Below are 115,343 nucleotides of genomic sequence, written 5' to 3'. Positions count from 1 at the left end.
TCATTTTTTTAGGTGTGGAATGGTCAAATCCAAAAACCTTTGGGTCATTACCGATTTGGAATAAAATAATGGCCTCTTTATTTCAAGCGATTACGCCGCGTACAGCTGGGATTGCAACGGTTGATTATAATGCATTACATCCAATTACCTTGTTTGTTACCATTATTCTCATGTTTATTGGTGCGGGTCCGAACTCTACCGGTGGAGGGGTTAAAATTAGTACCGTAGCAGTAACCATACTTGCATCGCGTACCTTGTTTAATAACCGTCCAGATACAGAGATTTTTGAACGTCGTATTTCATTAGTAACCGTGCTTAAAGCCAACGGGATTATATTTTTATCGCTCCTTCTTATTTTAATAGCCACATGTTATCTGGCCTGGGATGAGCCTTATGATTTTATCCGATTGTTATTTGAGGTTACGTCTGCCTTTGGGACTGTAGGCCTTACGACGGGAATTACGCCTGATTTATCTGAAAGCAGTAAATGGGTGCTGATGCTTGTTATGTTTACCGGTCGTGTCGGTGTTATGACCGTTATTGGTACATGGGCTCTTAGGACATCACCAACGAAGCCAATTGGGTATGCAGAAGAGAATGTATTGTTGTAATTGAGTAGAATAGTTAGTCTATCAGGAGATATAGCATGAAATATAAAACAATTGCCGTCATTGGTCTTGGTCAATTTGGTACGACTATAGCCAAGATGTTAGCCTCTATGAATCATGAGGTTTTAGGTGTAGATATTAATCCAGAAATTGTACAAAAGGTTTCCCCTTATGTAACACATGCTATCGTAGCAGATACTACTGATGAAGATGCTATTAAAGGCTTAGCTTTGAGCCAATTTGATATAGTTATTGTTGCCATTGGTGATAATATCCAGGCTAATCTCATGACTTCGATGTTGTTGAAAGAAATGAATATGTCTCATGTGGTTTCGAAAGCTGAAAATGCACTCCAAGGTAAGATGCTCAAGAAGATGGGGGTAGATATGGTTATCTATCCAGAATATGATGTGGCACAACGGTTAGCTCAATCGTTGACACGAGAACATGTAATGGATTACTTACAGCTATCTAAAAGCATTAGCCTTATTGAAGTAGATATGCCAAAATTTTTGGTAGGCACCTGCTTAAAAGATTCTAATCTGCGTGAGAAATATAATCTTAATGCTGTAGGCATCAGGCGTGGGAAGGATTTAGAAGTCCCTCCTAATCCGTTTACGATTCTTTCGGCGGAGGATAAACTATTAATCATAGGAAATAATTCTGATTTAGATGCATTAACAGTGTAGTAAGTATACGAAAGAAATATAAATATATCGAAAAAATATGATATAATGAGATAGAATTCAGTATAGGCCATACGTATTCGTATGGCCTTTTTATATAGAAATGAAGGTTATTATGACAGAGGAACAATATATAACGGCGCTGATGAATAACCCACATGGGATTCGAAATATTCCAAATCCTACAGAAGCTATGCAACTTACATGTGTGGGACAAAACGGCATGCTGTTACAATATATTAAAGAACCTACTCAAAAGGTTATTGAAACGGCGCTTTCACAAGCACCACGAGCTATACAATTCGTTGAAAATCCTACAGAAGAATTGTTAAAAGCCTTAGTGGAAAAAGATTGGGCGGTTTTAGAATACATCAGCAATCCGTCTGATACATTAATTCAAAGCGCGTTAGCTCAATCAGGCTGGGCTATTCGCTATATTGCAAACCCATCTGAAGAATTGCAATTAGAAGCGGTGAAGGCGAATTATGATGCCTTACAATATATCAATGCTCCAAGCGAGGCTGTGCAGTTACAAGCCGTGCAAGAGAGTTACTTAGCCTTGCGTTACATTGATGAGCCGAGCGTAACTGTTCTAGAAGCAGCAGTAAAGCAAGATCCACAGGCAATGCGGCAGATTACAAATCTCACTAAGGACTTGGCTTTGCATTTATTTAAGGTAAGTGCGGCTATCGTCGGTTATATACCTAATACATTGGGTGTTACAGTAGACGAAATCAAAGCTATAATTGTAGATGCTATTTCCAGCGATACAGTTGATGAAGACTATATACGCGAGTTAATCAACAATAAAGCTATCGGTGGACGTCAATCAAAATGGCCTATTGATATATTGTCACTTATTGATATGTATGGTACTAGAACTGTTAAGAAAATCGCAGTAGGCGAATATTTGAAGTATTAGAACGGAGATACAATGAACTTTATAGATATAATGGCAAGCGTTGAATTAGTGCTTGCTGCTAATCAAGTGCCCTTGCTCGTTGGTGAGACTGGCATTGGTAAAACCTCTCTCGCAACGCGTGTTGCAGAGGTACACGACTGGGAATTAGTAACTATCGACGGAAACCTCTTAAAAGAAGGTGAAATCGGTGGTTTACCTACTGTAGAAACGGTGACACATACAGATGGTCATGGCAATACACGAGATGTGAAAACTACAGTATACGCTGTGCATCATACATTGGAACATGTGGCACAAGCCGTAGATAAAGGGCGCCAAGTATTGCTGTTTATCGACGAAATTAACCGCGCAGAACATGCAGTGCAACAAGAGTTGATGAACCTTATTCTAAACCGTGAAATTAATGGCTTTTCTTTAAGTGATCAAGTGCGCATCATCGCCGCTATGAACCCTGAAGATTCCTTTGATTACCAAACCATCGATATGGATCCGGCACAACAAAACCGATTCGTATGGCTTTATATGAATGCTGATTATATGCAATGGATTGACTGGGCTATTGGTGCAGGTATTGAAGAGAAGGTTATTGAATTTATTTCTTCCTATCCAGAATATTTAAATCAACGTCACGAAGACGATATCGATGCCACACCTCGTTCCTTTGAACGCGTGTCCGGTCTATATAGAATTTATAAGAATCAAGAGGGCACAAGCTATAGTCGCGACGTATTTATGAATGTTATCCGCGGTAACGTAGGTAAACTCATTGCGGAGGCTTTTGTAAACTTTATCGAGTCCGATCAAGAACCTCTTATTACCTTTGATGATGTATTAACAGCGGTTCAAAAACCAGGTGCTATTATGTCTATGGCTGAGCAGGTTAAAGGTGAAAGCCCAACTCGCCTTTATGTAGCAGCAAAAAATATGTTGCATCGTTTAAATCGCAATAGCAATGCGCAGGAAGTACATCACTTTGTGGAGTTTTTAACCTTGTATCCAGGGGATTTGCGCGTAGCGGTTATGAAAGATCTTCGTAACACGTATGAGCGCGTTTATGCTTATGCTATTGAAGATGACCTTTTTGTAGATACTTTCTTTGAAGCACAAAAATAATTCTATGTGAGTAGTTAGCTGAATTGAAGCTGTCTATATAGATAACCAATCTTAGTAAATTATTAGTTATGAGGCTAATTGATATATGGAATATGATATAAACTAAATTTGTTTTTTAAGAAAAGGAGGTGGAATTATGCAACGAAACTTAGATAAGGATGATATACGTGATGCGTCGGATTTGCTAACTCATATCGATGGCTGGGAAAAAACGGGTTCTTATGATGCGAAGGCTATCGAGGCTCTTGATCGATGGCATGCGAAACGAGAGCGCATACATCGCGAAGCAGAGGCTTTGTATACGCAAATATACGCATCTTATGAGGCCTATGTAGATAGCTATGAAGAACACCATCATAGCATGGCGCCTGAACGTATAGCGGCTGATCTTATGAATCATAATATGTCGGATAGCCATATAGGTACTATCGGTCGTGCTCTTGAAGACGTACAAGTGGAGGGGACAGACCTCTCCGTTATGCAGCAAGCCGTAATGACACCGGCCTATGAGCAACGGTTGTGGAATATATTGCATGATGTAAACAGCTTGCTTCTTGAAGAGGACCAATTCTTTGGTTACTTTTACTTACAAATGACTCATCGCATTCGCTTTGATATGGCCAGTGCTTTTGGTATTAATCTTAAACAGGGCGGATATGTATTATATGTAAATCCCTTTATCTTGTTACGCCAATCGCCTGATGTGATGAAGGATGGTATTAAGCGTGAAGTTCTTCATATCATTTCTGCTCATTTGATGCGGGTAAAAGCACTGAGCCAAGGCTTTCACAAAACAGCAGTCCATATGGCTATGGATATGGTCGTAAACGATTACCTTGAACATGTAGACCGTGATGCGGTAACGGTAGCCAATGTAAATGCGCGCTTTGGTTTGTTATTAAAGCGTTTCCGTACCATTGAATACTATGCGAAGGCTATTGATAAGGTCATGAAAGAAAAACCAGACCTCTTTGTGACTATCGATAACGCAGATACGGCGGTTGCTATGGAGTTTGACCCTCAAACTAGCCATGATATTTGGGATGAATCTGATTCTATTGATACAGATACGATGGATCAAATCACGGAACGCTATATCAACGAAGCCTCAAAGGGGGATATGGAAGGCTATGTGAAAAGCCTTATCGATACATTCCAAAAGACACGTCGTGCCTTGCCTTGGTATTTCTACCTTAAAAAGCTAATGGGCAAGGTAGCGAGTGGATACAAAAAAACGACGATGCGTCGTAATCGTCGTCAACCTGAGCGTTTGGAGTTGTCTGGCACATTGCGCCAACATAAGGCAAATGTATGGGTTGCTCTTGATATGAGTGGTAGTATAACTGATGTGGAGTTTACAAATGCTTTAGAGCAAGTGCTACAAATCGTGCATGCTTATAACCATCGTATTACTGTTGTAGAATGTGATAATGAAGTACGCCGCACCTATACGATGGAATCCGTGAAGGATGTGAAGCCGCGCCTCGATGTGCGTGGTGCTACAGCCTTTACTCCTGTATTCTCTCTGGCTAATCAAAACCGTGTAGATTTACTTGTATACTTTACAGATGGCAAAGGGGAAGAGCGACTACGAGAGACGCCAAGAGGCTATAAGGTGCTGTGGGTATTGACCGGTGAGAATCCACAATTATCTTTGCTTAATCCGTACGGCATGGTTCGTGAACTCGGTTATGTGGGGATTGATGAAACTCAGGATATTGATGAGTTTGTACGTATGGTTAATCGCGGTGGCTTTTCTATGGCTAATCAAGAGATTTAGTATATTAGGTCGCATGTTTTTTTATAGGTTTAATCTTGAACCAAAATGGTATACAAAAATGACGCAATCCAGCGGATTGCGTCATTTTTAGGTCTGTGGATCTTTTATTAGTTGTTAAGCTCAATAGAGGAGCCTGGATCGATAATGAGTGCTGTTTGGTTATATTTGCCTTCTACAAGACTTGTAAATACACCTGGTTCACGGTCGATAACAGGCCATGTTTTGTAGTGAATTGGAATGGAAATACGCGCTTTTACATAAGAGGCAGCAAGGGCTGCATCTTCAACTCCCATTGTGTAATTATCACCGATAGGAAGAAGTGCGTAATCGATTTCACCAAAGCGATTTAATAATTTCATATCGCTAAAGAGTGCTGTATCACCAGCGAAGTATAGGATATCTCCGTAGAAATCTACAATACAACCTGCAGCGTGACCGCCAGGGATGCCAGCGCCGTGGAAGGCAGGAACCATTCGAACAGAACCGAATTCAAAGTCGAACTTGCCACCTAAATGCATGGCGTGTGTACGACAACCGGCAGCTGCTGCTTTACCCGCTACCTCAGCAGTAGAGATAACGAGGGCGTCATTTGCTTTGGCAATAAAATCTGTGTCTCCATAGTGATCATCATGGCCATGACTGACAAAGATATATTGGCATTTGATATCTTCTTTTTTAGCGATATCCCATGTATTACCGGTCAAGAATGGGTCGAAAATCATGGATACATCGCCACGTGTGAGCATAAAGCAAGCGTGACCAAAATAAGTTAGTTTTGTTTTCATAGGAACACTTCCTTCCTTGTACATACAATTCTTAATTCTATTGTATAATATAATAAATGAAAATAAAACTATTGGTGATAATTTATACATAATTAGTAAGGATATATTATGGATTTAACACATTTTGATCAAGATGGAAATGCTTGGATGGTAGATGTATCAGATAAGGATATTACAACTCGTACTGCTGTGGCAGAAGGATTTATTGCTATTAATGATTCCATTTATGAGCGCATCGGGGCGGGAACAATAAAAAAAGGGGATGTTCTTAGTGTGGCTCAATTGGCAGCTATTATGGGGGCGAAACAGACGAGTAATCTCATTCCCCTTTGTCATCCGTTAGCATTAACTAAGGTTGAGGTGCATTGTACTCTTGTTGCTGGTGAAAGTCCAGCCTGTACGGATGCTACACATAATAGAGCTGTTAAAGTTCATGCTACCGTAAAAACGACAGGAAAGACAGGTGTTGAAATGGAGGCACTTACGGCGGTTCAAGTAGGACTTTTAACAGTCTACGATATGTGTAAAGCTATTGATAAGGGGATGATTATAGGCCCTACATATCTTGTAGAAAAAGAAGGCGGGAAAAGTGGACATTTTGTCCGTTCCTTTGTAGAATAATATAGATATAAAGAATAGGGGATTGAAAATGGAAATAGTACTTTATGAGCCTGAAATTCCAGGTAATACAGGAAATATAGCGCGTTTATGCGCCGCCAATCATATGACCTTACATCTCATCAAACCCCTTGGCTTTTCTATTGATGACAAGCACGTAAAACGGGCTGGCCTTGATTACTGGCACTTGGTAGATGTACAGGTACATGAAAATATTCAAGAATTATATGAGAAATATCCTGATCGTAGATATTTCTATGCCACTACTAAAGCAAAGCATACTCATTCTGAGGTGAAATATGAAATCGGTGATATGCTCGTTTTTGGGCCTGAAACAAGAGGGTTGCCTGAAAGTTTATTAGATGGTAAAGAGGATACATGCATTCGTATACCCATGGTAGATGAAGCACGTTCTCTGAACTTATCTAATGCGGTGGCGATTATAGCTTATGAAGGTATGCGTCAACTTGATTATCCAGATCTTAAGGCTGAAGGCAATTGGATTCAATCTAAATAAATAGACTTTCATAATTGAGAAATATATTATACGTATGTGTTAGAAGATCTACCAAATCTATATGACCGGTAGCGATTTTAACGGTGTTGTTTGGAGGAGGATATTATGAACTACGATAAAGCTCATGATTTAGCTCACGCAATGCGTGAATCTGAAGAGTACAAAGAGTTAATGGCTGCTCAGGAAGCAGTGAAAGCAGATGCAGTAGCAACGGGTTTGGTTCGCACATTTATGGCTCAACAAATGCAATGGGAATATGCTAAGTTGTCTGGTGCTCCAGAAGCGGATGAGTTGCAAAAGAAACAAGAGGAATTGATGCCTCAAATTCAAGAAAATGCTGCAGCGGCTGCTTATTTGCAAGCGCAAATGCGTTGGAGCCAGATTTCTAATGATATTTATAAAATCATTAGCGAACCAATCACTGAGGGGATGAAAGTGTTAGATCATGGCGAACAACAACCAAAACATTAAGGTATTACAAACAGCTTTATTAGAAAAATTACCAAGTACGCGTGTACGAGAGCAGGAGCTTCTTTGTCATCATACGACATTCAAAATTGGAGGACCTGCGGACTTATTTATTGAACCTACTACGATGGCAGAACTTAGTTTTACACTTCGTACCATTCACGAATTAGATGTGCCTGTAACTATTATTGGTTGTGGATCTAATATTTTAGTGAAAGACGGAGGTATCCGTGGCGCTGTCGTATCAGTTCGACATATGACCCAAATCATGGATTGTAACGAAAACACATTGTGCATCGGTTCCGGGTATATGTTAAAGGATGCTTCTGAATTTGCTTGGGAGAATAGTTTATCTGGTCTTGAATTTGCCATTGGTATTCCAGGCACACTTGGTGGTGCCGTATTTATGAATGCAGGTGCTTATGATGGGGAAATGAGCCATGTAGTTACTGCAGTGAGAGCCGTAGATTTCCAAGGAAATATTAAAGAGTATGATGGATCTCACTTGGACTTTGCTTATCGTCATAGTGTATTCCACGATAATCATGAAGTTATTGGGGAAGTCATTATGACACTCAAACCAGGCGACAAGGATGCCATCAAGGCACGTATGGATGAGTTAACAGAAAAACGTGAATCAAAGCAACCTTTGGAATATGCCAGTGCAGGTTCAACCTTTAAGCGCCCACCAGGGTACTTTGCAGGTACATTGATTGAACAAACAGGCCTAAAAGGTTTGTCTGTAGGTGATGCGCAAGTATCTCATAAGCATGCTGGCTTCGTAATCAATACAGGTAGTGCAAGTGCGAAGGATGTACTTGACCTGATTAGTGAGGTACAACGTCGTGTGTATGATCAACACGGTGTACATCTCGAACCAGAAGTACGCATGATTGGTGAAGATTAATACAAATTAAATACTAATATAAGATTTCTTATGTAATGTTACTCTTTTAAGGATGACGGATTCATAAGAAATCTTTTTTATAGTTTTTAAAAGAGTATGATAGGTTTATAGTTAGTTCATATTTTGGAGGCGATGATATGAATACTTTGTTGGCCCAGGAGATTTATGATAAAGCGCTAGCGTGTGGGTATGACAGTTGTGGTATAGTGCCTCTTGATGCACTTGATTTTTATAAAGAACGGTTGATAAAGCGTTTAGAAGATGTACCTGAAAGTAAAAAGGTATATGCACATAGTAATGCCTTTTTAACATTGAAAGAAAACTATCCTTGGGCACAATCTATAGTGGTTTGTACTGAATATTTTGGAGCGTATAAGTTTCCTGCTTCGCTTCAAAAGCGATATGCAAAAGGCTTACTACTATCGTTAGCTAATATCCCTGATGGGGTCGAAGTCAAACAAAGGCGATCTTTTGAAACATGGTTCAATGATAAGAACATCCAATTTATTGGTGGTGAAACAGCAAAGCCTACTGGTGTTGTTCCTTTGCGCCCTGCTTCTGTAGCGGCAGGACTTGGAATTTATAGAAAAAACAATTTCTTTTATGGACCTAAAGGCTCTAATTATGAATTGGTAGCCTATTTAATTGATCAGCCTTGTGAGTATATTCGTCATCTAGAGATACCACCATGTCCAGAGACTTGCGATTTATGTCAGCAAAAGTGTAAAACGAAGTCTCTATCTGCACCTTTTACAATGAATCCATTAACCTGTGTATCTTATATCAATACCTTTGGTGATGGTAAATTGCCAGAAGGTGTGACAGAGGATATGTTGGAAGAGTGGATATTAGGTTGTGATAATTGCCAAGACTGCTGTCCGTTTAATAAAAATCATGATTGGAGTATAGGTAAAGATTATCCTGGGCTTGATGCATTAGAACTTATACTACAGCCAGAATATATTTTGAAAGCCTCTGATAAGGAGATTATAGAAAAGTTGATTCCTAAATTCTGTTTCCATTTAACAGATAAACAAATTCCGTTGTTGCGTAAATCTGCTAAGCGGGCGATAGAGCATAAATAGGTTGTGTCTTAAGATGAATCAAAAGTATAATCGAATGTTGAAATTGCCATGATTAGAATAGGTGTACTGTTTTGACTTTTTTCTATAGACTGCGTTATAATTAACTGTTGCCAATTTTGGGGAATATACCTGCATAGCCCATTTTATCGAGGCTATGTGATATAGAATATACTGAAAGAATTAAAGGGAGGATCTTATGATTCGCGAAAATCTTCGTAATGTAGCGATTATCGCCCACGTTGACCATGGTAAAACTACTTTGGTGGACGCGTTATTAAAACAAAGCCATGTGTTCCGTGAAAATGAAAAAGTAGCAGAACGCGTAATGGACTCCAACGACTTGGAACGTGAACGCGGTATTACTATTTTGTCTAAAAACACTGCTGTAATGCATGATGGTATTAAAATCAACATCGTTGATACTCCAGGCCATGCTGATTTCGGCGGCGAAGTAGAACGCGTACTTAACATGGTTGACGGCGTATTGCTTCTCGTAGATGCTTACGAAGGTCCAATGCCTCAAACTAAATACGTTTTGCGTAAAGCCTTAGAACAAAAATTGAAACCAATCGTAGTTATCAATAAAATCGACCGTCCTGACCAACGCGTTAAAGAGGTTGAAGATGAAGTTCTTGAATTATTCATGGAACTTGAAGCTGATGATGATCAGCTCGACTTCCCTGTAGTATACGCATCTGCTCGTTCAGGTGTGTCCAAAACTAATTGGGATGATGAAGCTGTAAACATGGAACCGTTATTCAAAACATTGATCGATGAAATTCCTGCACCACAAGGTGATATGGAAGGTCCTCTTCAATTTATGGTAACTACACTTGATTACGATAACTTCATCGGTAAAATCGCCGTAGGTCGTATCGTTCGCGGTAAAATGAAAACCAACCAACAAGTGGCTATCATGAATGGTGAAAGTACTCGTAAAGCGAAAATCGGTCGTGTGTATACATACAATGGCTTGAACCGTGTTGAAACTGATGAAGCTGAAATGGGTGATATCATTGCATTCGCTGGTATTGACGATATCAACATCGGCGAAACAGTAGCAGATGCTGAAAATCCTGAAGCATTACCATCCATCTCCATCGACGAACCAACATTGTCCATGGTATTCTCCGTAAATAACTCTCCATTCGCAGGCCGCGAAGGTGAATTTGTTACATCCCGTCACTTGCGTGATCGTTTGTTCCGCGAAGTAGAAACTAACGTATCCATGAAAGTAGAAGAAACTGATTCTGCAGATGCGTTCAAAGTATCTGGTCGTGGCGAATTGCATTTGGCTGTATTGATTGAAACTATGCGTCGTGAAGGCTACGAATTACAAGTAGGTAAACCTCGCGTAATCTTCAAAACTATTAACGACCAATTGTGTGAACCACTTGAAGCATTGACTATCGACGTACCTCAAGAATTCATGGGGACCGTAATGGAAAACCTTGGTCAACGTAAAGCTGAATTGACTAACATGGTTGAATTAGCTGGTTACCTTCGCATGGAATTCGTAGTTCCTGCTCGTGGTTTGATTGGTTTCCGTGCCCAATTCTTAACAGCTACAAAAGGTAATGGTATTATGAACCATGTATTCCATGGCTATGCACCATACAAAGGTGAAATTCCTTCCCGTACACGCGGTGCTTTAGTAGCCTTCGAAAATGGCGAAACTACTCCATACGGTTTGAACTCCGTTCAAGACCGTGGTACATTGTTCGTTGGCCCTAATCAAGACGTTTATGCAGGTCAAGTTATCGGTGAGAATACACGTGAACTTGATATGGATGTTAACCCATGTAAGAAGAAACATGTTACCAACATGCGTTCCAGCTCCTCTGATGAAGCAGTACGCTTGACACCACCTCGTATCTTCTCCTTGGAACAAGCTCTTGAGTGGATCAACGACGATGAACTCGTTGAAGTAACACCTGAAAGCATTCGTATGCGTAAAACAATCCTTGATCGCAACGCACGTGCGAAAGCAGCAAAGAATAAAAAATAATATATCATGCAGATATATAAAGGCGCTCCTTAGGGGGCGCCTTTTTTATCTAATCTATAAGTTGTTATCTAACATATTCCTGTGGATTATATCTCCATGAAAATAGATGATAATTTTATCATTTATGATTAATGGGTATAAAAATGCGTTAATATACTAAATACGCATAATAACTTGCTAATAGGGGTATTGGTATATACGAAATATTTGTAACGCTGTATAATAATATCAAGTTTGTTGAAATAAGTTATTGATTATGGAGGTTCTTATGAATAAGAAAATCTTAGCTTCTTTATTTGCAGTAGGTTTGGCTGCAGGTTGTGTGTGCTCTTCCGTTGATGCGCATGGCGTATTCTTTGCTAACCGCTTAGATGAAAAAGCGCTAGTACTTGGCGAAGGCCCTGTTGATGATGCATATAGCCCAGAAATGGTAAAAAGCATCATTGGTTTAGATAACAATGGTATGGTAATTCCTGTACAAGTTATTAAACATGAAAAAAATGTAGTAGTTGTACCAAATGATAAATTGGGCATTACAGTAACTGATTTTGACTATGGCTACTGGACAAAAGACAAAGATGGTAAAACAGTTCATAAACCAATCTCTGAAGTACCAGGCGCTCAAAAAAGTACACATGCCATTAAATATGACGTTCACTACTGGAATGCAGAAGCAAAACCTTTCAATAATAAAGATGCTTTCATTCAAATCATTCCATCTGTTAACCCATTAACTCTTAGAAAAGGTGATACATATGAAATCCAAGTCTTGAAAGACGGTAAACCATATGCAAATGCACCTTTAATCAAAGACGTAATTAATGATCTTACTAATGAAAGCAAAGCTGATGAAAATGGTAAAGCAACTGTTACAGTAAGTGCTAACGGCCTTAACGTAGTAGGCGTTGAAGTGGGCTTCCCAACTCAAACTAAAGGTGAGCAAAATAAATACTTCAGTGCATTGTCCTTCATCATCAATCCTGAATAATATAGGATATACTATTTACTATTTACTAAGTGTGTGAAATAAACAAGACCTCCTAAGTTGGACTTAGGGGGTCTTTTTATAATTTTAGGGTGTACGTATAAATGCGTTCTGTGAGAGCCTCGTATTGGGTGAGGTAAGAAAGAGAGATTTTTATGAAATTACAACGAAATGTATCGGCTGTGATGGCTGCATTGGTATTAACTGGAATGACCTACTCTGCATTTGCTACAGAAATTAATGCCACAAGCGATAAAGCGGAGGAATTGCTTGGCTTAACAATGGGGTCACCGGTACAAACACAACCAGAAGTTAAGCATATAGAAGATACCTTGACGGTTAATGTGCATGGTAAAAGCTTAACAGATACAGGTAAAACTAAAAATGTATCAGGTATTTATAATGGATTTGGATCACAATTGACGGTGGATAAAGATTTGATTGTACGCCTTAAAAATGATGCACCAGCCTCAAAAAGGGAACTCGGTCATTACTATATGAGCGCTGTGTATGCTGGTTACGGTGGTAAAGTGCCAAGACTCAGCAAGGACAATCCTGATAGAGATTATGGAGATACTAATATTCACGTCAAAGGCAATGTAGATATCGATGCTATCGGTGTCGGTTTACAAGCTAATCAACGTGGTCATATTATTGTTGATGGTGGTGGACGTATCATCACGCATCCTTTAGAAACTTCTGATACTTACTCTGTGGTGGCAGAAGAGGGTGATGTATACGTTAATACTGGCTCTGATGGTAAACATCCAGGGGCTAAAGAATTGGTCGCTGTTGGGAATGTAGGGTTAATTAATAAGGATTATGGACGTGATCCAAATCATAACGAAATGCCAACGAATATAGCATTAGCTTTTACAACACCTAATTCTAAACTTACGGGTGCTGTACTAAATGAATATGCTGAAAGCAATAAGAACCCTCATAATTCTGGTGCTGACATTTATTTACAAAATGGAGGGACTTGGAATAATGAATGGATTGGTATGGAGCGGCCTACCCCTAAAAGAGAACGTCCATCTGGGGATAATGCAGCATATCTATACAAGGGCAGTAAGGTTCGTAACCTTGTAGGTGGTGTTACTCCAACGGCAGCTGGTATACTTCATCCTATTGATGCACGGCCTATTACAATTCAAAATTATAGCGGCTATGTGAATGCTGTTTATAAGGCCGGTGTTCCAGCTAGTGAAAAAGGAAAGGGGAATATTGTTGTTGAACATGCTGCAGATAATAGCCATATTACCTTGCAAGGCGATGGAGCTAATTTGACTAATGATGATAGCTACCGAAAGGAAATACAAGCCTTAGCTGATAAATTACAATATACTGGCAATGATAAAAAACTGAGCACAACAGTTCAAATCAATGAAGGGATTACTCGTCCAGGTGCTGTTGCAGAACTAGGTGCAGATCATTTTGACTCGCAGGGGCGTCTTGTTGTAAATGATACAACAAAGATTAATCGTGCTAATGAATCATCCTTAGTGAGTGGTTCAAAATCTGCTCTTACATCGACTGCTATGGCATGGAAGAGTAATACCAATGATTTACAACGCCGTTTAGGAGATCTTCGTTTAGCTAATACAAACCAAGGTGTATGGGCAAAATATATAGGCGGTAAATCTAAAATCACAGACGGTGCTGATGCACATATGACGTATAATGGGGTACAAGTCGGCTACGATCATAAGGCTTCTAATGGTTGGATTTTTGGCGGCGCTATTGATTACAGTACATCTAGTAATTCATATGCCAACGGTAGTGGTGATGGCAAACTTGGCGGCATCGCCTTGTATGGCACAAAACAACATGATGATGGTCGTTATTTAGATATCATTGCACGTGGTAATAGATTATCCAATGATTATAAGCTCTACTCCGTAGGTGGACAACGTGTGAACGGTGATTACCATACATATGGCACATCCTTAAGCGCTGAATATGGTAAACGTATTAAGAAGGAAAATGGCTTCTACATCGATCCTAGTGTAGAATTTATTGTAGGCCGTTTGAATGGTGTATCCTATGATGCTTCTGTTGTCGGTGGTGGTTCTATGCATGTGAAAGCTGATGCTGTGAACTCTGCTGTAGGCAGACTTGGTATTGGCATTGGGAAAGAAACAGAAAGATCCAATATTTTCGCTAAATTAGCGTTAGCGCATGAATTCTCTGGTAAGGCAAATACAACATATTCCGCACCAGGTAATCCAACAGTACAAACAACAGTAGATTTGAAGGATACATGGCTCGATGCTGAAATTGGTGGGTCTTGGAGCGTCAGTCCTAGTACATATCTATATGGTACATTCACTAAAAACTTTGGTGCTATCGTAGAAAATACATGGCGCATTGATGCTGGGATACGACATAATTTTTAAAGATTTTTTTGTGCGAAAGATAAAGTGAATATTAGCATAAGTACTATGAATTATAATATTTTTGGTTGTGAAGTTATGGTTTTAAGTAAAGCTGAAGGTAAATAAAAGCCATGATTAGTTTTTAGGCTTCTATCATTAGACATTATAAAGGCTCCTCTATAATTACTTTAAAGAGGAGCCTTTAACTATTTATAGAATTGATGTCTCGTTAGACTAACTAGTTTTGTATTATTTTAATTTACAATAGTATATATTAAAGTATAATTAAGATAAAACTTTGTGTTTTTCTAAGGAGGTAGTAGAGAAAATGCCTAAGATGGGATTCAATTTAAATGGGAGAGTTAGAAATTTTAATTTAACTAAAAATCAATCTTTTATGTCTGTCTTGGAGGCTGTAATTAACTCAATACATTCAATAGAAGAGCGCAGTGAAAAAGATAAAGAGGCTTTTAAAGGCAAAATCTTAATTGATATTAAAAGGCGTGACACTCTTATTGAAGGGATTAAAGAAATTAAATCTATCGCTATTATTGATAATGGTATTGGTTTTACAGAAAGTAATATGGAATCTTTTCTTACAGCTGATTCTGACTATAAATCTAAAATTGGAGGAAAAGGAATTGGGCGCTTTACGTGGTTAAAAGTATTTCAAAATGTTTTTGTTGAAAGTATATATAAAGATCCTAATGAGGGGAACTTAATTAATAAGCGTACTTTTTCATTTACTTTAAATAATGATGACATTATTGATGACTTGAATATATATCATGAGGAATATGTTGATAATAAAACAACAATTCTTTTAGAAAATCCAATTTTAGAATATAGTAAAGGTCTTTGTAAAAATACGATAGATATCGCAAATACTATAATCGAACATTATATTGAATATTTATTAGCAAATAGTAATATTGAGATTAACATACGTGATGAATCAGATACAGTTTCGATTAATCAACTCATAATTAACGGTCTAATAGACTCTAAAGAGGTTGATTTTAGTATAAATGAGATTCCTTTCAAGATAAAACACTTACTATTAAGAAAGGACTTACAAAAAAATAATTTTATTTATTGGGCGGCAAATAATAGGGTAGTTAAAAAGGATAAATTAGATAGTTATATTAATACAATAAAAGGTGCAACATTTCATGATGGAGCTGCATATTATGTAGCTATTATTTCTTCAGATTATTTAGATTTAAATGTCAGCGATAATAGACTAGCATTTAATATTCCAAATGATGATGAAGGACTATTTAATAATATATTGACATTATCTCAGATTATAAATTCTGCTAAGCATAGTATACAAGATTATTTGCGAGATGAGTTAAATAGGTTACAGGATCAGAATGAAAATAGAGTTAGAAAATATATTTCTAGTACAGCGCCAGAATATCAGTATTTATTAAAGTATAAGAAAGCTGAAATAAGAACTTTCGATCCAACACTTAATGATGATAAACTTGAGTTAATGTTACATAAGCTAGAGATGGAACACACTCATGGTCTTTTAAGTGCGGCTAAAAAAATTAAAACTAGTAGTGATATTGACGGTTACGAAGAGTTGTTAGATAAAACTATAAAACAGTTAAGTGAAAGTAATCAGGCAAAATTAGCCAAGTATATAGCACATAGAAAGGTAATTATAGACTTATTTGAAGATGGATTAAAAATTAAAGATGAAAAATATCAGAAAGAGGCATATATTCATAATTTAATTTACCCAATGAAGTTAACAAATGAAGAGAATATAGAAAATTATCATAATTTATGGTTGATTGATGAACGCTTAGCTTTTTGTGAATATATTGCATCGGATGAGTCATTGAAAAAAAGAGGAGATCGGCCAGATTTATTATTTCTAGATAACTCTGCCGCTTTTTCAGATGAAGAGGGATGTGATTATTATAATACAATTTCAATAGTAGAATTAAAACGGCCCATGAGAACGGGATATTCGAATGAGGATAATCCTATGGATCAAATGCTTAGATATGTTCGGAAAATAAGAAATAAAGATGCACAAACAAAAACAGGAAGAACTATAATGGCACGTGATACAACACAATTTTATTTATATGCAATCTGTGATATTGATAAAAGTTTAGAAGAAATATTAGAAAGTAGAGATTATAAAAAAACACCTGATGATAGAGGTTACTATATGTATCATGATAAATACAAGGCTTATATTGAGGTTGTTCCTCTAGATAAAGTTTTGTATAATGCAAAGCAAAGAAATAGAGCATTTTTTAAAAAATTAGGTTTGTAGCTTTGTGATAATTTAATGATAGTTTTAGATATAGGATAAAATCTCCTATATCATATGTTATAAGAGATTTTCGTGTATAATTTAAAATAAGTGTTATTGTAGTTTTCAAGGAAACATTATTGGAGAATATGATTAAATATGAATTAATGCCTACAGAGTATAATCTAAAAAAGACATTATATGAAGATAAATTAAGTAGAAATAAGCATCTTATTTATTTTTATAAGTTTTTATCTGCACAAAATGAAGCTAGTACTGTTGCATTAGATGGTAGATGGGGGAGTGGTAAAACATTTTTTGTACGCCAGAGTGAAATGATTGTTAATGCATGTAATCCACAAAGTGGTATGGAGGAAGATTTAAGAAATACTATTTTAACAAAACTTGGGCTTTTAGATGGTACTCAAGATTTTGAAAACTGTATGATAGCAGTATATTATGATGCTTGGATAAATGATAATGATACTGAACCAATTTTTTCGCTAATATATGAAATAACCAAACAAATATGTGTAGATTTTTCTATATCTGAAAATAATTTAGCTAGAAGTGCTGCAAGTATTCTTTCTGAAATTAGTGGGTATAATTTAAATAAGATTCTAGAAACTCTAAAGTCGGAGAATCCTTTTGAAGTATTTCGGAGCAAAAAAAATATAGAGACTGATATTCAATTGTTTTTTCTGACCTATTAGCAGAAAGAGGTAATAGACTTATAGTTTTTATTGATGAATTAGATCGTTGCAAACCTTCTTTTGCGGTTCGTTTACTTGAACAATTGAAGCATTATATATCTAACGAAAGAATTACATTTGTTTTTTCTGTGAATTTAGAGCAATTACAACATACAATTAAACACTATTATGGTGAGGGGTTTGATTCTTGTAGATATTTGGATAGATTTTTTGATTTTAGGGTATCAATACCTTCAGCTAATATAGAAGGATTCTATGATGGTTTAGGTATATATTCTCAGCATTACATTGAGAATATTATTAAAAATATAGTAAATCTATTTGATTTTGAATTACGTGAAATTAGTAAGTTTTATTGTCAAGTAAAAGTTTCTGTTCTAAAGCCGATGATAAACCCTAGTCTTATAAGGTGTCAAACTGCTACTGGTAGAGGTACGTATTTTATTTTAATGTGTATTGTTCCATTATTAATAGGATTGAAAATCGCTAATATTACGGAGTATGATAATTTTATTAGTGGAAAAGATTCTAAGCCTCTAGTTAATTTGATAATGATGGACGAATCAGTTTTTCTACTTGAGAATTTGCTGGATTCTAATGAATGTCTAAAAGCACAACCTGGATATACTGTTGTTGATACTAATACTTTAATTAATCGAGTGTATGATGCTATTTTTATTAATCAATATACAAATAACTATAGTATTAAACTAGGAAAATATGAATTTCATAAGGAATCTAAAGTGTTTGCAATCAATGCAGCTAGTATGATGTCAACTTTTGTTGAGTATACTTAAACTATAAATTTATTAGGCGTGAGAAAGTATATTTTATGATTAACCTTTTATTCATCTGCCATGGCAATATTTGTCGCTCTACAATGGCAGAGTTCTATATGAAACATATCGTTAAAAAGGCTGGCTTAAGTGATTCTATTTATATTGAGTCCGCTGGTACATCTCGTGAAGAAATAGGAAACGATACTCATTATGGGACTAAAGAGAAATTAGATGAAATGGGTATTCCTTATACTCGTCGTAAGGCACGTCAAGTGACGATGGATGATTATCATAACTTTGATTATCTCATCATTATGGATGAAAATAACGGGCGGAACTTACGTCGTATCATTGGTGATGATGTAGATTCTAAGGTTTACAAGGCAATGTCGTTCGTTGGTGAAAGCCGCGATGTGAAGGATCCTTGGTATACGGGAAACTTTGACGAAACCTATGATGATGTCAGTCGTAGCTGTGATGCTTTACTAGCAGTGCTTAAAGAGCAACTTTAAGCGAAATATATATACTGATGGGTCCTCAATGGTAGCTGAAATTTTAATCTACATTGAGGGCCTTTCTATAAGCCTATCTGCCTCATATACTTTATACTATCGAACCATAGCGTAATATGGTATAATTTTTAGGTATTCATGCGCCTATAGCTCAGGGGATAGAGCGCCGGTCTCCGGAACCGGGTGCGCAGGTTCGAATCCTGCTAGGCGCACCAAATAAAAGGCTTCTCGAAATTTCGAGAAGCCTTTTTTGTATGTCTATAATTAGTCTATAGGACAGAGAATTATATATTCGCATATCATAATTTAGTGTACTTTAGTGTTCTAACTTTACTATCTATATATATTACACTGAATCCCTCTAGATCTAAATTCATTCATGAGTATATTTATTGATTTATCAATGATTTCTTCATTTGTTATATATACCATCTTTTTGTAATAGACAGTACCATCAAATTCTATCCAATGACTTGTCTTACCATTTAGTTTGCAAATCTTCATTCTGCCTGCCCAGCTTCCCATACTACGGAATTTTTTGCCCTTGGAGAAACGCACTTCTCGAATATCTTTTAATTTATAGGTTCTTTTTACTAATCCAATGCCTATAGACACTTGATCATCTTTAAAGTAAAGAAGTTTATAACGTTCTTCAGGAGGCATAGATCTAATTATAGATAAGTTATAAGTAGCAAAAACTACAGCAATAGCTATCAATGTAAACATTAGAATTATCATATATTTTCCCATACTTTTAAATTTTCCTTTTCTTTATTATAATCAATCAGAGTAATGTATGAAATAATATAATATATAGTCAACTTTAAAGTGCTATCTGTATGTATTAATGGGAGATAAATGTGATTTGGGTAACACATTTTGTTTTGAGAATGATGTACAATAAGGATATCTATATGAAAATCTGAACATCCTAGCCGGAACACTAGGACATATAGGGGAGAGTTAAATTACGTAGTAAATTTAACTAAGTGAAAAATTAATTATATATGTATCTATAGCCCATCCATTTAGGGATGTGGCTATTTAGAGGGGATAATATGACAAATAAAATACAAGAGCTTACCGTCAACGAAGTTTGGCGTGATGAGCAAGATGCATGGAACCATCGTTCCGAGTACTTTGTAGAAATGCACAATCGCGAGGATCGCAAAGCACAGGTTACTGATTTTTTAGCCTTCTTAAAGGATGAAAATTTATTACCTTCAGCGAATGGTCGTACACTTGATGTAGGCTGTGGTGTTTGTGACTATGCATTGGGCTTAGCTCGTGAAGGCTATAAAGCGACTGGTATCGATTTATCTGATGGTATGATTCGTGGTGCTAAACAATTGGCAGAGGCGGAAGGATTAGATCTTAGCTTGTATATCGGCCCTTGGTCTGATGAAACTCGTCGTGAACTAGGTTGGGATAAAAGCTTTGATTTGGCATACAGTATTTTCTGTCCCATTATGTTTGATGTAGAAAATATTCGCGCCATGCACGATGCGAGTAAGGATAAATGCTTGTGGATTGCTTTCAGCGAACGCAGTGACGAAATGGTTGATATGTTATCTGAACATTTCTTTGGCCGTGATTCTTTTCCGTGGGATGGTAAGATGAAAGAGTGTTTAGATGCAATCCATGAGATGGGGCATAATGTGAAAGTAACTTACAAAACGGTTCCTGAAACAGAGGTTATGTCTCTTGAAAAGGCAGTTAATTATTTTACCATGCGACTTCATAATAATGGATGGGGAGACATGGAAGACATGAAAGAAGAGATTAGAAATCTCATTGAGCCACTAGCTATTGATGGAGAAATCCATAATAAGACCGTTGATAAGGTGGCATGGGTTTCTTGGTCTGTGAAATAGGAGAGAACCATGACGGTTGATGAGAAACGTAAGTTAGAACTAAAAACTATGTACCAAATTATTGGCATCTATTGTCATAATAAGCACCATACTCCTAAAGGGCAACTTTGTGAGGAGTGTCAGAAAGTTTGGCAGTATGCGGAACATCGTATAGATGTATGTCCTCATATGGAAAGCAAAACCTTCTGTAGCGTATGTAAAACGCATTGTTATGCGCCTACATATCGTGAAAAAATACGTGAAATCATGCGCTATGGTGGACCTAGAATGTTATTTGTATCACCCATTCAAGTTGTTCGTCATATGTATTTAGAGTGGAAGGATAGAAAAAGGAACCGTACATCTTATGAAAACTGATATGATTGTAAAGACAGGCGTATTTGTAGCCTTGACGGTCTTATTATCTTATATATTTGCTATTCATACTACATTTATACATATTACCTTTGGATTTTTATCAACCGCTATATTTGGCATTCTTTATGGGCCTATGGCAGCAGGTATAATGGCTGCTATTGCCTGTTTTATAGGTATGTCCCTATTTGGGCAAGGGGTATTCTTTCCCGGCTTTATCGTATCTGAATTTCTTGTAGGCTATGTGTATGGATATTTTTTACACGGTCGTAATGTTACATTTAAACAATTACTTTTACCGGAAACGATTGTTACTGTATGCATACATCTGATATTGAATACAATGTGGCTTACAATATTTTATAACAAAGCAGTATCTGCTATATTTATTGGACGTCTTATTAAAAATATAATTTGTTTCCCTTTAGAAATTGCACTGATTTTAATTGTGTATAAGGCAGTCAGTAAGTTTATGGTACAAAAAAAGCTATAATCTTACAGTATACTAAAATGCACCCCTAACATTAGATTATATGTTAAGGGTGCATTTTTATTTGTGAATATAGCGTTTTACGCGAGTGCTTTGTCCAATACAGCTTTGATTAAAGATTTTGTTTGGTCATAGCTTTCACCAGGTTGCGCCTCGTATTGTTTGTCGAGGTCGAACCACAAGTTTGGATAGTATTCATATGGGTGAGTTTTGAAGAGCTCATGAGCATCTTGATCTTCAACCCAGTTGATGTGAATATCTGCGTATGCAGGATTTTCTGCAACGAGTTCATCGATAGCACGGAATGCATTAGCGCAATAAGGGCAACCGTTTAAATGGAAACCTAAGATTTCTTTCATGATATTTAGTCCTTTCAAAATAGAATCTACATATATTTCTATAATTTGAGATTTTATACATATTCATGTACCACAACATATGGTACACTACTGAGTATAACATATCTAGATAAGATATTCAATTTTTTAGATATATCTGATGTCAATATTGAGAATTCGATATGCATGCATTATATAAATAAGGAGATACCTATGATTTCAGGCGCACAGTATTTGGTAAAAGCCCTTCAAGAGGAGCAGGTAGAGTTTTTATTTAACTATCCTGGGGCCGCAACCATCGATATCATGGATGAATTATATAAACAAGATCAAGTAAAGGTTATTTTGCCTCGTCATGAACAAGCCTTAGCTCATGCTGCAGATGGCTATGCTCGGAGTACTGGTAAAGTAGGGGTGTGTATGGTAACCTCCGGTCCAGGTGCTACAAATCTTGTGACTGGTATTGCCACAGCATATGCAGATAGTGTGCCCCTCGTTTGTATTACTGGACAAGTTGATTTAGGCCTCATGGGCAATGATGCTTTTCAAGAGGTAGATACTGTTGGCATCGTCCGCAATATTTGTAAATATGCCGTTACTGTTCGCGAACGTAAAGATTTAGGTCGTATTTTGAAAGAGGCCTTTTACATTGCTCGCACAGGTCGTCCAGGCCCTGTTGTAGTAGATATTCCTAAGAATATTCAGAAGGCTATGGGGTCAGATGAATATCCAACAGAGATTAATATTCGCGGTTACAAACCAAATACCACTGTTCACGTAGGTCAAGTTAAAAAGGCCTGTTCTATTATTAGTAAAGCTAAAAGGCCTCTATTCCTATTAGGCGGTGGGGTAAGCATTAGTGGTGCCAACGACCTTATGATGGAGTTGGTCGAAAAAACAGGGATTCCTGTTGTAACAACCTTGATGGGGAAAGGTGCTATTGACAGCCGTCATCCATTGTATCTTGGTAATGTAGGGATTCACGGTGGATATGCTCCTAATGTAGCCATAACTGATTGTGACGTGATGATTTCTATTGGTACGCGCTTTAATGATCGTATTACCGGTAAACTAAGTACCTTTGCACAAAATTGTAAGATTATCCATATTGATGTAGATGCGGCATCTATTTCTAAAAATATTAAGGTTGATATTCCAATCGTAGCAGATGCTAAATTGGCTATTGAAAAAATCTTAGAATATATTGAACCTCACGACCTTGGCGAATGGCCAAAACAATTACAGCAACTTAAGGTAGAGCGCCCTGTCACTCAAGCTGACGAAGAGGGGTTAACACCTCAAACTGTTATCGAGTACATCAATCATCACTATGAACATCCTATCGTTACAACCGATGTGGGTCAAAATCAATTGTGGACTACCCAGTTCCTTGATGTGAAAGGTCAATATCAAATGTTGACGTCTGGTGGCTTAGGGACTATGGGCTATGGTTTTCCTGCTGCATTAGGGGCGCAAATGGGAAATCCAGATAAGCGTGTATTTGCCATCTGTGGTGATGGTGGCGTGCAAATGAATATCCAAGAGTTTGCCACTGCTATGCACTACCGTTTGCCTGTGACGTTAATTATTTTAAATAATGGCTTCCTCGGAAATGTACGCCAATGGCAGCAATTATTTTACGATAAACGATATGCATGCACGAATTTATTGATGGATAAAAGTGCCCTAGTAACACGTGATGTAATCGATAATGATGAGTTTGAATATGTACCAGATTTTGTGAAATTGGCAGAAGCTTATGGCGCAAAGGCAATGCGTATTACTAAGGTTGAGGACATCGAAAAAGGGTTCCAATTGGCAGATACTTTCAAAAATGGTCCAACCCTACTCGAGTTCATCATTCCAACGGAGCTCAATGTGTTGCCAATGGTACCAGCAGGTAAGTCTTTAAGTGATATGTTGTTGAAGGATAAAAAATAGGAGGGGTTATGGAAGTACAAATGAAAAAACGCTGTATTTCAGCGTATGTAGAAAACCAAATCGGTGTACTAGCTAAGATTTCAGGCCTCTTCGCAGGCAAAAATTATAATCTTGACACATTGACGGTAGGGGAAACTGAAGACCCTACCATGTCTCGTATGACGATTGATCTTACTTGTGATGATTTGACGTACGAACAAATTATTAAGCAACTAAATCGCAGTGTGGAGGTTATTAAAGTTATCGACTTTACTGACATGCGAATTACGAAAAAAGAATTACTATTTATCAAGGTCAATAGCTGTAAAGAAGCAGACAAACAAGAAATTTTCCGCATTGCCAAAACCTTTGATTTGTTAGTTGTGGATTATAATCGTAAATCTGTACTTGTTCAATGTGTAAAGACCGTATCTAAAAATAATGACATGATTGCCTTATTTAAAGCTATGTTCGTCAATCGTATTGAAGTTGTACGCGGTGGTAGCGTAGCTATCGAAGCATTATCTACACCTGATAGATAAGGTGTGTACTCTAGCACTTTAAAAGCGATTTAGGTCTATTCAAATATATAATACATGTATTTGAATAGACCTATTTTTTGTGGCTTAAAGCGTGTACAACTTAATATGATATAATATATATATCGAGCATTATTGATATAGAGACCTTGGTTGTATGCCAAAGTCTTTTTATATAGGAGGTACTATGAGCTTATTAGATGATATTTTAGCCCATAATCAAGAATATGTAGAAGATCAAAATACAGGTTATGTAGATACAGATACAAAGTGTAGTAAAATGCCTAGTCGTGAAATGGCAATTGTTACATGTATGGATACACGTCTTGTTAACTTCTTAGAAGATTCCATGGATATTGGGCGCGGTGAAGCGAAAATCGTAAAGACTGCAGGTAACTGTATTACAGGTCCCTTTGATGGCGTTGTACGTAGTTTACTTGTTTGTATTTATGAGCTAGGCGTTAACGAAATCTTTATCATTGGTCATCACGAATGTGGTATGGCAAAAACTACGGCAAAAGATCTAACAGAAAAAATGCTGGCTCGTGGTATTGCACCAGAAGCGATTCATATGGTCCGTAAAGAAATGGAACGCTGGGCTGATGGCTTTACACATCCTGCTGAAAATGTAGAGGATACAGTAGACGAATTGCGTATGAATCCTTTGATTCCTAAAGATGTGCCTATTCACGGACTTATCTTCCATCCTAGAACGGGTGAAATCGAAGTCATTGTTAATGGCTATACACAAATGAAACAATATTACGAAAAGAATTAGAATTATATGAACAAAAAAAGATTAATTATATCCGTACTGACCATTATTGCCTTGGTCTGTGCTGTTGTAGGTGGATATGTCTATAAGGAGGCCATACAGAGTCGCATAGCTAGAACAGCGGCTGTGGTGAGTGGCCAAGAAATTAAGCCACTCCTCGATTCTGAAAGTCGTTATATTAGGCAAATTGTAGCTCAAGATAACAGCACGAGTCGTACTATTATGTGGCAATCAGATAGCAGCGAAGCTGATGCGGTAATAGAGTATCGTCTTGTTGGAGCTGATACGACTCAAACGATAAGAGCTACAGACAAAGCTTTTACAGATGATGGTAGTACTACCTATATCCATGAGGGTACATTAACTGGTTTGACGCCTAATACTAAATACGAATATCGAGTTGGTTATGGTAGTGATCGCCGTAGTGATTGGTACTCTCTGGAAACGGCTGGCGCCAGTGTGTATGATGTTCTTATTTATCCAGACTCTCAGTCGGGGGATTATTCTCAGTGGGAAGAGATTGTAAAGGACTCAGCACATCGTAACCCTAGGACAGCCTTGTATATTAGCATGGGTGACCTTGTAGATAATGGAGAGCATGCCTATCAATGGCGCACTTGGTTAAATTCCATTAGACCGTTGAGTGCTAATGTGCCGTTAGCAACGACATTAGGCAATCACGAGATGTATACATTAGATTGGAAAATGCGCGAGCCTTATGCGTATTTGAATTACTTCGCAGTACCGCCTAATGGGAATGAAATTTTTAATCGTCGTTATTATTCCTATGACTTCGGTGATGTTCATTACGTTGTATTAGATACAATGTTATATGAAAGCAATCATGAGGATAATCATTATACGCATCATCCTGATTTATACGATGTACAGGTTCAATGGTTACGCCAAGATCTTGCAGCTAATACGAAGAAATGGATTGTCGTTCTTATGCATCGAGATCCATTCCAATATGCCTTTGACCGACCAGGTGCAAGTCGCGATGTAGGTTTCGATGACGAGGGCGTATTATTTATGCCTATCTTCGATGAGTTTAATGTGGATTTAGTTTTATCTGCTCATTTACATACATACCGCAACCGTGGCCATGTACGAAATTTTGATCGAGATCCAACGGGTCCACTGTATATCCTTACAGGAATAGCTGGTGATGCACGCCGTCCTAAGTGGAAAGAGCATCCTCTAGATGTATATGTAGCGCCTCAGCCTGAAACGAATAATTATATGTCTATGACAGTGACACCGAATAAGCTGATTGTAAAATCATTTTTACCTGACGGTACTCAGCTCGACGAATCAGTCGTTGAAAAATAAGAAAAAGACACCTTCTTTGGAAGGTGTCTTTTTTTCTCTAATCAAAGGTAGCAAGAATCTATGAGTAAAATTGATTTACAATATAACAAATAAAAATACGTAAAATTTGTATAAATACTTGCTAATTATGGTAGGTAGTATTATAATACGTGTATAGATTATAAAAATACACAAAATATGTATAAAATATACATATCGTGTATAAAGGAGATAGCCTAATGAATGTTTTACAAGATTTAATTAAGAAATATGCCTCCCAATATAAAGAACAAGTTGTGGAATGGCGTAGACATATTCATAGTCATCCAGAATTATCTGGTGAAGAAAAAAATACATCTTTATTTATTCAAAAGATTCTTGGTGAATTAGGTATTCCTTTTGTAAATGATGTTTCTGATTATGCCGTTATCGGTAAAATCGAAGGGACTCAACCTGGACCAGTCATTGCATTGCGTGCTGATATAGATGCCTTACCCATACATGAAAGTACTGGATTGCCATTTGCATCAGAAAATGACGGCGTTATGCATGCTTGTGGTCATGATAGCCACATTGCGATTTTACTTGGTGCAGCAGCCATTTTACAGTCTATTAAAGATCAATTGCATGGCACCGTAAAGCTTGTATTCCAACCTTCCGAAGAAGAAGCATTATTCCCAGGTGCACAAGGTATTGTAGATAGCGGCATCCTCGACGATGTGGATGAGATATATGGACTTCATGTGTGGCCTCAATTGCCAGTGGGAACTGTAGGTCTTAAAAAAGGTAATCTCATGGCTGCATCCGATCACTTCCTCGTACACATTAAAGGGAAAGCTACTCATGGTGCAGAACCTCATAATGGGGTAGACGCAATTGTAGCAGCCGCAAACTGGATTGTAAATGTGGAATCCATGGTGGCCCGCGAAACGAACCCAATGGAAAATCTCGTATGTACCATTGGTGTGATTAATGGTGGTGACCGATACAATGTAGGCTGTGGTGATGTATATCTTGAAGGAACATGCCGTACCTATGAACCAGAAAAACGGGATTATATTGAGCGCCGCTTAGGTGAAAGTTTACAAGCTCTCGATATGTTATTAAAAACAAAGAGTACCTTAGATTATAAACGTGGTCATGGTGCTACCATCAACAATCCAGAGGCCATCGATTATGCCACATCTATTGTAGAGAAATATCTTGGTAAAGAAGCTGTGGTCCATCCTGAATTTCCGTCTATGGCAGCAGAGGACTTCTCCGCATATCTTCATAAAATAAAAGGTGCTTTTCTTTGGTTAGGTACTGGGTTTGAAGGTAATCCGGCCTTACATAATGAGGCTTTCACCATTGATGAAAGCATTCTGGAACCTGGTATAACAATGATGGCTGCTATTGCCGCCGAATTTTTACAAGAAAAGTAGTTAAATAAGTAGTTTGAAATAAGAGGTTATCATGAAAAGTTTACAACATACATCATTTAAAACAATGCTTCAATACACACCAGAAGAAATTAAATACTTCTTGGACTTAGCAGCAAAATTAAAAGCCGATAAAAAAGCGGGCAAAGAAATCAAAACATTAGTAGGTAAAAACTTTGCATTAATTTTTGAAAAGGACTCAACACGGACACGTTGTGCTTTTGAGGTAGGGGCTGCGGACCAAGGTGCTCATACAACATATCTTGGCCCTACAGGTTCCCAAATGAATAAAAAAGAATCCTTAAAAGATACAGCTCGTGTTCTAGGATCTATGTATGATGCTATCGAGTTTAGAGGTTTTGATCAAGCCGATGTAGATACATTAGCTGATTATTCTGGCGTACCTGTTTGGAATGGGCTTACCGATATGGATCATCCTACACAAACATTAGCTAATTTCTTAACACTTCAAGAAAATATCGACAAACCGTTGAATGAAATTTCTTTTGCCTATGTAGGTCATGGTCAATCTAATATGTGTAATGCCTTGATGAGTGGTGCCGTTAAAATGGGGATGGATTTCAGACTCATTGGCCCTAAACAATACTGGCCAGCTGGTCCATTCTACGAAGAGTGCTTAAAAGTGGCTAAAGAAACGGGTGCTACTATTACTTGCACAGATGATGTAGCTGAAGGCGTTAAAGGCTTAGATGTTATTTACACTGGTGTGTGGGTAACGATGGGTGATACTTACGATATGTGGGAGGAACGTATCAATACCTTTAAACCATTCCAAGTAAATGCAGAAATGATGGCATTAACTGGCAATCCAAATACTAAGTTCTGCCACTGTTTACCTGCGTTCCATAACACAGAAACACAAGTGGGTAAAGATATTTATGAACGGTTTGGTATGAATGGCATTGAGGTGACTGAAGAGGTATTCGAAGGTTCAAACTCTTTAGCGTTTCAAGAAGCAGAAAATCGTCTCCACACGATTAAGGCAGTTATGGTTGCCACCTTTGGAGATTATCCATTGAAATAAATTCATCCTCCTAAATGGTGATGAATCGTATAGTTTGTTTTCTATTTATATTGGATAAAGGGCTATATAAATAGGTGTGAGTCACCAATAGGTGAGAATTGAGGTTTATTATGACACCCCATAGAGTATTTATTGTTGGTCATGAAGGCACAACTGGTCTTAGAATTCATGAACGATTATCCGATCGAAAAGATATAGAACTCTTAGCGACTGCTGATGAGGATCGCAAAAATGTAGAGGCCATTAAAGTGGTTGCAAAAAAAGCGGATCTTGTATTTCTATGTTTACCTGATGTGGCATCTAAGGAAATTATGGCCGCTATTGGTGATTTTCCATGTAAGGTTATTGATACTTCTACAGCGTTTAGAACTACAGCTGGTTGGGCATATGGGTTCCCAGAACTTGGTGAAAGCTACAAAACAGATATTGCAACTAAAAAACATATTGCAAATCCTGGCTGTCATGCGAGCGGTATGATTGCTTGTATAGCGCCTCTTGTAAAAGCAGGGCTCGTGCCAGCGGATTATCCTTTCACCATTACATCCTTAACAGGCTATAGCGGTGGTGGTAAGAAGATGATTGGTCAATATGAAAGCAGTCCTAAGGACTATTTCCTTTATGCGCCTCGTCAATATGGGCTTGGTCAAGAACATAAACATTTACCCGAAGTACAACATGTATGCGGCCTTAGTGAAGCTCCAATTTTTATGCCAATTGTTGATGATTACTACTCTGGAATGGAGGTTACCGTAGGTATTCATAGTCGTTTATGTCATAAACCTGTTTGTATTGATAAGGTACAACAAACGTTAGAATACTTTTACAAAGATAGTACAATCGTTACGGTTGCACCATTTACTGAAAATAGTAATAGCGGTATGTTAAACGCTAATCAATTGAGCAATACGGACAGTATGAAAATCTATGTCACTGGTAACGATGAACGCATCATGGTTCACGCCATTTTCGATAATTTAGGTAAAGGTGCATCGGGTGCCGCCGTTCAATGTATGAATATTGCATTGGGTTTACCAGAGGATACTGGTTTAGTATTAGGTTAGAGAGGAATCTATGAAGAATGTAACAAATGCAATGCGGGCGCATATCTTAACGGCGGCCGTTCCATATATAAAACAATACACAGATCAGTACGTTGTCGTTAAATACGGTGGCAATGCCATGGTGGATGAAGAGTTAAAGAAATCTGTTATGAAGGATTTACTATTACTTCAATTAGTGGGGGTCAAAGTAGTCCTTGTTCATGGCGGTGGCCCAGCTATTAATAGTACTTTAGAGGCGATGCAAATTAAATCACATTTTGCTAATGGTCTACGAGTTACCGATGAAGCAACAATGGATGTTGTACAAATGGTGCTAGCCGGCAAGGTGAATAAAGGGCTCGTGGCGGATTTAACGGATCTTGGTGGCAAAGCTGTTGGCCTTTGTGGCGTAGATGGCAACATGATTCAAGTTCATAAACAAAACGAAGAACTTGGTTACGTAGGTTATATTGATACCATTGATACGAGTATTATCCATGACGTAATTAGCCGTGGCTATATTCCAGTTATTTCTTCTATCGGCATGGGAGCCGATGGCAAGACATATAATATTAATGCGGATACGGTAGCCGCGAAAATTGCAGGTGCCCTCAAGGCGGAAACCATGGTGGCTATGACCAATATTGATGGTGTACTGCGAGATGTGCATGATCCAGATTCTTTAATTTCTAAAATTACGATGGCCGAGGCCGCTCAGTTAAAAGCGGATGGTGTCATTGTAGGCGGTATGATTCCAAAGGTAGATTGCTGCTTAGAAGCCATAGAAGCTGGGGCACAAAAGGTATTTATCATCAATGGTGAAATTCCACATGCCATTCTTATCGAGTTATTAACCGATGAAGGCCTTGGCACAATGTTTGTTGCTTAATATAGTAAACATAATACTGGTAATCATCTATTGGATATCTTTTACATAGATAGACGACGGCATGACCGTACATTTGGAGGATATAATGAGTAATGCAATCGATTTTGAACAACAAGATAAAGAATATATAGCCAATACGTATGGTCGGTTTAACGTATGCTTTGAAAAAGGGAAGGGTTCTCTCTTGTGGGATGTAGAGGGTAAAGAGTATATCGACCTCGGATCTGGTATTGGAGTAACCGCTTTTGGCGTTGACGATGATGAGTGGACTGACGCTGTTACTAAGCAGTCTCATGCGTTGAATCATATTTCTAATTTATACTATTCCTTGCCACAGATTGAACTAGCGAAACAGCTCTGCGCGAAAACGGGGATGAAAAAGGTGTTTTTCTCTAACTCTGGTGCGGAGTCTAACGAATGTGCTATTAAGGCAGCTCGTAAATATAGCCATGATAAATACGGCGAAGGTCGTCATGTAGTTGTTACCTTGGTCAATAGTTTCCACGGTCGTACTATTACTACCTTGTCTGCGACAGGACAAGATGTATTCCATCAACATTTCTTCCCATTTACGGAAGGCTTTATTCACACTCCAGCCAATGATATTGATGCGGCTTTGAAAGTCCTTGCTAATCCAGCTGTTTGTGCTATCATGATGGAACCTATCCAAGGTGAAGGTGGGGTTATGCCCTTAGATAAAGAGTTTGTCCAAGCGGTAACAAAATATGCGCATGAATACGATCAACTGGTACTTATCGATGAGGTACAAACTGGTAATGGTCGGACTGGTAGTCTATATGCATACCAACAATTTGGCATCGAACCAGATGTGGTATCTACTGCAAAAGGCTTGGCGGGAGGTCTACCAATGGGGGCTACTTTGTTCAATGAAAAGATGCAGTACGTTTTAAATGCTGGTGCCCACGCTACTACCTTTGGGGGAAATCCAATCTGCGCGGCTGCAGGGAACACTATTATTAGCCGGTTAACTCCTGAATTTCTCGATTCTGTAAAAGTAAAAGGGGAATACGTAAAATCTACCTTAACTGGTAAACCTGGTGTCATTGGTGTTAGTGGTATGGGGCTCATGGTCGGTATTGAGACTACAGTAGATGCAAAAGCTGTCATTGCAAAATGTTTAGAAAAGGGTGTAGTATGCTTATCTGCTAAAAATAAGGTACGACTTTTACCAGCCCTTAATATTCCACAAGAACAATTAGAAAAGGCGATACGTATTTTGGCTGAAGTGATTGAAGAATTAGCTGCAAAATAAGAATTCGTCTAGCTTTCATAAATATTGTTTACTATAGTTATGTAACATTGAACTATGGAAATAAACCGATGATTATATAGACTTTAGTCCATATTCATGTTACCCTAGAAGAAACAGTCTATATTGGAGGAGTAAATATGAATACAGAATCCTTACGTAATGAAGTATTGGTTCCGGCGGTAGCAAAAACGTTGGACATTGCTGCAAAAGCAAAACCTACAAAAGAAGAAATTATCACAACGGCGAAAATCACCGCTGCTGTGACGGTTGCAACAGCTGTTGTATCCTTAGCGGTACAAGCAGTATTGCGCAACCGATAAGAAACTGAGAAAACGACATGGCGCTGCCTGTCGTTTTCTTTTACATTTATCCTGTTATTCCCCTAAATAAGGGGTTTTTCTTGGTGCAAGTAGGTTGTGTATTTATAAATTCGTAGACTGTATAATCGTTATATATTAGCGATGCATATTGATATGTAATTGATATACTGATATTAGAGGAGGCGATACGATGCATAGTCGCGATTTAATAGAGCAATATAAAGGCTACGTTCAAGATTGGCGTAGATATTTTCATAAACATCCAGAGCTCAGCAACGAAGAGTTTGAAACGACAAAGACACTCGCTAAAGAATTAGGATCGATGGGCGTAGAGGTTCATGTAGACACAGAACGTGGTATAGGCTTAATCGGTATTATCCATGGTGCTAAGCCTGGAAAGGCTATTGCATTGCGCGCCGACATCGATGCACTGCCTGTTCATGAACATAATACAGTGGACTATAAATCTGAAGTAGAGGGTAAAATGCATGCTTGCGGTCATGATGGACATATGGCTATTTTATTAGGTGCGGCTAAGATGCTAATGTCTATGAAAGACCGTATTGAAGGCGATGTGTATTTAGCATTCCAACCTGCTGAAGAAACTGGCGCAGGGGCTCCGGATTTCATCAAGTTTGGTGACTGGTATGATAAGATGGACGCTATCTTTGGTGGTCATGTGTGGATTGATTTGCCTGCCGGTCTCGTATCTGTTGAGGAAGGCCCTCGTATGGCTGCGAGTAGCCAGATTACTATTAACGTAAAAGGAAAACAAGGTCATGGTGCACAGCCACACCAAGCAGTCGATGCTATCGTGGTGGCTAGTGCCATCGTTATGAATTTGCAAACCGTAGTGTCTCGTAATGTTAGTGCGTTAGACTCTCTTGTACTAACTATTGGGAATATTCATTCTGGCTCTGAATGGAATGTTATCCCTGGTGAAGCTAAAATGGGGGGGACCATTCGATTCTTTGATCCGGGTCAAGAAGAGTATTATGTTGAATCCATACGCCGCGTAGTAGAACATACGGCTGAAGCCTATGGCGCGACTGCTACATTAGAATATGTAAAAAAAGTACCACCTACTATTAATGATTCTGAATCCAGTGAACTAGCAGAACGTGTTGTTATTGATACATTAGGTAAAGACAAGCTTTCTAAGATGCGTAAAGTAATGCCTGGAGAAGATTTTGCATGGTATTTACAAGATAAACCAGGATGCTTTGCTTTTATTGGTATTCAAAACCCTGAAGTAGAAGCTACATACGATCATCATAATAATAGATTTAATATGGATGATACCGTATTATCTGCAGCATCTGCGGTGTATGCGGAATATGCTATTGCTTGGTTACAAGAAAATAAATAAATTTTAATCCGATAAACCTCTTTACATTTTTCGTAAAGGGGTTTATTATATTCCAATATTAAATCATATGTAATTAAAATGGTTTCCTGCAATGATGCAAGTTTTGGCGCAATGCGGATAAAAAGGGCCTTTCTTCGCCGGACGGTTCTAGAAGCCAGAAAGGATGTAATGAACGATCAAGTTTCTATTTCAACAGCAAATATTCGTGGTGCTTTTGGGGCATTTTTTATTCCCGGCATGTACACAGCTTTATGGGCTGGTTTTGTGCCATATTTAAAAGCAAAGCTTAGTATTGGTGAAGATGTATTAGGTTCCATGATTTTGTTGCTCGGTGTAGGTTCTTGTTTATCCATGGCTATAGCAGGTAAGCTTGTAGAAAGCTTTGGGTGTAAGAGAGTCGTTTTGTTAGCTAGCTTTATTGGTATGGTATCTCTTGCCATCGTTACTATGTGTCCTACTATTGCTACAACAACAGTAGCCCTGTTCTTTTTTGGTATTGGTGTAGGCCTTAGTGGTGCTTCTGCTAATTTACAAGCTATCCTAACAGAAAAGGTGAGAAAAAAACATTTAATGGGCGCCTATCACGGTGGCTGGAGCTTAGGTGGTTTTGCTGGTGCCGGTGTTTTGCTCGTGCTTTTAAAAATCTTATCGCTGCCTGTTAATCAAAGTATTTGGGGACTTCTCATCGTACTATTTATCGCGATGGTTGTAGTTAGCCAATTTATGTTGACCTTTGGTAGTGATCCAAATGCAAAGGTTACTAAAAAATCTAAAAGCCCATTGTCCTTTCATCCAATCGCTCTTATTTTTGGTTTATTGTCCTTTGTTTCTTACTTGGTAGAAGGTGCTGTAGGGGATTGGAGTGCATTATATTTATTTGAAGATAAAGGGATTCTTATCGAAGAGGCTGTCATGGGTGTAATGCTCTTTAATGGTACTATGTGTATAGGCCGTTTGCTTGGTAATAGATTAGGTAAACACTTAACATCAAAGCAAGTTGTTGTTGGTGGCTACTTACTTGGCTCTATTGCGATGGGGCTTATCGTGTTCTTGCCAGGTCATGCATCCATGTATACTTACTTATTATTGGGTATTTCATTAGCTATGATAGTACCAAACCTATTCTCTGCAATGGGGGAACAAAATGTCATTCCTATGACACAAGCGGTCGCAACATCCACAATGCTCGGTTATATGGGTATTTTGATGGGACCTGCCTTAATTGGTTTCATTGCGCACGGTACAAGTCTTACAGTAGCATTTATCGTATTGACTACATTGCTTGTTGTAAGTGCAGGTATTGGTAAATACGCATACCATTTAATGAGTAAAGACTGTGGTCTTAGTGAAGAACAAATTTAATAGCCTATAATTAAGGAGCTACGATTTTCGTATCGTAGCTCCTTTTTCATATTTTTATATTTTATGTATTTCTCGCATTAAAAAGCCACAGGTCTAGAACCTGTGGCTTTTAGAACTATCATTATATATTGATTAGATTAGCGATCGCCATTGAAGATGGAGTTTTTAACAAGCACATAGTCTACTTTGCGAATGGCTTGTAGAGTCGTACCGCCAGCGTAAGAAATAGCGGATTGTAAATCTTGTTCCATTTCAGTTAATGTATCGAAGATAGAACCTTTGGAATCGATGAAGATTTTTTTACCTTCTACGTTTTTGCGTTCCCCTTTTTGGAACTCAGAAGCGGAACCAAAGTATTCTTTTACAGCTTTGCCGTCAACGATCTTTTCTTCCCCTGGGGATTCCTCGTGACCTGCAAAGAGGGAGCCAATCATAACCATGGTAGCACCAAAGCGAATGGATTTTGCGATATCTCCATGGTCACGAATACCGCCGTCAGCGATGATAGGTTTAGTAGCTGCTTTTGCGCACCAGCGAACAGCCGCTAATTGCCAGCCACCAGTACCAAAGCCAGTTTTCAATTTTGTGATACATACTTTACCAGGACCGATGCCTACTTTAGTCGCATCAGCACCAGCATTTTCTAGTTCACGAACTGCTTCTGGAGTGCCTACATTACCAGCGATAATGAAGGTTTCAGGTAAGTTCTTTTTTATGTATTGGATCATTTCGATGACCGCATTGGAATGACCATGCGCAATATCAATAGTGATATATTCTGGGGTTAAGTTTGCTTTCTTAAATTCATCAACTAAAGCAAATTCTTCAGCTTTTACGCCGATAGAAATAGAAGAATATAGGTTAAGGTCGTGCATACGTTTTACAAAGTCCATACGACGTTCTGGTTGGAAACGATGCATGATATAGAAATACCCTTCACGAGCTAATTTTTCAGCCAACTCTTCGTCGATAATAGTTTGCATATTAGCAGGTACTACTGGCAAGCGGAATGTGCGTTTACCTAATTTTACATGTGTATCACATTCGCTACGACTGGAGACAATACATTTGTTAGGAATCAATTGCACGTCTTCATAATCAAAGATGTTAGTTGTATTAATCATAGTTTCTATATCTCCTTCGAGTATTACATATTGAACCTGTACCATTATACAAGAGACTCATAAAATTTTCAATACGTTCCGAATATTTTGTTTGGTGTAAGGGATAAACTGTAGTACAATACAAGTAGATTGTATAAATAATATATTCATTTATAGATATATGGTAAAAGGAGGTTGATTAATGTGGAACAGTCTAAAATCCGTATGCTTACTGAAGCTGGCGTAGCAATTGCCATTGCTCAAGTGTTGTCATTTATTACGATTTTTCATATGCCACAGGGGGGCTCTATTAAGGCGGCAGCTTTGGTACCACTCATGATTTACGCATATCGTTGGGGCGGAACACGAGGTATCTTCGTAGGTGTTGTATATGGTATATTACACTTTATTTTAGGCTTTAAATCATCTGTTCATTATTTAAGTATTGTATTAGACTACTTGGTTGCTTACGGTGCTATTGGCGTTTGTGGTTACTTTAAAGACTCTCTTTCTGGCCTTATCACTGGATCCATCGTAGGTATTGTATTGCGTTGGGGGGCATCTGTTACGAGCGGTGCTGTAGTCTTTGCTAGCTATGCTCCGCAAGGGCAGGATCCTTGGGTTTATTCTATGATTTATAATGCATCCTATATGGTGCCAGATGGCCTTTTAAATATTGCAGTTTTACTATTCATCTACCAAGGTGTTAAACGAGGTTTACAACGTCGTGGATAAATTAGGTTTAATTATTTTGGCTGGAGGACTCAGCACTAGAATGGGGCAACCTAAAGCTTTGTTGCCTTGGATTAATGGTGAAAGTCTTATATCTCATGCCCTTCGTAAGGGATTAGATGCAGATGTTCAAGATATTCTTATTTCCATCGGTGATGACGAGCAATTAGGACTTGCTATACAGACTCATATTATAGATACATTATCGAACGATGAGAAAAATAAGGTTTCTATTGTTCGGGATTCTGTTGGGCGATGCGGACCTTTAGGGGGGCTGTATAGTACTCTAGCTGTTGGTACTAGCTCTGCTTATGCAGTAATGGCAGTAGATATGCCATTCATGGAAATGGATTTGTATTATGATTGGCTCTATCAAGTAGAGCATAATGATTGGAATGCCATCGTCCCATATAGTGAAAGTGGTAAATCTGAGCCAATGGCCGGTATTTATAGGCCATATATTGCGTCCTTAATTCAATCTATTCTTGTTGGCGAAAATGTATCCTTGCATCATGCTCTTGACGTCATTGGGCATATTGAGTCCATTGATGCTACTGACTATAGCTGGGAATTAAGTAATATTAATCGCTTTGAAGATTATCAATGGGCGCGAGCTTTAGCGGAAAATGAATTCCGCCGTGTACCTTTAATTAGTGTGGTCGCATCGAAACGTAAAACAGGTAAGACTACTGTTGTAACACGCCTTGTGTCTGAGTTACAAAAAATCGGTTTATCCGTTGGTGTTGTCAAAAGCGATAAACATGGCTTTCAGATGGATCATGAGGGAACAGATACAGATCTTGTTTATAAAGCTGGGGCTGATGCGGTTGCTATTGCAGGCCCTACTGAAACAGCGATTCGCATACGTACAAAAGAACAATCAAACCTGTATGAAATATCACAGTTTATGCCTGTAGATATAGTTATACTAGAATCACGGTCTCAAGGGATTGCCCCTATTATAGAGGTTACCCAAGAGGGACATACGGAAGAGCTAATCTCGGATTCTATGGACCGAGTGGCGACGATAGAAATTGGCAAGTTAGATCAAGAGGTACCTGAATTGGTACGTCACATACAGGAAATGATGAGGAGTTTAAATGGCCGTCGTTACTGTTGAGAAGGCACTCCAATTGTGGGATGAAGCCTTACAAACGCAAGTTCATAAAGTTGAAACGATTGCAGTTAAGACTGCGAAGGGATATGTACTAGCAGAGGATATTATTGCGCCAACGGATGTACCTGCTTTTTCAAAATCTGCTATGGATGGATATGCCATCGCCTATGAAGAAGGCCGTAATGAATATATCGTTGACGGTATCATTGGTGCTGGTGTTATATGGGAACATCCCGTAGAAGTTGGTCATGCGGTGCGTATTATGACTGGTGCACCGGTACCAGACACATGTGATACTGTCATCATGCAAGAACAAGTGGTTGGCACTGGTGAACCACAAACTACAATTACGATTCAAGGCAAATATCATTGTGGTGATCATATTATTCCACAAGGTGAGGAGTGTGTTGCCGGCACCATTGTGATTCCACGTGGTACAGAGGTAACATCTACAGTACAAACCATTTTGACGGGACTCGGTATTATTGAGATATCTGTTAATGCCATGCCTCGCGTGTTAGTTCTTACCTCTGGTCACGAGGTTATTGAACCTGGTGAAAGTTTAACACCTGGTAAAATTTACAACTCTAATCGAGCTATGATTTGTGGGCTCTTGGAGGATTTAGGATTTCACAAGATAACACACTATCATGTAAGTGATGCTCCGGAGGAGCTAGATTCTGAAATCAATCATGTTTTGAAACTTAGTGAAGAAGCAGATATTATTATCAGTTCTGGTGGTGTGTCGGTAGGTCTTTTTGATACGATGCCTCTTATTTATGAAAAATTGGGGGCAGAATCTATTTATGCCCGTATTCAAATGCGACCGGGTGCAGCATCCTATGGTGCGGTTACCACGAAAGGTCAGATTATCTTTGGTTTGTCCGGTAATCCAGGGGCTGCCTTTAATGGATGGCATTTAATCGTAGCGCCTACCTTGAAGCGTTATAAAGGGTTGGCTAATTGGACGACTCCAGTGGTGGCTTGTGTAATGGATACAGAAATCTTCAAACGTAATGCTTTTGATCGTTATGTACAAGGGAAAGTCATATTTTGCGGTGGAGCGCCACGTTTTGTGGCTAATCGTCACTTTAATAGTAGTAGTATGTTAGGGCTATATACTGTGAATGCGTTGGCATGTATTCCACGAGGAACTCATGAAGTACATCCTGGTGATACATTTAATGTGTATCTATTAGGCTTGCTGCCTGCAGTTTAGACCCTTTTGATTTTTAGATTCTTACTTTAAGGCGTTAGATTTTTTAGAGTTATAGAGTTTTAGAGTTATAGATACAAATATACTAGTTAAAAAACTATAATATTTATAGCTAATCATAATGTAAAAAGACGAGGTTTCTTAGGAGGCCTCGTCTTTGCGTTTATTCAAAATATTTCGTTTATCCAAAATAATTTTAATTTTGTTACCAAAGATACTGAAATTAAATCTCAATTAAATTATAATAAAATTAAGGGAAGGATATTTTTTTAGTTATATCAATTGGTTTTGATAAAATTGTTTTAATCTACTTTTTATTTACTTTTACTATTATATAGCTATATAAGGAGTGATTTCTATGAGTAAGACTTTCACAAAAAATATCCCAGTAAACGAAATTTTACATCTAGGTGAGCACCTAGAGTATAAAGAGGGACAAGTGATTAGTATTACAATTGCTCAAAATGAGCGACTCAGCATTACACTATTTGCGCTGCCTAAGGGGGAAGAAATCTCTACGCATGTAACAGTAGGCGATGCGATTGTGCAAATCCTCGATGGAGAAGCGCACATCGTTGTTGGTGATACGGAGCATAATGTGAAGGCTGGTGAAACCTTGATTATGCCATCGGAAGTACCTCATAGCCTAGATGCAAGAGAAAGCTTTAAGATGCTGTTGACCGTAGTTAAATAAATATATCATAATAAATGCATCCCTTGGATTAGGAAGGGATGCATTTTTATATGCTTTGAAAAATGAAATCGTTAAGATGTGCCTCATAATTAGTTGTACTCGGGAGAATGCTAGATGGATTACTTTCATTATACCTATAAACACAATTATATAGATTTCAATAGTGATATATACAAGGTTAGTACATATCATTACAACTGGCACAGTGGCGTTGAAGTCTTGATCTTGTTAAAGGGCAGAATCGACATGAGTTGTAATAGTGAGGTTTTTACAATGGAACCGCTTGATACAATTATCATTTCACCTCAAGTAGGTCATGCTACGTTGGCGTTGGAAGAAGATACGACAGCTCTTGTTATTCATGTCGGAAAGGATTTCTTTCAGCAGTTTGATCCTAACTTTGGAATGTATCAATTTGTATTACGTTCTGATGAAAGTAATCGGTACAACTCTTTCTTTACCACATTGCGTCATCATGCGGCTATGATGATGTTATTGATGGTGAATGGTGAAAGTCCTACTAATCGATTAGATGTGGAGTATCATTATTTATCTTTAGTTAGCGATATATATAAAGAAATTAATAAGGTTAAATCTATTCATGTACATACAAAGCCTGTCGATATAACAGTAGCCACCTTTGATAAAATGATTGCCTATATTGATGAAAACTATAAGCAGAAGATAGAGTTAGAAGATATTGCTAAAATAGGCGGTTATAATGTGAACTATACATCACAATTTTTTAAACGCCAATTAGGTGTCTCCTTCCTTGAATATGTATTACGATTAAGATTGAGGGAGGCTACAGTTCGTTTAGTTAATTCTAATGATGCAGTTGCACATATTGCAAGTAGCTGTGGTTTTGCGGATATTAAAGCTTTTAATGTAGCTTTTAAAAAACATTTCCATACCACGCCATCTGAATATCGTAAGCAAGCAAACGAAATAGGACGTAAAACAAAATTACATGATTGGAAGGAAATTATATCAACACAAGAACAGGATATTATAGAGATACTACAATCTTGTTTACCATATCAAGATGATTCTACTAATAAGATTAGATTAGAAGTGGCTAATCAAAAGTTAAATGACGTTAGAGAACAACTTGAGATGGTTGTAAAAAAATTACAAGATTAACTGGTATTGTTATATACCATTGTAACTGATTATAGTTGCATATTTTTGAGATTAAATTTGAGCGGATATACAATCATTAGGTTTAGGTGATTTTGTATATTTGTTAATCCTATTAAAATATATGGTGAAAGAGCACTACGATCCGATGGTAGTGCTCTTTTTTTTGTATAATCATATAGGTGAAATTGTATTTTTTTAATGGGTTAAAAGAGAATAATTAAGGAAATTTTGTATGTGTTTAACAGACTTTTACCATTGAAAATGAACTTGTAAATTGGATAGTTATATCCTAAAAAAAGAGTACAATGAAATCATCGAAAGGAGCTAAGGTTTCGAAACATAAATAATCACGTCTTAAATAATGAAGTCCATTTGGAGGTTTACGATGAGTACGAAGGAACAACAAGTACAAGAAATGACTGATAAGATAGCTAATTTCATTTCTTATATGGCAAAGGTATTGCCTGATGATGTACAAGAAAAGATTCATGAATTAGCACAGGATGAAAAAAATCCTATGGCCAAATCTATTTATGAAACAATGCAACATAATATGGATTTAGCAGCTCAGCTTAATCGTCCTTCTTGTCAAGATACAGGTGTCTTACAATTTTGGGTAAAGGTTGGATCTAATTATCCCTTACTAGGCGAATTAGAAGATATTCTAAGGGAAGCAACTTATAAGGCTACACAAGAGGCTCCATTACGATTGAACTGTGTAGAAACTTTTGATGAGTTTAATACTGGTAAAAATATTGGCCTCACTGCACCTTATATTCACTGGGATATCATTCCTGGTCGCGATGATGTAGAAATCTTACCTTATATGGCTGGTGGCGGGTGTTCCTTGCCAGGGTCAGGTAAAACATTGATGCCAGGCGAAGGCTATGAAGGTGTTGCTAAGTTTGTTCTTGATTTGATGACAAGCTATGGATTGAATGCGTGTCCTCCACTATTGGTAGGTGTAGGGATTGCTACAACTATTGATACCGCTGCTGGATTATCTAAAAAAGCATTAATGCGCCCTGTATCTTCAAAAGCACCTAATGAAAAAGCGGCTTATATGGAACAATTGTTAGAAGATGGAATTAATAAGATTGGTATTGGACCTCAAGGTATGGGTGGGGATAAAACTGTTTTAGGTGTGAATATTGAACATGGTACACGTCATCCATCTGTTATTTCTTGTGCTGTTAGTGTAGGTTGTTGGAATCATCGTCGCGGCGATCTCGTATTTGATAAGGATGGTAATTGCACAGTTAAATCTCATAAAGGAGTGACATTATAATGGCTAAGAAAATATTAACTACACCTATTCAACAATCTGATTTAGCAGGCATTAAGCCAGGCGATGTGATTTATTTGACTGGGCATATTACAACCTGTCGTGATATGGGGCATCGTCGTGTGGTAGAAGAAGGTAAAACGTTACCGGTTGATGTTAAAGATGGGGCTATACTTCATGCAGGACCAATTATTCGCACTATAAGCGATAATGAATTTGAAGTTGTATCTGTAGGTCCTACTACATCTATGCGTATGGAAAAATTCGAATATGAATTTGTTAAAAGGACGGGGGTACGTCTCATTGTAGGTAAAGGCGGTATGGGTCCTGAAACAGCACGTGCCTGCAAAGATTTTGGCGCACTACACTGTGTATTCCCTGCAGGCAATGCGGTTCTTGCAGCTACAGAAGTCGAAAAAGTAGAATCTGCTAATTGGCGTGAACTAGGTATGTGTGAGACTTTGTGGACTTTTAAGGTTAAAGAATTTGGTCCGCTCATCGTATCTATTGATGCAGAAGGTAATAACTACTTTGAAAATAAAAAAGTAGAATACAATGCGAAGAAAGAAGAAGTGTTAGAAGAGATTTATAAACACGTAAACTTCATTAAATAATCTCATTGTGAGCTTAACTTAATAGGGGGATTATACGGATTTTGTACAATCCTCCTTTTTTGTACCCTTTTTTAGGTATATTACACGTATTGGGAGGTATATATGGATACGAGTGTAATGATAACTCTTGGCTTCTTGATATTTGCCATCGTCATGTTTGCGTGGGAGAAAATCCCTTTGTCTATTACCGCTATGGTTGTAGCGGTAGGCCTACACTTAAGTGGGGTATTATCCGCTAGAGAAGCATTCGCAGGTTTTGTGGATCCAAACGTCTTACTATTTATGGGCATGTTTGTTATTGGTGAAGCTTTTTTTGCAACAGGTGTCGCAGTAGGTGTAGGTAATGTAGTTCATAAGTTTGCTAAAACTGAAACCTCTTTGCTTGTTGCTGTTATGATGATTACAGGTATTTTATCTGGTTTCTTATCTAATACTGGTACAGCTGCTGTACTGATTCCTGTAATTATCGGTATTTGTAAAAAGAGTGGTTTTAAACAAACTAAGTTATTGATGCCTTTCGTATTTGCGGCAGCCATGGGTGGTAATATCTCACTTATCGGTGCTCCTGGTAACATGATTGCTCAAGCAGGATTACAACAAGCAGGCTTAGGTTCTTTTAATTTCTTTGATTATGGTTTAGTAGGTTTACCAATCCTTATCGTAGGTACTATATTCTATGCTACAATTGGTAAACGTTTCTTACCAGACGCTCCAAGTCATCAACCAGATGGTGCTTTTGAAGGTAATGATGATTATAGTCATGTGCCATCTTGGAAGAAATGGACTGCTGCGATTGTATTGATTCTGACAGTCGTTGCTATGATTTTTGAAAAACAATTAGGTGTAAAACTTTATGTAAGTGCTTGGATAGGTGCGCTTGTTTTAGTAGCTACTAATGTTATTAGCGAAACGGCAGCTGTTAAATCTATCGACATGAAAACAATTATGCTATTTGCTGGTTCTATGGCTCTCGGTGATGCAATGGTAAAAACTGGTACTGGTAGTGTAATTGCTGACATTATCGTTAATAGTCTTGGAGCAAGCCCATCTCCAATCGTTGTGTTAGTAGTAATTTTTGTGCTTGGTGTGTTTATGACAAACTTTATGTCTAATACAGCTACTTGTGCATTATTAGTTCCAATCGGTCTTAGCTTAGCATCTCAGCTTGGATTTGATCCTAAAGCAGTACTTGCAGCTATCGTAATTGCTAGCTCTTTGGCATATGCTACACCAATTGGCATGCCTGCTAATACTATGGTATACAATATAGCTGGTTATAGCTTCATGGATTATGTGAAAGCTGGGGTACCACTTATCGTTGTATCTAGTATCGTAGCACTTATTTTACTTCCAATCCTATTCCCATTCTAATAAGATAAGTATTTGGTATATATTGAAAGCCCTGATGTATATTTACGTCAGGGCCTTTTCTTGCTTACCTGCATATATTGTGCTTGTTTTGTTATATATTAGATAGATTACTAAATTTGTTAGACATAAGTATTAGACATTAGAGAAACTTTCACATATAATAGAGTAATGTAAGTGTACAAATATACATTCACAGTAGACATATATTACAAAACGTACACGTCTATCTAATAGTTGTTATATAGGTTTATGTGGCCATGGTGCCGAGGAGGCTTTATGTTAAGCGATATTGAGATTGCCCAACAGAATACAATGGAGAAGATTCAGGTTATTGCTGATAAATGTGGTTTAACACCTGATGATATTGAACAATATGGTCATTATAAAGCGAAAATTTCTTTTGATGCCATTCGCCGTTTAGAATCCAAGCCAGATGGTAAGTTGGTGCTAGTCACAGCGATTACGCCAACACCAGCTGGGGAAGGTAAGTCTACAACGAGCATTGGTCTCGTACAAGGCTTACAAAAAATTGGTAAAAATGCTATCGCTACATTACGTGAGCCATCCTTAGGACCTGTTTTTGGGATTAAGGGTGGTGCAGCAGGTGGTGGTTATGCTCAAGTTGTACCTATGGATGACATCAATCTTCACTTTACAGGTGATATGCATGCTATTACAGCGGCTAATAATTTATTATCCGCTATGATCGATAATCACATCCATCAAGGCAATGAATTACAAATTGATTTGCGTCAGTTATCATGGACTCGTGTTCTAGATATGAATGACCGTGCTCTTCGCAATGTGACAGTTGCACTCGGTGGTAAAGTATGTGGGTTCCCTAGAGAAGATCACTTCATGATTACTGTAGCTTCTGAAATCATGGCTATTCTTTGCTTAGCTAAGGACTTAGAAGATTTGAAAGAACGTTTTGGTCGCATCGTTATCGGTTGTAACTTAGCAGGTAATCCTGTTTATGTTCATCAACTTGGTTGCCAAGGTGCGATGGCTCTCCTTATGAAAGATGCTATCAAGCCGAATCTCGTACAAACATTGGAACATACACCAGCTATTGTTCACGGTGGTCCCTTTGCAAATATCGCTCATGGTTGTAACTCCATTGTAGCTACAAAACTAGGACTTAAGATTGGTGATATCGTAGTTACGGAAGCGGGCTTTGGCGCTGACTTGGGTGCTGAAAAGTTCCTTGATATTAAATGCCGATACGGCGATATTTTCCCTGATGCAATCGTTATCGTAGCTACATTACGAGCTCTTAAAATGCATGGTGGTGTACCAAAACAAGAGTTGAATACAGAAAATGTTGAAGCCGTAACTAAAGGTTTCAGCAACTTACAAAAAGCAATTGAAAACATGCGTTATTTCAATGTGCCTGTATTAGTGGCAATCAATAAATTTGCTAGCGATACAGATGCAGAAATTGCTGAGTTGACTCGCCTATGTGATGAGTTTGGCGTGCCTGTAGAGCTTAATGAATGTTGGGAAAAGGGCGGCGAAGGCGGCACTGATATGGCAAAAAAAGTCGTAGAGTTACTTGAAGGTCCTAAGCCAACACCTAAATTCGTATATGATTTGGAAGATAGTTTAGAGGATAAAGTTAATAAAATCGTTAAAACTATTTATGGTGGCGATGGAGTTATCTTTACGGACAAAGCCAAAAAGCAAATTAAACAATTAGCAGATTGGGGACTGGATCGTTTGCCTGTATGTATGGCGAAAACGCAATATTCCTTATCTGATAATCCAGCATTATTAGGGGCTCCAACAGGATTCACTATTACTGTATCCGATATTCGTGTTGCCAATGGGGCAGGCTTTATTGTATGTCGTACAGGTGATGTAATGGTAATGCCAGGCCTTCCTAAACGTCCTGCTGCTCTTAATATGGATATTGAAGCAGACGGCACAATTAAAGGCTTATTTTAATAGATATTGTTTATAGTAGAACGTTTCTTAACTGGAGATTTATAGTGTCTGCTATAATTAGTTATATTTTTTATTGTGTTCAATATTTGTAGATTTTTATAGTAATTACAAAGCGATAACAAGACATATCTTGTTATCGCTTTTACATGAGGTCTTGTTATGAAATTGGTGGAACAACGAGTGATAGATTTTGTGGCTGCTACTGCATCTAAAGAGCCAACGCCAGGTGGTGGTGCTATTGCGGCATTGACTGCTGCGACGGGAGCGGCTTTAGCAGAAATGGTAGCAAACCTTACATTTGGTAAAAAAGGTTATGAAGCGGTTCAGACCGAAATGGAGGAGCTTCAAGCTAAAGCAGAAGCGATTCGCGAGCGCATGCTCGAATTATCTCAAGCTGATGCAGATGTATTTAATATCTTTATGAACGCCTTAGGATTGCCAAAGAATACAGATGAAGAAAAGGCTGCGCGTACAGCTGCTATTCAACAAGCTTACAAAGATGCGGCTATGGTACCTTTTGAAATTGGAGAATTAGCGAATCAAATATTTGATTTAGCAGAACTAGCCTCTCGTAAGGGGAATCAAAACCTTATTACAGATGGTATTATTGCGGCTATTAATGCGCGTGCTGCGGTGAAATCGGCTTTTTTGAATGTGCGTATTAATTTATCCGGTATTAAAGATGAAAGTTTTGTAGCAGAACTAACATCTAAGATGTATGCCATTGAAAAAGATCTTGATGTTAAAGAGTCGTCTATCATAGGGTTATATGAATAATAAGAGATTATAATATAAATCGAATAATATAACCGAGAAAACTATAAAAGTTCGGGAAATAATATAAAGAGAGCCTATTAATACATATAAAATAATAGACTCTCTTTTTTGTATTGTTAAAATCCGAACGATAGTGTAAAATAAACGGGTGATATTTCGAGATTTTATGTAGGAGACATTATGACAGATCAAAAACAAATGAATACGGTCGATAGCATGCTGCCCATACCACAGCTCTTTGCCTTTGGTTTACAGCATGTACTTGCTATGTATGCTGGAGCTGTTGCGGTACCGATTATTGTGGCACAGGCGATGAATTTACCGGTGGAGGACTTGATTCGACTTATTACAGCAGACTTGTTTACCTGCGGCATTGCGACCTTAATTCAAACATTAGGCTTCGGTAATATAGGTGGGCGTATCCCTATGATCCAAGGTGTTACCTTTGCATCTGTCGGACCTATGACTATGATTGGGGCACAGCATGGTATGACTGCCATTTACGGTGCCATTATTGTAGCAGGTCTATTTACTTTTATAGTAGCTCCATTCTTTAGTCGTCTAATTCGACTGTTCCCCCCTGTTGTAACGGGAACCATAATTACTCTTATTGGGATTAACTTAATGCCAGTTGCCATTAATTGGATGGGGGGCGGCGTAGGAAATCCAGAATTTGGAAGCTATACAAACATAGGACTTGGGTTTCTTACGTTCTTAATTGTTGTATTTGTATACAAGTTTGCTAAAGGTTTCTTAAGTAATCTTTCTGTATTAATCGGTTTGATCGCAGGCACAGCAATTGCCTTTGCAATGGGGGTTGCTAATTTTGATGAAGTTGGTCGATCTCAATGGGTTGCTTTTATTGAACCATTCTATTTTGGTTTGCCAACCTTTGACTGGGCTTCTGTACTATCTATGATTATCGTCATGCTCGTTGTCATGGTAGAGACGACAGGTGATAGTATTGCTATTGGTGAAATTGTGGATAAGCCAATAGGTCGAAAAGAATTGGCTTCTGTTATTCGTGCCGATGGTATTTCTACTTTAATAGGGGGAATTCTTAATAGTTTCCCATATACAGCCTTTGCTCAAAATGTAGGACTTATTGCGGTTACAGGTGTTAAAAGTCGCTTTGTAGTAGCTGCATCTGGAGTAATCTTAATTTTGTTAGGTTTATTCCCTAAGTTAGCTGCTATTGTTGCTAGTATACCAAATGCAGTACTCGGTGGTGCTGGCATTGCTATGTTTGGCATGATTGTTGCCAGTGGTATCCGCTCTCTTGGCAAGGTTAGTTTTGATGGTAATCATAACTTGATGCTTGTGGCGATTAGTATTGGAGTGGCTATGATCCCTATTGCGGCGCCGAACTTTTATGCTAATTTCCCTGATTGGGCACAAATTATATTAAAATCTGGCATTACCTTTGGTAGTATTACGGCAATCTTGCTTAACTTATTACTCAATGGTGTTAATCATGGCGATGAAATTCAAGAAATGGGTCGTCGCTAAATAATACATACGAGAACTCTATTCCTATAGAATAGAGTTCTTTTTAGTGATTAAATTCACAGGGAAAATGTATGAATACTATGCTATAATATATAGATAATTGTAGAACTATTTTGTGATACTTTCATAAAATAGGAATACAGTCTGGATTTACAATTAAGTGTTTATAAAAAGTTATGTATATGGAATGTTCCCATAAGAAGGGAAGGGGCACGTGGCAGACGGAAAGATTATTGCTATCTCCATTAGTGAGAAAAAAGGGCAAAAAAAACATAATATTGAATCCGCCAATCTCATTGTAGATCATGGGATGGAGGGAGATGCTCATGCAGGAAATTGGCATCGTCAAATCAGCTTACTTGGTATCGCTAGTATTGAACATATGCGGGCGCAAGGTGCAGATGTTAAACCTGGTGATTTCGCTGAAAACATTACAGTAGAAGGTATGGTTCTTTATGAATTAGCTGTAGGGACTCACTTACAAGTAGGTGATGATGTGATTCTTGAAATTACTCAAATTGGCAAGGAATGCCATCATGGTTGCGAAATCATGAAACAAGTTGGTTCTTGCATTATGCCTACACAAGGTATCTTTGGTAAGGTTCTTAAAAACGGTACGATTCGCGTAGGTGATGAAGTATCTATTATTAAATAATTTTGAGTTGGTAAACGAGGTGTATTATGAAAGACGCATGGGGCCGTACAATTGAATATGTACGTCTGTCGCTGACAGATGCGTGTAATTTTTGTTGTCCCTACTGCCGACCTGCAGAAATTACGCCTCAAAGTCAAACGCAACTATTGTCTGTTGATGAATGGATGACCATTTTAGGAGCTTTCCATCATATTGGTGTGAAGGCAGTACGCCTTACAGGTGGTGAGCCATTACTCTATCCTCATATTGAAGAGCTACTAAGTCGTATCAAAGAATCAGATTGGTTTGAAGATATCTCTATGACTACCAATGGCAGTCTATTAGCCTCTCGAGCGCAACGGTTAAAAAAACTTGGCTTGAATCGTGTGAATATTAGTTTGGACTCTCTTGAAACTGAAGCTTTTGCTACCTGTGTTGGTAAAGTGGGACAGTTGGAGTCTGTTCTCGACGGTATACGTAGTGCTATTAATGCTAACTTTAAATCCGTTAAGATTAATACGGTTTTATCTCGTTATTGGTCCGATGATGAAGTTAAATCTTTATTACAATATGTTGAAAAATGGCCTGTTGTTTGGCGGTTTATTGAATACATGCCGTTCCAAGGTGATGCCTTTCATGGGCCTACCTTTGATGAATGGAAGGAACAATTAGAACGTGTTAGTGGCGGATCTCTCACAGAGGTTCATTCTGTTTATGGCTTTGGTCCAGCTACATATTTGGCACTACCTAGTGGTAAGGCTGTAGGCTTTATTTTTTCTATGTCTCATAGTTATTGTGATACATGCAATCGTGTACGTCTTACATCTGATGGGCAAATGCGATTGTGCTTGTTGCGAGATGATGAGGCTGACCTTGTATCGCTCGTGCGCAATGGTGCCTTAGAAGAGGCTTTAGCCAAGCATATCGAACGTGCTTTGCAACGAAAACAAGAACGACATGATGGTATAGGCATGGAGCAACCAGAACGACCAATGTGGCGAATCGGAGGGTAGTATGGGATTTTTTGATTTTTTAAAGCCTAGATCAAAGGAAAATATTGAATCATGCTGGCCTGGAGGCAAGATGCTTCAAGTCCATATAGAATACGATACACAAGAGTCTGTTTTTACCTATTTTGGTCGTTATGGGTTACAGTTTAGCGTTCCTAAGTCTAATTTAACGAATATTATTGTTAAAGAAGTAAGCCGCACTCATAGTGTGCTTCAACTATATAGTGGTGAAAACTGCGTAGGGACTAGTGATTTACTCCCTACTGAGGCCTGTAATATTATGAAGGATTGGGTATTACAATATTAATAATATGAATGTTGATATTTTATAGGAGTGTAATAAATTTTCTTTACATTCCTATAAAATAAGCATATAATTATTCATGTCATGGACCACTAGCTCAGCTGGCAGAGCACCTGACTCTTAATCAGGGTGTCCAGGGTTCGAACCCCTGGTGGTCCACCAGAGTAAAGAACTCACATTTTGTGTGAGTTCTTTTTTTGTGTAAATATTTTTCTTTTAGCTTTTTGCATATCTTTTTAGCCTTTATATAGTTATTTACATGGTTAAAATACGTTGTGGTTTAATCCTATTTTTCTCAAACGAGTAGTCATTGATTCAATTAAGTTTATAAACTTTAACATTAATGGAATATAGTATTGATACAATATAATATATTTTATAGACAGTAAAACTATAATAGCTTATGATGGTTTTATAATAGTTTTTCTCATTAGGAGGTACCAAATGGCAGTAGATGTTTCTAGAACACAAGATGTGTATAAAGATGCTGGCCAAAGTGTCAACTTCACTACTTTGTTATTAAACCGTAAAGATCATGAGGCAGAACTTGAAGTGATTCAAGATATGGCAGATCGTATTCAAGCCATTAAACGTTCTGTTAGTATTCGCGCTAATGGGGAAGGTTTGGGCATTGCCTTTGGCTTTAGCCGTAAGGCATGGGATTATTTGTTCCCTAATACACCAGTACCAAAAGAGTTAGAAGACTTCCAAGGCATAAAAGGTGATAAACAAGATGTACCAGCTGTAGCAGCTGACTTATTTTTGCATGTCCGCTCTAATGATGAATCTGTTACGTATACTGTAGTAGATCAAATTATGGAGTTCTTACGCCCTATTACATCTGTTGTAGATGAAACCCATGGCTTCCACTACGAACAAGGTCGTGCGATTATTGATTTCGTTGATGGTACGGAAAACCCTGTTGGCCAAGAGGCTGTAGAGTGGGGCGTTATTGGAGATGAAGATCCTGAATTTACTAATGGCTCTTATGCATTTGCACAGAAATATGAACATGATCTTGATGCATGGCGTGCACTTCCTACAGAAATGCAAGAAAAATTCATTGGTCGTCGCAAATTTAGTGATATCGAATTGGAGGATGATGAAAAAGATCCGGCAGCTCATAATGTAGTGGCTCAAGATAATCGTGATGATGAAGAACATAAGATCGTTCGTATGAATGTTCCATTTGCTCAACCTGGTCAAGGTGTCCGAGGTACATACTTTATAGGTTATGCTCGTTACTGGGATGTGACCAAAACTATGCTTACCAATATGTTTACACAAAATGATAAATTGCTTGATTATTCCAAGCCTATTACGGGCATGCTATTTTTTATTCCGTCTCTTGATATATTGGATGCTATTGCAGAAGGTGAATTATAAGGGATTTCTGATTGATAGTGGAGACTAAACATTTATCTAATTAGTTAGTAATGTTTAGTTTTATCTATCAGATTAAAATTTATTATATAATTCTATAGAAAGCGCCCCAAGAGGGCGCTTTTATGCTATAATAAATCTATTAAACTCGTAAAAATCCATTGTAGTTATGAATGAGGTATTCCATGAATTATACTAGCACCCGCGGTACCGTTGCGGTAAATGAAACATATGCATTGTTGCACGGCTTAGCAGAGGATGGTGGTCTATATGTACCATCTTTATTCCCTACAAATTGCTTAACTTACAATGATGTGAAAGATAAAAACTACCAAGAAGTAGCAGCCGTTGTTTTAGCAAAGTTGTTTCCATGCTTTTCCAAAGCTCATTTAAATGAAATGATTAATTCTGCTTATTGCGATGCTAACTTCAGCACCCGTGATATTGCACCATTACACTCTTTATTGGAAAAGGTTTCCGTATTGGACTTATTCCATGGCCGCACACAAGCTTTCAAAGATATGGCCTTGTCCTTATTCCCATATTTGTTAGTGGCAGCTAAAGAGGCGGAAGGTGAGAAAAAAGAGGTTCTTATCTTAACGGCTACCTCTGGTGATACTGGTAAAGCAGCTCTTGAGGGCTTCAAGGATGTACCGGGAACTCATATTCAAGTATTCTACCCGACTGATGGCGTTAGTCCTATGCAAGCGGAACAAATGCAAAAACAAGAAGGGGAGAATGTTAATGTTACGGCTATTCATGGCAATTTTGACGATGCTCAACAATTCTTGAAACGCCTCTTTGTTGATAAAGCGACTGCTGAAGAGGTTGCTGAAAAAGGGGTTATGTTCTCCAGTGCGAACTCTATCAATATTGGTCGTTTAGCTCCACAAGTAGTTTACTATGTAAATGCCTATGCTGAACTGGTTGCACAAGGTGCAATCCATGAAGATGAAGCTTTCAACGTTGTAGTTCCAACAGGTAACTTCGGTAATATCTTGGCTGCTTACTATGCTAAAAAAATGGGGATTCCTATCGGCAAATTGATTTGTGCATCTAATCAAAATAACGTACTTACTGACTTCTTTGAAAACGGTACCTACGATATGAACCGCCCATTCTATACGACGATTTCTCCATCTATGGATATTCTTGAATCCTCTAACTTTGAACGATTCTTATATTATATTTCTGGTGAAGATAGCGAGCGTACAGTAGGATGGATGAAAGATCTTAAAACAACAGGCAAATTAACTGTTAATGAAGAAGAGTTCAAACGTGTTAAGACTGATTTTGCTGGTGCCTATGTAGATGATGAAGAAACGAAAGCAATCATTGAACAAGTATACAATTCTTACGGTTATGTAATGGATCCTCACACGGCGGTTGCTATGGGGGCGTATATGAAGGAGTTGGAGAAGCATCCTGAAGATGGCGCTCGTCATACAGTGATTGCATCTACAGCACATCCATTTAAATTTCCTACACCAATCTGTGAGGCATTGGATATCAAGGTGGGCGAGACTCCTTATGAAAGCTTAGATAATATCTCTGCTGTAACGGGTGTTGCCTTCCCTAAACAATTGGAAGCCTTACAATCCAAACCATTGCGCTTTACAAAAGCAATCGACAAAGAGAATATGAAACAAGAAATCTTAGATTTTGTAGATACATTCTCTAAATAATACAATGCCGCCTTTCCTTAGAAGGGCGGCATATCTATATGTTTTTTATTGGGTAATTATTTTTTATTGATTAACCAATTAAATTCATTTTCTCATTAATTAACATTCATCATATATGATATGGAATTTTGTTAGTATGTATTGATGTATTCATTATTTATAGAAGTATGGGTTTATAATTATATAGAGAAATATAATTATAGGAGGGGCTATGGCTAAAAAGGGCCTTATATATGCATTGTTATCTGCAATTTTGTTTAGTACGATGAATGTATTCGTAAAACTGTTGGGGACGAATATTCCACCTGGGGAGATCGCTTTTGCCCGTGGATTCTTTGGGACTGTTGCGGTACTCATTATCATGTATGTGAAGGGAATTCGTTTTTCAAAAGAGGATAGGGGACTCCTCGTCATGCGTGGCCTATATGGCGGTTTTGGTATGGTATGTAATTTTATCGCTTTGGTACACATAAAATTGTCCGATGCAACAATTTTATTTCAGACGACAGGAATATTTGTTTTTATCTTTAGTGCGCTGTTTCTGAAGGAATCGATACCTAAAGGGGCTGGCAAATGGCTCGGAGTTATTTTGATTGCTGTCTTAGTAATGGTAAACCCTTTTAGTTATGAATCATTTTCTTGGTATGCCTTGGTAGCAATTTTAGGTGCTGCTCTAGCTGCGGCGGCTTATACGACAATACGAACTATTAGTAAACGCGGACAACATAGTAATTTTGAAATTATGGCCTATTTTATGATTACTGGTATGATTGCGGGCCTCGTCACTACAGAACAGCTCGTTATGCCTCAAGGTACAGACTGGTTCATTATTTTGGCTATCGGTGGTATTAGTGTAGTGGCGCAGTTTTTCTTGACCGGAGCCTTTGTTACGACCAATGCTGTAGTGGCTCAATTCTTGCAATACGTTGGCGTATTTATTAGTTCCTTCTACGGGTTCTTGATCTTTGGTGAAAGCTTATCTATAGCAACAGTGGGCGCTGGTATTGCCATGTTTATATCTTCTGTTATGTTGGCGCGTCTTAAAGAACAGAGTGGTCCATTAAGAGAGGGCAAGGTTATAGAGGATAAAATTAAATAAATGTCGAATATATACAGTATCAGACTGTATATGACAGTGGGGGTGCTGATTACATTCGTGATTGGCACCTTTTTACATAAAAGATAAAATACAGGGGTATTAGTTAGTGATTTATTGTAATGAAATATACTAGAGCTTTTTCATTTTGAAAGTAGCTACAGACGGAGGAGCTATGTATATAAAATGGATGCATATTGAAAACTATAGGAACTTAGCGGATGTAACGTTGAGCTTTCACAATGATATTAATTATTTTGTCGGTGAGAATTCGGTGGGTAAGTCTAATTTTCTAGATCTCTTAGAAATTATCATGGATTGCCATGGGTTCATTGAAAGTGATTTCACGGATGTAAACAAGCCTATCCGCATTGATTTTGAAATATCTTTAGGTGAGTTAAATTATAAAAGCATGTATACTGCTGATGAGGGACCTACCTACCGTTTACGACTTGAACAAGTTGTACAAGAAGTATATCCACGATTATACAGAGTCACTGATGCAGAGATTGAGCCTATGCCGTTGTCTATGATTCGCCATGCTTTATATGTGTGTCATCGCGACACCTCAGAGCAGGAACTGTTTTCTATACCGTCCTCTATATATGTAGAATTAGGACAGCTATTACAAGCTTATGTGTCTCGATTAGAAATGCCTACTGATGATTTTCAGCGTGAAATTGTTAGTTTACGTAAGGATTTAGATCCTTACTGTATGCTCAATATTCAACATCTTGTAGAGGTATTGTCTACATCCTCCGCTATGGAACGTAAGTATTCTGCTGATAATGTACGATTGATTATGGCTGTGGCTCTCAAGATTTTGGCTCAAATTTATATGAAAGTGAGTAGTGCAACTACAAATTTAGAATCTTTACTTGTATATGATGCAAAGGGACACAAGTTTTTACCAATCTTTATAAGTGTGGATGAGCCTGAGCTACATTTAAGTCCGTATTTGCAACGGGCTGTGCTCAATTATTACCGTCAAATTGCAACTAATGAAAATGAAGAGTTTTTAGCATTGCTGCGAGATATTTTTAAAATAGATGGATTATTAGGACAGCTCTTTGTGGTTACTCACAGTACGGATGCACTAGTTGACGATTATCGTCATATTATTCGGCTTTATCGGGATGAAAATAATATGGTCTGTGCAGCGTGTGGAGTTACTTTCAATTTCCCTAAAGAGGTAGAGAAACACTTGATTATGCATTTTCCTGAGGCAAAAGAGGCTCTATACGCTCGGTGTATTATCATCGTAGAAGGGGAGACTGAGTACGGTAGCTTTACAGGCTTTGGTAAAAAATTAGGCGTGGACTTTGACTATTTTGGAATCTGTCTTATCAATGCTCGGGGCGAGTCCTCTATCAGTAAATTGCAAAAATTGTTTAATAGATTCTCTATTCCTACAGTAGCGCTCTATGATCGCGATGTAGAGGGAAAATATGCAAAAGCACATAGCAATATATTTTACACACAGGAAATTTGTTTTGAAATGGATTTTGTATCATATTTGCTTGCGATGCACAAGCGTTCCATAATGGATACCATTATTAAGGATATTATTGATGATGCTCGGCCAATGGTAACAAAGGATATGGCACGGCGTGGTTATGCGAAACTAGGTATTACTAAAAGTCAAATTGTACAACGATGTTTATCGAATATTTCGGATCGTAAGTTAGATGATTTACATATTTATTACTTCTCTTGGTTCTTTGCCAATAAAGGGGTGATTGTAGGGCGACGTATTAGTCAATTTTTAGATGCTTCCATGATACCACCTGCATTTATTGCAGTAATAGAGCGTGCTAAACTTCTTTCGCTAGGCTTAGGTTAATGGAGTAATACATTACTACTTCTAATTAATAGAGTCTGACCAAAGTTTGGTTAGACTCTATTAATTAGAAGGTAACATAGCGTTTTAGAGTGTAGATATAGGAAATATGGTGTAAAAAATACGCATAATAAGCGATTTATTACTATAATAGATAGAATTATAAAAAACTATATTAACTAAATTTTAAAAACTACATCGAAATTTCTTGACATCTTTTTATCTTTATTTTATGATTAGTACTGTTATTAATGCATTCTCAATTAAACGTATCTAGGAGTATGAAAATGAAAGACTTTTTAAATGACTTTAAAGCATTTGCTTTCAAAGGCAATATGATGGACCTAGCTATTGGTATGATTATTGGTGCTGCTTTCACAGCATTGGTTAATTCTGTTGTAAACAACCTATTCATGCCTGTTCTCAGTGTATTCACAGGTGGTATTGATTTTAGTAATTTGTACTTGCCATTGAGCACAGGTTCTAAAGATGCATTCATGTCTGGTGCTGATATTGCTACAGCTCGTGCAGCTGGATCTGTATTGCCATATGGTACATTTATTACTGATTTGATTCAATTCTTGATTTTGGCATTTGTTGTATTCTTGATGGTTCGTGGTTTGGCTAAAATGATGAAATCTGCGAAAGAAGAGGAAGTTGCAGAAGCACCTGCAACGAAAGAATGTCAATTCTGTAAATCTGAAATCAATATCAATGCAGTTAAATGCCCTAACTGTACTGCAGATTTGAACTAGTTCAAATTTAAATTATACATAAAAGGAGTGAGGTTTTGACCTTACTCCTTTTTGTTGTATTACGTTAGCTTTCTAGTATAAAATATAATTATAATATATAGAATTTTTTAGGGAGGGATATACATGGAAAAGAAACCTCTAGTAGTAGTAAATGGACTGGTTCGCAAAGATGCGATTGCATATTTAAAAGAGCATGTAGATGTGCGCCAATGGACTGAAAAAACAGTGATGCCTCGTGAGGTACTGAAGGAATGGCTCATTGATGCGGATGGTTTGTGGTGTGTACGACCTTTAGATGTAGATGGTGATCTTGTAAAGAATGCGCCAAATTTAAAGGTTATAGCACAAGCGGCCGTAGGTTATGATAATGTAAATATTGATGAACTAACAGCGGCAGGTATTCCTTATGGCAATACGCCAGGTGTTCTCAATGAAACGGTAGCAGAACTTGCATTTACGTTGATTGCCACGGCTAGTCGTCGTATTATAGAAAATGCTAACTTTGTAAAAGACGGTCGTTGGGCTCAAAGACCTTCTAATATTAAAGGTTTTGATTTAAGTCGTCGCACTCTTGGTATCATTGGCATGGGGGCTATCGGCGTATCCATTTCTCGACGTGCCCGTGCGTTTGGTATGACTGTTGTGTATCATAATCGTAATCAACGTTTGGATGATAAGATTCATAAGACTACTTATATGGAGTTAGATGATTTATTAGCCATTAGTGATGTAGTATGCGTTATGGCTCCATTGACAGATGAAACATATCATATGTGTGATGAAGCGTTTTTCAAGAAGATGAAGAATACCGCTTTATTTGTTAATGTTGGTCGTGGACCTATCGTAGATACTGATGCACTTATCAATGCTCTTAAAACGGGTGAAATCGATTATGCTGCCCTCGATGTAACGGATCCAGAACCATTACCAGCGGATCATCCATTGTTAGATGTAGAAAACTGCCTTATTGTACCGCATATTGGCTCTTACACAGATAGAACTCGTTATGACATGTCTATTTTGACAGCGGATAATATTATTGCCGGCGTTCATAAGAAACCTTTAAAAACATGTGTAAATGAAGAAGTAAATTATAAGAAACCTCAAATGGATGTAGAGTCTGCGCTAGAAGAGCTTAAAAAGGCTGGCGTTGATTTAACTGATTTCGACTAAAAGTGGAAGACATTAAAAGATATGCGGTTTTATACAAAATATGGTAAAATAAAAGAATATTTTTCCTATGGAGGTAAGAACGTTGGAACATAAAGACATTGAAAAAGATGTAGCTCCTGAAGAAGTTGTATCTGTTAACTTTATTGAAGCTATTATCAACAAAGATAACGAAACTGGCAAATACGGTGGCCGTGTATTGACTCGCTTTCCACCAGAACCAAATGGTTACTTGCATATTGGACATGCTAAATCTATTTGCCTCAACTTTGGTATTGGTAAACAATACAATGGCTTAACAAATCTTCGCTTTGATGATACAAATCCTGTAAAAGAAGATGTCGAATATGTAAACTCCATCATGGAAGACGTTAAATGGCTTGGATTTGATTGGAATGAACAACCACGCTATGCATCTGATTATTTTGACCAAATGTATGAGTATGCTAAGAAATTAATCACCCTTGGCAAGGCTTATGTAGATGATCAAACTGCAGATGAAATTAAACAAAATCGCGGCGATTTCTCTACTCCTGGTGTCAATAGTCCATACCGTGAGCGTAGTGTAGAAGAAAACTTGGCACTCTTCGAAGAAATGAAGGCTGGCAAGTATAAAGATGGGGAAAAGGTATTGCGTGCAAAAATCGATATGGCGCATCCTAATATCGTAATGCGTGATCCTGTTATTTATCGTATTGTAAATACAGAGCATCATAATACGGGTAATGAGTGGAAAATTTACCCTATGTATGATTTTGCCCATCCTATTGAAGATGCTATTGAACGCATTACGCATTCTATTTGTACATTGGAATTTGAAGTTCACCGGCCATTATATGATTGGGTGTTAGAGGAATGGGATGATACTGAAATTCCTCAACAAATTGAGTTTGCTCGCTTGAATGTAACTAAAATGGTTATGTCCAAACGTAAATTGCGTGCTCTTGTTGAGGCAGGCCTTGTAGCTGGTTGGGATGATCCTCGTATGCCGACAATTTCAGGTTTGCGCCGCCGTGGTTATACACCGGAATCTATTCGTGATTTCTGTGATCGCATTGGTGTAGCGAAGGCGGATAGCGTTGTTGATATTGCTTTGCTTGAGTTCTGTATCCGTGAAGATTTGAAACTCAAAGCTACACGCCCTATGGTAGTTATTGATCCTGTGAAAGTTGTTATTACGAACTATCCAGAAGGTCAAACTGAACTTTGCACAGTTGAAAACAATCCAGAAAATGAAGAGTTGGGTAACCGTGAAGTTGTATTCGGTCGTGAAATCTACATTGAACGCAATGACTTTATGGAAGAACCAGTTAAGAAATTTTTCCGCTTGGCACCAGGTAAAGAAGTACGCTTAAAAGGTGCATACTTCATTACATGTACTGATGTTATTAAAGATGAAAATGGCAATATTACAGAAATACACTGTACATATGATCCAGAAACTAAGAGCGGTAGCGGTTGCACTCGTAAGGTAAAAGGGACATTGCACTGGGTTGAAGCATCTACTGCAGTAGATATTGAATCTCGCTTATATGATTATTTACTTAAAGAAGATTCGGATGGTAAAGACTTCTTGGGCGATTTCAACCATGACTCCTTACAAGTATTCCATAGTAAAGGGGAAGCATGTCTTGCTAATACTGTACCAGGTGATCATTTCCAATTCTTGCGTCAAGGTTACTTTGTAACTGATAAAGACAGTACTTCAGACCATATTGTGATGAACCGTATTGTTGGTTTACGCGATAGTTGGGCTAAGGCACAAAAGAAATAATATAACGCTTATTTTATATTACTATAATGTTAAAGAACCGCTCCTTGGTGGGCGGTTCTTTAACACTGGGTTATTACTATAAATACTTTAATGACAATAGATATTTAGAATAGCCTAAGCCATTGTTTGGCTTTAATCTCTAGATGTTGTATTGCTAGCTTATTATATTAAAGCTTTGATGAGGAAAAACATGAAGAAATTAGTATTACTTGCTACGGCAGCGGCTGTGTTGGCATCTGTGCCAGCTACTGGTTCTGCAGCAAATATCAAGTCCATTTTAAATAGAAGTCAAACTGTAACATATCAAGGTGTTAAATTGCCTGAAGGTGTTACTATGTATCAAAACAATCCTAAAGCATTATTTGCAGGGGAAGGGAAAAAAGACGTTAAATCTGTACTTCTTGAAGCAGGTGTATCTTCTGCAGATGTATATACATTAAATATTAAAACAGAAAACGAAATGCGATATGCTGTTTATGCTAATGTTGTATTAGGTAAACAATTATCTGGTCGTATGAGTGAAGCAAAACATATGAATACAGATTCTTCCTCAATTGGTGCATTGGCCGCTGCTATTAACAAGGGTGAGAGCCCTGCGCTTGGCACTTTTACGGTAATAAATCCATTAGTAAAACAAGGCAATGCCTATGAAGGTACATTGAAATATAAAAGTGTAGATAATAATAATTCTTATAATGAGATATTACATATTAGTATTTCTGAAGATAAATATACAGGACCAAATACTCATTTAATCGCTGTTGATGAAGCTAATGATAGTGTTGTATTCCCTAAAGTTAAAGGTTTATTACATACCAAATAATAAATAATTATTGAAAATATATATCAATTATTCTTGACAATTTTTCTCATCAAGAGTACTATGAGCCTATAGGAATTATTCTCATTAGAGGTAATTCTAACGATGTGCAACAGGCAGGTACTATTATGATGAATTCAATTGACCATATCATTGGATATCATTGTGCACCGGCAATTCGAGGTATTAAGCTATCGAACTTGGTTTCTATTCCACGGGACATGAATGAACAAATCCAATTTGTATTGATAGAGTATAATAAAGCGTTCAATGAAAAAGGCTTGTTCTTCTTTGAATTATGTCGTTGTAAAGCGCGAAGACTATTATTGGTATTCCGTGAGAAGCAATTAAGAGACTATGTACGCCAACCTGCAGTGATGTTATTTTTGAAAGCCTACGGTTATCATGATCGAATGAGCATTATGGAGATGCTTGAACATCTTAGATATCGTATGGAAGTAAGCATTGAGTTTCCACATGAAATCGGCATTTTTCTGGGTTACCCATTAAAGGATGTGAAATGTTTTATTTCTTATCGTGGTGGGGGATACCGAATGTGCGGAGAGTGGAAGGTTTACCATGATGTGGTAAATGCACAACGCTCTTTCTTGTGTTACAAAGCATGTCGTGAATTTTGTCAAACTCAATTGATGTTGGGAAAAACATTTAGTTCATTGGTCGCAAGAACGGCCTAGGAGGTACAAGATGATTGGTGTAATTTTTTGGTCCGGTACAGGCAATACAGAACGCATGGCTTATGAAGTAGCTGAAGGTATTAAAGCTGCAGGTCAAGAAGTTGAAGTAAAATCCGTTTCTGAAGTATCTGTTGATGAAGCAGCCGCTTATGAAAAATTAGCTCTTGGCTGTGCTGATATGGGTGCAGAACAATTAGAAGAAGGCGAATTTGAACCATTCTACACTGAACTAGAAGGTAAGTTGAGTGGTAAAAAAATAGCAATCTTTGGCTCCTATGGTTGGGGTGGTACTTGGTTGGAAGACTGGGGTACTCGAATTAAAGATGCTGGTGGTGAATTAGTGGCTGATGGAGTAGCAATCTTGGGCGAACCTGATGATGATGGTAATGCACAATGCCAAGAATTAGGTAAAACATTAGCAAACGCTTAATTTGATTTTAATTACTAACATAAATACTAATAGTTAATAATAAAAGGTTGTAATGACGATAACTCGTTATTACAGCCTTTTTTGTATGTACTTATAATTGATATGATGGTGCAAAGGTCATTAAAAATTTTGATATCGTTAAGTAAATGTGATGAAAATCATAATATTTATTTATCTTTATCTCTATTTGTGTATATAAGCGCATAATTATAAATAACTTTAATGCATAATTATATTGCATTTTTGTACACATAGTCCTATAATTTAGTTAAAGAACCTAACAAAAATTTAGGTTGATACAAAAATAGTTAGGGTTAATTTTATATTAGCTATTAACCGGGCTGGCGTAATTTAAACTGGAAAGGTTAACCAATGACATTGGAAGAGGGGTTATTTCAATGAGTACATTAGAGCGAATAAAAGTCATAGCCCATGGATTAGCGGCGCAATTTGGCCCATCCTGTGAAGTATTGATTCATGATTTACAAGGGGATATTAATTCGTCTCTTGTATATATTGAGAATGGAACTATAACTAATCGACATGTTGGTGATGGTCCATCGCATGTGGTTTTAGATGTGCTGAGTCATGACGATGGTAGCGAGGGTAGATTTGGTTATCTCACAAAAACTAAAGATGGCCGAATATTAAAATCTTCTACCATGTATATTCGTGATGATACAGGTCGTATAGCATACTTGTTGGGGATTAACCAAGATATAACAGAGTTTGTTTTGATGCATCGGCTTTTGGATAGTCTGGTCAATACAGGTCAGGAAGATGTAGGATCTGTTGAAAAAATTACGACGAGTGTATCGGAACTATTAGATGATTTATTACTAGACGTAGAACGTATAGTCGGTAAACCAGGACCATTGATGAATAAGGTGGAACGCTTAAAAGCTATTACCTATTTAAACGAAAAAGGGGCTTTTCTTATCTCGAAGTCTTCCGAGAAGATAGCAGAGTATTTTAATATTTCTAAGTTTACTCTTTATAGTGATTTAAATACTGTAAAGGAAGAATCCTAGGAGGCAAATATGGAACGAATTCAGTGGAAACGTAATACGATGGCACCATCAAGTGACAAGTTTTTGTCCGTTATGGATGTTAGAGAGGTTAAGAAAGCTAAAGCGTTTCATGAAAGTTTTCCACAATATAGCATTACTCCACTTGTATCGCTTAAGAATTTAGCATCTCATATCGGTGTTGATGCACTCTTTGTAAAAGATGAATCTTACCGATTTGGCCTTAATGCATTTAAGGTATTAGGCGGCTCCTATGCGATGGCAAAATATGTGGCGCAACAAACTGGTAAAGCTGTTGAGGATGTACCATATGATGTATTAACATCTGCAAAATTAAAAGAAGAGTTTGGTCAAGCTACATTCTTTACTGCCACTGATGGTAACCACGGTCGTGGTGTAGCATGGGCAGCCAATAAATTAGGTCAAAAATCTGTAGTATTTATGCCAAAGGGTTCTACAGAATATCGTAGAAAACAAATTGAAAACGAAGGCGCTACCGTAACAATCGAAGACTTCAACTACGATGAGTGTGTACGCTTAGCAACTAAAAAGTCTAAAGAAGTTCCTAACGGTGTTGTAGTTCAAGATACTGCATGGGAGGGTTATGAAGAAATTCCAAACTGGATTATGCAAGGCTATGGCACAATGGCTATGGAAACAGCAAATCAATTAGAAGCTGATAATTGTAAAGTTCCTACACATGTATTTGTACAAGCTGGTGTAGGCTCCCTTGCCGGTTCTGTAGTGGGTTACTTCACTAATCTATACCGCAATGTGGCTAAAAAACCTAAATTAGTTGTTGTAGAAGCGGCAGCAGCAGCTTGTTTATACAAAGGCGCTGTAGCTGATGATGGTAAACCTCGTATCGTAGAAGGTGATTTAGAAACAATTATGGCCGGTTTAGCTTGTGGTGAACCGAACACGGTTTCTTGGGATATTTTAAGAAATCATGCAGATGTATTCGTTTCTGCGCCTGACTGGGTGGCACGTTTAGGCATGCGCGTTGGTGGTGCACCAATTAAAGGCGATACTCCAATTACTACTGGTGAGTCTGGTGCAGTTCCATTAGGTCTTGTAATGGCAATTATGACGATGCCGGAATATGATGACTTACGGAAAGAGTTAGAATTAGATGCGTCTTCAAAGGTACTCTGTTTCTCCACTGAAGGTGATACGGATCCTGAAAGATATAAAAACATTATGTGGTATGGTGAAGATCGTTAGGAGGCATTAATTATGGATTTACAAGCAATTAAACAAGCAGCGGCAACTTATGGCCCAGCGATGACAAAGTTTTTACGTGAGATCGTAGCATTCCCAGGAGAAAGTGCTGAAGAAAAAGATCATGTAAAACGTATAGAACAAGAAATGAAAGACCTAGGATTTGATGAAGTTGAAGTAGATCCTATGGGGAATATTCTCGGATATATGGGTACAGGGAAAACTCTCATTGCCTTTGATGGACATATTGATACAGTTGGTATTGGCAATCGTGACAATTGGGATTTTGATCCATATGATGGTTTCGAAGACGAAACTAAAATTGGTGGCCGTGGCGTATCTGACCAATTGGGTGGTATTGTATCCGCTGTATACGGCGCTAAGATCATGAAAGATTTAGGCCTTCTTAACGACAAATATCGAGTACTTGTTGTAGGTACAGTTCAAGAGGAAGATTGCGATGGTCTTTGCTGGGAATACATGATTAAAGAACGCAATATCCGTCCTGAATTCGTAGTATCCACTGAGCCAACTGATGGCGGTATCTACCGCGGTCAACGTGGTCGCATGGAAATCCGCGTAGACGTACAAGGCGTATCTTGCCATGGTTCTGCTCCTGAACGCGGTGATAACGCAATTTATAAAATGGCAGATATACTTCAAGACATCCGTGAATTAAATGCTAACTCTGCTGATGAAAGCACAAAAATTAAGGGCCTTGTTAAAATGCTTGACCCTAAATTCAACCCTGACCATTACGAAGAAGCTCGCTTCTTAGGTCGCGGTACAGTAACTACTTCCCAAATTTTCTATACTTCTCCAAGCCGTTGTGCAGTAGCTGACTCCTGTGCTATTTCCTTGGATCGTCGTATGACTGCTGGTGAAACTTGGCAAAGTTGTTTGGCAGAAATCGAAGCGTTGCCACATGTTAAAGAATATGGTGCGAAAGTATCCATGTACGAATATGCTCGTCCATCTTGGACTGGTTTAACCTATCCAATCGAATGCTACTTCCCAACATGGGTAATTCCTAAAGAGCATAAAGTAACAGAAGCTTTGGAAGAAGCATACACTAGCTTATATGGCAACGAACGTATTGGTGCAGAAGATACAGTTGAAATGCGTAAAGCTCGCCCATTAACTGATAAATGGACATTCTCCACAAATGGTGTATCTATCATGGGCCGTAATGGCATTCCATGCATTGGCTTCGGTCCTGGTGCAGAAGCACAAGCACATGCACCTAACGAAATTACATGGAAAGAAGATCTTGTAACATGTGCTGCTGTATATGCATTATTACCATCCGTATATTGCAAAAATTAATATCACATACATTGAATTAGATTTAATATAAACGGAATAACTGGAAAATAGTTGATATTTAGAATTTCATATAGTGCCTCACTATTTGATGAGGCATCGTATAAAGTTAGATCCTAAGTAGCCCTTTAGGGAATTGAAAGAGAGGACTTACAGATGACAGACTTCAATAAAAGTATTGAAACTTTACAAAAATTAGACGTTAGTAAAATGTACGGCGAAGATTTCTTCTTAACTTGGGAAAAATCTGATGATGAATTGCAAGGTGTATGGGCAGTAGCTGATGCATTACGTGCTCTTAGAGAACGCAATATCTCTACTAAAGTATTTGACAGCGGTCTTGGCATTTCTTTATTCCGTGATAACTCTACAAGAACACGCTTCTCCTTTGCTTCCGCTTGTAATTTGCTAGGTCTTGAAGTTCAAGATTTAGACGAAGGCAAATCTCAAATCGCTCACGGTGAAACAGTTCGTGAAACAGCTAATATGATTTCCTTTATGGCAGATGTTATCGGTATTCGTGATGATATGTATATCGGTAAAGGCAATGCTTATATGCATCAAGTTTCCGATGCAGTTAAAGAAGGTCATGAAGATGGTGTATTAGAGCAACGCCCAACACTTGTAAATCTACAATGTGATATCGACCATCCTACACAAATCATGGCTGATACAGCTCATATCATCAAAGAATTTGGCGGTGTAGAAAACCTTAAAGGTAAAAAGATTGCTATGACGTGGGCGTATTCTCCATCCTATGGTAAACCTTTATCAGTACCTCAAGGTGCTATTGGTTTATTCACTCGTTTAGGTATGGAAGTTGTATTAGCACATCCAGAAGGCTACGAAGTAATGCCGGAAGTTGAAGAAATCGCTAAGAAACAAGCTGAAGCTAGCGGCGGTTCATTCCGTAGAACTAACGACATGAAGGATGCTTTCAAAGATGCAGACATCGTATATCCTAAGAGCTGGGCTCCATTCGGTGCAATGGAAAAACGTACAAAACTGTATGGTGAAAATGATCATGAAGGTATTAAAGCATTAGAAAAAGTTCTTCTTGAAGAAAATGGTAAACATAAAGATTGGGCATGTACGGAAGAGATGATGAGTCTCACAAAGGACGGCAAGGCTCTTTACTTACATTGCTTACCAGCAGATATTACAGGTGTAAGTTGTGAAGAAGGCGAAGTAGATGCAACAGTATTTGATCGCTACCGCATACCTCTTTATAAGGAAGCAAGCTACAAACCATATGTTATTGCAGCTATGATTTTCCTTAGCAAATTTAAAAATCCTGTAGAAACCTTAAAAGAATTAGAACGGAAGGGAACCGAACGAGTTCAACCGTAAAGTAAAGTTTAGGGGCCATCCGTATTGATGGCTCCTTTTATTCTTAATAGTTTGTTATGAGGCATAACATGAAAAAGAGAGTTGTAGTAGCACTAGGGGGGAATGCATTAGGCAATTCCTTACCAGAACAGAAAATTGCAGTAAAAAGTACAGCTAAAACAATTATTGATTTAGTAGAAGCTGATTGTGACGTAGTGGTAACACATGGTAATGGACCTCAAATTGGTATGATCAACAATGCGATGGCTGCATTGACTCGTGAAGTAGAAGGTCAACCAAACACTCCATTATCTGTATGTGTAGCAATGAGCCAAGCTTATATTGGTTATGACTTACAAAATGCTCTTCACGAAGAGCTTTTAAATCGTGGTATTAAAGATTTGCCAACAATGACTATGGTTACACAAGTACTTGTTGATCAAAATGACCCAGCTTTTCAAAATCCTACAAAACCAATTGGTCATTTTATGACTCAGGAAGAAGCTGAATACGCAGAAAAGAATTACGATTATGTGGTAAAAGAAGATGCGGGTCGTGGTTATCGTCGTGTGGTGGCATCTCCAGCACCAAAAGAAATCATTGAACTAGAAGCAATTAAAGGTTTAGTAGGTAAACAATTAATTGTTGCTTGTGGCGGGGGAGGTATCCCAGTAACTAAAGAAGGTAATGAACTTCATGGTGCAGCTGCTGTTATCGATAAAGACTGGACTAGTAGTTTATTGGCCCAAGAAATTGATGCTGATGTTCTCGTTATTTTAACAGCTGTTGAAAAGGTTGCCATTAACTTTGGTAAAGAAAATGAAAAATGGCTTGATGAAATAACCGTTACACAAGCTAAAGAATATGTATCAGCTGGTGAGTTTGCAGAAGGCTCGATGAAACCAAAGGTAGAAGCCGCTATAGCATTTGCAGAATCCAAAAAAGGCCGTGTCTCAATTATCACATTATTAGAGAAATCTAAAGATGGTATAGCAGGAAAAACAGGCACACGTATCGTATTATAATAATATATAAGTTTATAAGTATGCATTTCAACGAATCGTTGAGGAGGTGCCCACATGATTATATTAGGAAAAGGTACTGTTATTACTCGCGACGCTGATAGACCTATCATTTATGATGGTGCTGTTGCTATCGACGGGACTCAAATTGTTGATATTGGTAAATATGATGAATTATGCAAAGCTTATGCAAACGCAGAAATTATTGATGCTCATGGTGGCTTGATTATGCCAGGTTTCATTAATGCACATCATCATATTTACTCCGCTCTTGCACGAGGCTTATCGTTGCCAGGTCCAGCACCGACTAACTTCGGTGAAATCTTGGAAGGACTTTGGTTCTACTTAGATAATAAATTGACGGCTCCAGATGTAAAAGCAAGTGCATTACTTACGTATTTAGGCTGTATCGAAAATGGTGTAACTACTATTTTTGACCACCATGCAAGTTATGGTGAAGTTCCTAACAGCTTATCCATCATTGCAGATGTAGCTAAACAATTCGGCGTTCGCTCATGTTTATGCTATGAAGTATCCGACCGCAATGGCGTAGACCAAATGAAAGCCGCTGTTGCAGAAAACGTACGTTTTGGTAAAGAAGCAAAACAAGATCCATCCAGACTGGCGGCGATGATGGGCTTGCATGCATCTTTCACATTGAGCACGGAAACATTAGATTATGTGAAAGCTCATAATGAGGATCAGTTGGGTTATCATGTTCATGTTGCAGAAGGTCCTGAAGATGTGGCCGATAGTAAAGAAAAGTATGGCATGACACCTGTTAGACGCCTCGTAGAGGCAGGTATTTTATGCCCTAAGAGCATCGCTGGTCACTGTGTACACGTAACTGACGAAGATGTGGCATTATTGAAAAAATCTCAAGCTAAGGTCGTACATAACCCAGAAAGTAACATGGGTAATGCAGTAGGCACGACAGATATCTTGAAACTATTAGATGCAGGGATCACTGTTGGGCTTGGCACAGATGGTTATACAAATGATATGCTCGAATCTTATAAAGTAGCGAATTGTCTCGTGAAACATGAGCAACATAAACCATATGTAGGCTGGGGCGAAGTACCTCATATGCTATTTGAAAACAACCGCAAAATGGCTAATGAATTCTTCGATACTACGGTAGGCATCCTTAAAAAAGGTGCTGCAGCTGACGTAATTGTTCTTGATTACGCAGCACCAACACCACTTGATGAAAACAACATCAATGGTCACTTACTATTCGGTGCTAATGGTATGTATGTGGTAACAACTATTAGTGATGGTGTACCACGCATGATTGATCGTAAATTACAAGGCATTGATAAAGCTGAAGTAATGGACGAAGTTTTAGCAACATCTAAAGGTTTATGGAAACGACTAAACCCATAACGCAAGCGCTTTAAAGGAGTGTGACATTATGAGTGACATTATGTATCCGGTAAGTTTCGGAAATTTGATGAACCACATTATGACTGAGTACAAGATGTACAATCGTATTTACAATGTAAATAAAATTCATCGTACGAATCATGATCAACGCTTATCTATCTTTGGTAAATCTATTGAAAATCCTGTAGGTCCAGCGGCTGGCCCTAATACACAGTTGGCACAAAACATTGTGGCATCTTATGTAGCTGGTGCTCGTTGCATTGAATTAAAAACCGTACAAATTATGTATGGTGAAGAACTAGGTATTCCTAGACCTTGTATCTACTCTGTAGACGAAGCATACAACGTAGAATGGTCTTCTGAATATAGCTGTGATGAAGCTGCTGATGAATACATTAAAGCTTGGTTCGCATTAAAATTAATCTCTAAAGAATTAGGATTAGGCGATCCAGATGGATTCTTATTCATCATGAGTGTTGGCTACAACTTAGCTGGTATCAAGAGCCCTATGGTTGATAAATTCATCAACACAATGCGCAGTGCATCTCAATCTCCAATGTGGGATACATGTAAACAATGGTGCCTTGACCACGTAGATGAATTTGAACATATCGATGCTGATTTCATCAACTCTATTGGTGATGAACTTTGTCAAGCAATCACATTGTCCACAATGCACGGTTGCCCAGCAGAAGAAATCGAATCCATTTGTTCTTACCTTATCAGTGAAAAAGGTCTTCACCTATACTTAAAATGCAATCCTACATTGTTAGGTCCAAAACGCATTAGAGAATTATTGGATAACGCTGGCTTTGAGTACATTGACTTTGAAGATCACCAGTTTGAAGTTGACCTTCAATTTGACAAAGCTGTTCCAATGTTAGAACGTCTTATCGCTCTTGGTGAAAAACATAACAAGATTTTTGGCGTTAAATTGACAAATACATTCCCTGTACAAATTCACAACAATGAATTGCCAGGCGAGCAAATGTACATGTCTGGTAAATCCTTATTACCTGTAACAATTGGTGTAGCTGAGCTCCTAAGTGCTCAATTCGGCGAACGTTTACCAATGTCTTACAGCGGCGGTGCCGTAAAACAAAACATCAAAGCTATCTTTGATTGCGGTATCTGGCCGGTAACAGTATGTACAATTCTTCTGCAAGGCGAAGGTTACAATATTTTCAAAGGCTTAGCAGACGAAGTAGAATCTACTGATTACAATGCTGCTTTAAAAGTTCATAAAGAACTTATCGCTGAACTTGCTAAAGATATCGCTGAGAACAAAATTTTCAAAAAGAGCGATGCTATGAAGAAAAAACGTGAAGCAATGCCATCTTTCCCAGGTACACGTAGCTCTGACTACCACTGCCGCGTAGTTTGTGGCGCTTGTGTTCGCGTATGTCCTAATAGATGTAATGAAGTCGTTACTGTAAATGATGCTAAATTGATCGTCCATGTTGATCAAAGCTGTAATGAGTGTGGTAACTGTGCATGTCATTGCGTAGAACCTTGTCAACCATACAAGGATCGCATTACATTCTTCCACAATGCTGAAGCTTTAGCAGATAGTACAAATGATGGTTTCTACATCAAAGGCACTAGCTGTGGTTATCGCTTCAAAGGTGAAGAAGCCGTATGTGACATTGATGCATTACCTAAAGAATTGAAAGGAGTTGTACATGCCTTCTGTAAAGAGCATGTGTACTATGTATCATGATTATCATACAACAAGGGGAATTGGTCTTAGCTGATCGAATCCTTACCGGAGATTTATTAATTGATGGCGACAAAATTGTCGCCATCGATGAACACGTTCCTGTTCCAGAAGGGGCTAAAGTAATTGATGCAAAAGGTTGCTACGTATTCCCAGGATTTATAGATCCTCATACGCACTTTCAAATGACCAATACTTTAGCATCGACTGCGGATGATTTTGATAGTGGTACGAAGGCTGCTATACTTGGTGGGACTACTTCAATCATCAATTTTGCTTCTCCCGAGGATGGCTCCCTTTGTAAAGGTTTAGAAGTTCACAAGGAGCGTGCCGCAGGGCGCTGCTCCTGTGACTACAAATTCCATATGGAGCTTGTAGAAATGAATGAAGAGGTATCTCATGAAATACCAAAGGTTGTAGAAGCTGGTGTATCGTCCTTTAAAGTGTACTTAGCGTATGGCTTCCGTTTAACAGATCGAGAAATTTATGATGCTATTGAAGCTATAAAACCAACGGGTGCGCTTGTAGGGGCTCACTGTGAAAACGGTGATCTTATCGATGCCTTTGTAGCAGATAAACGTAAACGTGGTGAATTAGATGTAGACAATCATCCACTCACAAGACCGGCCATGATTGAATCGGAAGCGATTAAGCGATTTAGTACAATTGGTGCTGCATTAGAGTATCCCGTGCATATTGTGCATGTAAGTTCTAAAGAAGGCGTAGATGAAGTTCTACGTGAGCGGGCATTAGGACATCAAGTGACTTGTGAAACATGTCCACAGTATTTGGTGCTTGATGAATCACGATATAAATTACCTGATTTTGAAGGGGTTAAATTTGTGATGAGTCCTCCACTTAGAACGATACAAGACCAAATGGCATTGAAGCATGCACTAGTAAATGGTGTATTCCAAACCATTGGTTCCGACCATTGTAGCTTTACCTTTAATGATCAAAAATTAAAGAGTCGGTATGACTTTACCCGAATTCCTGGAGGTATTCCTGGAGCCGAAGAACGGGGCATCATTGCTTATGATGTGTTGGTTAACCAATGCAATATGAGCGCTGTAGATTTTATGAAATTAGTTAGTGAAAACCCAGCAAAGCTATATGGCATGTATCCCAAGAAGGGTACATTAGCTGTAGGTAGTGATGGGGATATAACAATTGTAGATAAGCATATAGAACATGTGCTTTCAAAAGAGTCCGCCCATACAAAGGCTGACTATATACCTTACGAAGGAATATCTGTAACTGGCAAGGTTCGAGATGTTATCCTTAGAGGTCACCATGTGGTACAAGATGGATCCTTAACAGAATCGTATCTTGGTGAATGTATTCCTTAATGAGAGGAGGGCTATATATGTACCGCTTTCAAGTGAATGGCACCCAATATGAGGTTCAAGAGGATCAACGTTTAATTGATTTCTTGCGAGCTGATTTAAAGTTGACGGGCACTAAAGAAGGTTGTAGTGCTGGTGCATGTGGTACGTGTACAGTAATTATAGACGGAAAAAAAGCAAAGGCTTGTGTAAGCAAACTATCTCAATTAGATGGTAAATCAATTGTCACGATTGAAGGTTTATCTGAACGAGAAAAAGCAGTATACACCTATGCTTTTGGTGAATGCGGAGCGGTGCAGTGTGGTTTCTGTATACCAGGTATGATTATTAGTGCAAAAGTATTGATTGACGAAAATAATGACCCTACACCTGACGATGTTAAAAAGGCGATATTAGGTAATATTTGCCGTTGTACAGGCTATGTAAAAATTGAAGAGGGCATTATGCTAGCTGCAAAAATGTTCCGTGAGAACTTACCAGTTCCAGAAAAGGATACAAATGGTAATGTAGGTGCTCGTTTACACCGTGTAGATGCTGAGGAAAAAGCATTAGGTACTGGACAATACTCTGATGATATCTATATGGATGGCATGATTTATGCCAAAGCATTGCGTTCTAAATATCCACGAGCTAGAGTTGATCGTGTTGATGTGTCTAAAGCTCTTGAACATCCAGCATGTGTAACGGCATTGACTGCTAAGGATGTACCATTCAATAAGACTGGTCATTTAGTACCGGATTGGGATGTACTTATCGCCGAAGGTGATATTACACGTTATGTAGGCGATGCAATTGCACTTGTTGCAACTACAGAAAAGAAATATTTAGACGAAGTATTGGCTCTAGTTGAAGTTGATTATACTGAATTAGAACCCGTACTAGATCCATTGGAAGCACTAAAACCAGATGCTCCTCAGTTACATCCAGAGGGAAATGTATTATCTCGTCAAACATTATCTCGTGGCGATGTAGATAAGGCTATTGCAGAGGCTGCTTTTGTAGTAACAAATCATTATTCCACACCTCAAACCGACCATGCATTTATGGAACCAGAATGTGCCGTTGCATATCGTGAGGGTGATGAAATTCATCTGCATTCAGGTAGCCAAAATGTTTATGATGATCGTCGTGAAGTTGCTCGTATGCTTGGTATTCCGAATGAGGCTGTAAAGGTTCACAGTATGCTCGTAGGTGGTGGCTTTGGTGGTAAAGAAGATATGACCGTACAACATCATGCATCACTCGTAGCTTGGCTTACAGGAAAACCAACTAAGGTACTTTTCTCCCGTCAAGAAAGTCTCAATATTCATACTAAACGTCATGCGATGGAAATGGATATTACAACAGCTTGTGATGCGGAAGGTAATCTGGTAGCAAGTAAGGTAAATATCGTTTCTAATTGTGGCGCGTATGCATCTTTAGGTGGTCCTGTACTTCAACGTGCTGGTACTCATTCTTGTGGCCCTTATCACTTTGATAATTTTGCCTTTGATGGTGTATGTGTTTATACAAATACTGTTCCTGGTGGTGCATTCCGTGGGTTTGGCGTAACACAAACTATCTTTGGTCAAGAGCAAAATATTGATGAATTAGCTGCGTTGGTAGGCATGGATCCTTGGGAATTCCGCTACAAAAATGTTGTACGCCCTGGTGACTCATTACCAAACGGCCAAATTTGTTCCAAAGAAACCGCTTTAGTAGAATGTTTGGAAGCTGTAAAAGATGCATATTATGCCTCTGATTGTACTGGCCTTGCGGTATGTTTGAAAAATAGTGGTATTGGTGTAGGACTACCTGATACGGGTCGCGTTATTTTAGAAGTACGTGATGGTAAAGTTCGTATTCGTACGGGTGCCGCTTGTATTGGTCAAGGCATGGCTACTATGGCAACACAAGTACTTTGTGAAACGACAGGCTTAACGGCGGATAAAGTATTTGTAGAACGACCTGATACAGTACGTACACCAGATTCTGGTACAACTACTGCATCTCGCCAAACGCTCTTTACCGGTGAAGCAACGCGTAAAGCAAGTCTTCGCTTAAAAGAAATGTTAGATACTAAAACATTAGAAGAACTGAATGGCGTAGAGATTTATGAAGAGTTTCTCGGTGAAACAGATCCATTTAATTCTGATAAATCGCATCCAAAAAATCACGTTGCCTATGGTTATGGTGCATGTGTAGCAACAATTGGTGAAGACAATAAGGTTGCTAATTTACATGTAGCATACGATGTAGGTCGTGTAGTGAACCCTCAATCCTGTACAGGTCAGGCCGAAGGTGGTGCCATTATGGGAATGGGGTATGCCGTTACAGAAGACTTCCCTTATAAAGAAGGGTATGTAACATCTAAATACGGTACGCTAGGACTTCTTAGAGCTACCCAATGTCCTCCAATTCATGTAAGTCTTATCGAAAAAGGGACACCAGAACAATATGCATACGGTGCTAAAGGTATTGGCGAAATCTCTAGCATTCCGATTGCACCGGCTATTGCAAATGCGTATCGTCGTATCGACGGAGAACCACGTAGGTCCTTGCCGATTAAACATACAGGTTATAAAAAATAGAATATTTGCTTAATGGTAGGGGCTTTTGCCCCTAGCCATCAAGGTTCCCACGTGAAGTCGATGAGATTTCTAAACTCTATCATGTACGATAGTATGACTATATTGTTTAACTAGTAACTAAAACGTAAGATATGAGGTGATTCTTATGAGTAAAGGTGCATCTGGTGTCGACCATGTAGATGGTATGCTGCCAATCCCGCAGTTATTCGCTTATGGTTTACAGCACGTTCTGGCTATGTATGCTGGGGCAGTAGCTGTACCAATTATTATTGCACAAGCTATGCATTTGCCAATTGAAGATTTAATTCGTTTGATTACAGCTGACTTATTTACATGTGGTGTAGCTACATTGATTCAAACATTAGGGTTCGGACCTGTCGGTGGTCGCATTCCTCTTATTCAAGGTGTAACATTTGCTTCTGTAGGTCCAATGATTCTGATTGGTCAGCAGCATGATATTACTACCATTTACGGTGCGATTATCGTAGCTGGTCTCTTTACATTCCTTGTGGCACCATTTTTCAGTCGTTTGATTCGGCTATTCCCACCTGTAGTAACAGGTACTATCATTACTATTATTGGTATCAACTTGATGCCAGTAGCTGTTAACTGGATGGGGGGGGGCGTAGGCAATAAAAACTTTGGCGATCCACTATACATAGCTCTTGGTGTAGCTACATTTGTTCTCGTTGTATTAACTTATCGATTTGGTAAAGGTTTCCTTGGTAATTTGGCAATCTTAGTTGGGCTTATTCTCGGTACAGCCTTAGCTATGATTGTTGGTATTACAGATTTTTCAGAAGTAGGGCGTTCTCAATGGATTTCTGTTGTGACACCATTCTATTTTGGCCTTCCAACCTTTGACTTTGCTTCTATTGTATCTATGATTATTGTAATGCTCGTAGTTATGGTAGAAACAACTGGTGATAGTATTGCAGTTGGAGAAATCGTAGATAAACCTATTGGTCAAAAAGAGTTGGCTGCGGTACTTCGTGCGGATGGCTTATCCACTATTATTGGTGGTATCCTTAATAGTTTTCCGTATACAGCATTTGCTCAAAACGTAGGTCTTATTGCTGTAACACGTGTTAAGAGTCGTTTCGTTGTAGCAGCATCTGGTGTAATTTTAATTTTATTAGGCCTTTTCCCTAAATTAGCCGCTATCGTAGCTTGTATTCCAAATGCTGTATTAGGCGGTGCCGGGATAGCTATGTTCGGCATGATTATCGCCAGTGGGATTCGTTCTCTTGGTAAAGTTAGTTTCGATGGTAACTATAACCTGATGCTAGTTGCCATTAGTATTGGGGTATCCATGATTCCTCTTGCAGCACCTCAATTCTATACACACTTTCCAGCATGGGCTCAAATTCTTTTGAAGTCTGGTATCACAGCTGGTAGTATAGTCGCTGTTATTTTAAATGTAATGTTTAATGGTTTTGGTTATAAAACTGTTAACGAACCTAATCGTGCGACTCGTAAATATCGTCACTTTACACGATTCAAAGGTTATCCTAAACATTTCTACCAATAAGATATAGTTAGACGAGTTTACTCTCATGCGATTATATGTATTGTCTCTCACAGTAGAAACCTTGTTAGTATAGGTAAAACATCAATATATATGTTTTCGTTTGTTAAAAAGATCTCACTCTGATTTGGAGTGAGGTCTTTTTTTATGGAATCGTATACTACTTTGGTATATAATTAAATAATATTATTGTAAAGGAGACGCATTATGAAAGACGAGCGATTTATAGTTATATATAGAATAGAAGCGAGTACATATGAAGAAGCAAAATCAATTGCTTGGGCTGTTCAAGTGGAGCAAACCATAGAATTTCCTTATGAGTTTGTAACGGATCCATACATTAAAGAAACTATTACTGGTCGACTAGAATCTCTTGAACCTATAGTAGAAGACTCTCCTTATATCAATGTAGGTGTGATGCCAAATGCTGTAATTGACACCTCTCGTTACTATTTGGCTCGTATTTCATATCACGTAGATACCACGGCCTTAGAGGCTACACAATTTTTAAATGTTGTCTTTGGTAATTCTTCGTTACAGCCACATATTTGGGTAGTAGATATTGAACTATGTCCAACACTTTACGATGTGTTTAAGGGACCACGATTTGGCTTGCAAGGAATTCGTCGTTTAGTGGAAACCCCGACGCGTTCAATGATTCAAGCCGTTGTAAAGCCGATGGGAACACCAAACGGGGAATTGGCTCGCATGTGTGGAGCCTATACACGTGGTGGGGCAGATGTCATAAAGGATGATCATGGTATTTCTAATCAGTCCTTCTCTCAATATAAAGATCGTGTAAAACGATGTGCTTCTATGGTACAGGAAATGAACACTACACATGGGACACATACATTATATGCAGCAAATGTATCTGGTGATGGCACAGACGTATTGGAACGCGCTTATTTTGCCAAAGAGGCTGGTGCTACAGCTCTCATGGTGGCTTCAGGTCTCGTTGGTTTCGGTTGGTTACACAAATTAGCTACTGATGAAAAATTACGATTGCCTATTATTCATCATCCCGCTTATTCTGGTGGATTTGTGAGCCCCGGTGTATCTGGTGTAGCCGATTACTTACAACTAGGTTTATTACCTCGTATTTTTGGGGCTGATATGCCAATCTTCGTATCTTATGGTGGACGCTTTACTTTTACAGAGAAGCAATGCGAGAGAATTTCCTCTTACATTAAACGACCAATGGGCTTGATGAAAGCGGCTTGCCCTGCACCAGGTGGTGGCGTTACAGATGCTCGTCTTAATGAACTTGTTGAGCTGTACGGAAATGATACGATGTTCCTTGTTGGAGGCGATATGTTCCGCAGAGGGCCAGATATTGAGGCTAATATGTCGTATTTTGTAGAGCGTCTGACTAAATTATCTGAAAGAACGTAATAATAGCTTGAATTTAAATGAGTTAATACAATATTTAACTAAATAAATAAGCTATTGACTTTTACAGAAATAATAGATTTATGATTAAGTATATGGAGTGTTTTGATGAGTGAATCCTCACCGTTGGAGGTCCATGTCCTTGCCAGTGGTAGTAAGGGCAATTGTACAGTGATAAAAAAAGGGAACTCCGTAATATTGCATGATGTAGGCATCAGTTGTCGGCGCATTGTCAATGGGTTAAAAGAATTACATATTGATATGGCACAGGTAGAGGGTATATTTGTCAGTCATGAACATAGTGATCACATTGCGGGACTACAACAATTACTAAAACGATTTGATATTCCTGTGTATACGAAGCAAGGCACCTGGCGTGAAATCCAAGATAAGTTAATCGTACCAAAGAATCGATTAATCGAGCTTACAAAGGGCAGTTTAACGTTGGGGAGTCTAATTGTGGAACCTTTTTCGGTAAGTCATGATGCGGCTGATCCAATTGGTATAAATGTGTTTGCTGGGAACAATAAGGCAACTATTGTCACTGATACAGGCGTGATTTCAGATAATATTTTACGTAGAATTGATGATACGACTCTGTTAGTGCTAGAGGCGAATTATGATCCTCATATGTTGCGATTCGGACCATATCAGCCGTTTTTGAAACAAAGGGTGGCTAGTGATGAAGGTCATTTGAGTAATGAAATGGCTGCGCAAGCACTACTCATGATGAAACGTCCTGATTTTATGCAAGTTATATTGGCCCATCGTTCTGAAAATAATAATAACGCTGTCCTCGTTACCCAAACCATTGGCAAAATGCTTGTTGATGGTGGTGTTCGTATTGGACCTGAAATGAAGTTACAACATGGTCAGCCTAATGAAATTGTGTCCATCCAATCTGTGGAGAGGTAAAAATGAGATTTTATGTAGTCTGTATCGGCAAATTGAAGGATGCTTATTTACGTGAGGGCGTAGCAGAGTTTGTGAAACGTATGCGCCCCTATGGTGGCATTACAATTACAGAGCTGAATGAAAGTAAAATTGGAGATAAGCCGAGTGATGCGGATCGCAAACAAGTCGTTGCAGAAGAAGGAGACCGTTTATTAAAAGCGGTCCCTAAAAATGCGTATACTGTATTACTTGACGTGTATGGCAAACCAATGCCCTCTGAAGAACTCGCTAAGACGGTATCTAAGCTTGAGGTGGATGGTGTTAGCGATATGGCTTTCATTATTGGTGGTGCCTTTGGGGTGAGTGATACATTACGTCAGGCTGTAAATTATAAATTATCTTTTAGCCCTATGACTTTTACTCATCAAATGGTTCGATTGCTACTTGTAGAACAAATTTATCGAGCATCAAAAATCAATCGTAATGAACCTTATCATTGGTAGAAGACGTAGACTTAAAAATTATTTGTATAATACTTTCAGAAAAAAGGAGTTTTATTATACTGTGGCGAATAGTATAATAAAGCAAGATGTATTTGTAAGGAGGAATTCACTATGAAAATCCAAGAAGTAATGAATAAATACCCTGTTACTGTTGGCAAAGATGCGCCGATTTCTGATGTAGCTGATTTATTGGTTAAATATAATTTAACAGCTGTGTCCGTAGTGGATGATGATAATAAGTTGTTAGGTATTATCTCTGAAGGTGATTTACTTTATAAAAAAGTACGTCCTCATGTGCCTCATTATGTTAATGTATTAGGCGCTAGCATCTATTATAATGGCATCGGCGAATACAATGCTCAATTCAAAAAATTATTGGCATCTCACGTTCATGAGTTGATGACTGATGAAGTAATTACAACCACACCGGATAAAGATGTAGAAGAAATTGTATCTGTTATGCTTGATCAACATTTGAAAAATGTGCCAGTTGTAGATAAAGAGTATCGTTTGATCGGGATTTTGTCTCGTCGGGACATTATCAAATTGATTGCTAAAGATAACTAATTAGCATAATTATGTAAAATATGTAAAGACCACCCGTTTTGGGGTGGTCTTTTAGTGTATATTGAGAAGAATTGCATTGACCTTGCATTTATGTTATTATTAGGAGTGCATAATATACTACAGAAATTTGGGCATATTGCCCTTCGAGGAGGACATATTTTAAATGAAAGCAACTGTAAATCCTGTTGATCAACACGTAGTAACGTTAACTATTGAAGTACCTGCAGCAGAAGTAGATAAGGGCATTAAACAAGCTGTAAAACGCATTGCAGGTCAAGTGAACATCCCTGGCTTCCGCAAAGGACATGCGCCTCGCCGTATTTTGGAAATGAACTTCGGTAAAGAAGCTATCTTGGAAGAAGCGTTTGAAGTATTGGCTAGCCAAAACTATAGTGCTGCACTTCGTGAAAATGATATCGTGCCTGTATCTGAACCTGAAATCGAACGGGAACAATTCGAAGAAGGCAAAGATTTGATTTTCAAAGCTACTGTAACTAAACGCCCTGAAGTTAAACTTGGCGATTACAAAGGCTTAGAAGCAGAAAAACAAGATGCTACAGTATCTGATGAACAAATCGAAGAACAGTTGAACAATATTCGTGAACAACAAGCAAAAATGGTTGTTGCTGAAGAAGGCGCTACAATTCAAAAAGATGACTTCGCAGTAATCGACTTTGCTGGTTCCGTTGATGGTAAACCATTTGATGGTGGTGAAGGTAAATCCTACCCATTACAAATCGGTTCTGGTAGCTTCATTCCTGGCTTCGAAGATCAATTGATTGGCGCTAAAGCTGGTGATGATGTAACTGTAAAAGTAACATTCCCTGAAGACTACTTCGTAGCAGAACTTGCTGGTAAAGAAGCAGAATTCAAAACTCATATCCATGATATTAAACGTAAAGAATTGCCTGAATTAAATGATGAATTCGCAAAAGAAGCAAGCTCTTACGAAACTATTGAAGAATTGAAAAAAGATCTTCGCACTAAAATGGAAGAAGAAGCTTCCCGTCGTGCAATCGATACTTACAATGCTGACTTGATTCAAACAGCTGTTAAAAATGCAACTGTAGAAATCCCAGAAGTAATGATTAAAGATCGCGTAGAACAAATGATTCAAGAATTGGCTATGAATATGGAAGGCCGTGGCTTGAAACTTGATGACTACTTGAAATTCTCCAATAAAACTATCGAAGATTTACGCTCTGAATACAAAGATTCCGCAGCTGAAAACGTACGCGCTGATTTAGTATTGGATGCTATTGCAACTGCTGAAGGTATCGAAGTAACTCCAGATGATATGAACCGTGAAATCTTCATTATGGCTCAAAACTTTGGGGCAGATCCTAAAGAAGTTTGGGATATTATTGCAAAAGAAGGTCGTGTAGCTATGTTGGCAGGCTCTGTAGCTCGCAAAAAAGCAGCTCGATTCATTATTGATAATGCAAAAGGCGCTGAAGCGGCAGAATAATAGTTTGCTCAACTAGGTACATGAAAAGGTGATTATATGTATGTACCAATTGTAGTTGAACAAGGTGAACGCGGAGAGCGTTCCTATGATATTTACTCTCGCTTGTTAAAGGATCGCATTATTTTCCTTGGGGGTCCCATCGATGATAGTGTGGCAAATGCGGTTATTGCGCAAATGTTATTCCTGGAAGCAGAGGATCCTGATAAGGATATCCATTTGTACATAAATAGCCCTGGCGGTGTTGTAACTGCCGGCATGGCTATTTATGATACGATGCAATATATTAAACCAGATGTGTCTACTATTTGTGTAGGCTCTGCAGCGAGCATGGGTGCTGTGCTTTTAACAGCTGGCACTAAAGGTAAACGCTATGCGTTGCCTCATGCGCGCATCATGATTCACCAACCATTAGGTGGTGTGCAAGGGCAAGCATCTGAAATTGAAATCCATGCCCGTGAGATTCTTCGCATGCGTGAAGAGTTAAATGGTATCTTAGCTTCTCGCAGTGGACAAGATATTGAAGTAGTAGCTCGCGATACAGATCGCGATAACTTCATGAGTGCTCAGGATGCTGTTGAATACGGCTTAATCGATGAGGTACTCACAAGAGAACCTGTAGAAAGCAAGTAATGGAGGCGCCCCTTGGCAAAAGATAAAGATACTATGCGCTGCAGTTTTTGTGGACGCACAAGCGAAGAAGTCCGCAAATTAGTGGCGGGTCCTAACGTGTATATTTGTGACGAATGCGTTGAAGTTTGTGAACGCATCATTGCAGATGAGTTGGGTGCGGTTGAGACGGACGACTTCAATTTAAAAGAATTGCCAACGCCTAGAGAAATTAAAGCTCATCTTGACGAATATGTCATTGGTCAAGATGATGCTAAAATCTCTTTAGCTGTGGCTGTATATAATCACTACAAACGCTTACAAACAGATAATGTAGTAGATGATGTAGAATTACAAAAGGCTAATGTATTGTTCATTGGTCCTACTGGTAGTGGTAAAACACTATTGGCTCAAACCTTAGCGAAAATGCTAGAAGTACCATTTGCTATTGCAGATGCTACAAGCTTAACTGAAGCTGGGTATGTGGGGGAAGATGTAGAAAACATCTTACTCAAAATTATTCAAGCTGCAGATTATGATATAGCTCGGGCTGAACGGGGCATTATCTATATCGATGAAATCGATAAAATTGCTCGTAAGTCTGAAAATCCTTCTATTACACGTGATGTGTCTGGTGAAGGTGTACAACAAGCATTGCTTAAAATCTTAGAAGGTACCGTTGCTTCTGTTCCTCCTCAAGGTGGTAGAAAGCATCCTAATCAAGAAATGCTTCAAATCGACACTACGAATATTCTCTTTATTTGTGGTGGAGCATTTGATGGTATGGACAAGGTTATTACCAAGCGTACCGCTAAGAAAACACTTGGTTTTGGTGCAGATGTACAGCGTAAAGAAGAACGTAATGTATCGGCTATCTTAAAAGATGTTGTACCTGAAGATTTATTAAAATTTGGTTTGATCCCTGAGTTTATTGGACGTTTGCCTGTAATGGTGACATTAGATCAATTAGACAGAGATGCATTAATTCAAATTTTGACAAAGCCTAAAAATGCATTAACAAAACAATATGAAAAAATTCTATCCCTTGATGGTGTAGAGTTAACTTTCACTGAAGATGCATTAGAAGAAATCGCTGATGAAGCATTACAGCGAAAAACAGGTGCTCGTGGTTTGCGTGCTATCATTGAAAAGGTGATGAAACGCGTAATGTTTGAGGTTCCTTCCATGCCGGAAGTAACTAAGTGCATTGTGAATCGTGAATCCGTATTAAGCACAGGTGAACCTATACTCAAAAATGAGGCAGACCAAGACATCCAGTTGAAATCGTAATTCGAAGAAACTCATTTCTGTGTAGGAATGAGTTTCTTTTCATAATATATATACCTGGAGGAAGTATGAATTTACTCGAAATTGGGATCCCTACCGTACCTCTCAGAGGCATGGTAGTATACCCGAATATCGTGATTCACCTCGATATCGGTCGAGACAAATCCATTAAGGCGGTGGAAGCCGCAATGAATGAGGACCGCATTTTAGCCGTCGTAACTCAAAAAGATGATGCTGTAGATGCACCAACAGTTCATGATTTAGCCCAAATGGGTACATTAGTAAAAATTAAACAAATGTTGCGCTTACCAGGTGGTATAGTACGTGTTCTTGTAGAGGGTATCACTCGTATTCGTCTTATGAATATTACTAGCATAGACCCTTATTATATAGGAGACTATGAACGAGTGGCGTCTGAATTTGAAGACGATGTAGAGCTTGAAGCTTATCGTCGTTTGGTTCAAGCTAAATTTGGCGAATGGGCAGAAGAAGCTAAATCAGTTACTGATGAAGGTGTAACGCGCGTTATGGAATTACGCAATCCTTGTGAATTAGCTGACCAAGTTGCATTTCTATTGCCTATTAATAATTTGAAACGTCAAGAGTTACTTGAAGAATTATCTGTGGCTCGTCGTCTTAACATGATTGTAGGCATTTTAAATATGGAATTACAAATCTCTGATTTGGAAAATTCCATCAATAATCAAGTGCGTCAATCTATGGAAAAAGCGCAGAAGGAATATTTCTTGCGCGAAAAAATCCGCGTTATCCACGATGAGTTGGGTGATAAAGGAGATCCTGAGGAGGAGGCAGAAGAACTACGAGTTAAGTTAAAAGCACTTAACCTAAGTGAAGACGTACATACGCGTATTGATAAAGAAATTTCTCGTTACAGCCGCATGCCTCAATTGATGCCGGAAGCAACAATTTTGCGCAATTACCTAGATTGGGTATTGGCATTACCGTGGAACGAATTAACGGAAGACCGTTTGGATATTAAGGGCGCTCATGCTATGCTCGAGGCCGATCATTATGGCCTTGAAAAGGTTAAGAAACGCATTTTAGAATTTTTAGCGGTTCGTAAATTAACCGGTAAAAATAGTGGCTCTATTCTTTGTTTAGTAGGCCCACCAGGCGTTGGTAAAACCTCTTTGGCTACCTCTATTGCTAAAGCAATGAATCGTAAGTTTATCCGTGCATCCTTAGGTGGTGTTCGTGATGAAGCTGAAATTCGTGGACATCGACGTACTTATATTGGTGCTTTACCTGGTCGTATGATTCAGGGGTTAAAAAATGTAGGTACTAAGAATCCTGTATTTTTATTGGATGAAATTGATAAATTAGCATCTGATTATAAAGGTGATCCATCTTCAGCGTTATTAGAAGTATTGGATCCAGAACAAAATAGCACATTTAGTGATCACTTTATCGAAGTACCGTTCGACTTCTCTGAAGTTTTCTGGATTACTACGGCTAATGTAGCATCTAATATTCCTGGTCCATTGTTAGATCGTATGGAAATTATTGAGTTGTCCAGCTATATGGAAGAAGAAAAACTAGAAATTGCTAAGCGTTACTTAACACCTAAGCAAATTAAGAAAAATGGCCTTGAAGATTACAAGGTTAAATTATCTGATGCTGTGTTAAGAAAGGTAATTTCCGAATATACTCGCGAAGCAGGTGTTCGTACTTTAGAGAAAACAATTGCTAAGATTTGCCGTAAGATTGCTTTCAAAGTAGTTGAAGAAGGCGGAGACGCACCAAAAGTCACTACTAAGAATCTTCACGAATTCTTAGGCGCACCAATCTTTGTTGACCAAGAGCGAGAAAAGAAAGCACAAGTTGGCTATGTAAATGGATTAGCTTGGACATCTGTTGGTGGTGTAGTATTACCATGTGAAGCTACAACTATGAATGGTACCGGTAAATTGGCTTTAACTGGTAGTCTCGGCAAGGTTATGCAAGAGTCTGGTCAAGCGGCTATGAGTTATATTCGCCATAATGCAAAAGCTTTAAAGATTGAAGAAGATTTTTATAAAAAGCTTGATATTCACGTTCACTTGCCAGAAGGGGCAACCCCTAAAGATGGTCCTTCAGCAGGTATTACAATGACATTAGCTATGGTATCTATTTTGACTAACCGCAAGGTTCGTTCTGATATTGCCATGACTGGTGAAATCACATTGCGTGGCCGCGTATTACCAATAGGCGGCTTAAAAGAAAAATTATTAGCAGCCTTGTCTCATGGTATTAAAGAGGTGTTGATTCCAAAAGGCAATGAAAAGGATATTGCAGAATTACCTGACATTGTGAAAGAAGGCCTCATCATTACGCCAGTTAAGACAATGGATGAAGTATTAGCAAAGGCACTTGTGTAATGCAAAAGAAGAAAAAATCCACTAAACCAATGGGCCCAAAACCACAATATACACGAAAAGAACCAAAGGGGCCTCGTATTATAGCTGCAAAATATAATACTTCCTGTGTGAAGGCGGATCAATATCCTGAAGGGGATACCGTAGAAATCGCCTTCCTTGGACGCTCTAATGTGGGCAAGTCTTCGTTGATTAATTCTTTATGTAACTATCGTGGGTTAGCCCTCGTTAGTGGTCAGCCAGGTAAGACTAAGACGATAAACTACTTTGATATTGAATCAAAAGAGGATATTTCTGAAACCGAGGAACGCAGATATAACTGGTTTCTCGTTGACCTTCCTGGTTATGGTTTTGCAAAGACAAATAAAGGAAACCGCAATCTGTGGTCTTCCTTTATTGCCGATTATATTTTACATTCTGAACGATTGATGTTGTTGTGTTTACTTATCGATGGTCGCCATCCTGAAATGGCCATTGATAAGGTGGCCTTTGATTGGCTCGTCGAAGCCGGTGTTCCGTTACAAATTGTAGTGACCAAGGCCGATAAATTGACGGCTAAAGAAAAGTCTGCAAACTTGTCTATTATTAAAGAGCTATATCCAACGGCTACCCCGCCGATTTTGTACAGCTCTTTAAAGCATACTGGACGTGAGCTTTTACAACAACGAATCAATAAAATTTTGGTAGGAGATGAAGCATGAGTCAAACGAACGAATTAGAGATTATGGAACGCATTGCTCTAGATTTAGAGCGTGTCGAAGAGTCTCTTGCATCATCTTTTAATACCGGTGCAGAGGACTTCAATGCACTGATTCGACCGTTATCAGCAGCAGGTGGTAAGCGTTTGCGTGCTCAATTGTGTCTATTGATTGCTAATGCAGGTACATCTATAGAGCGTCAACGCATTAAAATTGCTGAGGCTGTTGAAATGCTTCATTTAGCAACACTTATCCATGACGATGTTTTAGATCAAGCTGAAATTCGCCGTGGGGAGGATACAATTCACATGCATAAAGGTAATAAAGTAGCTATCCTTAGTGGTGATTATTTATTTGCTAAAGCATTTAAAATCGTATCTGAAATGACGAATATGAAGTATCTTCAAGTATTCTCTCATATTATCACATGCCTCGTAGAAGGTGAGTTCATGCAAATGGAAGATGTATATCGCATCGATCAAGGCATAGAGCGTTATATGACAAAGACGCAAAAGAAAACAGCAGACTTTATGGAAGGCTGTATGGAGCTTGGTGGTCTCTTAGGAGATTGGCAAGCGAATGAAATCATAGAGTTGAAAAAATATGGTCATGCATTAGGCATGGCATTCCAAATTACAGACGATATTATGGATTATCGTGAAACAGCGGAAACAACGGGAAAGCCTGTAGGGAATGATCTTCGAGAGGGACTATTGACGTATCCGTTATTAAGCATCGTTAACGATGGTAATAAAGATAAATTGCTTGAAGATATTAAAGGCTTAAATAATGGTGGTAATGAGCAAGACATTATTGATTATGTTATTGCTCAAGGTGGAATTGATAATACATTAGCTGTAGCTGATAAATATTGTAAAGATGCTCTAGCGGCACTCGCTGCAGTGCGTGATTTCCCAGGGAAGGAATTCCTTGTGATGGCTGTAGAAAATCTGGCTGATAGAAAGGTATAATATGGAACCATTCGAACCAAAATCGGATTTCGAATATCCCATGCAAAAACCTTCTTTTGATAGTGTAGTTCGTCAAAAACGGCGTGAAGCAGAACAAAAGACTGAGCAAGAACGATATAAGGTGGCAACTCAACACATTCCTGAGGATGTGGAAGATGAACCAGTTTATACGGCTATAGAGCAGAAGATGATGGATGAAGCAAGGGAATTGTCTCTTGTAGGACATCTTTCAGAGCTGCGAAAACGATTGATTATAATAGCTGTAGCAGTTATTGTGGGAACTTGTATTTCTTATTATTATGTAGACTTATTATTGGAAATACTCCTAAAACCGGCTGGCAAGCTCTATTATATGAGACCTACTGAAGCATTTTTTACATATATGAAGGTGTCTGTTGTAGGTGGCTTAGTCATAGCCGCTCCCATTATATTGCATCAGATTTGGCTATTTGTTAAGCCTGCACTAACTGTGCGAGAAAAGCAGCTATCTAACTGGATCTTACCAGTAGCAATTGGTCTATTCGGGATAGGTATTGTATTTTCTTATTTTCTCGTATTGCCTGCAGCGGTGAAGTTCTTTATGGGCTTTGCTACAGATGAATTACAGCCGATGTTTTCTATTGGTCAGTATATGGACTTTGTATTATCCTTTGTATTGCCCTTTGGATTTATCTTTGAGTTGCCGTTGATCTTAATTATTTTGGGATATTTCAACTTAATTACATCACGCTTTTTAAAAACGAAGCGAAAGATATTTATTCTTATATCCTTTATCATAGGTGCTGTCATTTCACCTACACCGGATATGTTCTCGCAAACGATGATTGCATTACCTATGATATTGCTATATGAAACAAGCCTATTTGTATTGGCTAAAATTATGAAGCGCTAAGGAGTCTTTTAGGAGGAACGATGAAAACCTACGAAAATTTAACCACATATAATCCTGGTGAAATAGAAGGCAAATGGTATTCTTATTGGGAAAATCAAGGATACTTTCACGAAGAAGTAGACACGAATAAAGAGCCATTTAGTATCGTATTACCACCTCCTAATGTAACTGGTATGTTGCATATGGGGCATGCCCTTGATAACACATTACAAGACATCCTCATCCGTTTCAAACGCATGCAAGGCTACAATGTATTGTGGATGCCAGGTACAGACCACGCTGGTATTGCTACACAAATCAAAGTAGAAGAGATGCTTGCTAAAGAAGAAGGAAAATCTCGCTATGATTTGGGCCGTGAAAAATTCGTAGAGCGCGTGTGGGAATGGAAAAAAGAATATGGTGATACTATTGTAAAACAAATCCGTAGCCTTGGCGCATCCTGTGATTGGACCCGTGAGCGATTTACTTTGGATGAAGGATACTACCATGCAGTGCGCGAAGTATTTGTAAGCCTTTATGAAAAAGGTTTGATCTATCGCGGTGAACGCATCATCAACTGGTGTCCTCGTTGTGCCACTGCGTTATCTGATGTTGAAGTTGAGCATGAAGACGAACATGGCCATTTATGGCATATTAAATATCCTGTAAAAGGTGAAGATAATCGTTTCGTTGTTGTTGCTACAACTCGTCCAGAAACAATGTTTGGTGATGTAGCAGTAGCAGTAAATCCTGATGATGATCGTTATAAAGATCTCATTGGTAAAACATTAATCTTGCCATTTGTTAATCGAGAAATCCCTGTAATTGCCGATGACTATGTTGATGCTAGCTTCGGTACAGGCTGTGTAAAAATTACACCTGCTCATGACCCTAATGACTTTGAAATGGGTCAACGCCATGATTTAGAGTCCATCGTTGTTATGAACAATGATGCAACAATGAATGAAGGTGCTGGCAAATTTAATGGCTTACCTCGTGAAGAAGCGCGTAAACAAGTAGTAGCTGAACTTAAAGAATTAGGCCTACTTGAAAAAATCGATGATCATGACCATGCAGTAGGTCATTGCTCTCGTTGTAATACAATCATCGAACCAATGGTATCTAAACAATGGTTCGTAGATATGAAACCATTGGCAGAGCCAGCTCTTAAGGTTGTTAAAGACCACGAAGTAGAGTTCGTTCCTGAACGTTTTACAAAAACATATGTGAACTGGCTTGAAAATATCCGCGATTGGACGATTTCTCGTCAATTGTGGTGGGGCCATCGCATTCCTGCATGGTATTGTGATGATTGTGGTGAAACTATCGTTAGCCGTGAAGATATTACAGAATGTCCTCATTGCCACGGTCATGTTACACAAGATCCAGATGTTCTTGATACATGGTTTAGCTCTGGTTTATGGCCGTTTGCCACACTGGGTTGGCCTAAGCAAACTCCAGAACTTAAACAATGGTATCCAACAAGTGTGCTTGTAACTGGTTACGATATCATCTTCTTCTGGGTTGCTCGTATGATCTTTATGGCTCTTGAGTTTGAACATGAAATTCCATTTAAACATGTATTTATTCATGGTCTTGTTCGCGATAGCCAGGGCCGTAAAATGAGTAAATCTTTGGGCAATGGTATTAATCCGCTTGAAGTTATCGACCAATATGGTGCTGATGCATTGCGCTTTACTCTTGTAACTGGCAACACACCTGGTAACGATATGCGTTTCTATATGGAACGTGTTGAGGCTAACCGTAACTTTGCCAATAAGATTTGGAATGCATCAAAATTTGTATTGATGAACCTTACAAATTATGATGAAAGTTTCGTTCCAACAGTAGATGATTTGACATTGGCTGACCAATGGATTGTTCAAAAATACAATGAAACTGTACAAAATGTAACATCTAACCTCGATAAATTCGAATTAGGCGAGGCTGCTAGTTCAGTATATGACTTCATTTGGAATACATACTGCGATTGGTACATTGAATTAGCGAAACCTCGTTTGTATAGTGAAAGTGACGAACGTGATCGTCGTACAGTTCAATATTTACTTGTAACAATCTTACGTCATATGCTCGAATTATTACATCCATTCATGCCGTTCGTAACTGAACATATTTGGCAACATTTGCCACACGAAGGGGACAGCATCGTTGTTACTAAATGGCCTGAAGCATTGAAATTCGATAATCTTGAAGGGGCAGCACGTCAAATGGAAGTTATGATGGATGCTATCAAAGGTATTCGTAACATGCGTGCTGAAATGAATGTGCCTTTAGGTAAAAAAGCTGAGGTTATCGTAGCGCCAACAGATGAAGCATTAGCTAAAACTGTAGCAGAACATAGTGACTACTTCGTAACATTGGCTTGGGCAGAGAAAGTAACAATTCTTGGTACCGATGATCCAAAACCAGAAAATGCGACTGTAACCGTTGTCAATGGTATGGAAGTATATCTCTTACTTAAAGACTTGATTGACGGTGAAAAAGAAAGAGAGCGTATTGCAAAGGAAAAAATCCAAATGGAAAAAGAAATTTCTCGTTTGGAAGGTAAATTGTCTAACCAAGGCTTCTTAGCAAAAGCTCCTGAAGCTGTAGTAGCAAAAGAAAAAGAAAAGTTAGAAGAATATAAACAAAAACAACAAGCGTTATTGGAACGTGAAGCGTTCCTTGAAACCTTATAATAGGAGGTTTATATGACATATCAGGAGGCCTTAGCCTATTTGGAGCAGGCATCTTCATTTGGTATTAAACCTGGCCTTGAACGAATTACGGCTCTTATGGATGTGTTAGGGAATCCACAAGAAGATTATAAAATTGTTCATGTTACAGGTACAAATGGTAAGGGCTCGGTTACCTCATATATTTCCTACGCACTGTTTACAAGTGGATTACGGGTGGGGCGATTTACATCGCCTCACCTTCAATCCTATACGGAGCGTATTCAAATTAATGATGGAAATATAACAGAGGAAGCCTTTGGAAAATTAATTAGTCGCGTAAAGATTGCAGTAGATACTATTATTAGTAATGGAATAGAAGCGCCAACACAATTTGAAATATTAACAGCTGCCGCATTTTTATTCTTTAAGGAGCAAGGTGTCGACTATGCTGTAGTAGAAGTTGGTTTAGGTGGCTTACTAGATTCTACTAATATCGTGACTCCAAAAGTATCTGTTATTACTAATGTAACAATAGATCATCAAGCATATTGTGGTGATACTGTCGAGGAAATTGCACGCCATAAAGCGGGGATTATCAAATCTAAAGTGCCTGTAGTGACAGCTGCACAAGATACACCTCTTAATGTTATTGAGGACGTAGCTAAAAAACAACATGCTAAGCTTTATGTTTTTAATAAAGATTTTGGTATCGATAGCCGCAGCGCTGTAACGGGTGGTCAAATGATTACGGTTAGTTCTAACGATGCTGCACCTGCTATGCTATTTACGACGATGGCTGGCATTCACCAATCTGTAAATCTCGCTTGTGCATTGATGGCCGTACGCCTGTTGATGAAAGAGGATACGAACATCAGTGAAGAAACGATACGTGAAGGATTTGCCCGCACTACGTGGGCGGGGCGCTTTGAAGTTAAACGAGGCTTAGATCGTACCTTTATATTTGACGGTGCTCACAATGCGGCAGGGGCTGAGTCTTTTGCCATGACGTACAATGAACTATTTAAGGACACACCGAAAACGGTGGTAATGGCTATCCTTAAAGATAAAGACCAAGAGGCTATTATTCGTGAAGTAGTTAAATCTGGCGACACAGTCCTCGTTGTACCTGCACCAACAGATAGAACAGAGGTACCTGAAAACTTGGTCGAAGTGATTCGCCGTACTGTACCTAAGGTGACGGCTCAAACTGCAGAATCTGTTGAGGCTGCATTAGCATTGGCTTATAAACATACAAAGACTGGTGATATCATTGCTGTATGTGGTTCTTTATATATTCTAGGGGATGCTCGTCAGTGGTTTTTCCATGAGATGAGTCATTGAGGTGAGAATATGGAACTCTCACTCATTCCTAATCAGAAACGACTTACCTTTTATATTGAACGATTAATCTATGGTGTCGTTATTGCGATGCCTCTTCAACCAATGGTAGGAGATGTACTTCTCTGGTTGGCTATAGGTTTGGCATTATATGATTTAATTTCTAGTAAATCATTGAGTTTGCCGACAGGTTATTTATCTTGGACTGTTATGATCTTTGTTATCTGGACTGGTATATCGTCGTTAATCTCCCCAAACTGGGATTGGTCTATTCAGAGCTGGTTCTACCAAATTGTAGCGGGTGGGGGCATGTACTATTTAGTTCGTACCTATATTCGAACACCTAAACAGTGGAACTATTTTCTTCGTGCCTTTTTAGGTACAGCCGTTCTTGTATGCATTATTGGGGCCTATCAGTATATATTTGTTCCTAATATACATATAAAAGAATGGGTAGATGCAGCACAATTCCCTAAATTGATGCGTCGAATGGCGTCTACATTGCAAAATCCTAATTTGCTAGGGGCTTATCTGTTGATGGTACTAAGTGTATGTATTAGCTATATTCTTGTTTATATGAAAGAGAATCGTACTCGTGAAGTTGTTACAATGCTGATCATTGGTGTTGTACTATTTTTAACGATGTTATTAACCTATTCGCGTGGTATTTGGATTAGTTTTGCGGCCATGATTCTGTATTGGGCTATTTTCGTAGAACGAAGACTATTCTTATCCTTGTTAGTGGTACCGTTAATTCTATACTTCTATGAAGGGGAAGTTGCTTCACGACTTTGGTCTATATTCCAAGGTCATGATACGTCATCAGATCTTCGCTGGGCTCTATGGGATAGCACAATGTATATCGTACGAGAAAATCCAATCTTTGGTATTGGGTGGAATACATTCTACTTAGTTTATCCAGAGTATAACTATTACATTCAAGGTCCTAATGTGTTGATGTATCATGCCCATAATTTATATTTAAATATATTGGCTGAAACAGGTATTCCTGGCTTGCTATCATTCCTAGCAGTTATCGTCGGTCATGTTATTACATCTGTTCGTTTGAAAGGGGATATGTTCCGACAAGCTGCACAGATAGGTATAGGCGCTTTAGCTATCGGAGTTCTTTTTAGTGGATTGTCTGATTTTGAGCTCTATAGCCATCAAGTTGCTATTGTTTTTTGGCAGCTCCTTGGTTGGGTTGGGGCCTTTGTGAAAGTACAACTTTCCACAAAGGCCCCTATGTAAAAGGTATACTTTGTATAATTAGTAAGTTTTATTGTAGCGATACAATTTCATAGTATGGTATAATTTATACATACCTTAGCAGGGTAAGATCAAGTATATTTAACCGGTTTTCTAATGTTAGAATAATTGAACATTATTGCTCGCATTTGAAAATCGGTTTTTTGTATATCTATATCTTTATAGGAGTTGTAGCGGTCTGTTTTTGTATATATTATATTTTTTTATTATATTGAGAAGACTCTATATGTTGTATTGGGATAGTTCGATATACATAAAAAAACAACAATATATACTATTAAATTAATAATTCCTGTGAGTTATATCGGTGTGAATAAAACTTATGTAAAATTGTAAAAATCCATGCGTTTTAGTCATAATGCACGGGTAGAGTGTGATAAAAAATACATTTTAGTCATATAAGTTGACAATACATTGGATGTGGACTACGATGAAGTCGGTTTAAGGAACGTATTAGACCAAAGAGATTCAATTGTCGTTTAACAATGTTACTCTTAAAGGAGATGGTTATGGTGATAGACATCAAAGACCGCGTAAAAAATGTGGACCTGCAAGGTAAAATTGTCACTGCTTATGATGCAGCCCAGTTGATTAACCCTAATGATAAAGTTGGTATTTCCGGCTTTACACCATCGGGTTATGCAAAGGCAGTACCATTGGCATTGGCAGAAAGAATGGAAAAAGAACCATTCAAAATTGATTTGTGGACAGGTGCTTCCGTAGGTGATGAAGCTGATGGTGCGTTAACTCGTGCTAACGGTATCAATCGTCGTTTCCCATATCAAACAAATGGGGATACACGTAAAGCCTTAAATAGCGGTGCTGTTAAATACATCGATATGCATTTAAGCACAATGGCACAAAATGTTCGATATGGCTTCTTTGGTGATTTAGATGTAGCGATTATCGAAGCTGCACAAATTAACGAAGACGGCTCCATTGTTCCAACTACATCTGTTGGGAACTCTCCAACATTTGTTAGCCAAGCTAAAAAGGTTATCGTAGAAGTAAATGTATCTCAACCACTTTCCTTGGTAGGTATGCATGATATCTATGAACCACTCGATCCACCACATCGTAAACCAATTCCATTGGAAACACCTGGTGATCGTATTGGTACTGAAGCAATTCCTTGTGACCCAAGTAAAATTGTTGCAGTAGTACCTTGTGATGTTCCTGATACAACAAGACCTTTAGCGCCTATTGATGATGATGCAAAGGCAATGAGTCAACACCTTATTAAATTCTTCGAACAAGAAATTGCAGAAGGGCGTTTGCCTAAAAACTTGCTTCCATTGCAATCTGGTGTAGGTTCCGTTGCAAATGCGGTAATCAGTGGTCTTGCTAAAGGGCCATTCACAGATTTATCTATTTATACAGAAGTAATCCAAGACGGTATGTTTGACTTGATCGATGCTGGTAAAGTAACTGTATGTTCTGGTACTGCATTGAGTCCTTCTCCAGATGGGTTGAAACGTTTCTATGCGAATATTGATGAATATCGTAAAAAAATTATTCTTCGTCCGCAAGAAATTTCCAATAACCCTGGTATTGCCCGTCGTATTGGTGTCATTGCCATGAATACCGCTATCGAATTTGATATTTTTGGCAATGTAAACTCTACTCATATTATGGGTAGCAAAATGATGAATGGTGTTGGTGGTTCTGGTGATTTTGCACGTAGTGCATATCTCACTATCTTCTGTACTAACTCCGTTGCTAAAAATGGCGACATCAGTTCTATCGTTCCATATGTATCCCATGTGGATCATCCAGAACATGACACTATGATTTTCTGTACAGAACAAGGTGTTGCTGACTGTCGTGGTTTGAGCCCAGTGGAAAGAGCTCGTTTGATTATTGAAAAATGTGCTCACCCAGACTACAAACCTATGTTAACTGAATACCTAGAAAAAGCATTAGCTGCAACAAAGAATGCCCATACACCAATGTTGCTTGATGAAGCTCTTTCTTGGCATAAACGCTTCACAGAAACTGGAAGCATGAAAAAATAACCTGTTTTTTTAGGAGGATGATGAAAACATGGCTTACGAAAACTTAAAAGCCCAAATTGCTGAGTACAACAAACTTTGTGACGAAAAATGCGCAAAAACTCCAGAACGTCAAAACTTAAAATACAACCGTGTGTATACACCAGTTGATATTGAAGGCTTTGACTATGAACGCGATTTGGGAATGCCTGGCGAATTCCCTTATACTCGTGGCGTACAACCTACTATGTACCGTGGTCGTTTCTGGACAATGCGTATGTATGCAGGCTTCGCTACAGCTGAAGAATCTAACAAACGTTACCGCTACCTAATCGAATCCGGTGCAACAGGTCTTTCCTGTGCATTTGACTTGCCAACTCAAATCGGTTATGACTCTGATGATGTTATGGCTGAAGGCGAAGTTGGTAAAGTAGGTGTAGCGATTGACTCTTTGGCAGATATGGAAATCTTGTTCGATGGCATCGACCTTGGCAAAGTATCCACTTCCATGACAATCAACGCTCCAGCATCCGTTTTGTTGGCAATGTATATTGCAGTAGCTGAAAAACAAGGTGTACCTTCCACAGAATTGAAAGGTACTATTCAAAATGATATTTTGAAAGAATATGCAGCTCGTGGTACTTACATTTTCCCTCCAAAACCATCTATGCGTTTGATCACTAATATCTTCGAATATTGTTCTCAATACGTTCCAAAATGGAATACAATTTCTATTTCCGGTTACCATATCCGTGAAGCAGGTTCCACAGCAGCACAAGAAATCGCATTTACAATTGCTGATGGTATCGCATACGTAGAAGCAGCTTTGAAAGCTGGTCTTGATGTTGATACATTTGCTGGTCGTCTTTCCTTCTTCTGGAATGCTCATAATAATGTACTTGAAGAAGTTGCTAAATTCCGCGCATCTCGTCGCTTATGGGCAACAATCATGAAAGAACGTTTTGGTGCTAAAAAACCAAAATCCATGATGCTTCGTGTACATACTCAAACAGCGGGCTCCATGTTGACTGCACAACAAGTTGATAACAACATCGTTCGTGTTGCTCTTCAAACTGCAGCTGCTGTAATGGGCGGTACTCAATCCTTACATACAAACTCCCGTGACGAAGCTTTGGCTCTTCCTACAGAAGCATCTGTACAAGTAGCTCTTCGTACTCAACAAATCGTGGCTTACGAATCTGGTTTGGCTGACGTAGTTGACCCATTGGGCGGCTCTTACTATGTTGAAGCTATGACTAATGCTATCTATGACGAAGCTATGGCATACATCAAAAAAATTGATGAAATGGGCGGCGCTGTAGTAGCAATCGAAAAAGGCTACATCCAAAAAGAAATTCAAGAATCCGCTTACAAATGGCAAATGGAAGTTGAATCTGGCTTGCGCACAATCGTTGGCGTAAATAAATTCCAAGTCGAAGAAGAAGCTCCAAAAGACTTACTTCGCGTAGATGCTTCCGTAGGTGTTAACCAATCTAAGAAAACTCAAGCAGTTCGTGCTAACCGCGATCAAGCCGCAGTTGATAAAGCCTTAGCTGATTTGAAAGCTGGCGCAGCTGACGAATCTGTTAACTTGATGCCATTAATTCTTGCAGCAGTTAAAACATATGCTACTTTGGGTGAAATTTGTAATGTATTGCGCGAAGTATTCGGTGAATACGAAGCTCATTCCACATTATAATATCGGCTGATTTCGGAGGTAATATATCATGGCAGAAAAACGTATTAGAGTAATTGTAGCAAAACCAGGTCTTGATGGTCATGACCGTGGTGCAAAAGTAGTAGCACGCGCACTTCGCGATGCTGGTTTCGAAGTAATCTACACTGGTCTTCGTCAAACACCAGAACAAATCGTTGAAGCAGCACTTTCTGAAGACGTTAATGTAGTTGCATTATCTCTTCTTTCCGGTGCTCACAATACATTGTTCCCTAAAATTGTTGAACTTTTGAAAGAAAAAGGCATGGGGGATGTTCTTGTAATCGGTGGTGGCGTTATTCCTGATGCTGATATTCCTGGCTTGAAAAAAGCTGGCGTAGCAGCAGTATTCACACCTGGCACACCAACTAGCGATATCGTTAACTTTATTAAAGAAAACGTAAAATAATTGCTTAGGGCAAAGAGGGGTGCAACTCGAATAGTTGGCTCCCCTCTATTCCCATATTCGAAGATAGGTGGTGAGGCGAATGGATTTAGTTAAAGGCCTTTTTGAAGGTTCTAGACTAGCCTTAGCACGGTCCATAACAGCTGTAGAAAACGAGTATGATAATGCCATCGATATTATGAAGGCAATTTACCCTAAAACGGGGAACGCACGTATTCTCGGTATTACAGGGGCCCCTGGTGCTGGTAAAAGTACTTTGACCGATAAGGTAGTTAAACATTATTTAGATCAAGGTAAAAAAATCGGCATCGTTGCCATCGACCCAACTAGCCCATTCTCTGGAGGTGCTATCTTGGGGGACCGTATTCGAATGAATGATTTAACATTAAATGAAAATGTATTCATTCGAAGCATGGGCACGCGTGGTAGTCTTGGTGGATTATCTAAAAAGACTGCAGACGTTGTAAAACTCATGGATGCCTTTGGCATGGATTTAGTAATTATTGAAACTGTAGGCGTAGGTCAATCTGAAGTAGATATTGTAAAAAATGCTGATACTACATTGGTTGTACTGGTTCCTGGTCTCGGTGATGATATCCAAGCTATCAAGGCGGGTATTCTTGAAATTGGCGATGTATTTGCTATCAACAAAGCTGACCGAGATGGTTGCGATCGTTTGAATGTAGAAATTGAAATGATGCTTGACCTAGATTCTCGTGAAGTAAAATGGCGCCCACCAATTAAGCGCACAATTGCTAGTAAAGACCAAGGCGTAGATGAACTTATCGACGCTTTAGATGAACATTTTGAGTATCTTGAAGATTCTGGTGAATTGGAATCTCGTCGGGCAGAACGTACTCGTGATGAAATCATCGCAATGATTAATGAACAAATTGGTCGTTATGTAGCTGATAAAATTGTTACAAGCGACGAATTTAATAGCCAAGTGGCAGCTGTTAATGAACGCGAAAGCGATCCATATACAGTTGTTAATGGCGTAATGACAAGCGTGCTAAAGTAGACGGCGACTACATAGCATTAGAGATTTAGCCTTGAAAAGGAGATAATCAAAATGGCTTTTAAAGTATTACAAGTGGATCACATCGGTATTGGTGTTAATGATTTAGCAGCAACTAAAGAATTCTATAAAAATGCATTAGGCATTGAACATCTTCCTGAAGACGAAATCGTAGAAGAACAAAAGGTAAAAGTATCCTTCTTCCCTTGTGGTGATGCTGAACTTGAATTCTTAGAAACTACAACTCCAGATGGCCCTATCGGTAAATTTATCGAAAAAAATGGTGGTCGTGATGGTATCCAACACGTTGCATTGCGCGTTGACAATATTGAAAATGCTATTGCTGATTTGATGGCTAAAGGCGTTCGTATGATTGACGAAAAACCTCGTTATGGTGCAGGCGGTTCCTCAATTGCTTTCTTACATCCAAAAGCAACTGGTGGTGTATTGCTTGAATTATGTCAACGTATGAAATAATACAGTATCCAATTCACATCACTATATATGAGTTGTAGATATACATATACATATAATTCTACGTTATATATTAAATATGTATGCTTCTTGAACTTTATTCATTTATGAAATAAAATGATACTGTAACAAGTTTTATTTGGAGGTGCTATAATGGCAACAGTGCAGGAAAAAATCGAGTTATTGCACGAAAAGCTAGCTAAAGTTAAAGCTGGTGGCGGCGAAAAACGCGTTGAGAAACAACATGCTCAAGGTAAAATGACTGCTCGCGAACGCTTGGCTAAATTGTTCGATGATAATTCCTTCGTTGAACTTGATCAATTCGTTAAACATCGTTGTGTTAACTTCGGTCAAGAAAAGAAAGAATTACCAGGCGAAGGTGTAGTAACAGGTTATGGTACTATCGACGGTCGTTTAGTATATGCATTCGCACAAGATTTCACTGTAGAAGGTGGTTCTCTTGGTGAAATGCATGCTGCTAAAATCGTTAAAGTACAACGTTTAGCAATGAAAATGGGTGCTCCTATTGTTGGTATCAACGATTCCGGCGGTGCTCGTATTCAAGAAGCAGTAGATGCCCTTGCTGGTTACGGTAAAATTTTCTTTGAAAATACAAATGCATCTGGTGTTATTCCACAAATTTCCGTAATCATGGGCCCATGTGCGGGCGGTGCTGTATATTCTCCAGCATTGACTGACTTCATCTACATGGTTAAAAATACTTCTCAAATGTTCATCACTGGTCCTGCAGTAATCAAATCTGTAACTGGTGAAGAAGTAACCGCTGAAGATCTTGGTGGTGCAATGGCTCACAACTCCGTGTCTGGTGTTGCTCACTTTGCAGCTGAAAATGAAGATGATTGTATCGCTCAAATTCGTTACTTATTAGGCTTCTTGCCATCCAACAATATGGAAGATGCTCCATTGGTAGATACTGGTGACGATCCAACTCGTGAGGATGAAAGCTTGAATAGCTTGTTGCCAGATAACAGTAACATGCCTTACGACATGAAAGATGTTATCGCAGCTACTGTAGATAATGGCGAATACTATGAAGTACAACCATTCTATGCTACTAATATCATTACTTGCTTCGCTCGTTTTGATGGTCAATCCGTTGGTATCATTGCTAACCAACCAAAAGTAATGGCTGGTTGCTTAGACATTAACGCTTCTGACAAATCTTCCCGTTTCATCCGTTTCTGTGATGCTTTTAATATTCCAATCGTTAACTTTGTTGACGTTCCTGGTTTCTTGCCTGGCACAAATCAAGAATGGGGCGGTATCATTCGTCATGGTGCTAAAATGTTATATGCTTACTCTGAAGCTACAGTACCAAAAATTACTGTCATCACTCGTAAAGCATATGGCGGTTCCTACCTCGCTATGTGTTCCCAAGATTTAGGCGCAGACCAAGTATATGCTTGGCCTACATCCGAAATCGCTGTAATGGGTCCTGCTGGTGCAGCTAATATTATTTTCAAGAAAGACGAAGATAAAGATGCTAAAACAGCTAAATATGTAGAAGAGTTTGCGACTCCTTACAAAGCTGCAGAACGTGGCTTCGTAGATGTTGTAATCGAACCTAAACAAACTCGTCCAGCAGTTATCAACGCTTTGGCTATGCTTGCAAGCAAACGCGAAAACCGTGCTCCAAAGAAACATGGTAATATTCCATTATAATTCGATTCGGTAAACATATCATCGAATTTGGGAGATACCTTTCTTTACTACTTTTTTAGAAAGGGGAATGATTATGGAAGGACAAGCAGTTACTACCAATCCTTGGTTAATCATGGCCATTAATATGACAGTTGTATTTGTTGTGTTGATTCTTTTAGGTATTTTGATGACAATCGTTCATTTGATTGACCCTACTAAGAAGAAAAAAGACGTACCACCAAGTGCACCTGTTGCGGCTCCCGCAGCTACACCGGTGGCTGCACCAAATGCATCTGCTCAAAATGAAGGTGAAGTAGTAGCAGCTATCGTAGGTGCCATTGTGGCGATGGGGTACTCATCTGAACAAATTGCATCTATTCGACCTACAGCAACTAGTGCTAAATGGCGCTTGGAAGGTCGCTTAAGCGGTAGAGGTTAAAATAATTTTAGGAGGCATTTGTAATGAGCAATGCTACAACAACTAACGGTAAAGCTCCATCTCAAGATGTAGTGGCAGTAATCGTTGGTGCATTAGCGGCAATGGGTTATTCCGCTGATCAAATCGCGCATATCCGTCCAATCGTAAGCTACAATTGGAAAATGGAAGGCCGTTTGCGTGGTAATCGATAAGATAATTGGCTAATTTGATAATCCATAGGATTACTCAATTATATGTGTAAAAATATTTATAAGTTTTGTGTAGAAATTACACATTTTGGAGGAATTTAAAATGAAAAAATTCAACGTTACAGTAAATGGTACAGCATATGATGTAGAAGTTAATGAAGTGAAAGCAGCGGCTCCAGCAGCAGCTCCTAAAGCAGCTCCAGCAGCAGCTCCAGCTCCTAAAGCAGCTCCTGCACCAGCACCAGCTCCTGCTGCAGCAGCAGCTCCAGTTCCAGCAGGTGCTGAAACTGTAAAAGCTCCAATGCCTGGTAAAATCTTATCTGTAGCAGTATCTGCTGGTCAAGCAGTTAAAAAAGGCGAAACTTTGTTGATCCTTGAAGCTATGAAAATGCAAAATGAAATCGCAGCTCCACATGATGCTGTAGTTTCCGAAGTTCGCGTATCTGCTAACCAAACTGTATCCACTGGTGACGACATGGTTGTTCTTGGCTAATACCAAGTGTTGTATGACGTGGCTGCGCCACGTCATCTAACAATTTTATATTTGTGAAAGGGGAACGCATATGGAGGCTTTTGCTGTTGCGATTCAATCCGTTATTACAGATAGCGGGTTCCTCGCATTTACAACAGGCAATGCTATTATGATTCTTGTAGGTTTGATCCTATTGTATTTGGCATTTGCTAAAGAGTTTGAACCTTTATTGTTGGGTCCGATTGCGTTTGGTTGTATACTTGCCAATATTCCTCGTAACGGTTTCGAAGAAGGCGTTATGGCACTTATTAGCGCAGGTATCTCCCAAGAAATCTTCCCACCTTTAATTTTCCTAGGTGTAGGTGCAATGACTGACTTTGGTCCACTCATTGCTAATCCTAAAACATTGCTTTTAGGCGCTGCCGCTCAAATCGGCGTATTCGTTGCTTTAGGTGGCGCAATGATGCTTGGCTTCACAGCTCAAGAAGCAGCTGCTATCGGTATCATCGGTGGTGCTGACGGCCCTACATCCATTTACTTAGCTACTAAACTAGCTCCTCATTTATTAGGTGCTATCGCGGTTGCCGCATATTCCTATATGTCCTTGGTACCGTTGATTCAACCGCCTGTAATGAAATTATTCACTACGCAAAAAGAACGCGAAATTGTTATGGAGCAATTGCGTGAAGTTACACGTTTTGAAAAAATCGTGTTCCCAATTGTTGCAACGATCTTCATTTCCTTATTGCTTCCTTCCATTACATCCCTTTTAGGTATGTTGATGTTAGGTAACTTGTTCCGTGAATCTGGCGTAACTGAACGTTTGTCCGATACTTCTCAAAATGCGTTAATCAATACTGTTACAATCTTCTTGGCAACTGGTACTGGTTTAACAATGAGTGCGGAACATTTCTTAAGCGTACAAACAATTCTTATTATCTGCTTAGGCTTAGTTGCATTTATCGGTGGTACTGCTGGTGGCGTATTATTTGGTAAATTGATGAGCTTAGTAGATGGTGGTAAAACAAATCCACTTATTGGTTCTGCCGGTGTATCCGCGGTTCCAATGGCGGCTCGCGTATCTCAAGTAGTAGGTGCGAAAGCTAACCCAGCTAACTTCTTGCTCATGCATGCTATGGGTCCTAACGTAGCTGGCGTTATCGGTACAGCAGTAGCTGCAGGTACAATGCTTGCTATGTTGTCTAACCACTAATAATTTAATAATTATTCACCCAGGTGTACCTAAATAGGTACACCTATTGGTGAATCAAAAAGCCCTTGGTCATTATGTAATCATACATAAAAAGGGAATATTTGCAATAAATGCTTTTCAGATCGGTCATTAGGTGATTAGCAAGATTTCACAGAATAACCTTCTAGTGCTTTATATATAGTAGAGGTGGTCACTTGTTATCAATTGAATTAAAAATACTGATTTGTTTTATATGGGCATTTATTGTTTTTTTTATTACAGCGCTGATTATCGGTAATAAAGGCAAAGCTAAGTGGTTTCAACAAAGAACAAAATATTCTTGGTTTAATCGTCGAGGATTTTTAGGTGAAACTTTATTATTTGGGTATCCTAAAACAAGAGAGGGATATGGGATTACTTTTTTGATGGCTTCTGCCATTGGTATCGTAGGTTATATTTTATACCTATTATAACTATATCAGTGCATTTCTCTGAAGGGAGATGATGATGTATGGGTACTGCAGAACAAACCTTAATCGTCCTTGCAGTCATGGCTGTTTTATTCGTTACGGAAATTATTCCTCTAGCTATTACTTCTTTAGGCGGCGCAATTACATTAGGCCTTATGGGTATTATTACTCCTAAGGTTGTATTCTCTGGTTTATCTGATAGTACAGTTGTGTTGTTTGCAGGCATGTTCGTTGTTGGTGCTGCATTATTCTACACTGGTTTGGCTCAAAAAATTGGGGAAACCGTAGTATCTCATGCAGGGACTAGCGAAAATGGCTTGATGCTTGCGATTATGCTCGTAACAGCTACCATGTCCGCATTCTTATCTAATACTGGTACAACAGCTGCGTTACTTCCTGTGGTTGTTGGTATCTGTGCTGTTGCTAAGATTCCTGCATCTCGCCAATTAATGCCTTTAGCATTTGCTGCAGGTATCGGTGGTATCATTACAATGGTTGGTACACCACCTAATATCATTGTAAGTGGTACATTATCTAAATTTGGCATTGAACCATTTGGTTTCTTTGAATTTGCTTGGATTGGTATTCCTTTGACTGTTGCTACTATCGTATTCATGATGCTCGTTGGTAAACATCTATTACCTAAACATGAAATTACTGATGCTGGTGATGTTGAACAAGAAGTAGCTGCTGAAGATATTTCTAACGATCCTAAGAAACAATTATACTCTGGTCTTATTCTTTTAGGTGTAATCATTGCTATGATTTTAGGGGATCCTCTAAAAACATATTTTGGTATTAATTTACCATTGAGCATGGTTGCAGTTATTGGCGCAATGCTTTGCGTATTAACTGGTTGCTTGAACGAAAAACAAGCTTACACATCTATTGACTGGGTAACAATCTTCTTATTCGCTGGTATGATGCCAGTGGCAACTGCACTTGACCAATCTGGTGCAGGTAAAATGATTGCTGATGCAGTAATCGGTGTTATGGGGTCTGATCCTAGCCCTTACTTTGCAACAGCAGTATTATTTGCATTGTCTTGTATCATGACTCAATTCATGTCTAACACTGCATCTTGTGCATTATTGGCACCTATCGGTATCTCCATTGCTCAAGGTATGGGCGCTGACCCTCATGCAGTATTGATGGCTATCGGCGTTGCTGCATCTTGTGCATTCGGTACACCTGTAGGTACACCTCCAAATACACTAGTACTTGGTCCTGGCCAATACAAATTTACAGATTATGTAAAAGCTGGCGTTCCATTGATTTTAGTTTGCTTCGTAGTAAGCTTAATTATCATTCCAATGGTATGGCCATTCTTCCCTGGTAAATAATAGGGAATAGGTTACTCTACTATACAAGCACACACGAGGTCGAATCGTAAGATTCGGCCTCGTTTTTTATGATTTTAGTCTATATGATTTTAATATAGATTACATATAAGTGTAATCAAAAGCAATATGAATTAAACTAATTTGCATGATTAATTTTACATAATTGACTACATCGAAAAAATATGATATAGTATATTGTGTAAGATATAATAATGTAATGTTGAATAAGGAGGTCATCTATGACAAAAGAAAGATTTAACATGTTAGTTGGTTCTATTGGTGCATTTATTGGTGTATTTGTATTTTTAGCCTATATCCCACAAATAATTGCTAATCTTCATGGTCAACCTAGTCAACCATGGCAACCATTATTTGCAGCAGTATCCTGTTTGATCTGGGTATTATATGGTTGGACAAAATCACCTAAACGTGATTATATTTTAATCGTACCAAACCTTGCAGGCGTTATTTTAGGTACACTAACATTCTTAACATCTTTCTAAGTGCTATAAGAAAAAAATAGTATTATTGTTATATAGTGAATAATAGTAAAGATATTACTTTACTTTATAAATATAAATGAGGTCGAATCGTATGATTCGGCCTTTTTTAGAGTGAAGTTTATATGTTAGATTAAAATATAGATAAGTGTTAAATCTGTTGTAATAAAAAAATAGTTTTTATGATAATAAATATTGATAATTGAATTCCTAGTATAATAGTACGTATTTTAATTGAAATGATAATTAGTGCATTCTCAATTATTGATTATTAAACTCAATTACATAAATGAAAAGAAATATCAAAATACATATAAATATAGGCTTTTTATGATAAAAAGGAACAATTATTATGCAAAATATTATATAATTTTTTATCATTTTCATTTGACTTTCAATTTGAACTGTGTGATAATGAGAACATAAGTTGAGGCAAGTGCCTTTCTAAATGATAATAAAAAGTTCTGATCTATATTTTGATGGAGGTCCTAATTATGAGAGTTATTGCTGATGGTTGCATTAAATGTGGTTCTTGCGCATCTGTTTGCCCAGTTTCCTGCATTACTGAAGGCGAAACTAAATACGAAATTGGCGATGCTTGCATCGATTGCGGTTCTTGCGAATCCGTTTGCCCAGTTTCTGTAATTTCCGCTGAGTAATCACAAATAAAACACGCCCCTCATTGAGGGGCTTTTTATTTTGCCTAAATTTGCGTAACTTAGTATAATAGGACTATTAAGAATTATATTATAGTAAGGGAGTTAATCTTGTTTTATACAGTACTTATCATTTGGTTATTATTGGACCAATTAACTAAATATTATGTAATGAATCATTTTTTGTTAGGTGAATCTTTACCTGTTATTCCTAATGTATTTCATCTTACCTATATTATTAATCGCGGTGCAGCCTTTGGCATGTTAGCGAATCAACGATGGTTTTTCTTACTAGTGGCTTTTGTTCTATTAGCTGTTTGTGCTTTTTATTGGAAGCGATTAGCTAAGGGCCATTGGACTTTGCAAATCGGATCCGCCTTATTAGTCGCAGGTGCAATTGGTAATGGCATTGACCGATACATGATTCATGGGGTAGTGGACTTTTTTGATTTTCGTGTATGGCCTATTTTTAATGTGGCAGATATTGGTATTTGCATAGGTGTAGCTTTTGTTGTATTTTATTTGTTTTCATTGAAAGAGGACCATGAATAGCTTTCATTATTAGGGTCCTTTATAGATCATTGACTTGATTCGTCAATAAATATATATCTTATACTTGACTCAAAGAGGAATAGAGGATGAATGAATATATTGTAAGTGCTGAGCAAGAAGGCATGAGACTAGATGTATTTTTAACTGAACAGATGGAAGGATCTCGTAGCTATATTCAAAGTTTAATTAAAGGTGGTCATGTTACAGTAGGTGATAAAGTAGGAAAGGCTAATCTTCGGCTTACACCTGATACTATCATTCATGTAGAAATCCCAGAGCCCGAATCGATTGAGGTTAAACCTGAGGATATCCCTATAGATTATTTATACGAAGATCACGATATTGTTATTGTTAATAAACCTCGTGGCATGGTGGTACATCCTGCAGTAGGGAATTATTCTGGAACCCTTGTAAATGCTCTATTATTCCATTGTAAGGACCTATCAGGTATTAATGGTGAAATTAGGCCAGGTATTGTGCATCGCTTAGATAAAGATACGTCTGGTGTTATGATGGTGGCAAAAAATGATGCAGCACACATTGGTCTAGCAGAGCAAGTAAAAGTACATTCTGCAAGACGTACGTACTGGGCGCTAGTACAAGGCAATATTGTAGAAGAAAAGGGGACTATAAAGGCGCCTATTGGACGCCATCCTAAGGACCGTATGAAAATGGCTGTTGTCTTTGAAAACAGTAAAGATGCAGTAACACATTTTAAAGTATTGGAGCGTTATGGTCATCAAACATTGGTTGAATGTAATTTGGAGACTGGCAGAACCCATCAAATTCGTGTTCACTTTGCTCATATTGGACATCCTGTTGTTAATGACCCATTTTATGGATATAGACGTATGGATTTTCCTATAGAAGGGCAAGCATTACATTCTAAATCGTTAGATGTTAAACACCCTATTACAGGTGAAGAAATGCACTTTGAAGCACCGGTACCAGCTGACTTTGAGGCGTGCTTAGAATTTGCTAAGACCTACCGTGAAGATAAACGAAAATAGTCTAAATGTTTACATTGATTGTCTAAGTACTTATTTTTACTACTTATTTGGATATAGGGGCATAGAACAATCCTATGCTGTAAGGGCGTATATATGGAAAAGAAACGCTTACTAATGGATCAAGACGCTATAATGCGTGCGATTCGTCGTATTAGTCATGAAATTTTAGAACGCAATAAAGGTTTATCTAATGCGTTAATTGTAGGTATTGAACGGCGTGGTGTCATTTTGGCAAAACGTTTACAAGCGGAAATTGAGCGTATAGAAGGTATTCATATTGATTGTGAGTCTTTGAATGTTGCAGTGTATCGTGATGATCGTGATGCTCGTCCTAAAGAGGGGGAACCGTGTACGATTGATACAACGGAAAAGACAATTATCCTTGTAGATGATGTTTTGTATACGGGCCGTACTATTCGTGCTGCTTTAAATGCATTAATGACGGCTGGCAGACCAAGATCTATTCAATTGGCCGTCCTCGTCGATCGTGGTCATCGTGAATTGCCTATACGAGCGGACTATGTAGGTAAAAATATTCCTACATCACATCTTGAAAGTGTACGCGTTGCCGTCGCTGATCTGGATGGTGAAGAAGGGGTTACAATACAGGAATAATCTGTATTGTAACCCCTTATTTTTTGAGTATTATCATATAATAAGATGATTATCTTAATAAAATTAAATTATTTGACTCTTATATTTATGTGCAGAATGTTTCTACCAGATTGTAGTTCTGCTTATTTTATGTATTGTGGCGTATAGGTGTAGTCCATATGACCTATTCGTTTAACTTCATTATGTAAGCATAAGGCCTGTATATCTGTAGCTAATGTATCGATTTGATGCATCGTTTGTCCCAACGTATTTAATTCATTAGGTGCTTTGGCCCATTTTTGAATAAGTGGTATTTCAAAATCATTTCGAAGCCATTGACGACCTCTATCGTTGAAGGCTAGCAAGCGAGCATATTGTGGCGCTTCCTGTATAGCACTTTGTAGTAAATCTTTTTGTATTCCTAAGGTGAGATAGGCTCCCATTCGTTGTAAACGGGCATAGGTATAGCGCTTTGATTTTATTTGCTTCATAGCCAAGTTCCACGTAGGTTGTTGGGCCGCTTTGGACCATAAGTGTTCAATGCCTTCGTTGAACTCTCCAAAGCTTTCTAGCTTGTTAGTTGATGTACGACGACTTAAGGTGTGGAGCATATCATAGTAGCGGTTATAGTTTACATAAGCACCATTAGAAATTATATTAGTCATATCGTCTGCAATAGTTTTAGGAACGATTGACTGAAGTTGTAATTTTATTTTACTATTTAGTGCATTTAATTTTGTTAATGTAGTTACAGTTGCAGTTGCAGTTGCAGTTGAATTTGTATTTGTATTTGTATTTGTACTTGTAATTGTCGTTGTATCTATATCTGTAAAAGTGTAGATACTATTTTTATTACAATTGTTACTACCTGTAGCCATTTCTGTTATAAGTTTACGTAATGCTGTACCAGAAGGGAAATCTTTTGTAATATTCGCTTCGTGATGATCTGATGTGCGTAAGATTGGTATATATTTTAAGGAAGGATAATAGGTAAGTCCTGCCCGAATATATTCAAGTCCTAACAGTGCATTAGGGGTGTTGAGCATCTCTGTATTAAGGGCTTTACGGAAGGCAGAGCCATAGGACATGCCTTCGTTAATATAGGTCCGTAATACTGTTTGAGTACTTTCACAATCCATACGTTTAGCTATATCTACGAGTGTATCTAGATCAGCCGTTTCAGAACCAAAGGAGAGTGCATCGATATGTAAAGCTTTTACCATGCGAATAGCACCTGTTCCAAACAGTTGTGCACTACCCAAAGAATAGAGTGTAGGTAGCTCGATAACGATGTCTGCACCACCGAGAATAGCCCAACGAGCACGGTCAAATTTAGAAAAAATAGCAGGTTCTCCTCGTTGTACAAAGGAACCACTCATGATACAAATGCGCAGCGCTTCAGGATGCTCTTGTGCTAAGGTATGTAATTGATGAGCATGTCCATTGTGAAATGGATTGTATTCACAGATAATACCGATTGTTTTCATAGTGACTCCTTTCATTATTGTTAGTGTAACAAAGCGAAGAAATGCTGTAAACTACATTTCATGATATCCATATAAAAGGCTTGTTTATAGAAATGATGTTATGTGTAAATATTAAGTTTAGTATAGATTTTCTTGACACTATAGGCTATAATTAACTGTAAATGCTGAATTGATGTGAGGTATATGATGAAACAAAATTGGAAACGTACATTACAAGGGACTCTGCTCGGTGCTGTGCTGCTAGCAATGGCGGGATGTGGCTCAAATAATGTAATGGATACATATAGTTTTGGCCATCAAGTTATCCGTGTTGGTCAATCTGAGATTACCATTGCCTTGCCTTATGAAATGGGTAAAAGTACAAAAAATATGACTGATGATGGGTATCCAATTGATATTTATGGTTCCGTTACAGAACATATGGTGATTGAAGTTGAAGCATTGCGTGCTGGTGACAATAAACCATTGCCTACGGTTGATGAGTTTTTAAATCGCAGCAAGTCTGAATTCACGAAGATGGGCGCAACCATCAAGGAAGAATCTGTAGCTTTACAAGGTACATCTGCAAAGAAGCTTGATGTGACGTATACAACACAAGGGCAAACATTTAGCTTTTCTCAATACGTATTCTTAGATCATGGCGTATTGTGGAATATAATCTACCAATATCCTGAAAAGGATCAGGTAGGTTCTGATATCAGCAAAGAAATTCAAAACAAGATTCAAGTTACACAACAGAAAGAGGGTTAATCGATGAACGTATTAGTAGTTAACTGCGGTAGTTCTTCTTTGAAATATCAATTACTTGATATGACAACTGAAACAGAATTGGCAAAAGGCCTTTTTGAAAAGATTGGTGATCAAGATGCTATCTTCACTCACAAACGTCCTAATGCAGATAAATTAGAACGGGTTGAACCAATTTTGAACCATAAAGAAGCGCTTCGCATTTTGCTAGATATTTTAGTTGATGCTGAATTTGGTGTTATTTCTTCTATGGATGAAATCGATGCTGTAGGTCACCGTGTAGTACACGGCGGTGAAAAATTTGCTGATTCTGTATTGATTACTCCAGCAGTTATGGAAGCATTGGAAGAATGTGCTTCTCTTGCACCATTGCATAACCCACCAAACATTCAAGGTATTGAAGCTTGTGAAGCTATTATGCCGAATGTACCTCAGGTTGCTGTATTTGATACTGCATTCCATCAAACTATGCCAAAAGAAGCATATATGTATGCGCTTCCTTACTCTTATTATGAAGATTACGGTATTCGTCGTTACGGCTTCCATGGTACGTCCCATAAATATGTAGCACAACGTTGTGCAGAATTAATGGGTAAACATATGACTGATCTTCGTATCATCACATGCCACTTGGGTAATGGTTCCTCTGTGGCTGCTATTAAAGGTGGTCGCTCCATCGATACTACAATGGGCTTTACTCCATTGTCCGGTTTGATCATGGGTACGCGTACAGGTGATATTGACCCTGCTATCGTTCCATTCTTGATGGAAAAAACAGGTATGACCTATGAAGAAATCGATAGAGTTATGAATAAAGAATCCGGTGTATTAGGGATTTCTGGTGTATCCAATGACTTCCGTGTGATTGAAGAAGCTGCTGCTAACGGCAATAAACGCGCACAATTGGCATTGAATATGTTCCATTACAAAGTTCGCCGTGTAATCGGTGCCTTTGCTGCTGTTATGGGCGGTGTAGATGCTATCATCTTTACTGCTGGTATTGGTGAAAACGGTATTGGTAACCGTGATGCAATCTGTAACGGTTTGGAATATTTAGGTACTCGTATTGATTCTGAACGCAATAATGTTCGTGGTAAAGAACAAGAAATCAGTGCTGAAGGCTCTAAGGTTAAAATCTTTGTAATTCCTACAAACGAAGAAATCATGATTGCTCGTGATACTCAACGTATTACAGCAGCGTTGAAAAAATAATATAGTTCGCATCTGAACTGAGTGACTAATAGAGTCATAAAACCCCGTCTATATCTCGGATATGGACGGGGTTTTTGTAGTTTTTATGCATAGAATATCTTATAATAGGATGTATAGTTATTAATTAGTGATTTCTTTAAAAGGGGTAAAGCATGACAGTATTATATGAAGAAAAATCTCAGCGCACCAGAAGTGCAGAGTTATTGGTAGTATTTTTTGTGATTTTATTGTTGTGTGCAGCAGCTTATACAACGTATCGCAGTATTCAATTACATACGGTTTTATTAGCTGAGTATTTTATTGAAATCATGGCCATCATTGTTATGGTTAAACAGGCTGTTAGTAGATATACATATATTTTGACAGATACAAAGCTTGTGATTGAAGAGCACTCTATCTTTAGAAATCGTCATTTTGAAGTAGATTATAACATGATTGATGGGGTGTTCAAGTTTGAACGTGAGTTGTTGACAAATATTAAATACCGCTATAAATATAGAAAATGTTCTACCTCTGACCCGCGCCCGATTTGGTCTCTTGTGTATTCTATTGTAGATGGAAATAAAGTTAAAAATGGTCGTTTGCTGTTGAAAGCCGACGATAGATTCTTTGAAATATTAGAAGAGCATGTGCCTGGCCGTATTCGTGTGCCTCAAGCGGATATTGTATTTTATGCAGCGGTGCGAGCTGATGCGGTAAAACATGGGGAAGATGTACAAGAATATTATGAAAGATTAATTTCTTCAAAAGAAGATAAAGGAACAACTATGTAAGGGATGGTAAGTTCTGGGGGATAGGCAGGATAGTTTAGTTATACCAAGAATTTTATGTACAAGTTTTTTAATACGAAGGAGCGTATATGGCTGGATTATATTTGGCGAGTCAATCACCACGTAGAACTGAATTATTAACACAGGTTGGGATTGATCATACTGTTGTATCCAGTACTTATGAGGAATCTAATGAGGGTTACGACAACCCTATTGAAATGGTGAAAGCCCAAGCATTAGGTAAGGCTCGTTGTGCTGTAGGTGTTCCAGACGGAAGTATTGTGTTAGGCGCAGATACTATTGTTGTCCTTGATAATAAAGTATTAGGAAAGCCACATGATGAATCCGATGCACGCCATATGTTGGAGCATTTATCGGGTAGAGCACATTCTGTAATCACTGGAGTCGCGTTACTCATCAAAGGGGAGGAGATAGTTTTTCACAATGAAACAAAAGTATATTTTAAACAATTAGCACCCTTTGAAATTGAGTCTTATATTGCTAGTGGGGAACCGATGGATAAGGCTGGAGCTTATGGCATCCAAGGAAAAGGTGCATTATGGGTAGATAAAATAGAGGGCTCTTATACTAATGTGGTAGGGTTACCAGTTGAACATGTATACGAGGAACTGTGCAAGGCGTTAGGGGCAAAATAGTACTAGCGTATTAGACAGATAGTGATATAATTGGCTGTGCTGTGCTGTGCTGTGCTGTGCTGAATAATTTTTAAGAGAGTAGATGTGTTTATTGTTTGATTTACAAATGGTGTTATCTATTTGAATGGAGAGATTCTATGGAAGTACCAACAGTAAGTGTAAAAGATATGCTACCATTCCAGCGCCCGCGAGAAAAATTTCTCGCCTTAGGCCCTTCACATATGGCGATGGAGGAGTTGTTGGCTATTTTATTGCGTACAGGGGTAAAGGGGCAATCTGCGATTTCTTTGGCAAGTGATATCGTACAATCCTTTGATGATGGCGTATATGGTCTTAACCGAATGACCGTAGATAATCTAACCAAAATCAAGGGTATTGGTAGAGATAAAGCAGTGACGCTATGTGCAGCACTTGAAATGGGTAGGCGTCTAGGGGAGCTTAAGATTAAAGAGACTTATGAAGATTTTTCGCAACCTTTTGTAATAGCTCAATATGTGATGGAACGACTGCGGCACGAAGATGTGGAACATGTGTGGGCTGCCATGCTAACATCTCGAAATAAGCTTATTCAGTTGGAGCATATCTCTAATGGTGGATTGGTATCAAGCCTTGTAGAGCAAAGAGCAGTATTTAAAAAAGCTATAGCATGCAATGCGGCGGCTATTATTCTAATCCATAACCACCCGTCAGGTGATAGTAGACCAAGTGATGAAGATATACGGCTAACGAAAATGTTTGTTAGTGCTGGTCAATTTATGGGGATTCCTGTACTTGATCATATTGTTATAGGGGATAATGAATTTACGAGCCTCAGCGAAATTGGTAAATTGAGCTGAGCCTAAATAAACTGAACAAAGCCAAGTAAGATTATTAAAAGCACTCATTTTGAACTATACCTAATTTTGACGCATGGGTAAGTTCCTATAAATGAGTGCTTTTCCTTATTGTGTATGAGATTATATGTATGAAGTTATGTAATTTTTATGTATGACTTATGAGTACAGGGATTATGCGTTATCTGTGCTTTTAACAAAAGGAAAGGTACTGATATCAATGGAAAAAGTCGCGTTATATATGGTAAAATGGAATGATGATGTAATGAAGGAGAAATTACTATGAGTTCCATTTTACCTACTCTAGGAAAAGATGTAAGTATAGATATTGGTTCCATACAAACGCGCCTCATGGGGGGGACGCGAGGGACTGTTATAAGCGAACCATCGATTATAGCAACTGATACAAAACAAGAAAAAGTAGTAGCCGTTGGTGATGAAGCGGCGCGCCTCGTATTGCGCATGCCCGATATGTGGCGTCCGTTAACGCCTTTAAAGGATGGATTTATCGTTGACTATCGTGTTATGCATACTATGCTTAGCTACTTTCTTAATAAGGTGTCTAATGCGTTGCGTCGAGCCCGCGTTGTCGTAGGGGTTCCTTGTGGCATGACCGATGTTGAGCAACGAGCTATGATGGATGCTGTTATTCAAGCTGGTGCTCGAGAGGTATTCCTCATTGAACGACCTGTGGCAGCTGCTATTGGTTGTGGTGTGCCTATCTTTGAAGCGCAAGGATCTATGGTTATTGACATCGGTGGTGGCACTATTGATATGGGGATTGTTTCTTTAGGTGGTATCGTAGATAGCAAAACAATTCGTTTTGGTGGTTCTGATATTAATAATGCCTTATTGCGCTATGTGCGTGAGTGTTTTGGCGTTATCGTATCTGATGAGACCATATTAGATATTAAGCATACATTAGGTACAGCTATCGCTCCTTTAGAGGATGCAGAGTATGCCTTTCAGGGGCGCGATATGATGAACGGCTTAGGTAGACGTTG

Annotated in this window: 108 protein-coding genes and 2 tRNA genes (2 of these 110 cut by a window edge); 105 read left to right on the top strand and 5 right to left on the bottom strand. The window is 38.4% G+C overall.

Features of this window, described 5'->3' with window-relative positions; all coding sequences use genetic code 11:
- From AAA071_RS03810 to AAA071_RS03790, 5 genes are all read left to right on the top strand, one after another.
- On the top strand, nucleotides 1-611 hold the 3' end of the coding sequence (locus tag AAA071_RS03810) for a TrkH family potassium uptake protein (protein ID WP_195213062.1). 751 nt of this gene lie to the left of the window's left edge; the window shows 611 of its 1,362 coding nt (coding positions 752-1,362); its start codon lies beyond the left edge, outside the window; it ends in the stop codon at nucleotides 609-611.
- A gap of 35 nt (nucleotides 612-646) precedes the next feature.
- Nucleotides 647-1,297: a potassium channel family protein gene (locus AAA071_RS03805; RefSeq protein WP_195213063.1), complete on the top strand. Its 651-nt coding sequence runs from the start codon at nucleotides 647-649 to the stop codon at nucleotides 1,295-1,297.
- 112 nt (nucleotides 1,298-1,409) lie between these two features.
- Nucleotides 1,410-2,216 carry a hypothetical protein gene (locus AAA071_RS03800; protein WP_195213064.1) on the top strand — a complete coding sequence of 269 codons (807 nt, stop codon included), beginning with the start codon at nucleotides 1,410-1,412 and terminating at the stop codon, nucleotides 2,214-2,216.
- A gap of 12 nt (nucleotides 2,217-2,228) precedes the next feature.
- The gene (locus tag AAA071_RS03795) at nucleotides 2,229-3,329 is read left to right on the top strand and encodes an AAA family ATPase (RefSeq protein WP_195213065.1); all 1,101 of its coding nucleotides are present in this window, start codon (nucleotides 2,229-2,231) and stop codon (nucleotides 3,327-3,329) included.
- 136 nt (nucleotides 3,330-3,465) lie between these two features.
- Nucleotides 3,466-5,109, top strand: coding sequence for a vWA domain-containing protein (locus AAA071_RS03790; RefSeq protein WP_287525778.1), 1,644 nt, complete (start codon nucleotides 3,466-3,468; stop codon nucleotides 5,107-5,109).
- A 107-nt stretch (nucleotides 5,110-5,216) separates the two neighbouring features.
- On the opposite strand, the gene AAA071_RS03785 is transcribed toward AAA071_RS03790, so the two are convergent.
- Nucleotides 5,217-5,894, bottom strand: a complete 678-nt coding sequence (locus AAA071_RS03785; RefSeq protein WP_008714410.1) for a metal-dependent hydrolase — start codon at nucleotides 5,892-5,894, stop codon at nucleotides 5,217-5,219.
- Between the two features lie 108 nt (nucleotides 5,895-6,002).
- Here AAA071_RS03785 and moaC point away from each other — a divergent pair, with 108 nt between their 5' ends.
- The 13 genes from moaC (at nucleotide 6,003) to AAA071_RS03720 (ending at nucleotide 19,357) form a co-directional block, all read left to right on the top strand.
- The gene (gene moaC / locus AAA071_RS03780) at nucleotides 6,003-6,515 is read left to right on the top strand and encodes a cyclic pyranopterin monophosphate synthase MoaC (RefSeq protein ID WP_195213067.1); all 513 of its coding nucleotides are present in this window, start codon (nucleotides 6,003-6,005) and stop codon (nucleotides 6,513-6,515) included.
- A gap of 28 nt (nucleotides 6,516-6,543) precedes the next feature.
- On the top strand, nucleotides 6,544-7,029 hold the full coding sequence (gene trmL, locus AAA071_RS03775; RefSeq protein WP_004696651.1) for a tRNA (uridine(34)/cytosine(34)/5-carboxymethylaminomethyluridine(34)-2'-O)-methyltransferase TrmL: 486 nt from the start codon (nucleotides 6,544-6,546) through the stop codon (nucleotides 7,027-7,029).
- A 105-nt stretch (nucleotides 7,030-7,134) separates the two neighbouring features.
- Nucleotides 7,135-7,500: a YlbF/YmcA family competence regulator gene (locus AAA071_RS03770; protein WP_008714407.1), complete on the top strand. Its 366-nt coding sequence runs from the start codon at nucleotides 7,135-7,137 to the stop codon at nucleotides 7,498-7,500.
- Complete coding sequence (gene murB / locus AAA071_RS03765) at nucleotides 7,475-8,404, top strand: UDP-N-acetylmuramate dehydrogenase (protein ID WP_195213069.1); 930 nt, start codon at nucleotides 7,475-7,477, stop codon at nucleotides 8,402-8,404. Before AAA071_RS03770 ends, murB begins: the two co-directional genes overlap by 26 nt.
- 137 nt (nucleotides 8,405-8,541) lie before the next feature.
- Complete coding sequence (locus AAA071_RS03760; RefSeq protein WP_195213070.1) at nucleotides 8,542-9,489, top strand: epoxyqueuosine reductase; 948 nt, start codon at nucleotides 8,542-8,544, stop codon at nucleotides 9,487-9,489.
- Between the two features lie 196 nt (nucleotides 9,490-9,685).
- Nucleotides 9,686-11,497 (top strand): translational GTPase TypA, encoded by a 1,812-nt coding sequence (gene typA, locus AAA071_RS03755; protein WP_004696644.1) that lies wholly within the window; start codon nucleotides 9,686-9,688, stop codon nucleotides 11,495-11,497.
- Nucleotides 11,498-11,765: 268 nt separating this feature from the next.
- Nucleotides 11,766-12,485, top strand: coding sequence for a DUF4198 domain-containing protein (locus tag AAA071_RS03750; RefSeq protein WP_195213071.1), 720 nt, complete (start codon nucleotides 11,766-11,768; stop codon nucleotides 12,483-12,485).
- A 152-nt stretch (nucleotides 12,486-12,637) separates the two neighbouring features.
- A complete protein-coding gene (locus AAA071_RS03745) occupies nucleotides 12,638-14,881 on the top strand; it encodes an autotransporter family protein (RefSeq protein ID WP_195213072.1) in 2,244 nt (747 codons plus the stop codon).
- A gap of 307 nt (nucleotides 14,882-15,188) precedes the next feature.
- Nucleotides 15,189-17,159, top strand: a complete 1,971-nt coding sequence (locus tag AAA071_RS03740) for an ATP-binding protein (protein ID WP_195213073.1) — start codon at nucleotides 15,189-15,191, stop codon at nucleotides 17,157-17,159.
- Between the two features lie 128 nt (nucleotides 17,160-17,287).
- A complete protein-coding gene (locus AAA071_RS03735) occupies nucleotides 17,288-17,851 on the top strand; it encodes a P-loop NTPase fold protein (RefSeq protein ID WP_316581708.1) in 564 nt (187 codons plus the stop codon).
- The gene (locus tag AAA071_RS03730; protein WP_316581711.1) at nucleotides 17,830-18,648 is read left to right on the top strand and encodes a KAP family P-loop NTPase fold protein; all 819 of its coding nucleotides are present in this window, start codon (nucleotides 17,830-17,832) and stop codon (nucleotides 18,646-18,648) included. The genes AAA071_RS03735 and AAA071_RS03730 overlap by 22 nt, the downstream gene beginning before the upstream one ends.
- Nucleotides 18,649-18,683: 35 nt before the next feature.
- Complete coding sequence (locus AAA071_RS03725; protein ID WP_195213075.1) at nucleotides 18,684-19,142, top strand: low molecular weight protein-tyrosine-phosphatase; 459 nt, start codon at nucleotides 18,684-18,686, stop codon at nucleotides 19,140-19,142.
- Nucleotides 19,143-19,282: 140 nt separating this feature from the next.
- Nucleotides 19,283-19,357: transfer RNA gene (locus tag AAA071_RS03720), tRNA-Arg, on the top strand.
- Between the two features lie 118 nt (nucleotides 19,358-19,475).
- Here the strand turns inward: AAA071_RS03720 and AAA071_RS03715 are convergent.
- Nucleotides 19,476-19,892, bottom strand: coding sequence for a hypothetical protein (locus AAA071_RS03715; protein ID WP_195213076.1), 417 nt, complete (start codon nucleotides 19,890-19,892; stop codon nucleotides 19,476-19,478).
- A gap of 308 nt (nucleotides 19,893-20,200) precedes the next feature.
- Between AAA071_RS03715 and AAA071_RS03710 the strand changes: the two genes are divergently transcribed.
- The 3 genes from AAA071_RS03710 to AAA071_RS03700 are packed head-to-tail and all read left to right on the top strand — an operon-like array spanning nucleotide 20,201 to nucleotide 21,863.
- The gene (locus AAA071_RS03710) at nucleotides 20,201-21,016 is read left to right on the top strand and encodes a class I SAM-dependent methyltransferase (protein ID WP_195213077.1); all 816 of its coding nucleotides are present in this window, start codon (nucleotides 20,201-20,203) and stop codon (nucleotides 21,014-21,016) included.
- Between the two features lie 9 nt (nucleotides 21,017-21,025).
- The gene (locus AAA071_RS03705; protein WP_008601536.1) at nucleotides 21,026-21,373 is read left to right on the top strand and encodes a nitrous oxide-stimulated promoter family protein; all 348 of its coding nucleotides are present in this window, start codon (nucleotides 21,026-21,028) and stop codon (nucleotides 21,371-21,373) included.
- On the top strand, nucleotides 21,363-21,863 hold the full coding sequence (locus AAA071_RS03700) for a folate family ECF transporter S component (RefSeq protein ID WP_155086015.1): 501 nt from the start codon (nucleotides 21,363-21,365) through the stop codon (nucleotides 21,861-21,863). The genes AAA071_RS03705 and AAA071_RS03700 overlap by 11 nt, the downstream gene beginning before the upstream one ends.
- Before the next feature lie 77 nt (nucleotides 21,864-21,940).
- On the opposite strand, the gene AAA071_RS03695 is transcribed toward AAA071_RS03700, so the two are convergent.
- Nucleotides 21,941-22,219 carry a hypothetical protein gene (locus tag AAA071_RS03695; protein WP_008601532.1) on the bottom strand — a complete coding sequence of 93 codons (279 nt, stop codon included), beginning with the start codon at nucleotides 22,217-22,219 and terminating at the stop codon, nucleotides 21,941-21,943.
- Nucleotides 22,220-22,411: 192 nt separating this feature from the next.
- Here AAA071_RS03695 and ilvB point away from each other — a divergent pair, with 192 nt between their 5' ends.
- The 12 genes from ilvB (at nucleotide 22,412) to AAA071_RS03635 (ending at nucleotide 35,462) form a co-directional block, all read left to right on the top strand.
- Nucleotides 22,412-24,139: a biosynthetic-type acetolactate synthase large subunit gene (ilvB, locus tag AAA071_RS03690; RefSeq protein ID WP_195213078.1), complete on the top strand. Its 1,728-nt coding sequence runs from the start codon at nucleotides 22,412-22,414 to the stop codon at nucleotides 24,137-24,139.
- Nucleotides 24,140-24,147: 8 nt separating this feature from the next.
- Entirely contained in the window at nucleotides 24,148-24,660 is a 513-nt protein-coding gene (gene ilvN / locus AAA071_RS03685) for an acetolactate synthase small subunit (RefSeq protein ID WP_195213079.1), read from the top strand.
- Between the two features lie 184 nt (nucleotides 24,661-24,844).
- The gene (locus AAA071_RS03680; RefSeq protein ID WP_302132220.1) at nucleotides 24,845-25,435 is read left to right on the top strand and encodes a beta-class carbonic anhydrase; all 591 of its coding nucleotides are present in this window, start codon (nucleotides 24,845-24,847) and stop codon (nucleotides 25,433-25,435) included.
- A gap of 6 nt (nucleotides 25,436-25,441) precedes the next feature.
- Entirely contained in the window at nucleotides 25,442-26,764 is a 1,323-nt protein-coding gene (locus AAA071_RS03675; protein WP_302132221.1) for a purple acid phosphatase family protein, read from the top strand.
- Between the two features lie 218 nt (nucleotides 26,765-26,982).
- Nucleotides 26,983-28,167, top strand: coding sequence for a M20 metallopeptidase family protein (locus AAA071_RS03670; protein WP_195213082.1), 1,185 nt, complete (start codon nucleotides 26,983-26,985; stop codon nucleotides 28,165-28,167).
- 31 nt (nucleotides 28,168-28,198) lie between these two features.
- Complete coding sequence (gene argF, locus AAA071_RS03665) at nucleotides 28,199-29,209, top strand: ornithine carbamoyltransferase (protein ID WP_195213083.1); 1,011 nt, start codon at nucleotides 28,199-28,201, stop codon at nucleotides 29,207-29,209.
- A gap of 110 nt (nucleotides 29,210-29,319) precedes the next feature.
- Nucleotides 29,320-30,270 (top strand): N-acetyl-gamma-glutamyl-phosphate reductase, encoded by a 951-nt coding sequence (gene argC, locus AAA071_RS03660; RefSeq protein ID WP_004698661.1) that lies wholly within the window; start codon nucleotides 29,320-29,322, stop codon nucleotides 30,268-30,270.
- Between the two features lie 10 nt (nucleotides 30,271-30,280).
- Nucleotides 30,281-31,138 (top strand): acetylglutamate kinase, encoded by an 858-nt coding sequence (gene argB / locus AAA071_RS03655; protein ID WP_004698655.1) that lies wholly within the window; start codon nucleotides 30,281-30,283, stop codon nucleotides 31,136-31,138.
- 85 nt (nucleotides 31,139-31,223) lie between these two features.
- Entirely contained in the window at nucleotides 31,224-32,411 is a 1,188-nt protein-coding gene (locus tag AAA071_RS03650) for an aspartate aminotransferase family protein (protein ID WP_195213084.1), read from the top strand.
- Between the two features lie 137 nt (nucleotides 32,412-32,548).
- Nucleotides 32,549-32,731, top strand: coding sequence for a hypothetical protein (locus AAA071_RS03645; protein ID WP_004696604.1), 183 nt, complete (start codon nucleotides 32,549-32,551; stop codon nucleotides 32,729-32,731).
- Between the two features lie 190 nt (nucleotides 32,732-32,921).
- The gene (locus AAA071_RS03640) at nucleotides 32,922-34,100 is read left to right on the top strand and encodes a M20 metallopeptidase family protein (protein ID WP_195213085.1); all 1,179 of its coding nucleotides are present in this window, start codon (nucleotides 32,922-32,924) and stop codon (nucleotides 34,098-34,100) included.
- Between the two features lie 168 nt (nucleotides 34,101-34,268).
- A complete protein-coding gene (locus AAA071_RS03635) occupies nucleotides 34,269-35,462 on the top strand; it encodes an MFS transporter (RefSeq protein ID WP_349234042.1) in 1,194 nt (397 codons plus the stop codon).
- A 137-nt stretch (nucleotides 35,463-35,599) separates the two neighbouring features.
- Here the strand turns inward: AAA071_RS03635 and AAA071_RS03630 are convergent, their stop codons facing one another.
- On the bottom strand, nucleotides 35,600-36,586 hold the full coding sequence (locus AAA071_RS03630; protein WP_004696596.1) for a GMP reductase: 987 nt from the start codon (nucleotides 36,584-36,586) through the stop codon (nucleotides 35,600-35,602).
- Between the two features lie 183 nt (nucleotides 36,587-36,769).
- On the opposite strand from AAA071_RS03630, the gene thiT reads away from it, so the two are divergent.
- From thiT to pyrR, 66 genes are all read left to right on the top strand, one after another.
- Complete coding sequence (gene thiT, locus AAA071_RS03625) at nucleotides 36,770-37,300, top strand: energy-coupled thiamine transporter ThiT (protein WP_195213086.1); 531 nt, start codon at nucleotides 36,770-36,772, stop codon at nucleotides 37,298-37,300.
- Nucleotides 37,293-38,417, top strand: a complete 1,125-nt coding sequence (gene mobB, locus AAA071_RS03620; RefSeq protein WP_195213087.1) for a molybdopterin-guanine dinucleotide biosynthesis protein B — start codon at nucleotides 37,293-37,295, stop codon at nucleotides 38,415-38,417. The genes thiT and mobB overlap by 8 nt, the downstream gene beginning before the upstream one ends.
- Complete coding sequence (locus AAA071_RS03615; protein WP_287511409.1) at nucleotides 38,398-39,633, top strand: molybdopterin molybdotransferase MoeA; 1,236 nt, start codon at nucleotides 38,398-38,400, stop codon at nucleotides 39,631-39,633. The genes mobB and AAA071_RS03615 overlap by 20 nt, the downstream gene beginning before the upstream one ends.
- Before the next feature lie 355 nt (nucleotides 39,634-39,988).
- Nucleotides 39,989-40,324, top strand: coding sequence for a cupin domain-containing protein (locus AAA071_RS03610; protein ID WP_021148395.1), 336 nt, complete (start codon nucleotides 39,989-39,991; stop codon nucleotides 40,322-40,324).
- A gap of 114 nt (nucleotides 40,325-40,438) precedes the next feature.
- Nucleotides 40,439-41,467: an AraC family transcriptional regulator gene (locus tag AAA071_RS03605; protein WP_008714359.1), complete on the top strand. Its 1,029-nt coding sequence runs from the start codon at nucleotides 40,439-40,441 to the stop codon at nucleotides 41,465-41,467.
- Nucleotides 41,468-41,852: 385 nt separating this feature from the next.
- Nucleotides 41,853-42,755: a L(+)-tartrate dehydratase subunit alpha gene (gene ttdA / locus AAA071_RS03600; protein WP_038125500.1), complete on the top strand. Its 903-nt coding sequence runs from the start codon at nucleotides 41,853-41,855 to the stop codon at nucleotides 42,753-42,755.
- A complete protein-coding gene (gene ttdB / locus AAA071_RS03595; protein WP_195213089.1) occupies nucleotides 42,755-43,366 on the top strand; it encodes a L(+)-tartrate dehydratase subunit beta in 612 nt (203 codons plus the stop codon). The genes ttdA and ttdB overlap by 1 nt, the downstream gene beginning before the upstream one ends.
- A gap of 102 nt (nucleotides 43,367-43,468) precedes the next feature.
- Nucleotides 43,469-44,737, top strand: coding sequence for an SLC13 family permease (locus AAA071_RS03590; protein WP_349234041.1), 1,269 nt, complete (start codon nucleotides 43,469-43,471; stop codon nucleotides 44,735-44,737).
- 276 nt (nucleotides 44,738-45,013) lie between these two features.
- Nucleotides 45,014-46,684, top strand: a complete 1,671-nt coding sequence (locus AAA071_RS03585; protein WP_195213090.1) for a formate--tetrahydrofolate ligase — start codon at nucleotides 45,014-45,016, stop codon at nucleotides 46,682-46,684.
- A 159-nt stretch (nucleotides 46,685-46,843) separates the two neighbouring features.
- Complete coding sequence (locus tag AAA071_RS03580) at nucleotides 46,844-47,461, top strand: cyclodeaminase/cyclohydrolase family protein (RefSeq protein ID WP_195213091.1); 618 nt, start codon at nucleotides 46,844-46,846, stop codon at nucleotides 47,459-47,461.
- Nucleotides 47,462-47,641: 180 nt separating this feature from the next.
- Nucleotides 47,642-48,970, top strand: coding sequence for a nucleobase:cation symporter-2 family protein (locus AAA071_RS03575; protein WP_012864632.1), 1,329 nt, complete (start codon nucleotides 47,642-47,644; stop codon nucleotides 48,968-48,970).
- 214 nt (nucleotides 48,971-49,184) lie between these two features.
- Nucleotides 49,185-49,625 carry an MOSC domain-containing protein gene (locus tag AAA071_RS03570; RefSeq protein WP_173014547.1) on the top strand — a complete coding sequence of 147 codons (441 nt, stop codon included), beginning with the start codon at nucleotides 49,185-49,187 and terminating at the stop codon, nucleotides 49,623-49,625.
- Nucleotides 49,626-49,651: 26 nt separating this feature from the next.
- Nucleotides 49,652-50,617 (top strand): GTP 3',8-cyclase MoaA, encoded by a 966-nt coding sequence (moaA, locus tag AAA071_RS03565; RefSeq protein ID WP_195213093.1) that lies wholly within the window; start codon nucleotides 49,652-49,654, stop codon nucleotides 50,615-50,617.
- A gap of 1 nt (nucleotide 50,618) precedes the next feature.
- Complete coding sequence (locus AAA071_RS03560; protein ID WP_008601476.1) at nucleotides 50,619-50,921, top strand: hypothetical protein; 303 nt, start codon at nucleotides 50,619-50,621, stop codon at nucleotides 50,919-50,921.
- An 83-nt stretch (nucleotides 50,922-51,004) separates the two neighbouring features.
- Nucleotides 51,005-51,080: transfer RNA gene (locus AAA071_RS03555), tRNA-Lys, on the top strand.
- Nucleotides 51,081-51,362: 282 nt separating this feature from the next.
- Nucleotides 51,363-52,304, top strand: coding sequence for a Dyp-type peroxidase (locus AAA071_RS03550; protein WP_349234040.1), 942 nt, complete (start codon nucleotides 51,363-51,365; stop codon nucleotides 52,302-52,304).
- A gap of 182 nt (nucleotides 52,305-52,486) precedes the next feature.
- Nucleotides 52,487-53,986, top strand: coding sequence for a threonine synthase (thrC, locus tag AAA071_RS03545; RefSeq protein ID WP_349234039.1), 1,500 nt, complete (start codon nucleotides 52,487-52,489; stop codon nucleotides 53,984-53,986).
- A gap of 211 nt (nucleotides 53,987-54,197) precedes the next feature.
- Entirely contained in the window at nucleotides 54,198-55,085 is an 888-nt protein-coding gene (locus AAA071_RS03540) for a DMT family transporter (protein ID WP_349234038.1), read from the top strand.
- 172 nt (nucleotides 55,086-55,257) lie between these two features.
- Nucleotides 55,258-56,925, top strand: a complete 1,668-nt coding sequence (locus AAA071_RS03535; protein WP_349234037.1) for an ATP-dependent nuclease — start codon at nucleotides 55,258-55,260, stop codon at nucleotides 56,923-56,925.
- A gap of 284 nt (nucleotides 56,926-57,209) precedes the next feature.
- Nucleotides 57,210-57,677 carry a large conductance mechanosensitive channel protein MscL gene (mscL, locus tag AAA071_RS03530; protein WP_105086680.1) on the top strand — a complete coding sequence of 156 codons (468 nt, stop codon included), beginning with the start codon at nucleotides 57,210-57,212 and terminating at the stop codon, nucleotides 57,675-57,677.
- A 123-nt stretch (nucleotides 57,678-57,800) separates the two neighbouring features.
- Nucleotides 57,801-58,850 carry a 2-hydroxyacid dehydrogenase gene (locus AAA071_RS03525; protein ID WP_077708594.1) on the top strand — a complete coding sequence of 350 codons (1,050 nt, stop codon included), beginning with the start codon at nucleotides 57,801-57,803 and terminating at the stop codon, nucleotides 58,848-58,850.
- Nucleotides 58,851-58,932: 82 nt separating this feature from the next.
- Nucleotides 58,933-60,621, top strand: coding sequence for a glutamine--tRNA ligase/YqeY domain fusion protein (locus AAA071_RS03520; RefSeq protein ID WP_118091366.1), 1,689 nt, complete (start codon nucleotides 58,933-58,935; stop codon nucleotides 60,619-60,621).
- Between the two features lie 190 nt (nucleotides 60,622-60,811).
- Complete coding sequence (locus AAA071_RS03515; RefSeq protein WP_287518483.1) at nucleotides 60,812-61,444, top strand: hypothetical protein; 633 nt, start codon at nucleotides 60,812-60,814, stop codon at nucleotides 61,442-61,444.
- A 104-nt stretch (nucleotides 61,445-61,548) separates the two neighbouring features.
- Nucleotides 61,549-62,136, top strand: a complete 588-nt coding sequence (locus tag AAA071_RS03510) for a DUF3793 family protein (RefSeq protein WP_008714331.1) — start codon at nucleotides 61,549-61,551, stop codon at nucleotides 62,134-62,136.
- A 10-nt stretch (nucleotides 62,137-62,146) separates the two neighbouring features.
- Nucleotides 62,147-62,566 carry a flavodoxin gene (locus AAA071_RS03505; RefSeq protein ID WP_004696544.1) on the top strand — a complete coding sequence of 140 codons (420 nt, stop codon included), beginning with the start codon at nucleotides 62,147-62,149 and terminating at the stop codon, nucleotides 62,564-62,566.
- Nucleotides 62,567-62,964: 398 nt separating this feature from the next.
- The gene (locus AAA071_RS03500; protein ID WP_349234036.1) at nucleotides 62,965-63,597 is read left to right on the top strand and encodes a helix-turn-helix transcriptional regulator; all 633 of its coding nucleotides are present in this window, start codon (nucleotides 62,965-62,967) and stop codon (nucleotides 63,595-63,597) included.
- Nucleotides 63,598-63,606: 9 nt separating this feature from the next.
- Nucleotides 63,607-64,818 carry a diaminopropionate ammonia-lyase gene (dpaL, locus tag AAA071_RS03495; protein WP_278466366.1) on the top strand — a complete coding sequence of 404 codons (1,212 nt, stop codon included), beginning with the start codon at nucleotides 63,607-63,609 and terminating at the stop codon, nucleotides 64,816-64,818.
- Nucleotides 64,819-64,830: 12 nt separating this feature from the next.
- Nucleotides 64,831-66,141 (top strand): YgeY family selenium metabolism-linked hydrolase, encoded by a 1,311-nt coding sequence (locus AAA071_RS03490; protein WP_349234035.1) that lies wholly within the window; start codon nucleotides 64,831-64,833, stop codon nucleotides 66,139-66,141.
- 153 nt (nucleotides 66,142-66,294) lie between these two features.
- The gene (ygeW, locus tag AAA071_RS03485; protein ID WP_004696537.1) at nucleotides 66,295-67,488 is read left to right on the top strand and encodes a knotted carbamoyltransferase YgeW; all 1,194 of its coding nucleotides are present in this window, start codon (nucleotides 66,295-66,297) and stop codon (nucleotides 67,486-67,488) included.
- A gap of 68 nt (nucleotides 67,489-67,556) precedes the next feature.
- Nucleotides 67,557-68,492 carry a carbamate kinase gene (gene arcC / locus AAA071_RS03480; RefSeq protein ID WP_004696535.1) on the top strand — a complete coding sequence of 312 codons (936 nt, stop codon included), beginning with the start codon at nucleotides 67,557-67,559 and terminating at the stop codon, nucleotides 68,490-68,492.
- A gap of 54 nt (nucleotides 68,493-68,546) precedes the next feature.
- A complete protein-coding gene (ssnA, locus tag AAA071_RS03475) occupies nucleotides 68,547-69,875 on the top strand; it encodes a putative aminohydrolase SsnA (RefSeq protein WP_004698706.1) in 1,329 nt (442 codons plus the stop codon).
- A gap of 28 nt (nucleotides 69,876-69,903) precedes the next feature.
- Nucleotides 69,904-71,595, top strand: a complete 1,692-nt coding sequence (locus AAA071_RS03470) for a selenate reductase (protein ID WP_349234034.1) — start codon at nucleotides 69,904-69,906, stop codon at nucleotides 71,593-71,595.
- Entirely contained in the window at nucleotides 71,592-72,941 is a 1,350-nt protein-coding gene (gene hydA / locus AAA071_RS03465; RefSeq protein WP_287507254.1) for a dihydropyrimidinase, read from the top strand. The genes AAA071_RS03470 and hydA overlap by 4 nt, the downstream gene beginning before the upstream one ends.
- Nucleotides 72,942-72,958: 17 nt before the next feature.
- On the top strand, nucleotides 72,959-75,508 hold the full coding sequence (xdh, locus tag AAA071_RS03460) for a selenium-dependent xanthine dehydrogenase (protein ID WP_349234033.1): 2,550 nt from the start codon (nucleotides 72,959-72,961) through the stop codon (nucleotides 75,506-75,508).
- A gap of 145 nt (nucleotides 75,509-75,653) precedes the next feature.
- Nucleotides 75,654-77,039 (top strand): nucleobase:cation symporter-2 family protein, encoded by a 1,386-nt coding sequence (locus AAA071_RS03455; protein ID WP_004696527.1) that lies wholly within the window; start codon nucleotides 75,654-75,656, stop codon nucleotides 77,037-77,039.
- Nucleotides 77,040-77,243: 204 nt separating this feature from the next.
- Entirely contained in the window at nucleotides 77,244-78,431 is a 1,188-nt protein-coding gene (locus tag AAA071_RS03450; protein WP_349234032.1) for a RuBisCO large subunit C-terminal-like domain-containing protein, read from the top strand.
- Between the two features lie 105 nt (nucleotides 78,432-78,536).
- Nucleotides 78,537-79,343 (top strand): MBL fold metallo-hydrolase, encoded by an 807-nt coding sequence (locus AAA071_RS03445; protein WP_012864614.1) that lies wholly within the window; start codon nucleotides 78,537-78,539, stop codon nucleotides 79,341-79,343.
- Nucleotides 79,344-79,345: 2 nt separating this feature from the next.
- Nucleotides 79,346-79,825 carry a 23S rRNA (pseudouridine(1915)-N(3))-methyltransferase RlmH gene (gene rlmH, locus AAA071_RS03440; RefSeq protein ID WP_349234031.1) on the top strand — a complete coding sequence of 160 codons (480 nt, stop codon included), beginning with the start codon at nucleotides 79,346-79,348 and terminating at the stop codon, nucleotides 79,823-79,825.
- 111 nt (nucleotides 79,826-79,936) lie between these two features.
- On the top strand, nucleotides 79,937-80,392 hold the full coding sequence (locus AAA071_RS03435; RefSeq protein ID WP_004696521.1) for a CBS domain-containing protein: 456 nt from the start codon (nucleotides 79,937-79,939) through the stop codon (nucleotides 80,390-80,392).
- 163 nt (nucleotides 80,393-80,555) lie between these two features.
- Nucleotides 80,556-81,860 (top strand): trigger factor, encoded by a 1,305-nt coding sequence (gene tig / locus AAA071_RS03430; protein WP_004698674.1) that lies wholly within the window; start codon nucleotides 80,556-80,558, stop codon nucleotides 81,858-81,860.
- Between the two features lie 36 nt (nucleotides 81,861-81,896).
- Nucleotides 81,897-82,490: an ATP-dependent Clp endopeptidase proteolytic subunit ClpP gene (clpP, locus tag AAA071_RS03425; protein ID WP_298714936.1), complete on the top strand. Its 594-nt coding sequence runs from the start codon at nucleotides 81,897-81,899 to the stop codon at nucleotides 82,488-82,490.
- 12 nt (nucleotides 82,491-82,502) lie between these two features.
- A complete protein-coding gene (gene clpX / locus AAA071_RS03420; RefSeq protein ID WP_008601448.1) occupies nucleotides 82,503-83,756 on the top strand; it encodes an ATP-dependent protease ATP-binding subunit ClpX in 1,254 nt (417 codons plus the stop codon).
- Between the two features lie 65 nt (nucleotides 83,757-83,821).
- Nucleotides 83,822-86,131 (top strand): endopeptidase La, encoded by a 2,310-nt coding sequence (gene lon, locus AAA071_RS03415; RefSeq protein WP_024062007.1) that lies wholly within the window; start codon nucleotides 83,822-83,824, stop codon nucleotides 86,129-86,131.
- Nucleotides 86,131-86,829: a ribosome biogenesis GTP-binding protein YihA/YsxC gene (yihA, locus tag AAA071_RS03410; RefSeq protein ID WP_024062006.1), complete on the top strand. Its 699-nt coding sequence runs from the start codon at nucleotides 86,131-86,133 to the stop codon at nucleotides 86,827-86,829. The genes lon and yihA overlap by 1 nt, the downstream gene beginning before the upstream one ends.
- The gene (locus AAA071_RS03405; RefSeq protein WP_278451723.1) at nucleotides 86,826-87,797 is read left to right on the top strand and encodes a polyprenyl synthetase family protein; all 972 of its coding nucleotides are present in this window, start codon (nucleotides 86,826-86,828) and stop codon (nucleotides 87,795-87,797) included. The genes yihA and AAA071_RS03405 overlap by 4 nt, the downstream gene beginning before the upstream one ends.
- 1 nt (nucleotide 87,798) lies before the next feature.
- Entirely contained in the window at nucleotides 87,799-88,689 is an 891-nt protein-coding gene (tatC, locus tag AAA071_RS03400; RefSeq protein WP_278451722.1) for a twin-arginine translocase subunit TatC, read from the top strand.
- Between the two features lie 20 nt (nucleotides 88,690-88,709).
- Entirely contained in the window at nucleotides 88,710-91,367 is a 2,658-nt protein-coding gene (locus AAA071_RS03395) for a valine--tRNA ligase (RefSeq protein WP_004698608.1), read from the top strand.
- A 12-nt stretch (nucleotides 91,368-91,379) separates the two neighbouring features.
- Entirely contained in the window at nucleotides 91,380-92,687 is a 1,308-nt protein-coding gene (locus AAA071_RS03390) for a bifunctional folylpolyglutamate synthase/dihydrofolate synthase (protein WP_349234030.1), read from the top strand.
- Nucleotides 92,688-92,696: 9 nt separating this feature from the next.
- Nucleotides 92,697-93,935 carry an O-antigen ligase family protein gene (locus tag AAA071_RS03385; protein ID WP_349234029.1) on the top strand — a complete coding sequence of 413 codons (1,239 nt, stop codon included), beginning with the start codon at nucleotides 92,697-92,699 and terminating at the stop codon, nucleotides 93,933-93,935.
- 527 nt (nucleotides 93,936-94,462) lie between these two features.
- Complete coding sequence (gene scpC / locus AAA071_RS03380; protein WP_004698680.1) at nucleotides 94,463-95,968, top strand: succinyl-CoA:acetate CoA-transferase ScpC; 1,506 nt, start codon at nucleotides 94,463-94,465, stop codon at nucleotides 95,966-95,968.
- 28 nt (nucleotides 95,969-95,996) lie between these two features.
- The gene (locus AAA071_RS03375) at nucleotides 95,997-97,643 is read left to right on the top strand and encodes an acyl-CoA mutase large subunit family protein (RefSeq protein ID WP_004698747.1); all 1,647 of its coding nucleotides are present in this window, start codon (nucleotides 95,997-95,999) and stop codon (nucleotides 97,641-97,643) included.
- Nucleotides 97,644-97,671: 28 nt separating this feature from the next.
- On the top strand, nucleotides 97,672-98,067 hold the full coding sequence (locus tag AAA071_RS03370; protein WP_004696492.1) for a cobalamin B12-binding domain-containing protein: 396 nt from the start codon (nucleotides 97,672-97,674) through the stop codon (nucleotides 98,065-98,067).
- Nucleotides 98,068-98,146: 79 nt separating this feature from the next.
- Nucleotides 98,147-99,085, top strand: coding sequence for a methylmalonyl Co-A mutase-associated GTPase MeaB (meaB, locus tag AAA071_RS03365; protein WP_004696489.1), 939 nt, complete (start codon nucleotides 98,147-98,149; stop codon nucleotides 99,083-99,085).
- A 51-nt stretch (nucleotides 99,086-99,136) separates the two neighbouring features.
- Complete coding sequence (gene mce, locus AAA071_RS03360; protein WP_004696488.1) at nucleotides 99,137-99,559, top strand: methylmalonyl-CoA epimerase; 423 nt, start codon at nucleotides 99,137-99,139, stop codon at nucleotides 99,557-99,559.
- A gap of 150 nt (nucleotides 99,560-99,709) precedes the next feature.
- Nucleotides 99,710-101,239, top strand: coding sequence for a methylmalonyl-CoA decarboxylase subunit alpha (gene mmdA / locus AAA071_RS03355; RefSeq protein WP_004696486.1), 1,530 nt, complete (start codon nucleotides 99,710-99,712; stop codon nucleotides 101,237-101,239).
- A gap of 73 nt (nucleotides 101,240-101,312) precedes the next feature.
- A complete protein-coding gene (gene mmdD, locus AAA071_RS03350; RefSeq protein ID WP_039965050.1) occupies nucleotides 101,313-101,657 on the top strand; it encodes a methylmalonyl-CoA decarboxylase subunit delta in 345 nt (114 codons plus the stop codon).
- Nucleotides 101,658-101,680: 23 nt separating this feature from the next.
- Nucleotides 101,681-101,848, top strand: coding sequence for a methylmalonyl-CoA decarboxylase subunit epsilon (gene mmdE, locus AAA071_RS03345; protein ID WP_004696483.1), 168 nt, complete (start codon nucleotides 101,681-101,683; stop codon nucleotides 101,846-101,848).
- 100 nt (nucleotides 101,849-101,948) lie between these two features.
- On the top strand, nucleotides 101,949-102,338 hold the full coding sequence (gene mmdC, locus AAA071_RS03340) for a methylmalonyl-CoA decarboxylase subunit gamma (protein ID WP_004696481.1): 390 nt from the start codon (nucleotides 101,949-101,951) through the stop codon (nucleotides 102,336-102,338).
- Between the two features lie 70 nt (nucleotides 102,339-102,408).
- Nucleotides 102,409-103,530 (top strand): methylmalonyl-CoA decarboxylase subunit beta, encoded by a 1,122-nt coding sequence (gene mmdB / locus AAA071_RS03335; RefSeq protein ID WP_008601435.1) that lies wholly within the window; start codon nucleotides 102,409-102,411, stop codon nucleotides 103,528-103,530.
- Between the two features lie 194 nt (nucleotides 103,531-103,724).
- Nucleotides 103,725-103,982 carry a hypothetical protein gene (locus tag AAA071_RS03330; RefSeq protein ID WP_008601433.1) on the top strand — a complete coding sequence of 86 codons (258 nt, stop codon included), beginning with the start codon at nucleotides 103,725-103,727 and terminating at the stop codon, nucleotides 103,980-103,982.
- 38 nt (nucleotides 103,983-104,020) lie between these two features.
- Nucleotides 104,021-105,322, top strand: coding sequence for an SLC13 family permease (locus AAA071_RS03325; RefSeq protein ID WP_021148363.1), 1,302 nt, complete (start codon nucleotides 104,021-104,023; stop codon nucleotides 105,320-105,322).
- Nucleotides 105,323-105,561: 239 nt separating this feature from the next.
- The gene (locus AAA071_RS03320; protein WP_004696474.1) at nucleotides 105,562-105,825 is read left to right on the top strand and encodes a SemiSWEET family transporter; all 264 of its coding nucleotides are present in this window, start codon (nucleotides 105,562-105,564) and stop codon (nucleotides 105,823-105,825) included.
- 491 nt (nucleotides 105,826-106,316) lie between these two features.
- The gene (fdxA, locus tag AAA071_RS03315; protein ID WP_004696472.1) at nucleotides 106,317-106,481 is read left to right on the top strand and encodes a 4Fe-4S ferredoxin; all 165 of its coding nucleotides are present in this window, start codon (nucleotides 106,317-106,319) and stop codon (nucleotides 106,479-106,481) included.
- A 105-nt stretch (nucleotides 106,482-106,586) separates the two neighbouring features.
- Nucleotides 106,587-107,030, top strand: a complete 444-nt coding sequence (lspA, locus tag AAA071_RS03310; protein WP_287507655.1) for a signal peptidase II — start codon at nucleotides 106,587-106,589, stop codon at nucleotides 107,028-107,030.
- Nucleotides 107,031-107,116: 86 nt separating this feature from the next.
- The gene (locus AAA071_RS03305) at nucleotides 107,117-108,040 is read left to right on the top strand and encodes an RluA family pseudouridine synthase (RefSeq protein WP_349234028.1); all 924 of its coding nucleotides are present in this window, start codon (nucleotides 107,117-107,119) and stop codon (nucleotides 108,038-108,040) included.
- Nucleotides 108,041-108,133: 93 nt separating this feature from the next.
- Entirely contained in the window at nucleotides 108,134-108,655 is a 522-nt protein-coding gene (pyrR, locus tag AAA071_RS03300; protein WP_004696466.1) for a bifunctional pyr operon transcriptional regulator/uracil phosphoribosyltransferase PyrR, read from the top strand.
- A gap of 122 nt (nucleotides 108,656-108,777) precedes the next feature.
- Here pyrR and AAA071_RS03295 read toward each other — a convergent pair whose 3' ends face one another.
- Nucleotides 108,778-110,121, bottom strand: a complete 1,344-nt coding sequence (locus tag AAA071_RS03295) for a tRNA(Met) cytidine acetate ligase (protein ID WP_349234027.1) — start codon at nucleotides 110,119-110,121, stop codon at nucleotides 108,778-108,780.
- A 186-nt stretch (nucleotides 110,122-110,307) separates the two neighbouring features.
- On the opposite strand from AAA071_RS03295, the gene AAA071_RS03290 reads away from it, so the two are divergent.
- From AAA071_RS03290 to AAA071_RS03265, 6 genes are all read left to right on the top strand, one after another.
- Nucleotides 110,308-110,871 carry a hypothetical protein gene (locus tag AAA071_RS03290; RefSeq protein WP_349234047.1) on the top strand — a complete coding sequence of 188 codons (564 nt, stop codon included), beginning with the start codon at nucleotides 110,308-110,310 and terminating at the stop codon, nucleotides 110,869-110,871.
- 3 nt (nucleotides 110,872-110,874) lie between these two features.
- Nucleotides 110,875-112,080 carry an acetate/propionate family kinase gene (locus AAA071_RS03285; protein ID WP_278466384.1) on the top strand — a complete coding sequence of 402 codons (1,206 nt, stop codon included), beginning with the start codon at nucleotides 110,875-110,877 and terminating at the stop codon, nucleotides 112,078-112,080.
- Nucleotides 112,081-112,232: 152 nt separating this feature from the next.
- Nucleotides 112,233-112,853: a hypothetical protein gene (locus AAA071_RS03280; protein ID WP_105086664.1), complete on the top strand. Its 621-nt coding sequence runs from the start codon at nucleotides 112,233-112,235 to the stop codon at nucleotides 112,851-112,853.
- An 86-nt stretch (nucleotides 112,854-112,939) separates the two neighbouring features.
- A complete protein-coding gene (locus tag AAA071_RS03275) occupies nucleotides 112,940-113,506 on the top strand; it encodes a Maf family protein (protein ID WP_004698546.1) in 567 nt (188 codons plus the stop codon).
- Between the two features lie 137 nt (nucleotides 113,507-113,643).
- Nucleotides 113,644-114,342 carry a RadC family protein gene (gene radC / locus AAA071_RS03270; protein WP_004696456.1) on the top strand — a complete coding sequence of 233 codons (699 nt, stop codon included), beginning with the start codon at nucleotides 113,644-113,646 and terminating at the stop codon, nucleotides 114,340-114,342.
- 279 nt (nucleotides 114,343-114,621) lie between these two features.
- Nucleotides 114,622-115,343, top strand: partial view of a rod shape-determining protein gene (locus AAA071_RS03265; protein WP_004698656.1) — the 5' portion only. Its footprint extends 316 nt past the window's final position; 722 of the gene's 1,038 nt are visible here — the first part of the coding sequence; it begins with the start codon at nucleotides 114,622-114,624; the stop codon falls past the right edge of the window.

The sequence above is a fragment of the Veillonella parvula genome, assembly GCF_040097785.1.
Lineage (GTDB): Bacteria > Bacillota > Negativicutes > Veillonellales > Veillonellaceae > Veillonella > Veillonella parvula_D.
The sequence above is the reverse complement of the archived record's forward strand: the minus strand, read 5'-3'. Positions and strand labels throughout refer to the sequence as shown.

Excerpts from the sequence above, each read along its gene's own strand:
- AAA071_RS03805 (WP_195213063.1), top strand. The coding sequence starts at position 647 with ATGAAATATAAAACAATTGCCGTCATTGGTCTTGGTCAATTTGGTACG.
- AAA071_RS03800 (WP_195213064.1), top strand. The coding sequence starts at position 1,410 with ATGACAGAGGAACAATATATAACGGCGCTGATGAATAACCCACATGGG.
- AAA071_RS03795 (WP_195213065.1), top strand. The coding sequence starts at position 2,229 with ATGAACTTTATAGATATAATGGCAAGCGTTGAATTAGTGCTTGCTGCT.
- AAA071_RS03790 (WP_287525778.1), top strand. The coding sequence starts at position 3,466 with ATGCAACGAAACTTAGATAAGGATGATATACGTGATGCGTCGGATTTG.
- AAA071_RS03785 (WP_008714410.1), bottom strand. The coding sequence starts at position 5,894 with ATGAAAACAAAACTAACTTATTTTGGTCACGCTTGCTTTATGCTCACA.
- moaC (WP_195213067.1), top strand. The coding sequence starts at position 6,003 with ATGGATTTAACACATTTTGATCAAGATGGAAATGCTTGGATGGTAGAT.
- trmL (WP_004696651.1), top strand. The coding sequence starts at position 6,544 with ATGGAAATAGTACTTTATGAGCCTGAAATTCCAGGTAATACAGGAAAT.
- AAA071_RS03770 (WP_008714407.1), top strand. The coding sequence starts at position 7,135 with ATGAACTACGATAAAGCTCATGATTTAGCTCACGCAATGCGTGAATCT.
- murB (WP_195213069.1), top strand. The coding sequence starts at position 7,475 with ATGGCGAACAACAACCAAAACATTAAGGTATTACAAACAGCTTTATTA.
- AAA071_RS03760 (WP_195213070.1), top strand. The coding sequence starts at position 8,542 with ATGAATACTTTGTTGGCCCAGGAGATTTATGATAAAGCGCTAGCGTGT.
- typA (WP_004696644.1), top strand. The coding sequence starts at position 9,686 with ATGATTCGCGAAAATCTTCGTAATGTAGCGATTATCGCCCACGTTGAC.
- AAA071_RS03750 (WP_195213071.1), top strand. The coding sequence starts at position 11,766 with ATGAATAAGAAAATCTTAGCTTCTTTATTTGCAGTAGGTTTGGCTGCA.
- AAA071_RS03745 (WP_195213072.1), top strand. The coding sequence starts at position 12,638 with ATGAAATTACAACGAAATGTATCGGCTGTGATGGCTGCATTGGTATTA.
- AAA071_RS03740 (WP_195213073.1), top strand. The coding sequence starts at position 15,189 with ATGCCTAAGATGGGATTCAATTTAAATGGGAGAGTTAGAAATTTTAAT.
- AAA071_RS03735 (WP_316581708.1), top strand. The coding sequence starts at position 17,288 with ATGATTAAATATGAATTAATGCCTACAGAGTATAATCTAAAAAAGACA.
- AAA071_RS03725 (WP_195213075.1), top strand. The coding sequence starts at position 18,684 with ATGATTAACCTTTTATTCATCTGCCATGGCAATATTTGTCGCTCTACA.
- AAA071_RS03715 (WP_195213076.1), bottom strand. The coding sequence starts at position 19,892 with ATGGGAAAATATATGATAATTCTAATGTTTACATTGATAGCTATTGCT.
- AAA071_RS03710 (WP_195213077.1), top strand. The coding sequence starts at position 20,201 with ATGACAAATAAAATACAAGAGCTTACCGTCAACGAAGTTTGGCGTGAT.
- AAA071_RS03705 (WP_008601536.1), top strand. The coding sequence starts at position 21,026 with ATGACGGTTGATGAGAAACGTAAGTTAGAACTAAAAACTATGTACCAA.
- AAA071_RS03700 (WP_155086015.1), top strand. The coding sequence starts at position 21,363 with ATGAAAACTGATATGATTGTAAAGACAGGCGTATTTGTAGCCTTGACG.
- AAA071_RS03695 (WP_008601532.1), bottom strand. The coding sequence starts at position 22,219 with ATGAAAGAAATCTTAGGTTTCCATTTAAACGGTTGCCCTTATTGCGCT.
- ilvB (WP_195213078.1), top strand. The coding sequence starts at position 22,412 with ATGATTTCAGGCGCACAGTATTTGGTAAAAGCCCTTCAAGAGGAGCAG.
- ilvN (WP_195213079.1), top strand. The coding sequence starts at position 24,148 with ATGGAAGTACAAATGAAAAAACGCTGTATTTCAGCGTATGTAGAAAAC.
- AAA071_RS03680 (WP_302132220.1), top strand. The coding sequence starts at position 24,845 with ATGAGCTTATTAGATGATATTTTAGCCCATAATCAAGAATATGTAGAA.
- AAA071_RS03675 (WP_302132221.1), top strand. The coding sequence starts at position 25,442 with ATGAACAAAAAAAGATTAATTATATCCGTACTGACCATTATTGCCTTG.
- AAA071_RS03670 (WP_195213082.1), top strand. The coding sequence starts at position 26,983 with ATGAATGTTTTACAAGATTTAATTAAGAAATATGCCTCCCAATATAAA.
- argF (WP_195213083.1), top strand. The coding sequence starts at position 28,199 with ATGAAAAGTTTACAACATACATCATTTAAAACAATGCTTCAATACACA.
- argC (WP_004698661.1), top strand. The coding sequence starts at position 29,320 with ATGACACCCCATAGAGTATTTATTGTTGGTCATGAAGGCACAACTGGT.
- argB (WP_004698655.1), top strand. The coding sequence starts at position 30,281 with ATGAAGAATGTAACAAATGCAATGCGGGCGCATATCTTAACGGCGGCC.
- AAA071_RS03650 (WP_195213084.1), top strand. The coding sequence starts at position 31,224 with ATGAGTAATGCAATCGATTTTGAACAACAAGATAAAGAATATATAGCC.
- AAA071_RS03645 (WP_004696604.1), top strand. The coding sequence starts at position 32,549 with ATGAATACAGAATCCTTACGTAATGAAGTATTGGTTCCGGCGGTAGCA.
- AAA071_RS03640 (WP_195213085.1), top strand. The coding sequence starts at position 32,922 with ATGCATAGTCGCGATTTAATAGAGCAATATAAAGGCTACGTTCAAGAT.
- AAA071_RS03635 (WP_349234042.1), top strand. The coding sequence starts at position 34,269 with ATGAACGATCAAGTTTCTATTTCAACAGCAAATATTCGTGGTGCTTTT.
- AAA071_RS03630 (WP_004696596.1), bottom strand. The coding sequence starts at position 36,586 with ATGATTAATACAACTAACATCTTTGATTATGAAGACGTGCAATTGATT.
- AAA071_RS03615 (WP_287511409.1), top strand. The coding sequence starts at position 38,398 with ATGGCCGTCGTTACTGTTGAGAAGGCACTCCAATTGTGGGATGAAGCC.
- AAA071_RS03610 (WP_021148395.1), top strand. The coding sequence starts at position 39,989 with ATGAGTAAGACTTTCACAAAAAATATCCCAGTAAACGAAATTTTACAT.
- AAA071_RS03605 (WP_008714359.1), top strand. The coding sequence starts at position 40,439 with ATGGATTACTTTCATTATACCTATAAACACAATTATATAGATTTCAAT.
- ttdA (WP_038125500.1), top strand. The coding sequence starts at position 41,853 with ATGAGTACGAAGGAACAACAAGTACAAGAAATGACTGATAAGATAGCT.
- ttdB (WP_195213089.1), top strand. The coding sequence starts at position 42,755 with ATGGCTAAGAAAATATTAACTACACCTATTCAACAATCTGATTTAGCA.
- AAA071_RS03590 (WP_349234041.1), top strand. The coding sequence starts at position 43,469 with ATGGATACGAGTGTAATGATAACTCTTGGCTTCTTGATATTTGCCATC.
- AAA071_RS03585 (WP_195213090.1), top strand. The coding sequence starts at position 45,014 with ATGTTAAGCGATATTGAGATTGCCCAACAGAATACAATGGAGAAGATT.
- AAA071_RS03580 (WP_195213091.1), top strand. The coding sequence starts at position 46,844 with ATGAAATTGGTGGAACAACGAGTGATAGATTTTGTGGCTGCTACTGCA.
- AAA071_RS03575 (WP_012864632.1), top strand. The coding sequence starts at position 47,642 with ATGACAGATCAAAAACAAATGAATACGGTCGATAGCATGCTGCCCATA.
- moaA (WP_195213093.1), top strand. The coding sequence starts at position 49,652 with ATGAAAGACGCATGGGGCCGTACAATTGAATATGTACGTCTGTCGCTG.
- AAA071_RS03560 (WP_008601476.1), top strand. The coding sequence starts at position 50,619 with ATGGGATTTTTTGATTTTTTAAAGCCTAGATCAAAGGAAAATATTGAA.
- AAA071_RS03550 (WP_349234040.1), top strand. The coding sequence starts at position 51,363 with ATGGCAGTAGATGTTTCTAGAACACAAGATGTGTATAAAGATGCTGGC.
- thrC (WP_349234039.1), top strand. The coding sequence starts at position 52,487 with ATGAATTATACTAGCACCCGCGGTACCGTTGCGGTAAATGAAACATAT.
- AAA071_RS03540 (WP_349234038.1), top strand. The coding sequence starts at position 54,198 with ATGGCTAAAAAGGGCCTTATATATGCATTGTTATCTGCAATTTTGTTT.
- AAA071_RS03535 (WP_349234037.1), top strand. The coding sequence starts at position 55,258 with ATGTATATAAAATGGATGCATATTGAAAACTATAGGAACTTAGCGGAT.
- mscL (WP_105086680.1), top strand. The coding sequence starts at position 57,210 with ATGAAAGACTTTTTAAATGACTTTAAAGCATTTGCTTTCAAAGGCAAT.
- AAA071_RS03525 (WP_077708594.1), top strand. The coding sequence starts at position 57,801 with ATGGAAAAGAAACCTCTAGTAGTAGTAAATGGACTGGTTCGCAAAGAT.
- AAA071_RS03515 (WP_287518483.1), top strand. The coding sequence starts at position 60,812 with ATGAAGAAATTAGTATTACTTGCTACGGCAGCGGCTGTGTTGGCATCT.
- AAA071_RS03505 (WP_004696544.1), top strand. The coding sequence starts at position 62,147 with ATGATTGGTGTAATTTTTTGGTCCGGTACAGGCAATACAGAACGCATG.
- AAA071_RS03500 (WP_349234036.1), top strand. The coding sequence starts at position 62,965 with ATGAGTACATTAGAGCGAATAAAAGTCATAGCCCATGGATTAGCGGCG.
- dpaL (WP_278466366.1), top strand. The coding sequence starts at position 63,607 with ATGGAACGAATTCAGTGGAAACGTAATACGATGGCACCATCAAGTGAC.
- AAA071_RS03490 (WP_349234035.1), top strand. The coding sequence starts at position 64,831 with ATGGATTTACAAGCAATTAAACAAGCAGCGGCAACTTATGGCCCAGCG.
- ygeW (WP_004696537.1), top strand. The coding sequence starts at position 66,295 with ATGACAGACTTCAATAAAAGTATTGAAACTTTACAAAAATTAGACGTT.
- arcC (WP_004696535.1), top strand. The coding sequence starts at position 67,557 with ATGAAAAAGAGAGTTGTAGTAGCACTAGGGGGGAATGCATTAGGCAAT.
- ssnA (WP_004698706.1), top strand. The coding sequence starts at position 68,547 with ATGATTATATTAGGAAAAGGTACTGTTATTACTCGCGACGCTGATAGA.
- AAA071_RS03470 (WP_349234034.1), top strand. The coding sequence starts at position 69,904 with ATGAGTGACATTATGTATCCGGTAAGTTTCGGAAATTTGATGAACCAC.
- hydA (WP_287507254.1), top strand. The coding sequence starts at position 71,592 with ATGATTATCATACAACAAGGGGAATTGGTCTTAGCTGATCGAATCCTT.
- xdh (WP_349234033.1), top strand. The coding sequence starts at position 72,959 with ATGTACCGCTTTCAAGTGAATGGCACCCAATATGAGGTTCAAGAGGAT.
- AAA071_RS03455 (WP_004696527.1), top strand. The coding sequence starts at position 75,654 with ATGAGTAAAGGTGCATCTGGTGTCGACCATGTAGATGGTATGCTGCCA.
- AAA071_RS03450 (WP_349234032.1), top strand. The coding sequence starts at position 77,244 with ATGAAAGACGAGCGATTTATAGTTATATATAGAATAGAAGCGAGTACA.
- AAA071_RS03445 (WP_012864614.1), top strand. The coding sequence starts at position 78,537 with ATGAGTGAATCCTCACCGTTGGAGGTCCATGTCCTTGCCAGTGGTAGT.
- rlmH (WP_349234031.1), top strand. The coding sequence starts at position 79,346 with ATGAGATTTTATGTAGTCTGTATCGGCAAATTGAAGGATGCTTATTTA.
- AAA071_RS03435 (WP_004696521.1), top strand. The coding sequence starts at position 79,937 with ATGAAAATCCAAGAAGTAATGAATAAATACCCTGTTACTGTTGGCAAA.
- tig (WP_004698674.1), top strand. The coding sequence starts at position 80,556 with ATGAAAGCAACTGTAAATCCTGTTGATCAACACGTAGTAACGTTAACT.
- clpP (WP_298714936.1), top strand. The coding sequence starts at position 81,897 with ATGTATGTACCAATTGTAGTTGAACAAGGTGAACGCGGAGAGCGTTCC.
- lon (WP_024062007.1), top strand. The coding sequence starts at position 83,822 with ATGAATTTACTCGAAATTGGGATCCCTACCGTACCTCTCAGAGGCATG.
- yihA (WP_024062006.1), top strand. The coding sequence starts at position 86,131 with ATGCAAAAGAAGAAAAAATCCACTAAACCAATGGGCCCAAAACCACAA.
- AAA071_RS03405 (WP_278451723.1), top strand. The coding sequence starts at position 86,826 with ATGAGTCAAACGAACGAATTAGAGATTATGGAACGCATTGCTCTAGAT.
- tatC (WP_278451722.1), top strand. The coding sequence starts at position 87,799 with ATGGAACCATTCGAACCAAAATCGGATTTCGAATATCCCATGCAAAAA.
- AAA071_RS03395 (WP_004698608.1), top strand. The coding sequence starts at position 88,710 with ATGAAAACCTACGAAAATTTAACCACATATAATCCTGGTGAAATAGAA.
- AAA071_RS03390 (WP_349234030.1), top strand. The coding sequence starts at position 91,380 with ATGACATATCAGGAGGCCTTAGCCTATTTGGAGCAGGCATCTTCATTT.
- AAA071_RS03385 (WP_349234029.1), top strand. The coding sequence starts at position 92,697 with ATGGAACTCTCACTCATTCCTAATCAGAAACGACTTACCTTTTATATT.
- scpC (WP_004698680.1), top strand. The coding sequence starts at position 94,463 with ATGGTGATAGACATCAAAGACCGCGTAAAAAATGTGGACCTGCAAGGT.
- AAA071_RS03375 (WP_004698747.1), top strand. The coding sequence starts at position 95,997 with ATGGCTTACGAAAACTTAAAAGCCCAAATTGCTGAGTACAACAAACTT.
- AAA071_RS03370 (WP_004696492.1), top strand. The coding sequence starts at position 97,672 with ATGGCAGAAAAACGTATTAGAGTAATTGTAGCAAAACCAGGTCTTGAT.
- meaB (WP_004696489.1), top strand. The coding sequence starts at position 98,147 with ATGGATTTAGTTAAAGGCCTTTTTGAAGGTTCTAGACTAGCCTTAGCA.
- mce (WP_004696488.1), top strand. The coding sequence starts at position 99,137 with ATGGCTTTTAAAGTATTACAAGTGGATCACATCGGTATTGGTGTTAAT.
- mmdA (WP_004696486.1), top strand. The coding sequence starts at position 99,710 with ATGGCAACAGTGCAGGAAAAAATCGAGTTATTGCACGAAAAGCTAGCT.
- mmdD (WP_039965050.1), top strand. The coding sequence starts at position 101,313 with ATGGAAGGACAAGCAGTTACTACCAATCCTTGGTTAATCATGGCCATT.
- mmdE (WP_004696483.1), top strand. The coding sequence starts at position 101,681 with ATGAGCAATGCTACAACAACTAACGGTAAAGCTCCATCTCAAGATGTA.
- mmdC (WP_004696481.1), top strand. The coding sequence starts at position 101,949 with ATGAAAAAATTCAACGTTACAGTAAATGGTACAGCATATGATGTAGAA.
- mmdB (WP_008601435.1), top strand. The coding sequence starts at position 102,409 with ATGGAGGCTTTTGCTGTTGCGATTCAATCCGTTATTACAGATAGCGGG.
- AAA071_RS03325 (WP_021148363.1), top strand. The coding sequence starts at position 104,021 with ATGGGTACTGCAGAACAAACCTTAATCGTCCTTGCAGTCATGGCTGTT.
- AAA071_RS03320 (WP_004696474.1), top strand. The coding sequence starts at position 105,562 with ATGACAAAAGAAAGATTTAACATGTTAGTTGGTTCTATTGGTGCATTT.
- fdxA (WP_004696472.1), top strand. The coding sequence starts at position 106,317 with ATGAGAGTTATTGCTGATGGTTGCATTAAATGTGGTTCTTGCGCATCT.
- AAA071_RS03305 (WP_349234028.1), top strand. The coding sequence starts at position 107,117 with ATGAATGAATATATTGTAAGTGCTGAGCAAGAAGGCATGAGACTAGAT.
- pyrR (WP_004696466.1), top strand. The coding sequence starts at position 108,134 with ATGGAAAAGAAACGCTTACTAATGGATCAAGACGCTATAATGCGTGCG.
- AAA071_RS03295 (WP_349234027.1), bottom strand. The coding sequence starts at position 110,121 with ATGAAAACAATCGGTATTATCTGTGAATACAATCCATTTCACAATGGA.
- AAA071_RS03290 (WP_349234047.1), top strand. The coding sequence starts at position 110,308 with ATGAAACAAAATTGGAAACGTACATTACAAGGGACTCTGCTCGGTGCT.
- AAA071_RS03285 (WP_278466384.1), top strand. The coding sequence starts at position 110,875 with ATGAACGTATTAGTAGTTAACTGCGGTAGTTCTTCTTTGAAATATCAA.
- AAA071_RS03280 (WP_105086664.1), top strand. The coding sequence starts at position 112,233 with ATGACAGTATTATATGAAGAAAAATCTCAGCGCACCAGAAGTGCAGAG.
- AAA071_RS03275 (WP_004698546.1), top strand. The coding sequence starts at position 112,940 with ATGGCTGGATTATATTTGGCGAGTCAATCACCACGTAGAACTGAATTA.
- radC (WP_004696456.1), top strand. The coding sequence starts at position 113,644 with ATGGAAGTACCAACAGTAAGTGTAAAAGATATGCTACCATTCCAGCGC.